General features: G+C 42.3%; 92 protein-coding genes, 1 tRNA gene, 7 pseudogenes and 1 riboswitch (2 of these 101 running past the window's edge). Of the genes and pseudogenes, 46 read left to right on the top strand and 54 right to left on the bottom strand.

Annotated features, from left to right (window positions below; genetic code table 11):
• The 9 genes from HCR01_RS01510 to rpsT form a co-directional block, all read right to left on the bottom strand.
• Positions 1 to 739, bottom strand: the 5' portion of a protein-coding gene (locus HCR01_RS01510; protein ID WP_193193836.1) for a serine/threonine-protein kinase. It extends 842 nt beyond the left edge of the window; only the first 739 of its 1,581 coding nucleotides appear in the window; the start codon lies at positions 737 to 739; its stop codon lies beyond the left edge, outside the window.
• A 155-nt stretch (positions 740 to 894) separates the two neighbouring features.
• A complete protein-coding gene (locus tag HCR01_RS01505) occupies positions 895 to 2,379 on the bottom strand; it encodes a protein kinase domain-containing protein (RefSeq protein ID WP_193193834.1) in 1,485 nt (494 codons plus the stop codon).
• A gap of 177 nt (positions 2,380 to 2,556) precedes the next feature.
• Positions 2,557 to 3,102, bottom strand: a complete 546-nt coding sequence (locus HCR01_RS01500) for a GIY-YIG nuclease family protein (protein WP_193193832.1) — start codon at positions 3,100 to 3,102, stop codon at positions 2,557 to 2,559.
• 77 nt (positions 3,103 to 3,179) lie between these two features.
• The gene (locus tag HCR01_RS01495; protein WP_193193830.1) at positions 3,180 to 3,503 is read right to left on the bottom strand and encodes a hypothetical protein; all 324 of its coding nucleotides are present in this window, start codon (positions 3,501 to 3,503) and stop codon (positions 3,180 to 3,182) included.
• A 619-nt stretch (positions 3,504 to 4,122) separates the two neighbouring features.
• Positions 4,123 to 8,181 (bottom strand): DNA-directed RNA polymerase subunit beta'', encoded by a 4,059-nt coding sequence (locus HCR01_RS01490; RefSeq protein WP_193193828.1) that lies wholly within the window; start codon positions 8,179 to 8,181, stop codon positions 4,123 to 4,125.
• Between the two features lie 123 nt (positions 8,182 to 8,304).
• Complete coding sequence (locus HCR01_RS01485; protein WP_193193826.1) at positions 8,305 to 10,182, bottom strand: DNA-directed RNA polymerase subunit gamma; 1,878 nt, start codon at positions 10,180 to 10,182, stop codon at positions 8,305 to 8,307.
• Between the two features lie 129 nt (positions 10,183 to 10,311).
• Positions 10,312 to 13,611, bottom strand: a complete 3,300-nt coding sequence (rpoB, locus tag HCR01_RS01480; RefSeq protein WP_193193824.1) for a DNA-directed RNA polymerase subunit beta — start codon at positions 13,609 to 13,611, stop codon at positions 10,312 to 10,314.
• A gap of 758 nt (positions 13,612 to 14,369) precedes the next feature.
• Positions 14,370 to 15,155 carry a TatD family hydrolase gene (locus HCR01_RS01475; protein WP_193194228.1) on the bottom strand — a complete coding sequence of 262 codons (786 nt, stop codon included), beginning with the start codon at positions 15,153 to 15,155 and terminating at the stop codon, positions 14,370 to 14,372.
• 60 nt (positions 15,156 to 15,215) lie between these two features.
• On the bottom strand, positions 15,216 to 15,509 hold the full coding sequence (rpsT, locus tag HCR01_RS01470; RefSeq protein ID WP_193193822.1) for a 30S ribosomal protein S20: 294 nt from the start codon (positions 15,507 to 15,509) through the stop codon (positions 15,216 to 15,218).
• 1,007 nt (positions 15,510 to 16,516) lie between these two features.
• Between rpsT and hisD the strand changes: the two genes are divergently transcribed.
• The 3 genes from hisD (at position 16,517) to HCR01_RS01455 (ending at position 18,795) form a co-directional block, all read left to right on the top strand.
• Positions 16,517 to 17,818, top strand: a complete 1,302-nt coding sequence (hisD, locus tag HCR01_RS01465) for a histidinol dehydrogenase (protein WP_193193820.1) — start codon at positions 16,517 to 16,519, stop codon at positions 17,816 to 17,818.
• A gap of 378 nt (positions 17,819 to 18,196) precedes the next feature.
• A complete protein-coding gene (locus HCR01_RS01460) occupies positions 18,197 to 18,640 on the top strand; it encodes a universal stress protein (protein ID WP_193193818.1) in 444 nt (147 codons plus the stop codon).
• The gene (locus HCR01_RS01455) at positions 18,637 to 18,795 is read left to right on the top strand and encodes a hypothetical protein (protein WP_413773911.1); all 159 of its coding nucleotides are present in this window, start codon (positions 18,637 to 18,639) and stop codon (positions 18,793 to 18,795) included. Before HCR01_RS01460 ends, HCR01_RS01455 begins: the two co-directional genes overlap by 4 nt.
• 58 nt (positions 18,796 to 18,853) lie before the next feature.
• Here the strand turns inward: HCR01_RS01455 and HCR01_RS01450 are convergent, their stop codons facing one another.
• Positions 18,854 to 19,240, bottom strand: coding sequence for a hypothetical protein (locus HCR01_RS01450; RefSeq protein WP_193193816.1), 387 nt, complete (start codon positions 19,238 to 19,240; stop codon positions 18,854 to 18,856).
• Between the two features lie 717 nt (positions 19,241 to 19,957).
• Between HCR01_RS01450 and hslO the strand changes: the two genes are divergently transcribed.
• Positions 19,958 to 20,860 (top strand): Hsp33 family molecular chaperone HslO, encoded by a 903-nt coding sequence (gene hslO, locus HCR01_RS01445; protein ID WP_193193814.1) that lies wholly within the window; start codon positions 19,958 to 19,960, stop codon positions 20,858 to 20,860.
• 155 nt (positions 20,861 to 21,015) lie between these two features.
• Entirely contained in the window at positions 21,016 to 23,100 is a 2,085-nt protein-coding gene (locus HCR01_RS01440; RefSeq protein ID WP_193193812.1) for a chromosome segregation ATPase, read from the top strand.
• Between the two features lie 187 nt (positions 23,101 to 23,287).
• On the opposite strand, the gene crtD is transcribed toward HCR01_RS01440, so the two are convergent.
• Together crtD and HCR01_RS01430 are read right to left on the bottom strand one after the other, a co-directional pair.
• Positions 23,288 to 24,802, bottom strand: a complete 1,515-nt coding sequence (gene crtD, locus HCR01_RS01435) for a C-3',4' desaturase CrtD (RefSeq protein ID WP_193193810.1) — start codon at positions 24,800 to 24,802, stop codon at positions 23,288 to 23,290.
• Between the two features lie 124 nt (positions 24,803 to 24,926).
• Positions 24,927 to 25,475: a class I SAM-dependent methyltransferase gene (locus tag HCR01_RS01430; protein ID WP_226889024.1), complete on the bottom strand. Its 549-nt coding sequence runs from the start codon at positions 25,473 to 25,475 to the stop codon at positions 24,927 to 24,929.
• 129 nt (positions 25,476 to 25,604) lie between these two features.
• On the opposite strand from HCR01_RS01430, the gene HCR01_RS01425 reads away from it, so the two are divergent.
• From HCR01_RS01425 to HCR01_RS01415, 3 genes are all read left to right on the top strand, one after another.
• Positions 25,605 to 25,766, top strand: coding sequence for a hypothetical protein (locus HCR01_RS01425; protein ID WP_193193805.1), 162 nt, complete (start codon positions 25,605 to 25,607; stop codon positions 25,764 to 25,766).
• A 383-nt stretch (positions 25,767 to 26,149) separates the two neighbouring features.
• Complete coding sequence (locus tag HCR01_RS01420; RefSeq protein ID WP_193193803.1) at positions 26,150 to 27,487, top strand: P-loop NTPase fold protein; 1,338 nt, start codon at positions 26,150 to 26,152, stop codon at positions 27,485 to 27,487.
• Complete coding sequence (locus HCR01_RS01415; protein WP_193193800.1) at positions 27,457 to 32,565, top strand: eIF2A-related protein; 5,109 nt, start codon at positions 27,457 to 27,459, stop codon at positions 32,563 to 32,565. Before HCR01_RS01420 ends, HCR01_RS01415 begins: the two co-directional genes overlap by 31 nt.
• Before the next feature lie 45 nt (positions 32,566 to 32,610).
• Here HCR01_RS01415 and HCR01_RS01410 read toward each other — a convergent pair whose 3' ends face one another.
• The gene (locus tag HCR01_RS01410) at positions 32,611 to 33,378 is read right to left on the bottom strand and encodes a hypothetical protein (RefSeq protein WP_226889022.1); all 768 of its coding nucleotides are present in this window, start codon (positions 33,376 to 33,378) and stop codon (positions 32,611 to 32,613) included.
• Between the two features lie 75 nt (positions 33,379 to 33,453).
• Here HCR01_RS01410 and HCR01_RS38320 point away from each other — a divergent pair, with 75 nt between their 5' ends.
• On the top strand, positions 33,454 to 33,711 hold the full coding sequence (locus HCR01_RS38320) for a hypothetical protein (RefSeq protein WP_226889020.1): 258 nt from the start codon (positions 33,454 to 33,456) through the stop codon (positions 33,709 to 33,711).
• A gap of 273 nt (positions 33,712 to 33,984) precedes the next feature.
• On the opposite strand, the gene HCR01_RS01405 is transcribed toward HCR01_RS38320, so the two are convergent.
• Positions 33,985 to 34,407, bottom strand: coding sequence for a GNAT family N-acetyltransferase (locus HCR01_RS01405; RefSeq protein WP_193193798.1), 423 nt, complete (start codon positions 34,405 to 34,407; stop codon positions 33,985 to 33,987).
• A 263-nt stretch (positions 34,408 to 34,670) separates the two neighbouring features.
• On the opposite strand from HCR01_RS01405, the gene HCR01_RS01400 reads away from it, so the two are divergent.
• The 3 genes and pseudogenes from HCR01_RS01400 (at position 34,671) to HCR01_RS01390 (ending at position 38,144) form a co-directional block, all read left to right on the top strand.
• Positions 34,671 to 36,782 carry a TIGR00300 family protein gene (locus HCR01_RS01400; RefSeq protein WP_193193796.1) on the top strand — a complete coding sequence of 704 codons (2,112 nt, stop codon included), beginning with the start codon at positions 34,671 to 34,673 and terminating at the stop codon, positions 36,780 to 36,782.
• A gap of 38 nt (positions 36,783 to 36,820) precedes the next feature.
• Positions 36,821 to 37,312 (top strand): DUF2085 domain-containing protein, encoded by a 492-nt coding sequence (locus tag HCR01_RS01395; protein ID WP_193193794.1) that lies wholly within the window; start codon positions 36,821 to 36,823, stop codon positions 37,310 to 37,312.
• A 28-nt stretch (positions 37,313 to 37,340) separates the two neighbouring features.
• Positions 37,341 to 38,144 (top strand): annotated as a pseudogene (locus HCR01_RS01390) (Rpn family recombination-promoting nuclease/putative transposase).
• Between the two features lie 66 nt (positions 38,145 to 38,210).
• Here HCR01_RS01390 and HCR01_RS01385 read toward each other — a convergent pair.
• Positions 38,211 to 40,028 carry an N-acetylmuramoyl-L-alanine amidase gene (locus HCR01_RS01385; protein ID WP_193193792.1) on the bottom strand — a complete coding sequence of 606 codons (1,818 nt, stop codon included), beginning with the start codon at positions 40,026 to 40,028 and terminating at the stop codon, positions 38,211 to 38,213.
• 85 nt (positions 40,029 to 40,113) lie between these two features.
• Here HCR01_RS01385 and HCR01_RS01380 point away from each other — a divergent pair, with 85 nt between their 5' ends.
• Positions 40,114 to 41,715, top strand: coding sequence for a CTP synthase (locus tag HCR01_RS01380; RefSeq protein ID WP_193193790.1), 1,602 nt, complete (start codon positions 40,114 to 40,116; stop codon positions 41,713 to 41,715).
• Between the two features lie 165 nt (positions 41,716 to 41,880).
• The gene (locus HCR01_RS01375; RefSeq protein WP_193193787.1) at positions 41,881 to 42,303 is read left to right on the top strand and encodes a hypothetical protein; all 423 of its coding nucleotides are present in this window, start codon (positions 41,881 to 41,883) and stop codon (positions 42,301 to 42,303) included.
• Between the two features lie 286 nt (positions 42,304 to 42,589).
• Here the strand turns inward: HCR01_RS01375 and HCR01_RS01370 are convergent, their stop codons facing one another.
• The 4 genes from HCR01_RS01370 to HCR01_RS01355 form a co-directional block, all read right to left on the bottom strand.
• Positions 42,590 to 43,216: a type I restriction endonuclease subunit R gene (locus HCR01_RS01370; RefSeq protein ID WP_193193785.1), complete on the bottom strand. Its 627-nt coding sequence runs from the start codon at positions 43,214 to 43,216 to the stop codon at positions 42,590 to 42,592.
• Between the two features lie 3 nt (positions 43,217 to 43,219).
• Positions 43,220 to 44,113, bottom strand: a complete 894-nt coding sequence (locus tag HCR01_RS01365) for an ROK family protein (RefSeq protein ID WP_413773916.1) — start codon at positions 44,111 to 44,113, stop codon at positions 43,220 to 43,222.
• A gap of 153 nt (positions 44,114 to 44,266) precedes the next feature.
• Entirely contained in the window at positions 44,267 to 44,431 is a 165-nt protein-coding gene (locus tag HCR01_RS01360; protein WP_193193781.1) for a hypothetical protein, read from the bottom strand.
• A 154-nt stretch (positions 44,432 to 44,585) separates the two neighbouring features.
• Complete coding sequence (locus HCR01_RS01355; protein WP_193193780.1) at positions 44,586 to 45,482, bottom strand: ABC transporter permease; 897 nt, start codon at positions 45,480 to 45,482, stop codon at positions 44,586 to 44,588.
• Between the two features lie 295 nt (positions 45,483 to 45,777).
• Here HCR01_RS01355 and HCR01_RS40670 point away from each other — a divergent pair.
• Both HCR01_RS40670 and HCR01_RS01345 read left to right on the top strand, forming a co-directional pair.
• Positions 45,778 to 46,133, top strand: a pseudogene (locus tag HCR01_RS40670) (element excision factor XisH family protein).
• Entirely contained in the window at positions 46,121 to 46,456 is a 336-nt protein-coding gene (locus tag HCR01_RS01345; protein WP_193193778.1) for a XisI protein, read from the top strand. Before HCR01_RS40670 ends, HCR01_RS01345 begins: the two are co-directional and overlap by 13 nt.
• A 65-nt stretch (positions 46,457 to 46,521) precedes the next feature.
• Here the strand turns inward: HCR01_RS01345 and trxB are convergent, their stop codons facing one another.
• Both trxB and HCR01_RS01335 read right to left on the bottom strand, forming a co-directional pair.
• A complete protein-coding gene (gene trxB / locus HCR01_RS01340) occupies positions 46,522 to 47,895 on the bottom strand; it encodes a thioredoxin-disulfide reductase (protein WP_193193776.1) in 1,374 nt (457 codons plus the stop codon).
• Positions 47,896 to 48,029: 134 nt separating this feature from the next.
• Entirely contained in the window at positions 48,030 to 48,827 is a 798-nt protein-coding gene (locus HCR01_RS01335; RefSeq protein ID WP_193193774.1) for an Rpn family recombination-promoting nuclease/putative transposase, read from the bottom strand.
• A gap of 106 nt (positions 48,828 to 48,933) precedes the next feature.
• Here HCR01_RS01335 and HCR01_RS01330 point away from each other — a divergent pair.
• The 6 genes and pseudogenes from HCR01_RS01330 (at position 48,934) to HCR01_RS01310 (ending at position 53,369) form a co-directional block, all read left to right on the top strand.
• Positions 48,934 to 49,500 (top strand): annotated as a pseudogene (locus tag HCR01_RS01330) (Uma2 family endonuclease).
• 205 nt (positions 49,501 to 49,705) lie between these two features.
• On the top strand, positions 49,706 to 50,266 hold the full coding sequence (locus HCR01_RS01325; RefSeq protein ID WP_193193772.1) for a type IV pilin-like G/H family protein: 561 nt from the start codon (positions 49,706 to 49,708) through the stop codon (positions 50,264 to 50,266).
• A gap of 157 nt (positions 50,267 to 50,423) precedes the next feature.
• Positions 50,424 to 52,643 (top strand): O-linked N-acetylglucosamine transferase, SPINDLY family protein, encoded by a 2,220-nt coding sequence (locus HCR01_RS01320; protein ID WP_193193770.1) that lies wholly within the window; start codon positions 50,424 to 50,426, stop codon positions 52,641 to 52,643.
• 171 nt (positions 52,644 to 52,814) lie between these two features.
• On the top strand, positions 52,815 to 52,940 hold the full coding sequence (locus HCR01_RS40665) for an element excision factor XisH family protein (RefSeq protein ID WP_413773910.1): 126 nt from the start codon (positions 52,815 to 52,817) through the stop codon (positions 52,938 to 52,940).
• A 31-nt stretch (positions 52,941 to 52,971) separates the two neighbouring features.
• Positions 52,972 to 53,037, top strand: a complete 66-nt coding sequence (locus tag HCR01_RS40660; protein WP_413773915.1) for a hypothetical protein — start codon at positions 52,972 to 52,974, stop codon at positions 53,035 to 53,037.
• Positions 53,034 to 53,369, top strand: coding sequence for a XisI protein (locus HCR01_RS01310; RefSeq protein WP_193194224.1), 336 nt, complete (start codon positions 53,034 to 53,036; stop codon positions 53,367 to 53,369). Before HCR01_RS40660 ends, HCR01_RS01310 begins: the two co-directional genes overlap by 4 nt.
• 425 nt (positions 53,370 to 53,794) lie before the next feature.
• Here the strand turns inward: HCR01_RS01310 and HCR01_RS38315 are convergent.
• The 3 pseudogenes from HCR01_RS38315 to HCR01_RS38305 form a co-directional block, all read right to left on the bottom strand.
• Positions 53,795 to 54,832 (bottom strand): annotated as a pseudogene (locus HCR01_RS38315) (glycosyltransferase); the annotation flags it as partial.
• 1,275 nt (positions 54,833 to 56,107) lie between these two features.
• Positions 56,108 to 59,764: pseudogene (locus tag HCR01_RS38310) on the bottom strand (class I SAM-dependent methyltransferase); the annotation flags it as partial.
• Between the two features lie 429 nt (positions 59,765 to 60,193).
• A pseudogene (locus HCR01_RS38305) lies at positions 60,194 to 60,436 on the bottom strand (glycosyltransferase); the annotation flags it as partial.
• A 267-nt stretch (positions 60,437 to 60,703) separates the two neighbouring features.
• Here HCR01_RS38305 and HCR01_RS01300 point away from each other — a divergent pair.
• A complete protein-coding gene (locus tag HCR01_RS01300) occupies positions 60,704 to 61,678 on the top strand; it encodes an FkbM family methyltransferase (RefSeq protein ID WP_193193765.1) in 975 nt (324 codons plus the stop codon).
• Positions 61,679 to 61,746: 68 nt separating this feature from the next.
• On the opposite strand, the gene HCR01_RS01295 is transcribed toward HCR01_RS01300, so the two are convergent.
• Complete coding sequence (locus HCR01_RS01295) at positions 61,747 to 62,145, bottom strand: tetratricopeptide repeat protein (protein WP_193193763.1); 399 nt, start codon at positions 62,143 to 62,145, stop codon at positions 61,747 to 61,749.
• 81 nt (positions 62,146 to 62,226) lie between these two features.
• On the bottom strand, positions 62,227 to 62,406 hold the full coding sequence (locus HCR01_RS01290) for a hypothetical protein (RefSeq protein WP_193193762.1): 180 nt from the start codon (positions 62,404 to 62,406) through the stop codon (positions 62,227 to 62,229).
• A 796-nt stretch (positions 62,407 to 63,202) separates the two neighbouring features.
• Between HCR01_RS01290 and HCR01_RS01285 the strand changes: the two genes are divergently transcribed.
• Entirely contained in the window at positions 63,203 to 63,421 is a 219-nt protein-coding gene (locus HCR01_RS01285) for a DUF4327 family protein (RefSeq protein WP_162395110.1), read from the top strand.
• A gap of 80 nt (positions 63,422 to 63,501) precedes the next feature.
• On the opposite strand, the gene HCR01_RS01280 is transcribed toward HCR01_RS01285, so the two are convergent.
• The 4 genes from HCR01_RS01280 to HCR01_RS01265 form a co-directional block, all read right to left on the bottom strand.
• A complete protein-coding gene (locus HCR01_RS01280; RefSeq protein WP_193193759.1) occupies positions 63,502 to 64,773 on the bottom strand; it encodes a protein kinase domain-containing protein in 1,272 nt (423 codons plus the stop codon).
• Positions 64,774 to 64,846: 73 nt separating this feature from the next.
• A complete protein-coding gene (locus tag HCR01_RS01275) occupies positions 64,847 to 66,805 on the bottom strand; it encodes a serine/threonine phosphatase (protein WP_193193757.1) in 1,959 nt (652 codons plus the stop codon).
• 270 nt (positions 66,806 to 67,075) lie between these two features.
• On the bottom strand, positions 67,076 to 68,461 hold the full coding sequence (locus HCR01_RS01270; RefSeq protein WP_193193755.1) for a PAS domain-containing sensor histidine kinase: 1,386 nt from the start codon (positions 68,459 to 68,461) through the stop codon (positions 67,076 to 67,078).
• A 203-nt stretch (positions 68,462 to 68,664) separates the two neighbouring features.
• Positions 68,665 to 69,273 (bottom strand): rRNA large subunit pseudouridine synthase E, encoded by a 609-nt coding sequence (locus HCR01_RS01265; protein WP_193193753.1) that lies wholly within the window; start codon positions 69,271 to 69,273, stop codon positions 68,665 to 68,667.
• Between the two features lie 111 nt (positions 69,274 to 69,384).
• Between HCR01_RS01265 and HCR01_RS01260 the strand changes: the two genes are divergently transcribed.
• From HCR01_RS01260 to thiC, 4 genes are all read left to right on the top strand, one after another.
• A complete protein-coding gene (locus HCR01_RS01260; RefSeq protein ID WP_193193751.1) occupies positions 69,385 to 70,257 on the top strand; it encodes a phosphodiester glycosidase family protein in 873 nt (290 codons plus the stop codon).
• A 138-nt stretch (positions 70,258 to 70,395) separates the two neighbouring features.
• Entirely contained in the window at positions 70,396 to 70,578 is a 183-nt protein-coding gene (locus HCR01_RS01255; RefSeq protein WP_193194270.1) for a DUF6888 family protein, read from the top strand.
• Positions 70,575 to 70,799, top strand: a complete 225-nt coding sequence (locus tag HCR01_RS01250; protein ID WP_193193749.1) for a DUF6887 family protein — start codon at positions 70,575 to 70,577, stop codon at positions 70,797 to 70,799. The genes HCR01_RS01255 and HCR01_RS01250 overlap by 4 nt, the downstream gene beginning before the upstream one ends.
• Positions 70,800 to 70,870: 71 nt before the next feature.
• A riboswitch (TPP riboswitch) is annotated at positions 70,871 to 70,967 on the top strand.
• Positions 70,968 to 70,973: 6 nt separating this feature from the next.
• Positions 70,974 to 72,347, top strand: coding sequence for a phosphomethylpyrimidine synthase (gene thiC / locus HCR01_RS01245; protein ID WP_193193747.1), 1,374 nt, complete (start codon positions 70,974 to 70,976; stop codon positions 72,345 to 72,347).
• A 105-nt stretch (positions 72,348 to 72,452) separates the two neighbouring features.
• Here thiC and pyrE read toward each other — a convergent pair whose 3' ends face one another.
• The gene (gene pyrE / locus HCR01_RS01240; RefSeq protein ID WP_193193745.1) at positions 72,453 to 73,067 is read right to left on the bottom strand and encodes an orotate phosphoribosyltransferase; all 615 of its coding nucleotides are present in this window, start codon (positions 73,065 to 73,067) and stop codon (positions 72,453 to 72,455) included.
• Positions 73,068 to 73,168: 101 nt separating this feature from the next.
• Between pyrE and HCR01_RS01235 the strand changes: the two genes are divergently transcribed.
• Complete coding sequence (locus HCR01_RS01235; protein ID WP_193193744.1) at positions 73,169 to 73,600, top strand: hypothetical protein; 432 nt, start codon at positions 73,169 to 73,171, stop codon at positions 73,598 to 73,600.
• A 174-nt stretch (positions 73,601 to 73,774) separates the two neighbouring features.
• Here HCR01_RS01235 and HCR01_RS01230 read toward each other — a convergent pair.
• Positions 73,775 to 73,847 (bottom strand) — tRNA-Ile (locus HCR01_RS01230).
• Between the two features lie 296 nt (positions 73,848 to 74,143).
• Between HCR01_RS01230 and HCR01_RS01225 the strand changes: the two genes are divergently transcribed.
• Both HCR01_RS01225 and HCR01_RS01220 read left to right on the top strand, forming a co-directional pair.
• Positions 74,144 to 74,845 (top strand): hypothetical protein, encoded by a 702-nt coding sequence (locus HCR01_RS01225; RefSeq protein WP_193193742.1) that lies wholly within the window; start codon positions 74,144 to 74,146, stop codon positions 74,843 to 74,845.
• A 143-nt stretch (positions 74,846 to 74,988) separates the two neighbouring features.
• Positions 74,989 to 76,335, top strand: a complete 1,347-nt coding sequence (locus HCR01_RS01220) for a hemolysin family protein (protein ID WP_193194222.1) — start codon at positions 74,989 to 74,991, stop codon at positions 76,333 to 76,335.
• A 140-nt stretch (positions 76,336 to 76,475) separates the two neighbouring features.
• Here the strand turns inward: HCR01_RS01220 and queC are convergent, their stop codons facing one another.
• Positions 76,476 to 77,150, bottom strand: a complete 675-nt coding sequence (queC, locus tag HCR01_RS01215) for a 7-cyano-7-deazaguanine synthase QueC (RefSeq protein ID WP_193193740.1) — start codon at positions 77,148 to 77,150, stop codon at positions 76,476 to 76,478.
• A gap of 643 nt (positions 77,151 to 77,793) precedes the next feature.
• Between queC and HCR01_RS01210 the strand changes: the two genes are divergently transcribed.
• The 4 genes from HCR01_RS01210 to HCR01_RS01195 all read left to right on the top strand — a co-directional run bounded on the left by HCR01_RS01210 (position 77,794) and on the right by HCR01_RS01195 (position 81,757).
• Complete coding sequence (locus tag HCR01_RS01210) at positions 77,794 to 78,876, top strand: Gfo/Idh/MocA family oxidoreductase (RefSeq protein ID WP_193193738.1); 1,083 nt, start codon at positions 77,794 to 77,796, stop codon at positions 78,874 to 78,876.
• A 325-nt stretch (positions 78,877 to 79,201) separates the two neighbouring features.
• Positions 79,202 to 79,816 carry a DedA family protein gene (locus HCR01_RS01205; RefSeq protein WP_193193736.1) on the top strand — a complete coding sequence of 205 codons (615 nt, stop codon included), beginning with the start codon at positions 79,202 to 79,204 and terminating at the stop codon, positions 79,814 to 79,816.
• Between the two features lie 295 nt (positions 79,817 to 80,111).
• A complete protein-coding gene (locus HCR01_RS01200) occupies positions 80,112 to 81,266 on the top strand; it encodes a ParM/StbA family protein (protein WP_193193734.1) in 1,155 nt (384 codons plus the stop codon).
• 5 nt (positions 81,267 to 81,271) lie between these two features.
• A complete protein-coding gene (locus HCR01_RS01195; RefSeq protein ID WP_193193732.1) occupies positions 81,272 to 81,757 on the top strand; it encodes a plasmid segregation centromere-binding protein ParR in 486 nt (161 codons plus the stop codon).
• Positions 81,758 to 81,900: 143 nt separating this feature from the next.
• On the opposite strand, the pseudogene HCR01_RS01190 reads toward HCR01_RS01195, so the two are convergent.
• Positions 81,901 to 82,625, bottom strand: a pseudogene (locus HCR01_RS01190) (IS5 family transposase).
• Positions 82,626 to 83,156: 531 nt separating this feature from the next.
• Between HCR01_RS01190 and HCR01_RS01185 the strand changes: the two are divergent.
• Both HCR01_RS01185 and rdgB read left to right on the top strand, forming a co-directional pair.
• Positions 83,157 to 84,593, top strand: a complete 1,437-nt coding sequence (locus HCR01_RS01185; RefSeq protein ID WP_193193730.1) for a phosphoglucomutase/phosphomannomutase family protein — start codon at positions 83,157 to 83,159, stop codon at positions 84,591 to 84,593.
• Positions 84,594 to 84,686: 93 nt separating this feature from the next.
• Positions 84,687 to 85,268 carry an RdgB/HAM1 family non-canonical purine NTP pyrophosphatase gene (rdgB, locus tag HCR01_RS01180; RefSeq protein ID WP_193193728.1) on the top strand — a complete coding sequence of 194 codons (582 nt, stop codon included), beginning with the start codon at positions 84,687 to 84,689 and terminating at the stop codon, positions 85,266 to 85,268.
• A gap of 363 nt (positions 85,269 to 85,631) precedes the next feature.
• On the opposite strand, the gene HCR01_RS01175 is transcribed toward rdgB, so the two are convergent.
• The 6 genes from HCR01_RS01175 to HCR01_RS01150 form a co-directional block, all read right to left on the bottom strand.
• Positions 85,632 to 85,970: a P-II family nitrogen regulator gene (locus tag HCR01_RS01175; protein ID WP_012410794.1), complete on the bottom strand. Its 339-nt coding sequence runs from the start codon at positions 85,968 to 85,970 to the stop codon at positions 85,632 to 85,634.
• A gap of 38 nt (positions 85,971 to 86,008) precedes the next feature.
• On the bottom strand, positions 86,009 to 86,146 hold the full coding sequence (locus HCR01_RS01170) for a hypothetical protein (RefSeq protein WP_193193727.1): 138 nt from the start codon (positions 86,144 to 86,146) through the stop codon (positions 86,009 to 86,011).
• 186 nt (positions 86,147 to 86,332) lie between these two features.
• Positions 86,333 to 86,938, bottom strand: a complete 606-nt coding sequence (locus HCR01_RS01165) for a bZIP transcription factor (RefSeq protein WP_193193725.1) — start codon at positions 86,936 to 86,938, stop codon at positions 86,333 to 86,335.
• 185 nt (positions 86,939 to 87,123) lie between these two features.
• Positions 87,124 to 87,945: a bifunctional hydroxymethylpyrimidine kinase/phosphomethylpyrimidine kinase gene (gene thiD, locus HCR01_RS01160; protein WP_193193723.1), complete on the bottom strand. Its 822-nt coding sequence runs from the start codon at positions 87,943 to 87,945 to the stop codon at positions 87,124 to 87,126.
• 9 nt (positions 87,946 to 87,954) lie between these two features.
• A complete protein-coding gene (locus HCR01_RS01155; protein WP_193193721.1) occupies positions 87,955 to 89,595 on the bottom strand; it encodes a hypothetical protein in 1,641 nt (546 codons plus the stop codon).
• A 470-nt stretch (positions 89,596 to 90,065) separates the two neighbouring features.
• Positions 90,066 to 90,500, bottom strand: a complete 435-nt coding sequence (locus tag HCR01_RS01150; protein WP_193193719.1) for a hypothetical protein — start codon at positions 90,498 to 90,500, stop codon at positions 90,066 to 90,068.
• Between the two features lie 120 nt (positions 90,501 to 90,620).
• On the opposite strand from HCR01_RS01150, the gene HCR01_RS01145 reads away from it, so the two are divergent.
• Entirely contained in the window at positions 90,621 to 92,465 is a 1,845-nt protein-coding gene (locus tag HCR01_RS01145; protein ID WP_193193718.1) for a S8 family peptidase, read from the top strand.
• A gap of 109 nt (positions 92,466 to 92,574) precedes the next feature.
• Positions 92,575 to 92,808 (top strand): hypothetical protein, encoded by a 234-nt coding sequence (locus HCR01_RS01140; RefSeq protein WP_191757065.1) that lies wholly within the window; start codon positions 92,575 to 92,577, stop codon positions 92,806 to 92,808.
• Here HCR01_RS01140 and HCR01_RS01135 read toward each other — a convergent pair.
• A complete protein-coding gene (locus HCR01_RS01135; RefSeq protein WP_193193717.1) occupies positions 92,795 to 93,118 on the bottom strand; it encodes a thioredoxin family protein in 324 nt (107 codons plus the stop codon). The two genes, HCR01_RS01140 and HCR01_RS01135, sit on opposite strands and share 14 nt — an antisense overlap.
• A 1,793-nt stretch (positions 93,119 to 94,911) precedes the next feature.
• Here HCR01_RS01135 and hetF point away from each other — a divergent pair.
• A complete protein-coding gene (hetF, locus tag HCR01_RS01130) occupies positions 94,912 to 97,422 on the top strand; it encodes a cell division protein HetF (protein ID WP_193193716.1) in 2,511 nt (836 codons plus the stop codon).
• A gap of 61 nt (positions 97,423 to 97,483) precedes the next feature.
• Here the strand turns inward: hetF and HCR01_RS01125 are convergent, their stop codons facing one another.
• The 3 genes from HCR01_RS01125 to HCR01_RS01115 all read right to left on the bottom strand — a co-directional run bounded on the left by HCR01_RS01125 (position 97,484) and on the right by HCR01_RS01115 (position 99,951).
• A complete protein-coding gene (locus HCR01_RS01125; protein WP_193193715.1) occupies positions 97,484 to 98,143 on the bottom strand; it encodes a vancomycin high temperature exclusion protein in 660 nt (219 codons plus the stop codon).
• Positions 98,144 to 98,426: 283 nt separating this feature from the next.
• Complete coding sequence (locus HCR01_RS01120) at positions 98,427 to 99,050, bottom strand: Uma2 family endonuclease (RefSeq protein WP_193193714.1); 624 nt, start codon at positions 99,048 to 99,050, stop codon at positions 98,427 to 98,429.
• 85 nt (positions 99,051 to 99,135) lie between these two features.
• Positions 99,136 to 99,951 carry a type 1 glutamine amidotransferase gene (locus tag HCR01_RS01115; RefSeq protein WP_193193713.1) on the bottom strand — a complete coding sequence of 272 codons (816 nt, stop codon included), beginning with the start codon at positions 99,949 to 99,951 and terminating at the stop codon, positions 99,136 to 99,138.
• Between the two features lie 455 nt (positions 99,952 to 100,406).
• Here HCR01_RS01115 and HCR01_RS01110 point away from each other — a divergent pair, with 455 nt between their 5' ends.
• Positions 100,407 to 100,808 carry a hypothetical protein gene (locus tag HCR01_RS01110; protein ID WP_193194220.1) on the top strand — a complete coding sequence of 134 codons (402 nt, stop codon included), beginning with the start codon at positions 100,407 to 100,409 and terminating at the stop codon, positions 100,806 to 100,808.
• Between the two features lie 87 nt (positions 100,809 to 100,895).
• Here HCR01_RS01110 and HCR01_RS01105 read toward each other — a convergent pair whose 3' ends face one another.
• The gene (locus HCR01_RS01105) at positions 100,896 to 102,233 is read right to left on the bottom strand and encodes a MurT ligase domain-containing protein (protein ID WP_193193712.1); all 1,338 of its coding nucleotides are present in this window, start codon (positions 102,231 to 102,233) and stop codon (positions 100,896 to 100,898) included.
• A gap of 267 nt (positions 102,234 to 102,500) precedes the next feature.
• Here HCR01_RS01105 and HCR01_RS01100 point away from each other — a divergent pair, with 267 nt between their 5' ends.
• Entirely contained in the window at positions 102,501 to 103,088 is a 588-nt protein-coding gene (locus HCR01_RS01100; RefSeq protein ID WP_193193710.1) for a thylakoid membrane photosystem I accumulation factor, read from the top strand.
• Positions 103,089 to 103,294: 206 nt separating this feature from the next.
• Positions 103,295 to 103,903 (top strand): hypothetical protein, encoded by a 609-nt coding sequence (locus tag HCR01_RS01095; RefSeq protein WP_193193708.1) that lies wholly within the window; start codon positions 103,295 to 103,297, stop codon positions 103,901 to 103,903.
• A 192-nt stretch (positions 103,904 to 104,095) separates the two neighbouring features.
• Here HCR01_RS01095 and HCR01_RS01090 read toward each other — a convergent pair whose 3' ends face one another.
• Together HCR01_RS01090 and HCR01_RS01085 are read right to left on the bottom strand one after the other, a co-directional pair.
• Positions 104,096 to 105,106, bottom strand: a complete 1,011-nt coding sequence (locus tag HCR01_RS01090) for an SPFH domain-containing protein (RefSeq protein ID WP_193193706.1) — start codon at positions 105,104 to 105,106, stop codon at positions 104,096 to 104,098.
• 77 nt (positions 105,107 to 105,183) lie between these two features.
• Complete coding sequence (locus HCR01_RS01085; protein WP_193193704.1) at positions 105,184 to 105,618, bottom strand: NfeD family protein; 435 nt, start codon at positions 105,616 to 105,618, stop codon at positions 105,184 to 105,186.
• Positions 105,619 to 105,851: 233 nt separating this feature from the next.
• Between HCR01_RS01085 and HCR01_RS01080 the strand changes: the two genes are divergently transcribed.
• The 3 genes from HCR01_RS01080 (at position 105,852) to HCR01_RS01070 (ending at position 109,220) form a co-directional block, all read left to right on the top strand.
• Positions 105,852 to 107,807 (top strand): protein phosphatase 2C domain-containing protein, encoded by a 1,956-nt coding sequence (locus HCR01_RS01080; RefSeq protein ID WP_193193702.1) that lies wholly within the window; start codon positions 105,852 to 105,854, stop codon positions 107,805 to 107,807.
• Between the two features lie 24 nt (positions 107,808 to 107,831).
• Positions 107,832 to 108,014, top strand: a complete 183-nt coding sequence (locus HCR01_RS01075) for a hypothetical protein (protein ID WP_193193700.1) — start codon at positions 107,832 to 107,834, stop codon at positions 108,012 to 108,014.
• A 984-nt stretch (positions 108,015 to 108,998) separates the two neighbouring features.
• Positions 108,999 to 109,220, top strand: coding sequence for a ferredoxin-thioredoxin reductase variable chain (locus HCR01_RS01070; RefSeq protein ID WP_193194218.1), 222 nt, complete (start codon positions 108,999 to 109,001; stop codon positions 109,218 to 109,220).
• Positions 109,221 to 109,224: 4 nt separating this feature from the next.
• Here the strand turns inward: HCR01_RS01070 and HCR01_RS01065 are convergent, their stop codons facing one another.
• The 7 genes from HCR01_RS01065 to HCR01_RS01035 form a co-directional block, all read right to left on the bottom strand.
• A complete protein-coding gene (locus tag HCR01_RS01065) occupies positions 109,225 to 109,446 on the bottom strand; it encodes a hypothetical protein (protein ID WP_193193698.1) in 222 nt (73 codons plus the stop codon).
• Positions 109,447 to 109,566: 120 nt separating this feature from the next.
• Positions 109,567 to 110,358, bottom strand: a complete 792-nt coding sequence (locus tag HCR01_RS01060; RefSeq protein ID WP_193193696.1) for a YdcF family protein — start codon at positions 110,356 to 110,358, stop codon at positions 109,567 to 109,569.
• Positions 110,359 to 110,481: 123 nt separating this feature from the next.
• On the bottom strand, positions 110,482 to 110,982 hold the full coding sequence (locus tag HCR01_RS01055) for a hypothetical protein (protein WP_193193694.1): 501 nt from the start codon (positions 110,980 to 110,982) through the stop codon (positions 110,482 to 110,484).
• 13 nt (positions 110,983 to 110,995) lie between these two features.
• The gene (locus tag HCR01_RS01050; RefSeq protein WP_193193692.1) at positions 110,996 to 112,540 is read right to left on the bottom strand and encodes an AAA family ATPase; all 1,545 of its coding nucleotides are present in this window, start codon (positions 112,538 to 112,540) and stop codon (positions 110,996 to 110,998) included.
• 81 nt (positions 112,541 to 112,621) lie between these two features.
• Positions 112,622 to 113,215: a 50S ribosomal protein L25/general stress protein Ctc gene (locus HCR01_RS01045; RefSeq protein ID WP_193193690.1), complete on the bottom strand. Its 594-nt coding sequence runs from the start codon at positions 113,213 to 113,215 to the stop codon at positions 112,622 to 112,624.
• A 149-nt stretch (positions 113,216 to 113,364) separates the two neighbouring features.
• On the bottom strand, positions 113,365 to 114,717 hold the full coding sequence (locus HCR01_RS01040; RefSeq protein WP_193193688.1) for an adenylosuccinate synthase: 1,353 nt from the start codon (positions 114,715 to 114,717) through the stop codon (positions 113,365 to 113,367).
• Positions 114,718 to 115,021: 304 nt separating this feature from the next.
• A protein-coding gene (locus HCR01_RS01035; protein ID WP_193193686.1) for a hypothetical protein crosses the window boundary here: on the bottom strand, positions 115,022 to 115,343 show its 3' end. 710 nt of this gene lie beyond the right edge of the window; 322 of the gene's 1,032 nt are visible here — the last part of the coding sequence; the start codon falls outside the window, past its right edge; the stop codon is at positions 115,022 to 115,024.

Genomic DNA, 115,343 nt, shown 5'->3' with positions numbered 1-115,343 from the left:
CCCCGGCCAGTGTGGGGCTAACACTTAAGGCGTATCTGTGCCATACAATTTCTCCCGTACGTGGATCTGTTTCTAATTCTTGTGGCTGTTTCCCTGTTAGAAGATAAATTACTGTAATTCCTAAACTGTATAAATCACTAGAATAAAGTGGTCTACCAGCCGCTTGTTCACTTGGCATGAACCCTGGTGTACCAATCACAATCGAGCTGGTAGGATTACCTTGGGAATTCACCACCGTTCCCATTGATTCTCGCACAGCACCGAAATCAATCAGTACTGGTTTACTATCGCGATGACGCAAGATGATGTTATCTGGCTTGATATCTCGATGGATAATTCGTTTACTATGTACGTATTCTAGTACTGGTAATAAATTGACTAATATTTCTCGGACAGTGCTTTCACTTAATAACCCTTGCTGGTGGGCTTTTACAGTTAGTGTATCGCCTTCAATCCACTCCTGAACTAAGTAGAATTGCCCATTTGATTGAAAGTAAGCATACAAAGTGGGGATTTGGTTAGTTGCACCGCCAAGTTCTTCTAAAATTGCTGCTTCCCGTTGAAACCTCTCTTGCACCAACTGGTAAATCTGAGGGTTGTTTTGAATCGGTCTTAGCTGTTTAACTACACAGCAACGATTGGAAGGCATTTGGGTATCTTCCGCTAGGAAAGTCTCACCAAACCCACCGCCTCCTAAAGTCCGAATAACTCGATAGCGGTTGTTTAGCAGTGTTTGCATAACTTAGCGTCAGTAAAAACAAGGGTATTTTGTGTAGGAAGCGAAGCGATCGCAACCTATTGATATTGCTTTTTCATGTATAACACGCGTCTGGTATGCCATGAAAAAATAGCAAAAAGCAACATGCCTGCTCTATAAACTAATTCTAAAAAAGTTTATTTCTTAAAATATCTTATGTTGTAACGGTCTTGATATTTGCCAATGTAATCTACATTTCTTTGTTCTAATTTTGACAGCAACTTAGAAGGAAACTGCTTTGGTGAATATATCGGACGATACCAAGGTTGGTTATTAAAGTAATTTTGTAAGCCAGGAGTGACAAAGCGGCGACCGTGACTTGCAAAAATTGAATTTCGCATAATATCTAGTTCAAAACCATCTTTACCGTCTAAATCTGCATCAGTTACAAGCCTTTGGGAAAGCCAGGAATAATTGTTAACAGTTGGATTAATAAATGGTGGCATTGATGTAGTTGAGAAAGGTGTAGATGGAGTAGAAATAGGTGGGATATTTAGTGTTTTTACAACTTGTGGTGTAACAGTTGATGGCGTTTTTTGCGGTTGAGTAACATCTGGAGTTTCTCTAACTTGAGATGTCACAGTTGACGGCGTTTCTGAAGGTGATACCGTTTTGTCTGCTACAGGTTGAGAAGTTTTTGTTAAAACCTGACTCATAACCACAGATGCACCAATTAACCCACCTGCAATCAAACCACCGATGAGGATACTATTGTGTCGATTACTTTGTGGCGTGACATGCACTGTCTGAGGAAGTGGTGCAGATATAACAATCTGTTGTGTCGGTAGTATTGGATTTGTTATGTTCTGCAAAGCATCCAGCATTGCTCTAGCAGTGGGATAACGATCGCGTGGATGATAGGCGATCGCTTTATCGATGACCCCTGCTATTATTGGGTTAATATGACTCGCATACTGCCGCCACACAATCTCACCTGTCTGAGAATCTATCTCTAATTGTTGTGGCTGTCTACCAGTCAGTAAATAAATTGCTGTAATTCCTAAACTGTATAAATCACTAGAATAAACTGGTCTACCAGTTGCTTGCTCACTCGGCATATACCCAGGCGTACCAATCACAATCGAGCTGGTAGGATTACCTTGAGAATTCACCACTGTTCCCATTGATTCTCGTACAGCACCAAAATCAATCAGCACTGTTTTACCATCGCGATGACGCACCATGATGTTATCTGGCTTGATATCACGGTGAACAATTTGCCGAGAATGGACGTAATCCAGGACGGGTAACAAATTTACCAAGATTTCCTGGACAGTGCTTTCACTAAATAACCCCTGTTTTTGGAGTTTTGCCGTTAGGGTATCGCCTTCAATCCACTCTTGAACTAAGTAAAATTGCCCATTTGTGGAGAAGTAGGCATATAACACGGGAATCTGGTCAGTTGCGCCACCGAGTTCTTCTAAAATTGCTGCTTCCCGTTGAAACCTTTCTTGCACCAACTGATAAATTTGGGGATTGTTTTGAATCGGTCTTAGCTGTTTAACCACACAGCGGCGTTTTGAAGGCATATAAGTATCTTCAGCCAGATAGGTTTCACCAAACCCACCTGCACCGAGTGTACGGATAACTTGATAGCGATCGTTCAACAGCTGTATTGTCATGGAAAGTTAAAAGCAATAGTTAGCCTGGATATTACCCAGAGTAATATCTTATACTAACTTGTCAAAGTGATATTCAGTTACTATCAAGTAAATTTTACTACTCACACTAAATCAATGGGAGTCTTCAGCAGTATACTTTTTTCTTTAAAAATTAAGCACTTTTACTTAGAAATACTCTCATTTCAAATCAAGTAATCCATCTTCTTTTAACTTGGGATTGAAGCGAACTTGTAATTGTAAACCACGCGCTTCTAGCTCTGTTAGAATTTCTGCTTCTACTCGACGTGCCACATTTTTAATAATTTTAATTTGTGCCAATTCATCATTAGTGGGACTTTGATAATTTGCTTGTTCGTCAGGTGTCATTATTACTTTGACATCAATGGGTTGAGTCCATTTTTCTTTATGCTGACTATTTCCCAATGGCACATTCCCGTTTTCAGCGATCCAGGCATTCTCAATATTTTCTAAAATTGTGCGACTAGGGCGTTCAATGGTTTGAGCTTTCACCCAAAAGCATTGTTGTGGCTGACGTACTAAATGCTGCTTGAGGCTAAGATAAACATCGCGAGAATATCCGATAAATTGCAGCACTTTTTCTTGGTCAAAAATAGCATATACCCCGATTTTGCCTTGAAATTGCTCAGGTATTTGACCGCGATCGTCAATGTAGGGTAAGTATTCCAAGCTTTTTAAAGAGGGAATATTTGTTTCAGTTGTCATACATCAAATATAAAACTTGCTATTTGCTTTCGTAACAAAAAATTGTTAATTCGAGAAAATATATTCAAAATTAAGCATTACTCAATTTTTTGGTAAATTGCACAAAGGCGACTAGGTTTAAAAATCTTTGCATTGAACATGAAATTTGGTGGTACGTTAATGATGGTATATTCGTCAGATTCATGATACCTTTCAAATTCTGCTGGCATTCCTTTAGTAGTAGTTAAGCTGTAAGGAACTGGTTGGAAAAGTAATTCTGTAAATTCAACTTTTTTACACCGCAACTGTTGACAAATCTGGTTTACAAAAGCTTCACTGGTCAATAATTTGAATAGATTTTCTTTAGCTTGTGCTTCGAGCGTGAAACTGCTATCAAAGTTCTGGACGATTTTAAGGGGCATTTTCTTTACAGGTAGTTATTAACAACTGAGTGATGATAGAGAGTAGGCAATATTTTGTACATAGTTATCAAAAAGTGCTGCCAACATAGTCAAACTTTTTGAGCAGCTAAGCTTTGTGAAAAATAACCACTTTAGATCAGCCTATTGGATTATGGGACTTCTGTCAGCCACAAAAAGAAGTTGGCATAATTAAGAATCGTGAAGTTTAAGAGATTTTCTGGGATAGGTCATTTATCGTCACTGCTGTGTCGGCATCAGATATTACACTTAGGAAGATAAATATCAAATTTATAACTTGAATGACTAAACAAATTGACTTAAATAATTACAAACAGGAAATAGCAGATTTATACAACCGCAGAAGCCAAACTTATGATGATAGTCAGTGGCATTTGCTAACTTGTCAACGTCTCCTTAAATATTCACTCATACGTTCTGGAAAGCATATTTTAGATATTTTTGAACAAAGAATGTGACGAATAACCAACGTAGAGACGTTGCATTACAACGTCTCTACCAACAGGATTTGTCTGTATTGGTTTATTAAGATCAAAGTAAAAGGCAAAAGAAAATCTTCTTTTGCCTTTTACTTTTTAGCGTTTACCTTTTGGCTTTGGCTCTATTCGTCGTAATCATCTTCTTCGTCTTCTTCGTAATCGTCCTCTTCGTCTTCTTCTACAAGGTCGGTGATTTCATCAGCAATCAACTCATCCTCGTCATCTAGAATTGACCTTTCTGCACGTCTGCTACCAAATCCAGATTCACCGAGTGAAGGAGAATCTAAATTATAGGTGCGAGCTGTGCGGTCATCTAGAACCATGTCTAGAGGGTCATCGACTTCATCCAAGACACTACTACTGTCAAGTGCAGTATAGTCCTCGATCGCACCTGGTTCTTCGTAAGCATTGTACCCAGTACCAGCCGGGATCAATCGTCCGATAATTACGTTTTCTTTTAACCCACGCAGCCAGTCAGATTTACCTTCAATGGCTGCTTCGGTCAGTACCCGTGTTGTCTCTTGGAAGGATGCGGCAGAAATAAAGCTGTCGGTGTTCAAAGATGCTTTGGTAATCCCCAACAATACAGGGGTATATTGTGCCCGCGCACCGCCAGTAATTGCCATAGCTTCGTTCACCTGCTCAACTTGACGCAACTCTACCAACTCGCCGGGAAGCATGGTGGTGTCACCACCATCATCAATCCGTACTTTATTGGTCATTTGGCGAACAATTACTTCAATGTGCTTATCAGAAATATCAATCCCCTGAGATTGATACACCATTTGCACCTCATTCACCAAAAATGTTTGCACCTTTTGCAAGGCATGGCTAGCACAAGCATAGACTCCATCTTCGGAACCCAGGCTAAAGAAGATTTCCAAAATTTCGTGGGGATTAGATGGGCCATCGCTCAACGGTTGTCCCGCTAGCACATGAGATCCATCTGGCACAATCAGATTTTGTCCTGGGCCCAGAGGATAATCTGTGACTACACCATTCTGTTCCACGACTTTAATAGCGATCGCTTCATCACCATCACCATAAACTACCTTGACTTCCCCAGCTCGCCGACATAGGATACACGCTTCTTTAGGTTTACGAGCTTCAAGCAGTTCCTCAATCCGGGGCAAACCTTGAATAATGTCTCCGGTTTTGGCGCGTTCAAACACCAACAACACCAAGTTATCGCCCCGTTGTACCAGATCGCCATCTTCTATTTGCAACACAGCACCAGGACTGACTCGGTAGGGACGACCGACGCGGATGGTGATGGCATATTCTTTAGTACTAAGAGCCGATTCACCATCAGCAGATGCCGCAGGAGCATTTTTGACATCTACTACTTGCCCAGATTCAACAGCAAAGACTCCAGGGGCAACTTCTGTACCTTCTACTAGCAAGTCACCCACCTTAACCTTGGGCTGAGTACTAGTATTCATCGTGATCATGTCGGTGTCACGTCGTAAGACTAAGCAGCGACGTACATTTTCAGTCCCTTTTTGTACGCCCCGTACAATACCCCCTTCTTTACACAAGATTTGGGTACGTGCCACCACAGAGCCGGGGGCAATGGTGATCCCATCTTGTACCTCAAGTGTCGTCTGAGTACTGCCTTGAGTAGCATCGGCGGTAATGTCTCGACGAATTACCAAGGACTCCAAAATTACCAGCTGCAAGCGTTGAACTTCTGGATCTTCAGTATCTAGTACTAATTCAATATCTGCTGCTAAGGGAGAAGCATTATGGTCTGCTTCACCTTCGGAGTCTATTTCCAAAACTAGCTGGGTTCGCAGTAATTCGACTCCTTCAACAGATTTGACGCGTTCTGAATCTTTGTAAGGAAGTCGCTGCACAGCTCGCAACTGAATAGAACGCCCGGTTTGTTGGCTCACAGATGTAGTTGAAGGCACATCTGGGTTACTCGGTACGGCGAACTCCACTACTGGACGACTCAATAGAGCTGGGCCTTCTGGTGTCTCCACATACTGGATGTAGCGCAATTCTGTAGCTACTGCTCCTTGGAATTCTTCACCTGGTTGGACAAAGGTGTTATCACGGCCAATCACTGCTTCTGGATCGTCCACCATTAGCAGTTCCCCTGGCTTAATCACCACTTCCCGCAGAATGTCATTTTTTTGGGTCACTTCTACCACACCACTGGTTTGGCAGAAGATATCCTTGACTACTTCAGAGCCAGCTTCGACAAACTGACCATCTTCTACTAACAATAAGGAAATATCTTTGTTTACTTCGTGGGTTTCTTCGGGAATCCACAGGAGAGTACCGCCTTCTACCACTTCATAACCCAGCTTGGCTTTACCTTTCTTCTGGACTTCGACGCCCGCGAATTTCAGGAATCCACCAGTAGTTGTACGATAGCGGTCATCAATTAACTCAGCGACTACTTGACCATTTTGCACTTTTGTGCCTGGTGTAGCTCTGAGGTTAAATACCTGGTTGTTGCCAGTGGAGACTAAGTAGTTATTGCGACCTTGTGAGCTTTGGACAGTCACCGTTGCTTGGTCTAAGACTACAGAAGCAGTGATAATCTCAATTTCCCTAGTACTCTTACCGGGGGTAGCTTCGGGCAAGCGCACTACACCGCCATGTAAAGTCGTTAACTTGGTTTCTGCTAGAACCCCATTGGAGGCGATCGCATCACCATTTTTAACCACCAATTCTGCACCTGGTGGTAAGTTATAAACTTCCCCAGACAAAATCCAAATCAAACCACCCCGTGCGGCGGTGGTTGTGGTATTGCCCTGACGGTCTGTTTTTTGCTCTGGGACTACTTCTGCAAATTGCACTTCCCCTGCTAAGTCAGAAGCTACATCCTTAACTGCTTTTTCTGTATTAGTCCGAGTCGTACGTCCACCAAGGGCAACCTCTGCCAATAACTGACCTTGTTTTACTTGATTTCCATCAAATACATAGAGTGTTGAACCTTGAGTAAGATGAACCTCTTGGTTAGCTGGGGTTTCAGAACCTTCTTTTTTTGGCTCTAAAATCAAGATGCCATTAGCCTCAACATACAGGGCATCTTCACCGTGGCGGGTACGATATGCTCTGGTCTTTAATTTGCGAGGAAGCTTGACAGTTCCATCAATTTTAGAACGCACTTGTTGCGCCACTTCCCCGGTAAACACACCACCTGTGTGGAATGTCCGCATGGTCAACTGGGTTCCAGGTTCACCGATACTTTGAGCAGCAATAATCCCGACAGCTTCGCCTAAGTCTACCATCTTGGCGTGGGCTAAACTCCAGCCATAACAGTGCTGACAGACGGAACGTGCCGCGTCACAAGTTAAGGGCGATCGCAAAAAGACTTCAGCAACTCCAGCTTTTTCAATTTTCTTTGCTAAGTCATCGGAAACTGGGGTATTGCGTGGTGCAATCACTTCTTTTGTAGTTGGATGAACTACATCCTCACCAATTACCCGTCCCATCAAGCGTGTTGCCAGAGGGATCAAGGTTTTGGCCCCTTCTGTCATTGGCCGAATCGGAATTCCCCTGGTAGTGCCGCAGTCAAATTCCCGGATAATTACATCCTGAGACACGTCAACTAGACGGCGGGTAAGATAACCGGAGTCAGCCGTCCGCAAAGCTGTATCCACCAATCCTTTTCTGGCGCCGTAAGACGAAATAATGTATTCCGTTACAGTGAGTCCTTCGCGAAAGTTGGTTTTGATGGGTAAGTCAATAATTTCCCCTTGAGGATCTGCCATCAGTCCCCGCATCCCTACCAATTGGCGGACTTGGGAAATGTTACCCCGCGCTCCAGAAAATGCCATCATGTACACGGAGTTGAGCGGATTAGTCTTTTTGAAGTGGATAACTACTTCATCTTTAAGGGCTTCACTAGTACCGTTCCAAGTATCAATTACCTTTTGGAAACGTTCAACTTCGGTGATTTCTCCCCGTTGGTAACGAGTTTCGGTGGCGCGAATTTCTTCTTCTGCTGCTTCTAGGAGCGATCGCTTACTTGGTGGCACCATCAAGTCATCTACACTGATAGAAACCCCTGCCTTGGTAGCGTAGCGAAATCCCAAATCTTTTAATTTGTCTGCCATCACCGCAGTTCGCGCCGTCCCATAATGCGTAAACGCCCAAGAAATTAAATTTCTCAGCTGACCTTTGTCAACCACGCGATTGCGAAAAATCATTTTTTCGTTAGTCATTCGTCCTGAGTCCTGAGTCATTAACAGTCCTGAGTCACCGAAGTTCAAAGCGGCGGCTTCCGCCGATCTGACTTCTCGCTGAGATTTGAAGTGCTGAGTGGTTTTTTGACTCAGCACTCGTCACTAACTTGCTAGTGCTTCTTGAATTGCCTTGTTGTAAATAACGCGACCAGGCGTTGTGTATATATATTGAGAAAGCAGATTTCCCTCACCGTCTTCTCTGACTCGGCGGAACTTGTACAGCAACGTCCGGCTACCATCGCCGTTTTCTGTTACTTCTAGGGGTTCTGTATCTGGTTGGTCTGATTCTAGTTCGCCGTCAAATCGTACATAGATATAGGCGTGCAAATCAATTTGCTCTTGCTGGAAAGCCATGATTACATCATCTAGCGAAGAAAAGTACTTTCCTGCACCTTTGTTGGCATTGGGATTCTCTGCTGTTAAGTAATATGCTCCCAGTACCATGTCTTGGCTAGGCGTAATGATGGGTTTACCCGTAGCTGGTGACAAAATATTGTTAGAAGCCAGCATTAACAACCGCGCCTCAGCCTGACTTTCCAACGACAGAGGGACATGCACTGCCATTTGGTCTCCGTCAAAGTCGGCGTTAAACGCCGGACAAACCAGAGGATGCAGTTGAATTGCTCTACCTTCCACCAAAATCGGCTCAAAAGACTGAATACCCAATCGGTGCAGCGTCGGTGCTCGGTTGAGCAGTACTGGGTGTCCTTCAATCACTTCTTCCAGCACATCCCAGACACTAGAGTCATTACGAGATATCAGTTTTTTCGCAGCTTTGATGTTATTCACCATGCCACTGCGAATCAAGCGATTGATCACAAACGGTTGAAATAGCTCAATTGCCATTTCCCTAGGTAAACCGCATTGGTGAATCTTCAGCTTTGGCCCGACCACAATTACAGAACGCCCAGAGTAGTCAACGCGTTTACCCAACAAGTTTTGTCGGAAACGTCCTTGCTTACCCTCAATAATGTCAGACAAAGATTTCAGGGGACGGTTATTTGCTCCTACTACCGTGCGTCCTCGGCGACCATTGTCAATCAAAGCATCCACTGCTTCTTGCAGCATCCGCTTTTCGTTCCGCACAATAATCTCTGGTGCCAAAATCTCTTGTAAGCGTGCCAGACGATTATTGCGATTAATCACCCGCCGATATAGATCATTCAAATCACTGGTAGCAAACCGACCGCCATCTAGCTGCACCATTGGGCGCAAATCTGGAGGGATTACGGGGATAACTGCCATTACCATCCACTCTGGCTTAGAACCAGTAGCGATGAAGTTGTCAATCACCCGTAGTCGCTTAATTAGCTTGGCCCGCTTTTGTCCCTTGGCGTTGCCAATTTCTTCGCGTAAGCTTTCAGCTTCTTGCTCTAAATTGATATCAGCAAGTAAACGCAGCAGCGCCTCGGCACCAATACCTACCTCTACACCTTGTAGCTGAGAATCTTCGCTATAAATTTGGTCTTCAATTTCCAACCACTGGTCTTCACTCAATAGCTGTTTGTAAGTTAAGGTTTCGGCATTCCCTGGACTCAGGACAACATAAGAGTTGAAATAGACAATCTGCTCAACATCCCGCAAAGGCATGTCTAACAGGATGGATATATAGCTAGGAATACCTTTGAGATACCAGACATGAGCTACTGGTGCGGCGAGTTTAATATAGCCCATGCGGTGGCGACGCACGCGTGACTCGGTAACTTCTACCCCACAACGCTCACAGACAATACCTCTGTGACGGACTCTTTTATATTTACCACAGTGGCATTCCCAATCTTTGGCAGGACCAAAGATGCGTTCGCAGAATAAGCCGTCCATTTCCGGCTTCAGAGTTCGGTAATTAATCGTTTCTGGCTTAGTGACTTCACCTACTAGCTGACCATTCGGCAGTGTTCGCTCGCCCCACTGCCGAATTCGTTCTGGTGATGCCAAACCGATTTTTACGTAGTCAAACTGATTAGTTTGGGCTGGTCTCATCTTTTTAATTCGTAATTCGTAATTCGTAATTCGTAATTAACAATTTCTAATTCGTAATTAACAATTTCTAATTCGTAATTCGTAATTGAAGAATTAATTACGAATTACGAATTATCAATTACGAATTATTTACTCGTCTTCTTCCAGCGATTCGCGGGAAAGAGATTCATAGGTAGGACGTGGAGGGGTGCGTCGAGCTGATTGATCTGCCATCAAATCAACTTCCACATCTAAAGAACTACCGTCTGCCTGTGTCTCTACCTTGTGTACGGCAATGTCTAAACCCAGTGATTGCAGTTCTCGCATCAGCACCTTAAAGGATTCTGGTGTTCCTGGTCGCGGAATTGCCTTGCCTTTAACGATCGCATTTAACGCTTCATTCCGTCCTTGCATATCGTCAGATTTGACTGTCAGCAATTCTTGTAAGGTATAAGCTGCACCGAAGGCTTCCAATGCCCACACTTCCATTTCCCCAAATCGCTGACCACCTTGCTGTGCTTTACCACCCAAGGGTTGCTGAGTCACGAGTGAGTATGGGCCTGTAGAACGAGCGTGGATCTTATCATCCACCAAATGCACTAGCTTCAGCATGTAAGCCACACCCACAGTTACAGGTCTGTCAAACGCTTCGCCGGTGCGACCATCAAACACCATAATTTTGCCTGAGTCATCTGGGTTATATACCCAAGTTTTGCCTGTTTCGTCTCGGGCTTCTTGCAACTTGCCATGTACAATTCTGCGGGATGACTCTTCACCGTACATTTCATCAAAGGGAGTAATCTTAAATCGCACTCCCAAATTATGCCCAGCCCAACCCAACAAACACTCAAACACCTGTCCGACGTTCATCCGACTCGGTACGCCCAAGGGGTTAAGTACAATGTCTACTGTTGAACCATCAGGTAAATAAGGCATATCTTCTACTGGCAATATCCGAGAAATAATTCCCTTGTTGCCGTGACGTCCCGCCATTTTGTCGCCCACTTGGATTTTGCGCTTTTGGGCAACATACACCCGGACTACCATATTGGCTCCTGGTGGCAATTCATCGCCTTGCTCACGGGTAAACAAGCGTACGTCAACTACACGCCCTTTTTCACCGTTAGGTACTCGCAGGGAATTGTCTCGCACATCCCGCGCTTTTTCACCGAAAATAGCACGCAATAATTTTTCTTCTGGCGGTTGGTCTGATTCACCCTTAGGGGTAACTTTTCCTACCAAGATATCCCCAGCTTCTACCCATGCCCCAATCCGAATAATTCCCTGTTCATCCAGTTGGCGTAGGGCATCTTCGCCGACGTTAGGAATTTCTCTGGTAATTTCTTCTGGTCCTAGTTTTGTTTGTCTGGCCTCAATTTCATATTTTTCAATGTGAATTGAGGTGTAAACATCATCCTGTACCAGCCGCTCAGAAATCAAAATCGCATCTTCGTAGTTGTAGCCTTCCCAAGGCATATAAGCGACGACGATGTTTTGTCCCAGCGCTAATTCACCACCTTCTGTTGAGGAGCCATCAGCTAATACTTGACCCGCTACAACGCGCTCACCAATCCGAACTAGGGGTTTCTGATTGAGACAGGTGTCTTGGTTGGAGCGTTGGTATTTGGAAAGATAGTACTTAATTTCTGGAGCCGAGGGTTTAGGACGCACACGGATTTCTGTGGCATCCACATAGGTGACATCGCCATCCGTACGAGATACAATCACCATCCCAGAGTCTCTGGCTCCTTGGGCTTCCAAGCCTGTACCCACAAGAGGACGCTCTGGTTTCAGCAGGGGTACGGCTTGCCGTTGCATGTTTGACCCCATCAGTGCTCGGTTTGCGTCATCATGCTCCAAGAAGGGAATCATGCTAGTAGCCACAGATACAATTTGCACTGGGGATACAGCTACGTAGTCAACTTGTTCTGGTGTTGTGGTCGCCCAGTCTTGGCGATAGCGCACTGGCACTTGTGGCCCTTTGATATAACCATTTTCATCTAAAGGAATATCACCTGTTGCCGTACGCAGGTCGTCTTCTTCATCGGCTGTCATGTACACTGGCTGTACGTCAAATCGCACTCGCCCATTTTCTACAGGTCTAAATGGCGTTTCAAGGAAGCCGTACTGGTTAACTCGTGCATGGGTTGCCAAAGAGCCAATCAAACCAGCGTTGGGACCTTCTGGTGTCTCAATCGGGCAAATACGTCCGTAGTGACTAGGATGGATATCTCGGACGGCAAATCCAGCGCGTTCACGAGTTAAACCACCAGGGCCAAGGGCACTCAGTCGGCGTTTATGAGTCAGTTCCGCCAAGGGATTGGTTTGATCCATGAACTGACTTAACTGGCTGGAACCAAAGAATTCTTTAATTGCTGCTACCAATGGTTTGGGGTTCACCAAGGAAGCAGGAGTTAACACTTCCGCATCCGATACGGTCATCCGTTCACGAATGATTCTCTCTAGGCGATTTAAGCCTACCCGCACTTGGTTTTGTAGCAACTCGCCCACACTTCTCACTCGGCGGTTGCCCAAGTGGTCAATGTCATCGATATTACCAATATCGTATTCTAAGTTAATCAGGTAATCTACGGCTGCCAAGATATCGCTGGAAGTCAGCACGCGCATGGTATCAGGAACAGATAGCCGTAATTTCTTATTGAGCTTGTAACGTCCGACGCGACCAAGGTCATAACGTTTCGGGTCAAAGAAACGAGAGTCTAGGAGTTGTTGTCCACCTAATACTGTAGGGGGTTCACCAGGACGCAGTTTGCGATACAACTCCATTAGGGCTTCTTCTTCAGAGAATTGCCCTTCTTTTTCGATAGTTTTTTGGAAATATTCTGGGTGGCGTAAGGCATCAAAGATTTCGTTGTCTGATAGCCCTAATGCTTTCAATAGAACTTGAGCTGAGAGTTTGCGGGTTTTGTCGATGCGTACCCACACCAAATCGTTACGGTCTGTTTCAAATTTCAGCCATGCTCCTCTGTTGGGAATTAAGCTAGCTGAATAAGTACGCCGCCCATTTTTGTCAATTTCTGATTTGTAATAGACGCCTGGCGATCGCACTATCTGGTTGACAATTACCCGCTCGGCTCCGTTAATAATAAACGTACCGCGATCGGTCATTAAAGGCAGATCCCCGATAAATACCTCTTGCTCTTTAATTTCCCCCGTTTCTTTGTTAATTAAGCGTGTGGGGACATACATTTGTACAGCATAAGTGCTATCCCGCCGTTTGGCTTCTTCGACGCTGTATTTTGGTTCCTTGAGTTTGTAGTTATGACCCAAAAAATGCAGCTCTAATTTGCCTGTGTAATCTGTAATAGGACTAAAGGAGTTAAGTTCTTCTATCAACCCTTCTTCTAAAAACCAGCGGAAGCTTGAACGCTGGATTTCAATCAAGTCGGGTAACAAAAAGGCGGGTTCCATATATTTTTCGTTAGTCATGCCTCTACCTTTGTCAACCTGGTTATACTTTCCTTTGGACACTGCTGTTTGACAGTTCCCGATCTTAGCCAGTGTCCGCACCTGTTTGGGAACTTCTCCTTACATCACCTGCCATTTACAAGTGTGGTCAAACGCAGCAATTAAAGCCGCAATAAGCGATTTTGACAAGGGGTTTATTGCCCCTGATGAGGGTACAGAATCGCTAAAATCCAGCTAGAAGATTGATTCAATAACAATAGATACTCCAGATATCCCTGAGTTGGATTTGCTTTCTTCACTTCCCCTCCAAACCAAAAGCGCGTTATTTAGCCTACGCAGATCTACATTTTTACATGTATCTCTAATAACACTTTTGCATTTATACTCTCAGTGATATACTCATCCAGAGGCAGCGAGCTATACCTTGTAGGCTCTGAATATTCATGGCTTCATCTTGTTGAGTTGTAGTCACAAGGCAATTTTGTTTAAAGATTTTCTATAGGTTAAACATACAGAAGCTGATGTACATATCTTGTGTAAAAGCCTAGCTTAACCTGGTTAAGCACGATTAGTTTTGTATGAAGCGCATCAGCTTGTAGAGAATAGGAGGATGTTACAGTCGGTAACAACACGAAATTCAGGCTGAAAAATTCTTAGTTCCTTCTTTTATCATTATGCCGTAAGCAAAGTGTTTTGGAGTGAATAATCTTAGCATATTTTTGTCCTTCTAAAGTTTTATTTTTTTTGACTACAACTGATAGCAGGAACTCAGCTACACTTTATAGTGATAGACCGAACAATTCACAAGCATTTTGGGTGGTTTGAGTTGCGATCGTCTCTACCGTTTCTTCACGCAGTTTGGCTACTTGCTCCGCTACATAAAGCACATAGGCCGGTTCATTGCGCCGTTCACCTCGTTTGGGAACTGGAGCTAAAAAAGGGCAGTCTGTTTCAATTAATAAGCGATCACTACTCACCATAGCAGCTGAGGATTGGATCGCTTTGGCGTTTTTGAATGTTACTGTACCGCTAAAGCTGATGTATAACCCTAAATCGAGAAACCATTGAGTTTCTTCCGGCGTTCCACCCCAACAATGCATCACGCCTCGTATTCTTTTTCCTTGCAGTTTATGCCATTTTTGCAACACTTCTCTGACTTCAACAGCAGCATCCCGGCAGTGGATAATTACTGGTAAGTCGAGTTCTGATGCGATCGCCAACTGCCCTTCAAACACTATGCGCTGTTGCTCATAGTTATCTGCTTTGTAAAAATCCAACCCCATTTCCCCGATTGCTACCACTTGAGAGTCAGAACTAGCCAAAGATTTTATTTTCTCGGCTGTCTCGCTCTTCCATTTGTCAGCATCTAAAGGATGCAATCCCACGGCAAAGCTGACTTCGGGAAATTTCTGTGCTATGGCTTGAATGCTAGAAAACTCGTCAGGGTGAACACAAGAATGTACTAAACGTACTACACCTGATTCTTGCCATCGCGATTGTACTATTGCTAAATCTCGCTCAAAAACATCAAAGTTGAGATGGACGTGGGTGTCTATCAACTGCATCATTTATCCTTTGTTATTAGTCATTTATCCTTATGATCATTAAGGATAAATGACTAATGACTACTCAGCTTGTGTAAGGGGTTTTAGTCGATTAGCCAATTTTGACTTTTTCCTCGCCCCATTGTTGGGGTGAAGGACACCCCGCTTCACAGCTTTATCAATTTTGCTGTAAGCCTCGGACAGCCGAGACTCTACGTCTTCTTTTGATTCTGGAGTAGGATTAGCTGCATGGACATCAACAGCACCAATATATTTCTTCATCAGCGTCTTTACCGCTGATTTGTAAGCTTTATTACGTAGCCGATTGCGTTCTGCGATTTCGGCACGCTTGAGAGCAGATTTTGTATTCGCCACAGTCAATTCCAAAAAGACTATTAAATATGTACACACACTACTAGACTTACTAATATAGCATTCATATTGCCAATGTTAGAATTTCTTGAAAAATCCCCCTCTTGAGTCTTACCAAAAAGCCAGCCAAAGCTCCTGACTTCAGGCATACGAATATAAGTGATTTGCAGTTTTAACCACAGTCGCTCTGAATAAAATGAATACATTAGACTTCCATTAACCAGATTGCTCAGCTAAGTGCAACAAAGTCTAGAGAAGGGAATGAATTATTGAAACGCAGTTAGGTAAACCGTGTCAGCCTATGGACGTATCCAAAAGAGAGAGGAGCAATTATCTTGGAGAGGACGGTTGAAGCAAGAATTTTCCACAGATGAAGGCTATGTTGTTTAACAATTCTTTAGTATTAGCTATGGGGGAGTATCAAAGTCAGCTTCTAAGATGAGTACCAGAAAAAAAATTGACCTTGATACTGAGATATGTTGTCAATCCCGGAAATGCGTTAAAATTGAGTACTTCAGATAAATAATGAACCTAACTGACTACTACTTGATTATGCAGTGCGTCCTTAAAGAGGATGTATCGTTAATGGTAAGGAACTGTAAACTTCTAAAATCAGAGGTTTAAATGTAAAGACTCGATATTATCAGGTCTGTACACATGCTAGTTACTAAAGTAGAAAAATCAGCAAAAATTATACTCAGACCTTACCTCTCATAAGCTGGGAATTGGATGTGCAAACACACTACCTCTACCCCCGCAGGGAGTGAAGGGTAGGACATAAGGGTAGTGGGAATGGCACGCCCACCCCTGCCGATAAGCCGACTAGGCTTGTCAAACTGAGCAATTAAGTTGCCTTCTCAAGCAAACTATATGCTGGTGGCCTTGGGAGTATCAAAAAAATCCGGGTTAAGCTAAAGAAGAGAAGAAAGTGAGCTCCATATCCCAGGTGGGTAAAGAGCAAGACTGATTCTCAAGTAGGAATATTATAATTTTGGCATTGTCCTTACTCCATGCTGCGAATCATTACTCAGCAGGCAGACGTCAGAGCAGAACTACAACGTATCTGCGATCGCACTCATGACGAACAGGTGCTTCACAAGGAAGCAACGGTGCGGGAAGTGTTGCAGGCAGTGAAGCGCCAAGGCGACAAAGCTGTATTGCATTACACAGCCGAATTTGATAACCAAACTCTTAAGCCTGAAGAACTACGTGTTACAGGCTCAGAGTTAGATGCAGCTTATCAACAGGTGTCGAAGGAGTTGATGGAGGCAATTCGGCTGGCTTGCCGCCAAATTGAAGCGTTTCATCGTCAGCGAGTACCAAAAAGCTGGGTACACTTTGGCGATGATGAAGTAGTGCTGGGTAAACGCTATACCCCTGTAGATCGAGCGGGGTTATATGTGCCTGGTGGTCGCGCCGCCTATCCAAGTACGGTACTGATGAATGCAATTCCGGCAAAGGTAGCTTGTGTACCCCAGGTAGTCATGGTGACACCACCTGGAGCAGGCAAAGCAATTAACCCAGCAGTTTTGGTGGCTGCCCAAGAAGCAGGGGTGCAAGAAATATATCGCGTCGGGGGCGCACAAGCGATCGCGGCTTTAGCCTATGGTACAGAAACTATTCCGAAAGTGAATGTGATCACTGGGCCAGGTAACATTTATGTCACCTTAGCGAAGAAACTTGTCTACGGCACAGTAGGAATTGATTCTTTAGCAGGGCCAAGCGAAGTGCTGATTATTGCTGACGAAACAGCAAATCCGGTGCATGTCGCCGCTGATTTGTTAGCCCAAGCCGAACATGACCCGATGGCAGCAGCTATTTTGCTGACGACAGATGCTAGTTTGGCAAAAAATGTGCAAGTTGCTGTGGAAAGACAGCTAGTGGATCACCCACGGCGAATAGATACAGAAAAAGCGATCGCTCACTACGGCTTGATTGTCGTTGTAGAATCCCTAGAAGCAGCCGCAGAATTCTCAAATGAATTTGCTCCCGAACACCTGGAGTTAGAACTTAAAGACCCTTGGGCACTAATTCCACACATTCGCCACGCTGGAGCTATCTTCTTGGGTTACTCTACACCTGAAGCTGTAGGAGACTATTTAGCAGGCCCTAACCATACGTTGCCAACTTCTGGTGCTGCTCGCTATGCTTCGGCATTGGGAGTAGAAACTTTCCTCAAACACTCCAGTATTATTCAATACTCACAAACCGCACTGCAAAAAGTTGCTGGTGCAATTGACATACTAGCAACAACCGAAGGCTTACCTTCTCACGCCGATTCAGTACGACGTCGAATTCAGCAGGAAGAGTGATTTGAAATGCTTAATTTTTTCTTATACTATTGGCAAAACTCACTCGTTGGCTCCACACTGAAAGTTTAGACACCAGTTGCCTCACAGGAGGAGCCACTGTGTGGTAGCTAGCCAGAAATTCGCGGAAGGTTGCCTCCCAAAGAAATTGTGGTAATGCAAAAAAAAGTCGCGTCAGCGAGTCTTGCCTGCGGCACGCTGCACGTAGCTTACTTCCTCGTAGGGGTATCGCCAGATGCTAGCTCGGAAAACCATAGCAACGCGCTAGCTCTACTATACAAACTAAGTTCCCAACATGGAAATTGGTTGATGTAGCATCTGCCAAGAACCTTTACCAGGCACTTAAATATAAGAAAGTCTACTCTTGAGGAGACGAGAGCGGTGCTAAAAACTATTTTGGTAGCTCTGGACGGTTCGGAAATTGCAGAACGAGTAATTCAGACTTTAGATAGTCTGGTGTTGTCACAAGACACTAGAGTTATCTTCTGTCATGTCTTCCACAACCCAGATTCGGAGACGGAACTACCTGCTGATCGTCCTCATCCAGAATCACCAACACTTTCTTATTTCCATATTGAAAAACAGTTGCAATCCTATCAGGAGCAAATATCAGTTAATAGTGAATTAGAGCTAGTAACTGGCGATCCTGCTGACGAAATTATTCGTCTTGCCAATATTTATAAGGCTGACTTAATTATAATTGGCAGTCGTGGATTAATTGGTATGAAACGAATTGTCCTAGGTTCTGTTAGTAGTCAAGTGGTGGAAGAGGCTAATTGTTCGGTGTTGGTAGTAAAGCCGAATCAGAATCAAGCAATGCCATGACTACAAAACCAGCAGTCACTAAACGACTTACCTTTAAAGAGTATCTGGCTTATGATGATGGCACTGATACACGCTACGAATTGGTCAATGGAGAACTAATTCCCATTGTTCTGACATTTATCTTGAGAAAGGCAAGGCTACTAACGGATTTATAGGCTGATTGAGAATAAACATAGAGACAAGGAAATCCCCCTTATCTCTACGTCCAGCCGATCAAAGCTCTGGAGTTACCAGAAATTGACGCAAACTCAACAAACTTAAAGTTTGACCCAAGTTCAGAGGTAGGATTGACACCCCTTCTAGGCGAGACTGTACCCAACCTTCTCCCCAGTACCATTCGTGAAACCCATCAATTCCTCCACTTAGGAGTAAGCGCAAGCAGTTAGGTTTTAGAACGTCCACTTTATGGCAAATCGCAACTGGACCAGTCCAGGTTGTAAATTGTAATCCTGGCAGCAATTCTTCTGGCATTCCAGGAGCAAAGCGTTGCACTACAAGCCATTTTTCTAGTTGTTTTGAATGCACCAGACTGTTGTGAATTGCATTTGCTGACGCTTCGATTTCGATCCGTAGTTGGCTTTGTTGAAAAGTACCCAGCATTTTTTAAGATTCTACTCAGTTAGAGTGAGTTTTTGTTTTAGTATTGCAAAGCTCAGCAGAAAATACTCCTCAATATTTTGTTTTCTCTTTGAGCAAATGAGAATCAATAAGTTAATCTTGTTAATACATCTAACACTTCTCATACACTAATTATTATTATTCATATTTTTTCAATCTTTTGCTTCGTTGCTATCCCGCTTGAAAACAAACTACAAAGCTAATATCTAAAGTCTATTTTAACTGACAACCATCCAGTAATGAATTTTTATGTTAATAGCAAAAGTCTTTTAAAGAAGAGTGAATCATAGCTCAAGTTTACTAAATGCGAAGTTTGACTATTAGCACGTAAATTTATTTCTAAGCAGAATAGTTAGCTCATTGAGAATAGTGAAAAATTTCAAGTTAAAAGTGACTTTGGCTATGAACCTGCCATGTAAATCGTAGGCAGACTATGGTTTTTACGAAAATTTGACTGTTACAAAAATGTGGGTAATGACAAGACATAAAATTAGGATAGTTCTTAAGTTTAGCTTAAATTCCTTTTGTGATATGTATTCACTAAATTAGTTAGTTGTTAAGTTTACTTGCTTCATGCTATTACTACAAACCATTGATTAAATATAAATTTAAGTTAAGTTTTGTTATAATAAGTAATAATCTCATTCCCATGTGTAAAAGCAAGGGACTTTCAGTAAGACACTATTAGTAAGGTTTTTCATGGCGGATCAGTTAATTCGTGCCACGGCAGCCGAAAATGGGATTCGTGCAGTAGGTGTGATCACTACACGCTTAACAGAAGAAGCACGAGTGCGCCACAAACTTTCTTATGTGGCAACAGCAGCATTAGGTCGGACTATGGCAGCAGGCTTGTTGATGGCTTCTAATATGAAGCGAACTGGGTCGAGGGTCAATGTCCGAGTCAAGGGCGATGGTCCTTTGGGTGGTATTTTAGTAGATGCAGGATTAGATGGTACGGTACGCGGTTATGTAGCAAACCCCTCTGTGGAATTGCCTCCCAATACTAAAGGTAAGCTAGACGTTGGTGGTGCAGTGGGTAGCGGCTACCTGTACGTTGTTAGGGATATTGGTTATGGTTATCCTTACTCTAGTACGGTGGAACTAGTTTCTGGTGAAATCGGCGATGATGTAGCTCATTACTTGGTAAGTTCCGAGCAAACACCTTCAGCCATAGTTTTAGGTGTGTTCGTGGGAGCAGGTGGAGTTACGGCTTCTGGAGGGTTACTGGTGCAAGTGTTGCCCAAAGCTGCTAGAGACGAAGCCCTAGTTGCAACGCTGGAATCACGTGTAGCTGCTTTATCTGGATTTACACCGTTGTTGCAAGCCGGAAAGACTTTGACCGAAATCTTTGATGATCTACTGGGAGATATGGGTCTGTCAATCTTTCCAGAAAGCCAAATGCTGCGCTTCCACTGTGGTTGCTCTTTTGATCGCGTACTTGGAGCACTCAAGATTCTGGGCGAAGCAGAATTGCAAGACATGATTATTAAAGATGATGGTGCTGAGGCAACTTGTGACTTTTGTGGCAGAGTTTACCAGGCAAGTAGCGATCAATTAGCTGAATTAATTATTGATTTACAAGCAGAATCTACTCTTCAATGAAAAGTATAAAAGGGCACTAAAGTGTAAAATTGTTAATGGTATCTGTGGAGAAAGATAATTAAAAAAGTAGCTTTTTAAGCATGAGAAAGTTACTATGGCAGCAATGGAATTATCAACTTAAAACAGATCGCTATTCAATTATTTTGGTGTGAGAAATGACAGAGCGGGATATTCCAGATACGCCTCCATCCAGAGCAAGAGAGCTAGATAAAAACACAATATTATCGCAAACACATCAATTAGCTGAGACTCAAGCGTTTGGTGTCCCTGCTGCTGGTTCAACCTCCAAGTCAGTGAAGCGACCAAAAGAAAAAAATTCCGTTAGCGTAGCGTCTCATAAAGAAGGATTACCTATAAATAATCATTCAGAAGACACTGTTGCACTCAGTGGTGGTTCTAGAAAATTGCCCCGCTGGATGAAAAGCTGGGTATTATGGTCTATACTGCTAACTTTATTGATTCCTGGCAGTATAGGTTTCCTGGCGATGGCAATACTGTTGAAGCTGCCATCTGCCCCAAACTGTCCATCCATTTTTTGGCCGTTGGCTAGTGCGTCGGTACGGTTACATTGCGCTCAGTTGGCGGCTTCTAAGCAGACAGTAAATGACTTGTTGCAAGCGATCGCCCTTGTAAAGCAACTGCCAGAAAGTCACCCATTGCATGGAGAAATTGATCGTTTATTAGAAGAATGGTCGCGGGATATTTTACAGCTAGCCGACCAGAGTTTCCAAGCAGGGAATTTAGAAGAAGCGATCGCTACTGCCCGCAAGATACCCGAAGATCTGCCAACTTACAAATTAGTAGACGACCAAGTTTCCAAATGGCAGTTAGTCTGGTCGAAGGCAGAAAGCATCTACCAAGATTCAGAAAAGGAACTGCAAGAAAGGCGCTGGCAATCAGCGTTTATGCTGGCGGCTAAATTATTGCGCGTAGATAATAAATACTGGGCGAGTACTAAGTACGAGCAATTAAATCGTATAATTACCACGGCGCGAGAAGATGGCGATAAGTTAGCAAAAGCCGAAAGTCTAGCAAATACCAAAATCGTAGATAATTTGCTAGGAGCTATCAAACTAGCCGAGTCGATTGGGCAAAATAGCTACTTTTATCAAAAAGCTCAAGAGTCCATTCCAGCATTCGGACGTAAGATGCTGGAGTTGGCACAGGCAAAGCTAGATAAGCGGAATGCAGATGACGCTTTGGATATTGTTAGACAAATTCCTGAAAATACAGGGCTGCAAGCCGAAATAGATGACTTTATCGCCTTGGGAGAGGCACAAAGGAGTGCGTGGATCGGTAATGTTTCTGGTTTAGAGGCGGCGATCGCGCAAGCACAACAAATTGATCCCTCAAGACCAGTGTATAACAAAGCACAGGAACTTATCGCTCGCTGGCAGTTGGAAATTGAAGATGTTGCCCGCCTGGAAAAAGCCCGAATATTGGCTAACCAAGGAACAGTCAACGATTTAACAGCAGCGATCGCGGAAGTCCAAATGATCCCCGCTAGTAATCCTCGTGCGCCAGAAGCTAGGCAAGAGATGAGTCGTTGGCGTGCTCAAGTGGAGACAATTGAAGACCAGCCCTACTTAGAACGGGCCGAACAGATAGCAGTGTTCGAGGATATTAACTCCTTGCAAGCAGCGATCGCTGAAGTCAGCCAAGTTCGTAGAGGTCGGGCATTATATCCAGAAGCACGAAGAAAAATTCGCAATTGGACGGCGAAGATTCAGCAAATTCAAGACCAACCCTACTTGGATCAAGCGCGTGAATTAGCTCAGGGTGGTAATCTACCAGCTGCCATTAGCACAGCTCAACAAATTGCATCGTCGGGAAGGGCGCTTTCTGGTGAAGCACAAGCGGCTATAGATGATTGGCAAGGGCAAATCCGCGCCAAAGAAAACTGGCAGAGAGCGCAGGAAGTGGCAAATGCTGGTACACCAGAAGCTTTGGTTGAGGCAATACGGCTGGCGGATCGGGTTTCAAATAGTAGCATCCTACGCATGGATGTGAATTTTGCGATTGACCAATGGAGTCAGCAATTACTGGAAATAGCACGCTCCCTAGGTCAATCTGATATTGCTAGAGGTATTGAGACTGCTAAGTTGGTTCCACGAGGTAGTGCTGCTTACGCAACCGCCCAAGAACAAATTAAGACTTGGCGGCAATTTCTCAATCCTGAGCCTCAGCCTGAATCTGAGCAATTTCAGCCATCAACGCCAACAACTCCTAATGGGCAATAATTTGCCATCTACCTAAATTCATGGGTGGAGACGGTGGAGACGTTGTATTACAACGTCTCTACAAATGTTAACTCCAGTGCTGTTGCTGGCAGAAGATTATTGATGACACGCTCAATGCGCTGCTCGACAGATTGCAGCATTGGTATACCGTGCTTTCTTGTTCTGGGTTTATCAGTGCTATCCGATTCTACTTTAGCGCTTCAATCTGCCTGACCACTGTTAGCGCTGAGTAACTTACCCCAGCAGTACCTTCGCCGGGATGTGTGGAGTCACCGACTAACCACAGATGATTAATGGGTGTACGATTGGCAAAACCAAAAGGGCCAAAGGTGGGTATCCTTTGACCAATGCCACCGACTATACCGCGATCGCGTGCTGTGTAATGAGCAAAGGTACGGGGCGTTGCAGCTTCTTGATGGATAATAGTTTCCGGTTTCAAATAAAAGTATTGGGCAAGGCGAGCGATCGCCTCTTCTGTATACTTTTGTTTGAGTAATGGATAATTGTCAGTAAGCCACCACGATGTAGGATCGACAAATGAAGAAGCAATAATTGTCGCTTTTCCATCTGGGGCGCGACCATCTCCAGGATGGCTAACGGAAACAAATAAGGAATTATTTTCGCCGATGGGGCCATTGGCATCATACATGAATTGTAGATGGGGAGGGCACTCAGGCGGAATGGCACTGGTATCTACACCTAAATAGACTACAAATGCCCCTGATGCTTGGGGTAGTTTTTCTACTCGGTGTTTATATCCAGATGGAGCTTGTTCTCCTAACAACTGCACCAGATTTTGCACGGCGACGTTGGCAACTACATGGTCGGTAGCTTCTGTCCACACCTCGCCAGTTTTCTGATTTCTGATAACGACAGCGGTGGCTTTACCATTTTCTACTTTGATTTGTTCTACTGTGTGGCGCATTAATAATTTGCCACCATCTCTTTCTAAGGCTTCCACTAAGCGATCGCTTAATACCTGCATACTACCCTGGAGATGAAACAACCCTTGGGGTAGTTGGGATACACTCAACGCTGTGGCGGCATAAAGTAAGGCTGTTTCGTCGGCATTGACCTGAGAATACAGCTTGAGTTGCAAATCTAAGAATGTTCTCAGTCGTCGGTCATTTCCTAGCCCATACAACCGTAAAGCATCTCCTACTGTAAATAAGGTGAATGGTACAGTAATTAATGTACTGGGACGTACTGCCTGAGTCAGCTGCCATAAGTCCCACAAGTTACGCGGCGGTAGCACCGGATCGCGTCCTTGAAATTCCCAGCTAGCTGCAAACAAAGTTGCCATCAATTGCCAAAAAGGTTCGCTACCAGGAAACTGCCTTTGTCTTTCTGCTTGCCATTTTTTTGGATCGCGCCAGACGTTAATTGGTGTCACCTCACCAGGCAAATAAACTGCACAAGCAGGATCACAAGGTGTCGCTTCGGGTAAATCTATTGCCAATTCTGAGAAAATGCGGTGATGAATCCCTCCTGGTTCTAACCCCGCTACCTGAGTTGCTCCCACATCAAAGGTAAATCCCTGACGTTTAAATGTAGAGGCACAGCCTCCAGGCACAAGGGCTTGATCCAAAATTAAGACGCTGTAACCTCTATGGGCTAATAATGCTCCAGCAGTCAGCCCACCAATTCCCGCACCGATAACAATGACGCGGGATTTACTTTTGTCAACAGAGAGACTGGACATTGATACTTAATTTTATAATTCTTAATATTTCTATTTATAATTTTACATGATCGCTAAACCTTCGTCTTTTATCCTTGCTTATGGTGCGTAATTTACCGCCGTAGGCATCGCCTCCAGCGGGCGGTTACGCCATCGCCAATACACAAAAACCGCGATCTGTCTCCACTAAGCGCGCTTGAGTGAAGCCAGCAGTCGTAAGTATTTGAGTCAAGCCGGTACTCGACTGCCCTGAATAAGAAGTAAAACCAAGCGCTATTCTGCCACCAACCTTCATAACTCGCCGCACTTCCCGCAGCCCAACTAGGGCATCTGGCCAGACTTGCATGGAGTTAACCGCCAGCGCTTTATCGAATGTATTGTCTTCAAACGGCAAACTTTCCACCGAACCTTGCCGTAAATCGACTAGACCAGCCTTAATCTCTGCCATGTTCCGAGTTGTAGCTTGCTCGACCATTTCTTGAGAGTAATCAATACCTGCGATATATCCTGCTGATGCCAGCTTGGACAGACGTTGAATGCCTACTCCAGAGCCAAATCCAACTTCCAGCACTTTGTCGTTCGGCTGAATGTCGAGCAGGTCGATGACCCAGTAGGTGAACGCTTGATTCATGCGTGCCATGATAATGCCACCAAACCTGCCTAGCATACCTTTAGGGCGACCGAACATACGCATGAAAATACTGTCTACAATGCTCATCAGTTGTTAATCACCTCCGTACCGTGATGCCTCTATGCTATCTGGTATTGAGTTCTCACCACACTTATACGAAGGAACTCATTTGTGAAAAAGCTATTCAAGAGAATGAAGGACAAAATTTTTATTAATTATCATAACCACGCGATCGCCTTAAAAAAACGGCTATTTACATTTTTTGTTAACTCAAATACTACAACGGTAATTAGTTACTTACCATCAGCTACAAATATTTTTCGTTTAGTGTATCAGGAAATGCGATCGCGTTGATTTGTATGCCTATCTTTAGAACTGAAGCTGATGATAAGTTGAGGTTTTGATGATGAGCACTGAAAATAATTCAATATTCAAGGACACATCAAAATTGTACTCAATAGTACCTTTTTCTTAGCTTAATATTTTTACAATTTATAGAAATACATTTTTCTCTGTGAGCGATTTTTTAATTCGCGCTTTTAGGAGTATTTGTACTTATTAATTAATAAATGAAAGCATTACCGGATAGCTCACATATATGCAGAACCATCCAGAATGCTGTTATTTTAGTTTGTAATTGGAGTGAGATGTATTACAGTAAAGCATAAATTACCAAAAGTAAATATAGTTAGTAGATTTTGTAATCTCCACCGTTCCATAACTGGAGTCGATTAGTTATGCTCCTAGATTTAGAAAGATTTTATCAGGCTTGCAATCCGAGCAGACCACTAATGATGGGAAATCTGCGCGATCGCCGATACTATATCGATTTTGCTGCGGTGCGGGGTGGCAAAATCATTGAAGCTTTGCAGCGCACGATTACCAAAATATCGCCAGATGCACCTACTTGTCAGCTCTTTACAGGGCATCTCGGTTGTGGAAAATCAACAGAACTATTGCGACTCAAAGCTGAGTTAGAGGAGCAAAAATTTCATGTAATTTACTTTGAGTCTACCCATGTCCTTGAAATGGCGGATGTGGATGTGACTGATATTTTATTAGCGATCGCGGGTCAGGTGAGTGAAAGCCTAGAAGCGATGAAAATCGGTTTAAAGCCGAAATATTTTACCAAGTTGTTTGCTGAAATTAGAGATTTTCTGCAAACGCCAATTGAGCTTGGCGTAGAAGCAGAGTTGTCTGTTGGGATTGCCAAAATTACAGCTAAAACCAAAGAAAGCCCACAGTTAAGACGGCGGTTAAGAGACTACCTAGAACCGCGAACGGCAAATATTTTGCACTCAATTAATAAAGAATTGCTAGAACATGCCAACAAAGAATTAAAAGCTTTAGGCAAACAAGGATTAGTGGTAATTGTTGATAATTTAGATCGGGTAGCAATTCGACCTTTACCATCTGGGCGATCGCTGCCAGAATATTTATTTATTGAGCGGGGTGAGCAGCTACGTAAATTGCATTGTCATGTAGTCTACACTATTCCCCTAGCCCTCATTTTCTCCAACGACAGCGCTGAACTCCAACATCGCTTAGGTGGTGGCGTAGCGCCGAAAGTATTGCCAATGATCCCAGTACGTTTACGCTCTGGGGAGATTTTCTCCCAAGGGCTGGCAATGATGCGACAAATGGTGCTAGCTAGAGCCTTCCCAGACATTCCACCTAGCGATCGGTTAAGCTTAATAACACAGGTGTTTGATAGTCTCGAAACCTTAGATCGGTTGTGCCTGATTAGCGGTGGTCATGTGCGCGACTTGCTAGGATTGCTGTTTGATTGTCTGCGAGAACAAGACCCACCCTTTGAGCGGGACTGCGTTGAACTGGTGATTCAAAGGCAGCGAGATTACCGAGCTAACGCCCTTGATCCCCATGAATGGGAATTAATCTTTCAGGTGGTACAACAGCAAAGGGTCGGTGGTGACATAGCATATCACACCCTATTGCGAAGCCTGTTTGTATTTGAATACCGCGATCATCGAGGCGCTTGGTTTGCCGTCAACCCAGTTTTAGCAGAGACGCAAAAATTTAAATCATGGTTGAACGACACCCACAAGCTGATGTAAAAGCAACTAACGAGCGTGCTTTACGGAGTTTGGGAAGGGCTGTTGCTCTTTCTAGCGGTCAATTCTCCGTAGTTTTGGTGTGCTGTAACTATAAAGTCTTACAAGAGAGCGTGTTGCAACGATTCGATGAACTTTCTTTAGGAGCGTACCAGATTCAAAAGGTAGTCCTGCCCCACAATGTCAGAAGTCTTTACACAGCTATCCATTTACAACTTACAGAGCAGCAGCCATCGGCATTGATGGTTTTGGGTTTAGATTCAGTAGATGGAATTGATGACTTACTGAGGTCAATCAATCATATCCGCGATGAATTTCGCAAACGTCACCCATTTCCGATGATTTTGTGGGTGAATGACGAAGTATTGCAAAAGGTAGTACGTTTAGCACCAGATTTTGCTAGTTGGGCGGCTACACCGATTCGGTTTGAAATGACCACCTCGGAGTTGCTGCAATTTCTGCAACAAGAAACTGACTCTTTGTTCGCCACAGTTTTGCACAGTGATCCTGCAAAACACCAAGAATCTAAAGTTGCAGACCATTATTCTACTTTGGAGCAAGCTTGGGAACATAGCTATGAACTCCACTTTGCCATTAGAGAGTTACAAAATCGTGGTATCAGCCTAGAGCCAGAATTACACGCTAGTTTAGAATTTGTTTTCGGTCTAGATGATTATGTTAGTGACCGAATCGATACGGCTTTAAGCCATTTTCAGCAAAGCTTGCAGTTTTGGCAGCAGGAGGCGGAGAAAGTAGGAGACGCAAATCATGGGAATAAGGAGAATGAGAGAGTATTTTCCTCCCCTGCTCCCCCTGCTCCCCCTGCTCCCTCATCTTCCCATCTGCTGCGACAGGGAGTGTTACTCTTTTATATTGGGCTATGTTATTGCCGCTTAGCAGAGCAAAATCAGGCAGAAAACCGCCGCTATTGGTCTGATGCTAAATCTTATTTTCAGCAATGCTTAGATATTTTGCAGGTGGCTGGGCGTCCAGATATAGTTGCTGAGTTTATTGGTCAACTCGCTGAAGTTTTGCAACATCTGCAAGAGTGGGAAGAATTGCAAACTGTTGCCCAAAAGTCTCTGGAGTTGCATCAAACTTACGGTAGTCAAATCCAACTTGCTTGTGACTACGGTTTACTTGCACAGGTGGCTGTGCAGCAGTCACGGTGGGGACAGGCGAGTATATTGGCACATGTATCACTATTGAAATTAGCTGAGTCACAAAAGCATAGTGATCCTTATAACTGCTTATTCCCATTGCTTTTGGGGCAAATTTATTATTTAGTTTTAGCGAAGGCACAGCGAAATTTAGGTGAGCAAGAAGTCGCTGGTGAATATCTGGAAAAAGCGACAAAAGAACTTCCAGAAGCTTTAGAAAGTAGCGCACCTCAATACGATGCCCATCGTTATATTCGACTATTGCGGAGGTTGCGATCGCTTTATTTTGAAGAAGGTCGGTATTTAGAAGCTTATTGCATTCGACAAAAACGACGTTCTGTTGAGCAGCAATATGGTTTTCGGGCTTTCATTGGTGCAGGTCGTTTGCAACCTCAAAGACAGGCGACAAATCCAGCATTGATGTCATCTTCTGGGAATAGCAGCCTTGCCTTAGAAATTGCCGCTTCTGGTCGTGAGCGAGATATTAATAACTTAATTGGCAGAATTAGCCGTGCTGATCAAAAGCTGACGGTGATTCATGGTCAGTCGGGAGTAGGTAAGAGTTCTACTGTGACTGCGGGCTTAGTTCCAGCATTGCAAAATCGCGCAATTGGTGATCAAATAGCCGTGCCTGTTGTACTGCAAGTTTATACCAATTGGGTACAGGAATTAGGGAAATCTTTAAGTGAGGCGATGACTCACATCAAAGGAGAAGCAGTCATTGAATCGCCAGCTTTACCAGACTCAACTGTGTGCGTTGCGATCGCTAATATTTTGCAGCAATTACGCGAAAACGCTGATGACCATCTGATCACAGTTTTGATTTTTGACCAGTTTGAAGAATTTTTCTTTGGTTATAGCGATCGCAATCAAAAACAGGAATTTGATAGATTTATTAGTTACTGCCTTAAAATACCTTTTGTTAAAGTTATCCTCTCCTTGCGAGAAGATTATTTACATCGTTTGTTAGAGTTTAAACATCTCTCGGCACTGGAAGCAATTAATAATAATATTCTCGATAAACATATCCGTTATCAGCTAAATAATTTTTCGCCAGAATATGCTAAAGTCATTATTCGCAAGTTAACAGAGCGTTCTCAGTTTAATTTAGAGCCTGCTTTAATTGATGCTTTGGTTGAGGATTTATCTACAGAATTTGGCGAAGTCCGCCCCATTGAATTACAAGTCGTCGGAGCGCAAATCCAAGATGAGCGAATTACCAAGTTAGAAGAATATCAGCCATATAGACCCAACAAACTAATTGAGCGATATATTAAAGAACTTATTAGAGACTGCGGCCCAGAAAATGAACGGGCCGCTTTACTCGTTTTGTACTTATTAACAGATGAAAGCAACCAACGACCTTTTAAAACTCGTGCGGAGTTAGCAGCACAACTGTCAGAGTTAGAAGATTCTGGTAAATTAGAGTTGGTATTAGATATTTTAGTGCGCTCTGGGTTAGTGGTTCTCTTTCCCGATGTTCCCGAACGTTATCAACTGATTCATGATTATTTAGTAGACTTGATTCGTTACTTGCAACAACAAGAATCAAGCTTGCAGGTACAACTTAATCAGTTACGCTACAAAGTAGAACAAAGTCAATCTGAGATTGAGCGACTAAAAAGTGAACTCAGACAAAAAAAGCAGCAAGCTAAACTAATAGATACTCACCCCCAACAGGGATTAGATTTATTAACAGAATTACGGGAGCTACGCAAGCGAGAAGAATTGAGTCAGTTAGAAATTGAGCAATTGCGAGCCGAATTAAAAGAAAAAGAATTAACAACTCAACTAGCTGAAAGTCAAGAGAAACAAAGACTCAGTGAAGTTCAATTAAATCGTTCTTTAAAAATCGCCTTAACTGCTTCCGTCCTAGCCATATTGGGGTTAAGTGTTTCCATAGTCACAGCAGTAGATAGCGAGATTAAAACCCTCAGCGCATCTAGCGAAGCCCTTTTTGCGTCACAAAAAGGTGTCGATAGCTTAAAGGAAGCTTTAAAAGCAGGGAGAAAACTGCAACATACAGTCTGGGTAGATTCTTATACAAGAGAACAGGTACAAACGGCTTTATACCAGTCAGTTTATGCGGTGAGAGAGTATAACCGCTTAGAGGGACATGTGTCTGGAGTGAATAGCGCCACATTCAGCCCCGATCGCTCTTTAATTGCCTCGGCCAGTGCCGATAGTACAATTAAACTCTGGCGTCTTGATGGTAGTTTAGTCAAAACGTTAACGGGTCATGAAGATGTAGTTAACAGCGTCAGTTTCAGCCCTGATGGTCAAATCATTGCTTCTGCTAGTCAAGACAAAACGGTGAAACTTTGGAGTCGAGAAGGTCAAGTACTCAAAACCTTACCAGGGCATGAGGCTGTAGTGAATAGTGTCAGTTTCAGCCCTGATGGTCAGATTATTGCTTCGGCGAGTACTGACAAGACGGTGAAACTGTGGAGTCAAGACGGTAAATTGCTCAAAACCCTACAGGATCATGGTTATGCAGTATTGGGTGTAGCTTGGTCGCCTGATGGTCAAATTATTGCTTCGGGGAGTACCGACAAAACGGTAAAACTGTGGAGTCGGGATGGTAAATTGCTTAAAACCTTACAAGGACACGACGATGCAGTTAAAGGTGTAGCGTGGTCACCTGATGGTAAAACAATTGCTTCCGCTAGTTTGGATCAAACTATCAAATTGTGGAATCTAGAAGGTAAGCTATTGAGAACTTTGTCGGGACACAGTGCTGGTGTCACCAGTGTGGCTTTTAGCCGCGATGGTAATACGATCGCTTCAGCAAGTACCGACGAAACACTCAAACTCTGGAGTTCTGAGGGTGTGCTGCAAGGAACTCTGCGGGGACATAATAATTGGGTTAATAGCGTCAGTTTTAGCCCTGATGGTTACACTCTGGCTTCTGCCGGTCGAGACAAAACTATTAAACTCTGGCGTTGGGACGATGTGTTACTGCGACCAAGAGCTAATAATGATGATTGGGTAACTAGCATCAGTTTTAGTCCTGACGATCGCATCTTAGCCGCAGCAAGTCGAGACAAAACGGTAAAACTTTGGAATCGCAACGGTAAACTGCTCAACACCTTAAAGGGTCATCAGGGTGAAGTTTGGGGCGTTAGTTTTAGCCCTAATGGTCAGGCGATCGCCGCTTCGGCTAGCAAAGATAAAACAGTCAAGCTTTGGAACCAAAAAGGTAAACTACTCAATACTCTCAAAAGTCATAATGATGCGGTCTTGGGTGTAGCATGGTCGCCTGATGGTCAGACCATTGCCTCAGCTAGTAAAGATAAAACAGTCAAGCTTTGGAACCAAAACGGTAAACTGCTCAATACCTTGCAAGCTCATAAAGATGCAGTGAATTGGGTAAGCTTCAGCCCTGATGGCAAGTTGCTAGCATCAGCTAGCGATGACAAAACAGTTAAGCTGTGGAATCGTGAAGGTAAACTTCTACATACTTTAACTGGTCATAGCCGTCGGGTTAATGGGGTAGCATGGTCGCCTGATAGTCAAACTATTGCCTCAGTTAGTACTGATAGCCTGGTGAAACTCTGGCGTCGGGACGGTCAACTGTTAAGCAATCTCGCGGGCGATGGTGATAGTTTTATCGGTGTCAGTTTCAGCCCTGATGGTAAGACTTTGGTCGCTAGCAGTGATGACAAAGTGAAGCTTTGGAACCGCCAAGGGACGTTACTGATTGCTTTGAAAGGTGATAAAGGTGAGTTAACTAGTGTCAGTTTTAGCCATGATGGCAAAACTTTAGCCGTGGGTAGTGGCAAAGGTACGGTGATTTTCCAGAATTTGGCAGATCTCAAGCTAGGAAATTTACTAGCACGAGGTTGTAATTTATTACAAGAATATTTGCAGACAAATCCAAAGGTGACAAAAAGCGATCGCGCGTTATGCCCAAGCAGATAATAGATTCGGAAGCTAAAGAGCTTGGAAGACTTGAAAATAGGGCAACTATCCGCTGTAGGATCTAGCGCTAGGAAGAAACCCCGTATCTTTGAGCAGCAGCCGTAGTCTTGCATGAGGAAGTTTCGTGTCCTTCTTGTTATTTCCCCACATCTCAGAAAAGAAGTCTTGCATCAGTGCAATGATGCTGCGGTATTTGACGATACTGTCAACATAGAACTCATCTAACTTCATCACCCCATCAGCATGTATCTGCTCGATGTTGTCGAGTAATATAAACCGTATTTCATAAGGTTTTAAGCCTTCTTTTATGCCATATTTTTCCATAATCCTGCGTTTATCCTTCTCCGAACATAAATCATACGACCAGCTAATAAGATGACCGAGATTCCGCAGGACTTCTCCATAGTCGTAAAATGTGTTCTGCTTAAAGAAAGACTCTTCATCTTTAGTCAACGTAAAACTCTTGTCAAGCACCAAACCAAAATCGGTCAAATATGTCCGTTCGCCGTCGGTGAGGATGTTACGAAAATGTGCGTCGAAGTGGATGATTCCTTTCGCCCTCAAAAAGGTAATCGTCGTGCGTAAGTCATCCAGGGGTTTCTGAAGTTTGTTGGGGTTTTCCCGCAACCATGTTTCCAGAACATACGGTATGTACTCTAGGAACAGAACCAACTCATAGTTGGCGATCGCTCTATCTAACACATAATTCCCGGCGTTCTCACTATTGCCCCAGTACTCCACATAACCTTTTAGACGCGACCTATCTACATCCGCACGTTGCCCAAAGAACGGAATAATCCGATAATGGTACATCAGTGGGAAGGTAGCGATTCTCTTACAGAGACACTGCGTGAACGCCCCCTCTAATACCCAGTTGGTTGTCTTGATATGGGTCACGAGTTTACGGAAGACCCCAAAACCAGTGGAACCGAAGCCGTAATTACAGTAAGTCGGCAGGTCATAGAGGTTTCTGGTGGAGAACAGGTTGTCAAATTCGATGTTCGTAACTGGAACACGTTTGACAAAGACCTTGGATTGGCCAACAACTATAGCGTGATTTATCCCCCAACCCGTACTCGACTCATGCGACTCACTATTGTCAAGCACAGAACGCAATTGTGCATTATCCAACTGAGCGATTTGTGAACTGAGCTTGAAGTATCTCTTCCTTCTAAGTTCTATATGATTCTTAGCCATTTTCTCCCATCCAGCCAGAGCATGAGAAACCGCATGAAAACCAACTTTTTCGCGTTGCTCCCCTTTAACCCTTACCCAACATCTTGCAAGAGGAATTTTTATTATGATGTCTAATAGACATCTCTGGAAATTAATTATGCATTGCCCAAAATCCTTGTAGAGACGTAGCACTGCTACGTTTCTACATCTTTTCCGGGGATGTCTAGTTAAAAAGAAAGGTTTTTAAATTGATTTCTGTAAAAAATACCTTTTATACCCTGGAGGAAAGTCTTCCAGAACACCAAATATTTGATAGTCTAGGCGTTCGTAGAAACCCAATGCTTGGAAACTGAAAGTATCTAAGTAAGCTTGACAGCAACCACGTTGTTTAGCTGCTTCTTCGGCTTTTAACACCATTTGGCGTCCGTATCCTTGACCTCGTAGCCCTTCTGTAACCCAAAGGTGAGAAATGAATAGCCATCCCCATTGTGTTTTGCCAAGTAAACCAGCAACAATTGTGCTGTTAGTATCTCGAATTAAGATAGCTAGTGACTGATATATATCTTTCTCTGCTTGACTATTGTTGTATTCTACAAGCTGGCTGATAACAGTATGAATGTCCTCTGGGTTAGGGTTATCTTCAATCGTTATTGTTAGCTTTGCCATCAGAGTTATGAAAACTAAACGGCATTAAAATAACACGAAATTGCACTTTCAGGCCTATGCCTGTTACTCCTCTTGCCATTTCGCCAGCTAGTTTATTTCTTCTCTTCAGTTTGTCTCTTAACAGTAATAGAATTAAGAACGAAGCCTTTGTAAAGCCTTCAACTATCAAGAGGTAGAGGTTTAGTAGCAGATTTTACAAATTGGAAAAACAAAAATCTGTATCCAAAATAACCTTGTAGCATCTAAACGCTTGTAAAATTTTTATGACTTCCCTGATTCGCTTTTTAATGTGTCCTCCTGACCACTACGATGTGGACTATGTAATTAATCCCTGGATGGAAGGGAATATTCACAAGTCATCGCGCGATCGCGCCGTCGAACAGTGGCAAGGACTACACTACATCCTCAAGCAACACGCCATTGTAGATTTAGTAACAGCCCAGAAAGGTTGGCCTGATTTAGTTTTTACCGCCAACGCTGGCTTAGTACTGGGAAAGAACGTCGTCCTAAGTCGCTTTTTACACAAAGAACGTCAGGGAGAAGAACCTTACTTCAAACAATGGTTTGAAGCAAATAATTACACAGTACATGAACTCCCTAAAGATCTGCCTTTTGAGGGAGCAGGCGACGCACTGCTAGATCGGGAAGGACGTTGGCTATGGGCAGGATACGGTTTCCGCTCAGAATTAGATTCTCACCCTTATCTAGCCAAATGGCTGGATATTGAGGTGCTGTCTCTGCGACTGATAGATGAACGTTTCTATCACCTAGATACCTGTTTTTGTCCCCTAGCAAACGGCTATTTACTTTACTATCCAGGCGCTTTTGATTCTTACTCCAATCGCTTAATCGAAATGCGAGTCGCACCAGAAAAGCGGATCGCAATTGAAGAAGCTGATGCAGTCAACTTTGCTTGTAATGCAGTGAATGTGGACGGCATTATCATTATGAACAAGGCGAGTGATGCTTTGAAAGCACGCCTTGCAGATATAGGTTTCCAAGTTATGGAAACGCCGTTGACTGAATTTCTCAAAGCTGGTGGCGCGGCTAAATGCCTCACCTTGCGGGTGACAGAACCAGTTAGGGACGAAGTTCATGCCAATGTCTCGGTAGAAAGCCGCGTCATTCGGATGGAAGGACACTTGCTGGATGCTGGTTTGATTAACCGTGCTTTGGATCTAATTGTGGATGCTGGGGGAAGTTTCCAAGTCCTGAATTTCAACTTGGGAGAACAACGGCAAAGTACTTCAGCCGCCGAGGTGAAGGTGTCAGCTCCATCGCATGAAGTGATGGAAGAAATCATCTCGCGATTGATTGACTTGGGTGCAGTAAATTTACCCGAAGATGAACGAGATGCCAAACTTGAGCCTGTAATTCAAGCTGGTGTAGCTCCTGATGATTTCTACGTCAGTACAATTTATCCCACCGAAGTACGGATTCGTGGTCAGTGGGTGAAGGTAGAAAATCAGCGCATGGATGGAGCGATCGCAATTACCCAAACTCCGAATGGGATAGTAGCACGGTGTAAAATCCTACGCGATGTCGAAGTAGGCGACCAAGTTATTGTAGACGTGTTAGGTATCCGCACTATCCGCAAAACTGAATCGCGGGAACTACGCAATACCCAAGAATTCAGCTTTATGTCGGCGGGGGTTTCCAGCGAGCGGCGTGTGGAATTAGTCGTTGAACAAGTGGCTTGGGAATTACGTAAAATTCGTGATGCTGGTGGTAAAGTAGTTGTCACGGCTGGACCTGTGGTTATTCACACAGGTGGCGGCGAACATCTAGCGCAACTGATTCGTGAAGGCTACGTACAGGCATTGCTGGGCGGTAATGCGATCGCTGTCCATGACATCGAGCAAAATATTATGGGGACTTCCCTAGGTGTGGACATGAAGCGGGGTGTCGCCGTGCGTGGTGGACACCGCCATCACCTGAAGGTCATTAATAGTATCCGCCGTTATGGCAGTATTGCCAAAGCAGTTGAAGCGGGAGCGATTAAGAGTGGCGTGATGTATGAGTGCGTCCACAATCATGTACCTTTTGTGCTTGCTGGTTCCATTCGGGATGATGGGCCTTTACCTGATACTCAAATGGATTTGATTAAGGCACAGGAGGAATATGCCAAACAACTAGAAGGCGCGGAGATGATTTTGATGTTGTCATCAATGCTGCACTCAATTGGGGTGGGGAATATGACCCCTGCGGGTGTGAAAATGGTATGTGTGGATATCAATCCAGCTGTGGTGACTAAGTTAAGCGATCGCGGTTCTGTAGAATCGGTGGGTGTGGTGACAGATGTGGGATTGTTCCTCAGTCTCTTAGTGCAGCAGTTGGATAAGTTGACAAGTCCGTATGTTGCTAAGGTAGGTTAGGAATCTCACGCAGAGGCGCAGAGGCGCAGAGGAAGGGAATGGCAAGAGTAGCTTTCAGTAGAGAGTTGCAGATTAATTGGGTCAGTGCGATCGCTGATTTCATACTAGTAGGTATGGTCATAGGCCCGCCTATTGCTCCCTTTCTGGCTGCGTCTGGGGTGTTTTTGCTTCCGGGGATTGCGGAGATCATTTATTTCATGGGAAATCATGTCTGTCCGCAACCAGATATGGGGTTAGATTTAGCGCCTCCGTTTATTATGGCTGTGTGTATGCGCTGCTACGGTACTGTCACGGGTTTGCTAATTACTCGTCTACTGTATGCTGTGACTGGTGGTAAAGGTTTTTACTGGTTAAATCAGTATGGGTGGAATGGGGCAGCGTTCTCTAGTGTATTGATGATGGCTTATCCTCTAGAGTTAGCAGCGCAGGTGTTCGGTTTATGGAGTTTTAATAATTACGTGGTTACGCCTTTTGGGATGATTACAGGTTTAGCGTGGGGATTGTTTACCATGCCCATATTGCATAAGTGATAGTGGGTAATGCTGACATCTTCATCTCATGAGAACTGACTCGATTTTTTATCAACTATTTCAGAACTTTCCCGCTATATTTTTTGAGTTGATTGGTCAATCTGCTGCAAATGGTAATAACTATCAATTTACCTCAGTTGAAATCAAGCAAACTGCCTTTCGTATCGATGGTTTATTCTTACCTTATATTGATTCTCCTGACCAGCCAATATATTTTGTAGAAGTTCAGTTTCAGTCTGATTCGAGATTTTATTCGCGCTTTTTTGGTGAAATTTTTTTGTACCTCCGTCAATACGACCTACATAATGATTGGCGTGCAGTTGTTCTGTATCCTCAACGCAGTTTAGAGCCAGAAGTACCCATGCAGTATCGCGGTCTACTACTGACTGAGCAAGTGTAGCGTGTCTATTTGGATGAGTTAGGGGAAGATATAGACTGTTCGCTAGGGATAGGTGTAGTAAAATTAGTCATAGAGTCAGAACAGAGAGCATCTGAACAAGCGTGACTATTAATTAACAAAGCTAGACAAGAAATTGTTGATGAAGCTGTCAAAAAGCAAATTATAGAATTGGTAGAAACAATAGTTTGGTACAAATTACCGCAAATGACTCGTCAGGAGATAGCAGCAATGTTTGGACTAAGTGAATTAAAGCAGACGAGAGCATATCAAGAAATCAAAGAAGAAGTTAAAGAAGAAGTTAAAGAAGAAGTTCTATTAGAAGCATTACCCCGATTGTTGGCTTTGGGACTGACCGTGAAGCAGGTAGCAGAGGCATTAAATTTGTCGGTTGAGCAAGTGCAGCAGGTAGTAACTGAGCAAACTTCCGATTGATGTTGTGCCAATTAGACCCGCTGAAAAATTAGGCAACTCTACTTATAAAGACTGCCCTAATGTATTCTATTTCACACTCCTAAACCACTGGGTAATTCCCTCGGCTAAAGCTTTTGCCATTTTCTTCTGTTCTTCTGGGTTTACCACCTGCTCAAATTCATCGGGATTGCTCATAAAACCCAATTCCAGCAATACCGATGGCGCCGCCGCTGGACGTGTTAGCGCTAAGTTATTCCAAAACACACCATAGGAAGGTTTATTTAGTGCTTTGACTACATGATTGTGTAAAAATATTGCTAAGCTATGAGCTTGGGGATGATACCAAAAAGCTCCAAATCCCTTAGTTTTTTCGGCATTACCATCATCTGGCAAAGAGTTGTAATGTATGGAAAGAGCGATCACAGGTTCTTCTTTACTAATAATTTCCTGACGTTCTACTAGCGAAACATCTTGATCATCTTCCCGCGTCATCACCACATTCGCACCTCGCTTCACCAACTCGTCGCGCAGCAACTTAGAGACGACTAAATTGACATCTTTTTCCAAATATCCAGTCGGGCCAGTGGCACCAGGCTCTTTACCTCCATGTCCTGGATCAAGTACAATCTTGATGCCAGCTAAAGACTTGTGTCTGTTATGCCCAATTGCAGGTGGATGACGCAAAGCTAAAAACAGGGTTGTACCGTCGTATTTCAGCTTATATCCCCACTGTTGAGCTTTTTTGAGGTTAAAGGTGTATTTTACTTGTTCTGGAGCCACCTGCTGCCAGTCGAGGCGAGAAATTAGGGGGTTGTCATCCAGGCGAATAATATCTGTTTGAGCAGTGGTATTGTAGAGAGTAAGCGTGAAAGTGCGGTTATCTTGTTGCACGCTTACGGGTACGGGAATTTGTAAGGGAAAAAATATCTCCGTCAAACCAGGGAGTTGGCGATTTCCGACACTGCGGATTACTGTCCGTGTTGGAATTGCACCAGGTAAAGAGCGGGTTTCTTTGCTATTAATCCAAGCACCATAGTCTAGGCGTAACCATTCACCTTCCTTTCCTGTAACCGTTGCTCTTGTCCCTTTCGGTAGTGGTGTGAGTCGAGAATAATCGGTACTAGGGCCAGTGCGAGCAACGCCTGACTCTGCTATCACCTCAGAAACAGGTAACTGCGCGGGTGAAAGGATTTGAATTGTGCCGGGCCCTGATTGAGTTATCGTCTTGCCATTGAGGGTTAGTTGAAATTCCGGTTTACCCAAATCTACATTTTTGCCGGAATCCTGAACAACAGCACCGGAGATGGTATTGTTACCGTAAATTAGGGAACCAAGCTGTTGTGCTGTAGTGCAACCTTCGTACTTTCCTACGGTAGACTGGGCAGTAGGCTGATTTCGCCCCGTGAGGGCTGCCAAATTACTTGGCAGTTGCGCCTGTTGGGGTTGCGGTGAGAGGTCTACAGTTTGATTAGCCAGCTTGACAGATACACTGGCATTAGGGGGTGCGATCGCGCTAAAACAAATTAGTTCCCCTGGTAGTCTGGCAATGTCAACTGCTGGAGTCAGGGAATCTTTGGCAAAGGCTAACCCCTGTGGAAGCTTTGGCTGATCGGTAAGCCTTGTCACCTTAATTTGAATTTCTTGGTTACGGTGACGCACAGTAAACAAATTCTCACCCAATTGCAAGGGGAAACTTGGAGAAAAATGACCATTCTTGCTGCGGGTAATTGGCTTACCATTAAACAAAACTTGTCCATCAGGTGGTGCTGTACCAAGAAAGAAGATTTGCTCGGCACTTGTCTGATGGTTATTTTGGGGAAAAACGACTAAAAGAGATGGCTCTGCCAATGCTACGGAGGAAGTGACAACACAGCCGAATACTACTAATCCTAAAAGGTTTTTCACGGTCAAATCACAGAAGATTTCACCACAATGACTGTGGCACAATGACGAGATGTATTTTTAGAAGTTGCTAGAAATTAAAACTATTATGACTAAATTTATCTTTGTAACTGGAGGTGTAGTTTCCAGTATAGGCAAAGGCATTGTAGCAGCAAGTCTGGGGCGTTTGCTCAAATCGCGCGATTATTCGGTGTCGATTCTCAAACTCGACCCTTATATCAATATCGATCCAGGGACGATGAGTCCTTTTCAGCACGGGGAAGTGTTTGTTACCCAGGATGGCGCGGAGACAGATTTAGACTTGGGGCATTACGAACGCTTTACTGATACCTCCATGTCGCGGTTGAACTGCGTTACTACTGGCGCGATTTACCAGGCAGTAATCAATAGAGAGCGGCGCGGCGATTACAATGGCGGCACTGTACAGGTGATTCCTCACATCACTAACGAAATTAAAGAACGAATCTTGAGGGTTGCTAAAAGTACTAGCCCATCGGTGGTAATTACTGAGATAGGCGGTACAGTAGGAGATATTGAATCACTGCCATTTTTAGAAGCGATTCGCCAGTTCCGTAAAGAAGTGGGACGGCAAAATGTGTTGTATATGCACGTAACGCTGGTACCGTGGATTGCCTCTGCGGGTGAGATGAAAACAAAACCGACACAGCATTCGGTGAAGGAACTGAGATCCATTGGTATTCAACCGGATATTTTAGTTTGTCGGAGCGATCGCCCCCTACCCAAAGGATTAAAACAGAAATTGTCGGGATTTTGCGATGTACCAGAAGAATGTGTCATCACTTCCCAAGATGCCAAGAGTATCTATGAAGTACCGCTGAATCTGGAAAAGGAAGGAATGGCAGAGCAAGTGCTGAACTTGCTGCAAATGGAACAATGCCAACCAAATTTAACGCAGTGGCAAACGCTGGTACAACGTCTACATAGTCCCAAGTACGAGGTAGAAATTGCCATCGTCGGTAAATATGTGCAGTTAGGTGATGCTTATTTATCTGTAGTAGAAGCGCTGCACCATGCTGCAATCTCCACTTGTGGCAAATTGAAACTGCGTTGGGTGAACTCAGAAGATTTGGAAACTGAACCAGCCGAAACCCATCTCAAAGGTGTTGATGGCGTGATTGTGCCAGGAGGTTTCGGCATCCGGGGAGTAGACGGTAAGATTGCCGCTATTCAATATGCCCGCGATCGCCAAATTCCCTTCTTAGGCTTATGCTTGGGAATGCAATGTTCCGTAATTGAATGGGCAAGGCACGTAGCAGGATTAACAGATGCTAACAGTGCTGAATTTGACACTTACACCACTGATCCGGTAATTAACCTATTGCCAGAACAACAAGATGTGGTTGATTTAGGCGGTACAATGCGTTTGGGACTTTATCCTTGCCGTGTACTACCTGATACTTTGGCTTTTAAGCTCTATCAAGATGATGTAATTTATGAGCGACATCGGCATCGGTATGAGTTTAATAATGCTTATCGCGATCTATTGTTAAAGTCTGGGTATGTTATTAGTGGCACTTCTCCCGATGGACGCTTAGTCGAAATTGTGGAATTACCCAACCATCCATTCTTTATTGCTTGCCAATTTCATCCAGAATTTCAATCTCGTCCAAGTACCCCTCATCCTCTATTTAAAGGGTTTATTCAAGCCGCGATCGCTCTTACTCTCTAAACCCTCAATCTGCCAAGATCATTGGAACTGTCTTAAAGTAACACAAAATGCAAAATTCCAAATTTTAAAAAATTTATTTTGTAATCATCAAAGCGATATTAATGAGGAAATGTTATGACTTACTGAGTGAAAATCATTCGTAAACTTCGGACTTGAGGAGATTTTGTGGCGTACTGGGTGAAAATCCTTTACGAGAGGAAAGAATATGTAGTAAATTTTGAGCGTGTCCATGCTTTTTGTTATGAACGCAACGGCAGGGTGACTTTTTGGCTACCCGACAGTGCCATTCCCATAGTGATTAACCCGCAAAGTAATCTGGAAGACTACCAAAAAGTTCTGGATTATCTAGAATGCGTTACAGGGTTGGAATTAAATCATGCCCACTGGGTAAAAATCATTTATGAGAAAAATGAATACGTAATTAACCTCAACTGCATCAGTTCTTTTTGTCAGGAAGCGAATGGCAGGATCACCTTTTGGTTGCCAGATGGCACTATCCCCATCATCATCAACCCTGTGAGTAATCCCGAATCTTATCAAAAAGTTTTGCAATTCGTTAAAAAGGCAACTGGATATTCTTTTTCATGAGAATGAGGCATAGAGCATTGGGCATGGTGTGAGGATATTTTTATAAAAGTGAGATGCTCCCAAACTCCACTGCTTATAGCCGTAGTAACATAGGTTAGGACAGTGTTGATTGCTCAAAGCCATAAAGCAACTGGGTTTTTACTCAGGACGGGCTAAACGCCCCGCTACCGCTAACAGCACTCAGCGAGAAGTTGCGTGCGGGGGTTCCCCCGGTTGAGCAAACTTCTCCCAAGGGGAGACGCTAAGAGCGAACGGTGACTCAGCACTTTGCTATAAGTACTCACTCCTAACTGATGATTAATTCTCCAAGGCGCTTCAATACACTGATTACTTGATGTAGTTCTAAATCGCGTTCAATTGATAGCGCATAAGATCGTGCATACCGAGGTTGTCCTTGCTGAATTAATTTGATAAAAACAAATTCCCTACCGTTGATTAATAAACCAAAAGTTGGTTGTGCAGGATTTGGATTATCAAGCATATACGCGAGTGCTTGGGGTAGGGCTACCATCACATCAAATTTACTGCTTTTAGATTCAATAACAAGTATCCAACAACGTTTTTGAATGACAAGGACATCAATATTTCCTTTAACGATAAAGTCTTCATCTTCAGCAGAAATCTCGATAGAAGTCTCGGTTTCAATTTCAAAAGGGGGTTGATAAAACCCAGCTAAATCGAGTAAAGGAGACAGCACTACCATTTTTACCGCCTCTTCTGACATCAGACGGCGCTTATTCAAGTTCAAATAATTGCTTTTCACTCGATCAAGCGCTTGCTTTTCACCATCAGTCAGAATTGGTAAATTCTCTATCCATTCTGGAAAGAAGTTGGTGTCTGTGGTAAGTTGCAAACCAAATTTTTCTTCTAATTCGTAAAGACTAATGTCTCTGGCTGGGATTATTTGAACCATAATCTAAGATCCCGAATAGTGTTGCCATGCTAACTTTGCTGCACCCACTATCCCAGCAAAGTTGCCCAATTCTGCTGGCAAAATTTGTAAATCCGCGCGTGAGGTTGGCATTACTCGCTTCTCAATTTCCGCCTTCATAGCTGGTAAGAAAAACTCAAAGCTGGCACTGACACCACCACCAATCACGATCGCTTCTGGTGTGAGTACATAAATCAAACTCGTCAAACCAATAGCCAAATCTTTACCATATTCTTGCCAAAAAGTCAATGCTTCGGCATCTCCTGCTTGGGCCAAAGCGCCCAATTCTGCTGCTTCCCTCAGAGTGCGGCGACGAATCGCATTAACTGAAGCATACTGTTCCAGAGAGCCTTGATTACCGCTATTACATATTGGCCCATTGGGGTTGAATGTAATTAAACCCAATTCTCCAGCTGCTCCTTGATGCCCAACAAACAGTTTGCCATCCAGGATAATTGCACCGCCAACCCCAGTTCCTAAAGTTAGCAGAATCAGATTTTGAAAGTGGCGCCCAGCACCTAACCAAGCTTCTCCTAACCCCGCGCAGTTAGCATCGTTAGCGATAACGGTGGGTTTGCTAGTTTTGGTTTCTAACCAGTCTGCTAAAGGCACATTGCACCATCCTGCCAAGTTAATAGCGATTTTGGCAATGCGTCCTGTGGCATCGGCAGGGCCAGGAGTACCAACACCAATAGCAACAGTTTGATTATCTGGATCAATTTGAGCGATCGCATCCAGTATTTCCGCCACCACCGCTGCTGGTGTTGTTGGTTGGGGAGTCGCCACAGTCAAAGATTGCAAGCAAGTACCATCTGGTGTAAAACGCCCCAGCTTTATTGCTGTTCCCCCCACATCAATGCCAACTACTTGATCCACAATGGCCAATCCAAAATCTTTATTTGTATAGAACCACAGATGAACACAAATAAACACAGATAAAAAAATATCTGTGTGTATTTTTCTAGAAAGTCTTTAGCTTGCTTCCCGCAGGGTGTGTCGGCTTGAGGCAAGCAGAACTTTCACAGACTGTGTTTATTCATGGTTACTAATAATTCGCACATTCGCCACTGGGGATGAACGAAGACTCGATTGCTCCTGCCAAGCTGTAATTGGAGCACCTCTTAAGATACCAGCCAGGGCGACGGAAAGTACAAATCCACCAGTAGCAGCGGCAATTAATGTCAGGTTATCTTTCACGTAAATCTCTCTATTGTTATTTGTCAGTTGTCCTCTCTTACAAAGTTGAGGCAGTCCGTTGGCAGGGTTCCCCGCTTAAAGGAACTGGCTAGACTTTGCGCTTTGTCATTTGTCAGTTGTTATTGTTTTTTTGCTATTAACTATTGACTAATGACTACTTTCGGATTCTATTTTCTCGCCGTAACCGGGGATTGACAAATTCGTTTAACCCCTCACCAAGTAGTGATAACCCTACTACCATGCATGTCATCGCTAAACCAGGGAAAAGGGTAGTCCACCAAATGCCAGTAGGTAGGACTTCTAGTGCTTGTTTTAAATCATGTCCCCATTCTGGCACTTCTTCTGGAAGTCCTAGTCCTAAAAAGCCCAAACCGCCCAACACCAAAATTGCATCAGCAGCGTTGAGCGTGAATAGTACGGGTACGCTTTGAATGACGTTGAAAAATAGATATCGAGACAGCACAATCCAAGTGGAAGCGCCCATTGCTTGAGCAGCTTCAATGAATACTTCAGTTTTCACACTAACGGTGTGGTTACGGACAACGCGGTAGTATTGAGGGATGTAAGCAATGCTGATCGCGATCGCTGCGTTAATTATTCCACGCCCCACTACAAAAGCCAGCGTCACAGACAAGAGTAGCCCTGGTAGGGTATAAATGCTATCCATAATAAACAGCAACACCCTATCCAACTTACCGCCGAGATAGCCACTTAGCATCCCTAAAGGCACACCGATAATCATACTCAGCGCTGTTGCCAAAATTACCACTTGCAAAGCCGCTTGAGCACCAAATACTGTCCGGGAAAAGACATCATAGCCCAGGCGACTGGTTCCAAACCAATATTTAGCTGAGGGTGGCTCGTGAACTGGATTGGAGAGAAAATCCTTGGGGTTTTGCAGCCATCCCCAAGTCTGGAATACGGGAGCGAAAAATGCCAATAAGATGAAAAACAGGGTAATGGCTAACCCTATGAGCATTAGTTGTTGAGAAAGGTTGAGACTGTTGGCTGAACGTAAAAATTTTGGCAGCTGCCGTTTTGTAATGGCCATGAGCGATCGCCTGGATCAAGCAAGATACGCTGACTATTTTACATATCAGATTGGGGATTGAGTAAACAAAACATCCTGAATAAAAGTCCGACTGCTTCATTATGGATACAAAGCTACACTGAGATAAAGGTGAAACTATGCCTTATTGTTGCTGGAGTTAGCTAATAAATTACCAGCCAGTATTGCTACAAGGGGCAATCATCCTAAGTAGAGAAATATTTTAATATACTTTGATATGCCTGCAAGAGATATTTATCATGATGCTGTTAAGAATGCCTTAATTCAAGAAGGCTAGATAATTACAGATGACCCCCTACATTTAAAATGGGGTCAAAAAGATATGTATGTAGATTTAGGAGCAAAACAACTTATAGCCGCAGAACAAGGAAGTAAAAAATAGCTGTAGAAATTAAAAGTTTTGTCAGTCCCTCAGAAATGGCAGACCTCAAAGATGCTATTGGGGGATTTATCATGTATTGTGCTGTTATCCATCGCCTGGAGCCAAAAAGAACATTATATTTGGCAATTCGAGATAGCGTATTTACAGCTTTGTTTGAGGAACCAATTGGTACACTTTTAATAGAAACTGAGAATCTAAAGTTACTCGTTTTTAATCCAGAAACGGAGAGGATTATCCAATGGATACCTTAGATAATTATCGACGTATCATCAAAGAGGTATTATTACCCTACACACAAATTCCCTATTCCCACGCAGCTATTGAATGTAAGGCAGTCTTTGATAGCAAAAATGACAGTTATGTGCTGATAACTTTAGGTTGGGATAGTGTCAAGCGAATTCACGGTTGCTTAGTTCATATTGACATTATTGATGGCAAAATTTGGGTGCAACGAGATGACACAGAAGATGGCGTAACCTACGAATTAGTAGCAGCAGGAATTCCTAAAGAGAAAATTGTCTTGGGATTTCATCCACCAAATGTTAGGCAACATACAGGATATGCTGTTACCTAAGTTATTAAGCGGGCATTGGGCATTGGTTATTTCTCCCTCATCCCCATGCCCTATTCCCCATTATCTTACAGATTACTTTCAATCAACTGGCGGTATTCACTCTTTTGCTTGACGCCTTTGATTTCTTTCACCAGTTCCTTATTTTTGAACAATTGAATCGTCGGTGTTCCTGTGACATTAGCATTCTCGGCAATATCTCGATCTTTGTCGATGTCGATTTCCACAAAGTGAATTTTGCCGTCAAATTCATCCACTACTTTATTTAAAATTGGTTTGAGGGTATGGCAAGGGCCGCAACCAGGAGCGACGTATTTGACAAAGAGTAAACGATCGCTTTCATGGAACAACTTCCGCAAAGCATAACCTCCCTCATGACGCGTCGCATTCAAAACAAATCCAGCTTCTTCCTCAGCTTCAGTTTTCTTCGCCGCTGGCTGATGTTCTAATTCATTATCTGCTGTTTCTGGCTGTTGATGAAATTCTTGAATCAAACCACTAGAAGATAACCAACGTTCTGCCAACATCGCCGCCATACAGCCAGTACCCGCGGCTGTAATTGCCTGACGGAACTCATGATCTTGCACGTCGCCAGCAGCAAAAACGCCTTCTACACTCGTTTCTACAGTACCGTGCTTGGTGACAATGTAACCCACCTCATCCAGTTCTAATTGTCCTTTAAATAGAGAGGTGTTAGGAGTGTGACCAATAGCGTAGAATAAGCCCTTAGCGTGCAGTTTGCTTTCTTCACCAGTTTTGATATTGCGAACTTTCACCCCTTCCATGTGACCGTTACCGAAGATATCCACGGCTTCCGTGTTCCAATGCACTTGGATTTTTGGGTTACTCAAAACGCGGTCTTGCATGGCTTTAGAAGCCCGCATTTTATCGGAACGCACCAGCATATTTACCTTAGAGCCGTATTTGGTGAGGTAAATGGACTCTTCCGCCGCCGAATCGCCAGCACCAATCACAGCTAGTTCTGCACCGTGGAAAATTGGGGTAGCACCATCGCAGATTGCACAAGCCGAGATACCGCGACTCCAAAATTCATGTTCGTTGGGTAAACCTAAACGTTTTGCTGTTGCACCAGTAGCAATCACCAGACTATTGGTTTTAACTTCCCTTTCTTGCGATCGCACTGTGAACGGACGCTGACTCAAATCAACTGAGATCACATCCTCAGTATATAACTCAGCCCCCCAGCGCTCTGCTTGCGCCTTCATCTGATCCATCAGTTCCGGCCCTGTAATCCCTTGGGGAAACCCAGGAAAGTTCTCAACTTCCGTCGTTGTCATTAATTGCCCACCAGGCAAACCCCCGGCTTGGAAACCTTCAAATACAACGGGTTTTAGGTTAGCTCGTCCTGCATAGATGGCCGCTGTATACCCTGCTGGCCCAGAACCGATAATTACTAAGTTTTCTACAGTCGGGTTAGTCATGGCTATATTATGAACTCATAACGACTACGCTTAATATAGCATAACAAATTGTAATTGGCCGTGCTATATGGTAAGCGATCATAAAATGCCTATATAACTATGCGCTCAACACTTGCCAAACACCTTCTTAATCGCTAAGACTGTTCTTGCAGATATTTTCTGATAGTGTCAACATCTAGTTCTAAAAATTCTGCTATTTCTTGAATGCTCATGCCTTTATCAACACATTTTGAGACTAATTTCAATTTTGTCTCTAGTTCTGTTTCTGGCTTTGTCTTTGCTAAGATACTCTCGTACAATCGAGTATTTTTAAATGCATCTAAATCAAGCATGGCTTCAATTTCCTCTAAAGTAAGATTGGGAAACTTATAAAATACAATGGCTTGGATAAATGCTAGCACTTTCTTTTGAAGGTTTTCATCGGGTAAGTTTTCTTTTGCCTGATTGATTAGCTGTTGAGCTAAGGAAGTAGCTTTTGTGGGTACTTCTATAAATAGTTTGGCAATTCCTATACCCAAAGAATCTTCTGGTCTAGTAGAAAGTTCATTTAGATAAATGCAGCGTAGATGTTGTTCGATTAAAACCCGATAGCGCGGGTGAGGTGGAGTTTCATGAATACGTCTATCGTAAATGACAATTGCATACCAGTCTGAGTTTGCTGGTTTATATTGACGGAAATAAACAAAAATTTCCCCAAAAAGTCGTTCGTAAAATTCTTCATCTTTGTATGTTTGCAATTCTACAAAGTATAAAGGTTCACTTTCAAATCCCTTGGCAGGAGAAAATAACCCGTCTAAGCGAAATGATTGTTGTTTGATTTCAGGTGCAGTAAATGTATAGATATTGGGATTAGTTTCAGGTTTTTCAATAATTTCAAAAAATATCTGTGGTAGTTCCTTAATAAGTTCGTAAAAAATTACATCTGTTTTCATTGATGCTACTAATGGCAAACTATACAGCCATTTTTGTTTGGATGGAATACATTGTAGCTTTCGTAGGTTGAGGTACGTATGATAGATAAATGTTATTTGGTGTGTTATGTCCCTCACCATTACCGATTTAGAGCAGCTACAATCCGAGCATCCAGAATGGCAGATGGAGCTGGTAGAGGGTAAAATCATAGTTACGGGGCCATCAGATTACGAGTCAGAGGAAATTAGTACTAGGTTGAGTACCTTCTTGAGTAACTGAGTCATATCGCGCAAACTGGGACGAGTAACTGGTTCTAGCGCGGGATTTATTCTGCCAAGTATAGAAGAGGGCGACTCTGAGAGAAGAAACCTACGTGCGCCTGATGTGTCTTTTGTTCGGGCTGACCGATTGAAGAAGACCAAGCGCGACTTTGTAGAGTTAGTTCCAGATCTAATGGTTGAGATTAAATCTAAAAGCGACAGAATTAAACCGCTCGAAGAGAAAATTCAGTTATTTTTGCAACTTGGATCTGTAGTCGGCATACTGATTGATCCTGACAAATTGACAGTAACAGTTTACCGACTAGACCAAACTCCAGTGATGTGACAAAATGGCGAGACACTTACACTACCAGACTTGCTACCAGGTTGGGAACTGGCAGTATCAGAACTGTGGCCACCTGAGTTTGAGTAAGGCTTTCACAATTGAAATTGAGAAAATCTAGCCCTTGGTTAACACCAGGAGCTTAGTTATGTCTGTGTATATTGGAATGCAAGGATTCTGGATTGTGCTACCGAATCTTCCCAAACTTTTTTTCCCAAGGTGATAGGAAAGCGATCGCGAGTGGGTAAGTTACATCTAGAACACCCAATCAAGTAGTAGCTGCGGGAAAACACTTATGAAAACCGAACTAAAAGCCAAGTTTCTTCAACACATCCTCGACAAAAAGAAGGGAGATGAGGGTTTTACACTCATTGAACTACTAGTAGTAATTATTATCATCGGTATTTTATCTGCGATCGCTTTGCCTTCTTTCTTGAACCAAGCTAACAAAGCCAAGCAGTCAGAAGCAAAAACCTATGTAGGTTCAATGAACCGCGCTCAGCAAGCTTTTTACTTAGAACAAAACCAATTTGCAGCTGATGGTGAATTTGGTAGTTTAGGTCTTGGTATTGCAACACAAACAACAAATTACAAGTACGTTATTAATGGTGGTGGTAATAACTTTAGTACTGTAACCAACCAAGCACAAACAGTAAATGCTGCTGCACCTCTCAAAACTTATATTGGTGGTGTGGGTGTAACAACACAAGCTTCTACCAGTGAGGCTACTACCATAGCCTTATTGTGTGAAGCTTCACAAGCTAGAGTTAACGGTGGTGCAGATGGAACAGTAGCATCTGGTTTCACCAACGGTTCACCAACTTGCCCTGCTAACTACATTAGTTTAGCTAAGTAGAGAAGCGAATTAGTAGGCAAAATATTAGTTACCTACAATATTTGACAAAAAAGTTAACTTTTCATGACGGCTTTTATTAAGCTAGATTACGTATTTTCTCAAGTGGGTAGAGTATTCTGCCCACTTTATTTACTTTATTGAACTGTGAGAATAAAGCATGATTACTGATATAAACACCTGGCAGCAGTTAGCTGAACAATACTTTTTTAAAGAAAACTATGCACAAGCCGCAAATTTATACGAACAAGCAATAGAACAAGAACCTGATGTAATTTTCTATTATTGGCATTTGGGATTACTGTTACTATTACAAGGACAAGAAGCAGAAGCTCAAATGACTTGGATGCTGCCATTGGCAGAAGCAGATACAGAACATTTGTCCAAATTGACAAATGAGCTATTTCAACTTTTGCAAACAGAAGCAGAACGGCGGGAAAAGCTAGCAGAATATTCTCTAGCTTGGCTAATTCGCCAACACATGAGAGAAATTAATTCTAATGATATCAATAATTTATTCCAAATCATTCTACTTAATTTCAAACTGGAAAATTTTGAAGAAATCGACCAATTGGGTGATTGGAGATTAATTGAAACTTTAAAAGTAGAAAAAAATTTAGAAATTAACGTCGAATTATTAATGCAACTTTTGCAGGAGATTTTAAATACTGTTCCTTTACATCCAATAAATCTTACTTTACTAGAAGCTTGTTTACCTTACTTTACTGATGCTGATCAAAGCTTTCGCATCCTGCTTCCTGCTGCCATGAAAATTGGGCATACTTTACAGCAGCCTAAGCTAGCAGCATCTCTGCTTAACTTACATTTACAATTGGAACCAGATAATGTAGAAATTTTGCGCCATTTAGCGACTTTTTATCAAGATGCTCATAATTATTCTCAAGGTATAGAGACAGCTAAGTTATGTTATTCGCTATCAGAAGGTTTAGCTGATAAAATCTTTGCACTCCATTTACTGTTAAGAGGTCTAATGTCAGCCGGAGGATATTGGGCAGAGATATGTACAGCTTGTAAAGAGTTGGAAACTATTGAACAACAGTTTATTGAATCTCAACCAATTATTTTAGAAGAAGGCAGAACACTAAGATTACTGACGCCATCTTTTGCCATACCTCACATTAAAGATTCTCCTGTAAATTTTCGAGAAATTCATAATAAAGTAGCTGAAATATTTAATAATAATATTAAAGAGCTAGCTCAATCTGAGAGTAAGAGTTTTAATTTTCAAAATATTAATCAATCAACTTTAAATGTCTCAACTAAAAAGTTGAGAATTGGCTATGTATCTTATGCTTTAAGAAACCATTCGGTTGGTTGGTTAGCTCGTTGGTTGTTTCAGCATCATCACCAAGATAAATTTGATATTCATACTTATTTCATTAATTACAAATTAGTAAATGATTTTCTCCAAGAATGGTATATAAGCCATGCAGGAACATCTCGCAAATTAGGTATGAACGGCTTGGAAATCGCTGACCAAATATATCAAGATGAAATTGATATTTTAATTGACCTTGATAGTATTACTCTAGATATTACTAGTGAAGTGATGGCATTTAAGCCAGCGCCAATTCAAGTTACTTGGCTGGGGTGGGATGCATCAGGCATACCTGCGATTGATTATTTTATCGCAGACCCTTATGTATTGCCAGATAATGCACAAGATTACTATACAGAGAAAATTTGGCGATTACCCCAAACTTACATAGCAGTAGATGGTTTTGAGGTTGGTGTACCAACTCTCCGCCGCGATGACTTAAATATTCCTATGGATGCTGTTGTGTATCTGAGCGCACAAAGAGGATATAAACGCCATCCAGAAACAACAAGGTGGCAAATGCAAATTATCAAACAAGTACCTAACAGCTACTTTTTGATTAAAGGGCTTTCTCAGGAAGAAGCAATTAAACGTTTCTTTTTTCAAATTGCTGAAGAAGAGGGTGTAGATTGCTCTCGATTACGATTTTTACCCCAAGTTCATCAAGAGTCAGTGCATCGCGCTAATTTGGGCATTGCTGATATTGTATTAGATACATTCCCCTACAACGGAGCGACAACAACCTTAGAAACATTGTGGATGGGAATCCCATTAGTAACGAGAGTTGGTGAACAATTTGCGGCGCGTAACAGCTACACCATGATGATAAATGCGGGTATCACAGAAGGCATTGCCTGGACAGATCAAGAATATGTAGAGTGGGGTGTGCGCTTGGGGAAAGATGAGGCTTTACGCCAGCAAGTCGCTTTGAAGCTGAAAGCATCGCGGCAAACAGCACCGTTGTGGAATAGCAAACAGTTTACCCGTGAGATGGAAAAGGCTTACGAGCAGATGTGGCAGAGGTATGTTGATGGAAAATAAGCTCTTAGTGAGCATTTAAGCACTCAAAATAACCTCTTACGGCAATTTCCAGGTAAATGAGCCACAGATTATCTTAACTTTAAAGAAGCCTATATCTATGAAGTCCTTGCCTATGTTGCATGACGGGCTTAAGAGGTAATATAAAAATAAGAAATACAATTGTGGATAAGTATGTCTGCTAAAGATGTCTTTCATGAAGTTGTAAAAAAAGCTTTGCAGAAGGATGGTTGGCAGATTACTCATGATCCCCTCTCAATTAGCGTGGGTGGTGTGAATCTCTCTTTTGACAACTTATAAAACATTTTTTCAACTTGATTTCCCCCAAGCCATGATTGAAGAGAATCAAGTCAAAATGATTATTTATGATGTAGAGCAAGAGGTGATTGTCAAATAGAGAAACTAGCCCAGTATCGGCAGATTGTACAGCAGATATTACAGGAGTATAGTGAGCAAAAACCCGCTGATGGGAATATAGATGTTGAGAATATTTTTGATATAGAACGTGACCATTACCAAGTAGTCCATGTAGGCTGGGAGGGGCAAGATTGGATACATAGTTGCATTATCCATATTGATATTAAGGGTGAAAAAATTTGGCTTCAGTGGAATGGTACAGAAGATGATATTGCAGCAAATTTGGTTACTATGGGAGTTTCCAAAGAGGATATTGTATTAGGATTTCAGTCTCCTTTCATGAGGAAGTTTACAGAATATGCAGTGGGTTAGGGCATTTCTTGAAAAGCATCTTTAGAATTTATTTCTAAGAGGATGTTTGAAAAGTCCTTGGTGATGTATCAAATACTTTTAGATCCCCCTAAATCCCCCTTAAAAAGGGGGACTTTGAGAGGTTTTTGCCCCCCTTTTGAAGGGGGGTTGGGGGGATCAATAAGTGCCTAATATCACAGCCTACCACTTTTCAAACAACCTTTAAGAGCTAGAGCCGCTTACTAAGTAAGTGGATGTGAATAATTAAAGGTTTATAGTGAGGACTTTAGTCCTCCTCTGTAATTACAAATTTAAGCACTGAAGTGCTTACTACAAACTTATTTATAAAAAGCTTCTAAGCCTATAGCACAGGATTTTTTTGCGAAATCTGGGTTATTTTATTACTCACCATAGGAGGCTTGACTACGATTAGGCAGGCGTCATCTCTAATTTACAATTGAGCTATCTACATTGTAAAATGGAAGATTTTCTGCTTTTACTTGTGCGATCGCCTGTTGATTGTCTATTCTTAAAGCAATTCGAGTATGAATTTGAGACAAAAGAGTTTTCCATTGCATATCACTCATCTTACCTAGCAAAGAAATTTCTGGCCCCTCAGTTATATCTACATCACCTTCCATGAGCAAATTCATGGTTAAAGACGATAAAAGCATATCAGCTTCTTCCTCAGAAACATTGTGAGTATCTATTAGGAGAGTTAGGCGACTTTTATCTGGGTGAGTAGTGAGAGTATAAATAACACTTGCTAAATCTTGATATAGTAAGTCTTCTGGCTGTAACCAGTCGGGGAAAATAATTAGGTTAATATCGTTTAAATTTAATTGCTCTTTGAGAGCGATCGCCTGATGTTTATAGAATAGTTCTTGGAAGAGTTCTCCCATTTGAGCAGAGTGAGAACGGCTATCAAGAAATGTTGGATTTTGATGCATTTTTTGCTTAATTTCCTCTGCTTTTTGCTGACGCAATTCAGAGTTAATTCCGAGAGCAACTGCTGACTGAATATAAGCTTCTTCAGTGTTTGTAATTAAATCAAATATTTGGAGTTCTCTTAAAAGTGATGCTCCCTTTCGAGAACGAGAGGGTTCTGTTTCCATGACCACCGTTGGTAAACCTACTTCCAACGGGTCTATGAGCGAAGTCATACCAGAGTAAGGATAGGAATCTAAGTAGATATCACAAAGTTTCAAACGTTCTTTAACATCAGCACGGTTTGGTGCTGGGTCAAGAATTATCAATCTATCCTCGCCAAGACCATATTTAGCAAAAGTAGTGATTATGCGCTTACGAAAAGCAATACAAGGATAGGAAGATGACCAATTTGGATTAAACGGATAAAGTAATAGTACAGAATTAGGTACGCTGGCAATTATCTTTGCCCAAGTTACTTCTTGCTCTGGAATTATTTTGTAGTAATTAGCTCCTGAAACATAAACCACAGTAGTTTTAGTAATTCCCAAATTTTCTCGGCTAATAGTGGTTGTAGCAAGTATTTTATCTTCGGTTCCAAAATCAAAACACTGGGGAGGACTGTCTAACGTAATTAGCTTTTCCGTATAATGTTGTTGAGCATCCTCTTCAGTTTCAGAAAGTTTACTTGAAATATAGTAATCTATATGAGGCATACCAGTTGTTACAGGAGAATTAGCATCAACCATCTGGATTCGCGCTAGCCGATACAAGGAAAGCAAGGTAATTTGATGGGTAACTGCCGTAACATTGGTAGAAATGAACAGGATATCTAAATCGGCTTCCCGAATAGTGTGTACCTGATTTTCTAAGTTTGTTGGAAGTTTAATCAGAGCATCTGCATGACCCGTACAATATCGTTCTAAACGATGATTACTTACATTTAATGTAAAGAGAATTACCTCAAATACATCTCTATTTAAATGTTTATATACTGACAAAGCAGCAAAGGTTTCTGTCTGTGGTTCAAAATGGCTAGCAAGAATACCAACCCTAATTTTTGTTCGTTCATTCAAGCGTGTTGGGAACTCGTATTCAATACTGTTATTAAATTCTTGCAAGTATGTTTTCATTATATCTGCACGTTTTGTGTAGATATTTTTTAGATTTACTTTATTAAAATATAAGGGAATAAAATTTGCTGTATGTGTAAAATTGGCAGCAATATCTTGCCAAAATTTAGACTCAGAATGACTAATAATGTTTCTATGAAGATAATTAATAAAATTCTCCATGTATTGATAGTAATTATCAGCCTCTCCTATCTCCTTAAAATAAAGGGGAGATTTGAAAGTAAATTTGAAATAGTCATTGAGTAACCAGCTAGGGATTTGAGTCAGTGCATATATTAAGGGTAACTGGTGAGGAGGGCAATATAGCATTGCTACTAAAAGATATTGAATGGCATTTTGTTCATTAAATCCCTTAGCGACTATTGCTAATATATCAGTTACAAAGATTTGTTCAGTTTCTATGAGTGATTCATTCTGGATACTACTATTTAGTAATGCTTGATGAGCTTCACCAAATTTAGACAAGTATAGTTTTTCAAGTAAATTTTCTTCTTTATCTAACCACGATTCAGCAATCTGTTTTCTCAATAAGCGTAATTCTGCTAACACAGATGTGTTTGAATCTTCTTGCTGATACTTTGCTACTAGACTATGTATGTTATTGCTAAACTGATAATTCTGTATGAATGTTTTGATTTCACATTGTTCTACTAACCCATTTAAGTTACTTGCTTGCTCAAGCATTTGTTGCCAATTTATCACTGCCTGTTTATTTTCGTATTTCAAAATAATTCTTGCACTGATACGAGGTAGCAAAGCTGTCCATTGAATACCAGCTAAATTTCCTACTAAAGATATTTCTAATCCTTCATTAATATCTATATCTTCTTGTAACAGCAAATTCATCGTCAGACCAGATAAAAAGATTGCAGCATCCTCGCTAGCAATATCGCTTGTATCAATAAGTAGTGTAGTATTTTGACTGTCTGAATATTCTGCTAATGTTTTAATTACTCTTTCTAAATCTAAACTTATTAATTCTTCTGGTTGTGACCAATCGGGAAAAATAATTAAATTAGTCTCTTTAAGATTTAAACGTAAAATAGTAGCATTAATTAGGGCAGTACTTACAGTACTGGCCATTGTTGACCAAGAAAACTTTTTAGCTTGTGCCAAACCTGCGGTAATTAATGAGTTGCGAACCCCAGGTTTTTGCACCTCAAAGAGTGCGTTTGCTAGTGCATCGACATCATCAGCATTCACATAAATTGCTGCTTCTCCCGCTACTTCTGGTATTGAAGCATTAGGACAAGTAATTACAGGACAACCACAAGCCATTGCCTCTATTATAGGCAAACCAAAACCTTCATATTTGGAAGGGTAAGCCAGTGCTACTGCACCAGAATAAGCAGTGACTAATTCATCATCGCTGAGTTGGAGAATATGAACAATACTACCTAATGTATAGGCTCTAAACTCAGGTGCTAATGTGCCTATATTTCCTGTACAAACAATATCAAAGCCAGAACTACTAGCAAGTTGAGAAAAAGCCTGAAAGAACAAAATACTATTTTTATAATTATTTTCAATACCTACTAACATAAAATATGGTTTTGTAATACCATACTTATTTTTAAAATTGTTAATTTCTTCAAGATTTGCAGGTGAAAAAGCGCTTTCAACTCCACAATGAGCTACGGTTACAGACTCTCTGCTTATTTCAGGGAAACAGCTTACTAAATCACGCGCCGTATGTTCTGAAATTGTTATGTACTGAGATGCGTTTTGAATAGCCTGATGTTTTTCTCGCCACATAGGGCTATTAATATCCCATCCCATAACTTCTGGAATCATGTCATAAGCTATGAAAACAGAAGGTGTTGTAGTCGGTGTTGTGTAGTAAGAAGATATAAATACCTCTGCGCTCTCTTGATCGCACACTTGCTGTAGCATTTCCCGGTCAGCATCAGTATTGTTGTAGTCATAACTCGGAATACCACGATACTTAATACCAGAAATTTTGGGAGCAGTTCCAGCGCGGTCAAGCACAATAATATGCTTAGCAAAGCCATTATTGACCCATTCTTTTAGTAAGGATGTCCAGATACGAGCAATCCCAGTTTTATTAAGTTGAAAAAATACACCGTCAACCAGAATTATTGGTGTTAATTTCTTAATCTGTACAATTTGTTGCTGCACTTCATCTGGTTGCAAGAAGCGCCAACCATTGTTGCTGAGTTCTCTTTGTGCAATTGGTACTATACCGCATGATTCAACGGTATCAACCATTGTTTCATCTTTTACCCACGAAAAATATTCGCGTAATAAAACTGGAAATTTAGCTGTTTCCTGCAAAGCTTTCCACTGTGGAACAGCATTGCTATAACCGTAGTATTGCTCTTTAAAGCGTAATTGTTCTAATGTTACGTAAGCAAAATGTTGGAAAAGTAAACCACGCTTTTCAGTCTCTTGATGCAGAAAAGGGTTTACTGCTGCAACATCCCGCCATTGACCATTTGCTAAAGGTTCTTCTAGTCTTGGTGGTTCATGTGCTACCCACACTGATCCTGGTTTATATCTCCAGGTTCGTAACCACTCTTGCCTGGGATTTTGGGCGTAACAATTACGAGTACTGATAATTATTTTTTCTCCTACAAAATACCAGCACCAATAGAAAGCAGCCGTTTTCTCAGGATTATCAATAAACATCTGTCGTGTAGTCAAAATATGCTCGACTGTCCATAACTCATCTGCATCTATTTGCCATAGTAAACATTCTTTATTTATGTTCAACAATGGCTCATTAACCATTTCCCGTTTACCATCCCAAAATATACCATCTGGCTTACGATAAACTGTGATATTGTCGGGATATTGCTGCGCCAATTCATCTAAATATTCCGTTGTACTGTCATTGCTGCGACCATTATGATGGATTTCATCGTTTATATATCCACCCAGCTTCATACTCCATCCAGTATCGTGCTTCAATTCAGCTACACCTTCGACAATGTGCCAATGCCATTTGAAAGTAAGTTGTTTGAATATCTCAATGTGGTAGCGTATAAATGGTTGACCATTCAGAACAATAGTAAAAAAGTGAATTGGTAATTCTACCGTTGAGGTAGAGGTGATCGCTGCCAAACTTTTTTGACCACATGCTAGCGTTGAGCAATACTCATGGTTGACAAGACGTAGTTTAGCAATGTTATGCCATACACTTTCTGGGCCTGGCCAGGTAGGTACAACATCATGAAATGCTATCCATCCGTCATTTTTTACCAGTGGAAATGAGAGTTTAAAATCTTTTAAAACATCTAAATACTGATGAGAACCATCAATAAAAATAAAATCAATAGCTTTACTATTTGTCAATTTATCCCAACGGCTTAATACATCATGAGAGTAACCACGTAGTGGTATTACATATTGCTCAAGGCCGTTTATTTGAACATTCTGCTGCCAAACTTCAAAGAATTGTCGCTCAGAAAAGTCAGCATTATTACCATCCCATGTATCAATGGAATAAATTTTACGTTTAGTTCCTATGCAAGCGTATGCCATAGCAACTGTAGAACGACCTTTGAAAGAACCAATCTCAACTATAATCGCATCTTCAGGTAGTGATTTTACCTTATTAAAAAGGTATTCCTCTTGCCCAGAAACCATGAATCCTTCAATAGACTCAACGGCTTCATAAATATTTTGATAGCTGACTGGCTGCACTGTTTTTTGTTGAAATATCGCATAGCCATTACGTGTATTTTTGTTTGAGATAATGAGAATATAATTAGGATCGCTCAACAGGCGATTGAAATTTTGATAGTTTTTAAACGTGTTGATATCATCTAAGCAAAGATATTTCGCTCCATATACCTCATCTAATTCGGCACTACCAGTGAATTCTGAGCCATCAATTAACACTAAATCGAAGAAATCAATCTTGTTTTCCTGCTTAATTTTTTGAATACCTTCGTCAGAAACTCCGGAGTTATTTACATATTCCACATCCTGTCGCAACCAACCAAGAACCCGTTCACATGGGTAAAAGTTCAAATTAGTTTGAGTGTTGTTGTAGAATTCGATAACTTCATTTTCATCAGGAAACCTTTTTAGAGAAACAGATGAAATATTGTAGCACTTGACAAAAGAGTCATTCTCATACCTCTTTTTTAACTCATTAAATCTAGTTTTTGAAACTTCCATGCAAAACAATATTGGCTTGTTAGGGTTTTCTCGAAGCCCTGTTACAAATGCTTCGGTACTTCCTTCTCCGGAAGATGAGCCAATTTCTAAAACTGTTTTAACATTTTCTTTTTGTGCAATTTTTTGAATTGCATAATAAAATTCATCATTTTTGATCTCTGCTGGGATTAATGAATTTAGCTCAGAATTAACAAGATATTTATTGTTTATAAGATTATTAAGCAATACTTGTACTGAATAAATGATATCTTCTTGGTTCCATTTATCTATTTTCAATTCTTGGTTATCAGGTAGATAATAGTGACGTCCACCATTTCGTGGATCTGATTGCGAGTATTTACGGATTTTCTCACGACGTTTTTCTTCGCTATTAATAAATAAATCTAGATGATAGATACTCAATTCAGCTAGGGATTGACCTTTATTTAGTAAATTATGAATAGTTTCGTGAATTTCCCCTTGATAAAAAATCTGTTCATTGTACTTAAACAACCGATGCTGAAAATCAGGATAATGGGGTTTACTTGTGATGTAGTGATTTTTGCTAAAAGGACTAATCCACTTTCTAGGAATCCAGAAATTATCAGTATTTATTTTAGTGGTAGGTAATTTTATTAATTGCAAAAATTCTAAAAGCTGGCTGTTAATAAATTCATCAGAGTCAATAACAAAAACCCAATCAGTATTGACAGCCTTTAGGTATACATTCCTCTGTTGAGAGTGATTTCCCAACCACGGAGAATGTATTATTGTAGCTCCATAGCTCAACGCAATATCACACGTAGAATCATTGCTGCCACCATCAACAACTATTAGCTTGTCATAAACATTAGCAAGAGATTCTAGAGCAATAGTTAATGTTCTCTCTGAATTTTGCACCATCATACATACTGAAAGACTTGGCATATAACTTTATTTCACTCCATTAAATTGATTTAATTGACAACCCATTGTGCTTAGCATATATAAATGAATATCAGCAAGTGTTTGTAAAGCACAAAAATAAACTATAATCAAAGCATTTTATTTGATGAATATAGTAATTATCAGAACTAAAAATATAGAATAAGTAGATATTTTTTATCAACATATACCCAAAAACAATTTCAAGATTTATGATAATGATGAATTAAGTAAAGGAACACAAATATGTCTTTTTTCGTGCCTGTTCTTAAAGAAAGCGGTAAACTTGACGAAGTTCATATTACAGTTTGTGTTGTTGGCTCTCGCAAAATATCAATTGATGATGATTATTGTTCGGGCGGCTGGCTCAAATTAGCTCCTAATTTAACAATTTATGGTTTTGATGCGGATCCTGACGCTTGTGAACAAGCAAATAAAGATTTAACTGCACGACAGATCAATTGGAAAGAGAAACACATTCCCATAGCACTGAATAATTCTATTGGTTCATATCCTTTATATGTTACTAATCAAATAGCTTGTACATCATTGTATCCACCTAATAGTTCTTACTTGACAAGGTTTCAGCAAATAATTTCAGATTCCTTTAAAGTAGATTGTACTGTTGAGATTGAGACTACAACGTTAGACAACTACTGCGAACAGCAAGGAATTGAGGAAATAGACTTTTTGCAGGTAGATGTTCAAGGAGCAGATTTGCATATTTTAGAAGGAGCTTCACTTTTGTTACAACGTAGTGTTCTAGCTATTCAAACTGAAGTTGAATTTTCCCATCTATATATAAATCAACCTTTGTTTTCAGACATAGATACCTTTCTAAGAAAAAATTCTTTTACGCTATTTGATCTCGTAGGGTGTAGTCGTTACCCTCGTGCTTGTTCCCCAATTTGTTCTCCTGAACGTAGTGGTCAATTACTTTGGGCTGATGCTTTCTATTTTCGAGATTTGATTAGAGCAGATATTACTATGCAGTTGAAAACACCATTACAAATCTTAAAATTAGCTTGTATTGCTGATATCCTTGGTTTCCCTGACTATGCTTTGGAGTTACTAGAATATTTGACTATAAATCATGCAGATGAGCCAAAATATAACTTTGCCGATGTGATTATCAGGAGTTTATCTCAAGTTCCTGAGTTAGTTGAACGAGGATTAGATTTTCTTCCTATAATTGCTAATATTCGTCATCGTCTCAATTAATTTCAGAAACATCTAGCTAGCAGATAAAAACAAGCCAATCTTTTATATTGACTGTCTGTTAGCTACCCCTACCGATCGCCATTACTCTGTTGCTTCTTAATCTGCTCTAATACAACTTTGTAATCTTGCCGTTCGGGGTGCAATTTCACCAACTTCTCTAAAAGTTCCATCGCACCTTTAGCATCTTTCAATTGCAGCCGCAGCAAAGACAGTTTCTCCAATGCTGTTCGGTTTTCTGGTTCCCGCTGTAAAACTAGCTCGTAACCCCGCGCCTGTTGCTGTAATGCTGACTCAGCAGAAGAAGACGCAATTGCTGACTTAGGTTGGCTAGCCTGTTGGATTGCAGGAATTACCGCAAACACCGTAGAACCAACGAACGATATGATCGACACTATTGTTAAAAACTTTTTTCGGCGCTCAATCTGCTTTTTGCGGGAAATTAGATATTCTTCCCCTGGACTGGCCATGTCTTAATAGCTGCTGTGGTAAATACTTAGGTAACAGCTAGCCTCCTGTTCTGAAGATACCCACCCGCTCAACAGAAATTATCATCTTGGTTGCAAATTTTTTACACAAAATTCAAAAAACTGATTCTGAATATAAGAAAGCTTTATGGTAATGCAATGATGCACCAATATTTTGTCATGCGTTATGCGATCGCCTCCGGCGGGGCGTAGCCCATCGCCCATTGGTGTCAACTTAACTTGAAAGCTTAGTCTGATAAGCATTTCAAAGTTTTTCGATGTACCACCTAGATTTGAGATCCCCCCTTTTTAAGGGGGGAATTAGAATCGAATGCCCCCTTTTGAAGGGGGTTGGGGGATCTGAAACTACTGGAAATTGAGTGTTTGAGCTTAAGTTGACACCAATGCCCATCGCCCCCATCCTACCGAGAGTTTTTCTTTGATAAAAGCCCTTACTACGTGTTTTCTACAAGTCTTATTCTTTAGATAGAGTATTAAAAGTATATAAAGTTTTGCTATGAGTTGGTTTAATTTCAGATGTTTGCGATAATCTGAAAAACATTTCAATTGCAAATTTCACCGTTAGCCAAAAACATTACAAATTAGCCCATATTGCATAGATTTTTCAATAAGCATACATATTGTGACTCAAACAAATATCAATTTATGAGTCGTCTTTGGCTGCGCTACTGATGCAACTTCCCAGATAACTAATTTTTTGGCTTGGCATCCATAAGAATTCAATACTTTTCCTTATAAGCACTTCTTATCTCCTTTGTGATGTGGGAAAAAGGCTAAGGGGTAAATTTCAGCCTTTCCCCTTTCCCCCTGAACCGAAAGGTATTGCATGACAACTGGTTTGCAAAATTGAACTTTCCTGGTGGTGATTACCGTACAAAACCGAAATTAAGAGCAAATTAGTAGAGTTTGTTATGGTATAGTTAAAAAGTTAAGACTGGCTTTACCAAAACACAGCACTCTACGGGCCGGCAACAATTGCAAAACGGAAAGCAGTTTTGATTAAGTATTTACCAAACAAAATCTGAATTCAATCGAGGTTATGACTCAGCAAGTGATTCACCCAATGGTGAAATTGCAGCGTAACGTGCATTCACTCGTGGAATCGAATATTATCAAGCAAACTGATAGTATCTGGAAAATTGCCTTACTCTACGGCAATGAGTGGCAGCACTGGAAACAAGAACTGCAAGACTTTGGGTTTAGTATGCAAGATCCAATCAGCGAATTACTAGCTGTAGAAGCTTGGGATGAAGAATAAAAACTGAGGATGAGGGGGATAAGGAAGAACATATAGATAGTTCCCTTGCTTGCTCATCTTCGGCTACCGCTTCATCTTATTTATTGGCAAGCAGCTAACGCAGCAGCCAAATGCTTTGCAGTTTGGTAGCGATCGCGTGGCAGTGGTTCTGTAACCCTGTCAATAACATCTCTTAATTGGGAATTAATAGTAGGAACCTTTGCCACATCAAACCTGAAATTTCGTCCCCGTTGGCGATAATACTTGAAGGGGTTTTCGCCAGTCAGCAGAAAAATTAGCGTTGGCCCAATCGCATATAAATCAGATTGAGTTAAAGGCTGTCCCCGTTCTTGTTCAGGAGCGCAGTAACCTTCTGCACCAATACGAGTTCCAGGCGCCGTACCAATTTCTTTTACAGCGCCAAAATCCAGCACCACTATGCGATTATTGAAATTTCGCACCATCAGGTTAGCGGGTTTGATATCGCGGTGAATTAGTGGAGATTCTTGGCTATGAAGATAGTCTAAGATATCACAAGTTTGAATCATCCAGGCGATCGCTTGGTTGGGCGTTACTGGCCCAGTCGTATAAACACGTTTTTCTAAATCTTGTCCGTGGATTAATTCCATCGCCAAGTATTTTTTTCCGTCTTCTACAAAAAAGTCGTAATACTTGGGAATTCCAGGATGGTTAAGAGATTTGAGTGTGTGCGCCTCGCGTTCAAATAACTCTTGAGCTTTGGCAATTCTAAGCATATCAGCATTCATCTGCTTCAATACCAGCAGTTGGGGGATACCCGCAATTAAACCTGCTGCATCCCAAGCAAGATAGGTAGTACCCATACCTCCTTGTCCCAAGGTTCGCAACACCTGATAGTAGCGAATCGTCTGTTGTACTGAGAGGGGTTGACCACAGTGGATGCAAAACAAATTGTTTGCAGAGTTTCCCTCGTGCGTGCAAGTGCTTGCAAGGTTATTCTTTGAGGAGAGTGTTGCAGTAGCATTTTCTACTGTCTCTTGAATATCTGGCGATCGCGAGCAAGTATTTGATTTTGTTACCTCCTGGATTTGGAATTGTAATATTGGGCCTCCCTGTGCAAGTTGTAGAAGAGAATTATCTGGTAGCGGACTTTGAGTAACAAGGACGCCATTCAGAAAAGTCCCATTTGTACCTGTACTAGTTACCTTCCAAGAAACGCCATTGCTAATAGTACTGACTTGTTTAAGTTCTAAATGATGCCGGGAAACTAAACTATCAGTCAAAACAACGTGATTGTCCGCTGCTCGACCAATCCGAATCACGGAGGAATTTTCAAAGCACCACTGCTTAAGCGGTGTTTTTTGTTGCGGTTCCAACAGTGTCAGAGTAACCACAATACGACCTAAAAGATAAAGGATCGAGGATTGGGTATTGGGCATTGAGAATTAGCCCGTACCCCATTTATCATTAACTTTCCAAATTTGGGCGCACTTTTGCCCGGATCAGTATACCAGTAATATTGTCATGACCATTGTATTGGTTTGCCAAATCAATTAAGTCTGTGACGCCCCGCTCCAGGTTGACACCAGAACTAAGCAAAGGTTCTAAGTGAGTCTGCCAATGGGTTTCTAGTAAATTATTATCTGATAGACCATCGGATACCAAAAGCAGAATGGTATCTTCATTAATCTCGAAAAACTCCACATCGGGATTAATCGAGTGTTTGTCACGGGGGCCCAAGGCTTGGGTAAGTTGGTAGGCATCCGGGCGGGCGTAAGCTATGGTCGCTTCAACTCCTCGCGTTATTTCTCGTTGACCAACTTCGTGATCTACAGTGATTTGTTCTAGTCCCTGCTTGCGTGTCAAACGGTAGAGGCGGCTATCTCCCACATGAGCAACTGCTGCTTGATTGCCTTGAATTAACAGCATCACCAAGGTTGTACCCATGCGCCCGACTCCAGAACGGGCATCTTGTTGATTGAGCTCGTAAATTGCTTCATTAGCTAAATAAACTGCCTGACGAATACTATGTTCTGTTGGCAGTTGGTTAGTAATCCAGTGTTGTTGAAAGTATTGCCGCAGGGTGTTGACTGCTAACTCACTAGCTATTTCGCCACCAGCGTGTCCGCCCATACCATCACAGAGAATATATAAACCCTGTGCTTGGAGGACTCGGCTTTTGGGCAATTCTAGCTTGTGAATTTTAGTTTCAATGCCAAAGTAGTCTTCGTTATGATCGCGTTGTCGCCCCACATCTGTACGTCCTGCATCCTCCAAGGTGCTTAATTGCATCGCAAGCACGATTGTTGGCAGCTCATCAGTTCTGGCATTGATATCTTCGGACTCATCTAATTGCATGATCGTAGGCACAGTAGAAGGTTTTTGTTCTATTGGAGGTATTGCATTGGGTGTTTCCAATTCTGAGGAAATTGCCTCTAAACGCGATCGCAACTGGGCGATCGTCTCAATCTTACCCAACTCCAAATCCCCCAACATCTGGACTACAGAACCAAATTGAGTGCGTTGAGACTGTCTAAATAGCGCCTGCCAAACCCGCCCCAAAGCTTGGATTGTTAACGGCGGTTCTGGTTGGGCTTCTGTATCTTCTGGTGATTCAGTAGCAGGCTGAGAATTCAATGGTTCTAGATATAACTGTCTAATCGCCAGTGTTTGGTCTTCATCCAAGCGTAAATTTGACAAATCCAAAAGACTTTGACGACAACCCACTGGTTCCAGTAGTACCCAGAGTTGAGTCATCTGATAACACCAGTGTAAAAGCTGTAATAAATTCGTTGACTCTTCTTGCCACAGATCGAGTAAATATTGCCAATCCGAGCGGTCTTCAATTAGTACCACCTGGGTATTACCCTGCTGCCATGCATCGTGAATTAGCGGTATTTCTGGGTGAGTTTGAGATTGTAAATCAATATAAAGTTTAGCAAGACTAGGTATTTCGCTTGCTCCCTCTGATAGTGCTATCACTCCCTGCTGCTGATTTCCTAGCATTGCCTCAATGAGTGATATTTGATACGGCTGACAGTCTAAAACTCTCACACACACTTCAGTAGAGGTTGCAATTTCCTTTTGGCTCAATGGCGGATCTAACAATTGATAGCGCTGCTGAGGATCTAAATAAGAGCCAACCAGGAGTTCAGAAGAGGATCTAGGGGGAAGAGAAGATGAGGAGGACAAGGTAGAATTTTCTTCCCCATCTCCCTCACCTCCCTCTATTCCCAAAGCTTTCTTGGCAATAATTGCCCACCACACTGTTCCGCACTCCGTGCCGCAGTTTTGACAACTTTGTGCATCTATAGGTACTTCAGTACTGCATTCAGGACAAACTTTGTGGGTCAGGGACGTGCCACAGCTTTGACAAAATTTGTTGGTATTGGGGTTTTCAAATTTACACTGAGGGCAAATCAGCATAGTGGAAGTTCCTTAATTCCCGTTCCAAAGTGCTTCTAGCCACTAAGATCCAAAGTGCCACAATTGGCTACCCCTGCCTACATTAGACCTACAAGAGATTGTGGTTTCACCAGTGAATTTTGGTGGCAGTATTAATTGTGACGCATATTAGCTAAATATTTCAGATATTGGCATTTAATTCCTCACAAATGTAGGAATGGAGGAGTGGAGGAGTAGGGAATTGGGGAAGAAAAGTCTACCTTGTCCTCCTTGTCTTCTCTATCTCACCTTTCAGTTCAGCGCTAGTTGGATAATAAAACAGGTGCGGTTTGACCCACTTTCAACCTCAATTGTTCCTCCCATGTGTTTGATGAGTTTTTGTACCAGTGCTAGCCCTAATCCTGTGCCACCCTGCTTCAAAGGATCGTTACTGGGAATGCGGTAAAATTTACCGAAAATGCGTACTAATTCAACTGCAGGAATTTCTACACCAGAATTAATCACCTGAAATTGGATGTTCTGAGATTTTAATTGAGCAATTACGGTAATTTCTGCATTCGGGGGGCTGAATTTACAAGCATTGGTGAGCAATTCTATCAAGATACGTTCTAGACTAAATGCATCGCACGCAAGTAGGGGAAGATTAGGAGCTACCTGGAGATGTATATTTTGCTGATGAGAGTTACGGTTTTGTGCTTTAAACATCTCTAACATCCGCCAAAGCCATTCCTGTACTTGAATTGTTTCCAGTACCCAGGGTTTAGCGCCTGCATCTAGCCGTTGCAAATCGAGGAAGTTGTTAATTAGATTAATTTCTCGCTCACACTCGTTGTCTAAAATTTTAAAATAGCGGGATGCTTTCGAGCGTTCTGCTTGTGGCTTTGCCATTTGCGACAAAAAATTTTGCTCTTGATCGAGGGCGATTCCTAGCATTTGAATCGCCATCTTCATATTAGTTAGTGGTGTGCGTAATTCGTGGGAAACTGTACTGATAAATTCATCTTTTAAGCGATTGAGGCTATCCATTTCCTGCAATTGCGATCGCGCCACTTCCTGAATCTGTTTTAAGGCATCTGGGAAGTTGTCTTCTTTGATGTCAGCAGTCTTAGTAATCCAATTAAAGCTTTGTTCGCTTTCTCTTAAAGCGTCTTCCGTCTGCTTGTGAGCCGTGATATCCTCACAAACCATAAGAATCAACGGATTTTTGTAATGGTTTCCCTCCTCAACAGACAATATCCGCACCATAATTCTTACCCAGACAATTTTGCTGGCTGGGCAATTCAAGCGAAATTCCCAATTAGTAACTTTACTATTAGGCAAAGCGTTGAATAGATCTATAAATGCATCAGAAAGCTTTTGTTGATCTGATTGATCAAAAAAGTTAAAAATAGATTTATTGAGCAATTGTTCAGAAGTGTAACCAAGACAATTTGCACCAAAATGGTTTACAGACAAAATTATCCCTGTCGTATCTAAACTGAAGTAAATAGAGGGGATATTTTCATAAAGCCTACGATACCACTGAAGTTCCTCTTGGGTATTACGCAAGGTTTCTATTGTGCAAAGTTCTGAATCGGTAGCTCGTTCAGGCACAATTTCTAGGCGTTTAGGTATTGCAGATAAAATATCTTGTTGTTGGTGATTGTGATACCAGATCGATTGCTGATTACGGCTCATAAAACTTTAACTTGCACAAAAGCGCTGATTTTTACTAGGTAGGAATAAAAAAATAACATCATACTGCTTTTGACTTAAGTTGTGTCATCCACAAATAAATACTTATTTCAGTAGTGCTGAGTATCATTGGTATAGCCCGTGTTGAAGAGCTGGTCGTGTAGGCAAAAAGTCTCAATGCTAGCTTTTGGCAATTAGAACTTCGATTATTTGGAATTGCTTCTATGTGCTTTAGGGGAATTATGCAGCAATTTGAGTTCAGATGATGTAAGGTCACGCCATTGACCCGGCTGTAATCCGTCTAGTTGTAGGTGGACGATACTCACCCTAACTAATCGCAAGGTCGGGAAACCCACAGCCGCAGTCATACGGCGCACCTGGCGGTTTTTTCCCTCTGTTAAAGCCATTTCCAGCCAAGCTGTCGGTACATTTTTGCGAAATCTAATTGGCGGATTGCGATCGCACACTGGTGGTTCTTGTAACAATAGCCTCACTTTTGCTGGTAGAGTGCGGTAATCTTGAATTTCCACACCTGTTTGCAACTTGTTTATAGCATCTGCATTAGGAATGCGCTCTACTTGCACCCAGTAAGTACGTTCATGCCCAAACCGCGGATGAGCAAGGCGATGTTGCAATTGTCCGTCGTTTGTCAACAACAGTAACCCTTCACTGTCCCAGTCCAAACGTCCCACAGGATAAACATCAGGCACATCGATATAGTCTTTCAGGGTGCTATGTTTGGGTGATTCCTGTGTAAACTGGCTAAGAACACCGTAAGGTTTATGAAAAATAATATATTTATAGTGATTTGTCATTTGTTAGTAGCCAGAAACAAACACTTGACAACTAACTTGCCAATTCATGCTGGGCAAAATTATGTAAGAGTTTAGGCATCATAATAAAAACCATAGAACGAAGAGTCAATTATGCCAAGTTCTAAAATGTCTCGGCGGTCTTTCTTCTTTCTGGGAGGTGCTGCCCTAGCGCAAGAATTGACATTGGCACTCCCGGCAGCTTCTCAAACTGTACAAGTGAAGAAGGCAAAGATAAACGGTATTTCTTTTTATCAAACTATTATTGACCTTACCGACCCGAAGACCTTTATTACTATTGGTTTAGCGAATAATGCAACTTTTGCTAATACTAATCAAAAAACTAGCGGTGATGAAGAATTTCACAAACTAGTAGCTCGTCATCGCGCGGCTGTCGTTGCTAATGGGACATTTTTCGCTAAAAGTGCCCAAAAAACAGTAATGGGTAACATGATAGCAGGAGGGAGATTTCTTAAATATAGCCAGTGGGAGAATTTTGGCACTACTTTGGGGTTACGAGTTGGGAATAAACCGGAAATAGTGACAGCAAGGGTTGATGGTAAACCGCAATGGAATCAACATTGGTTGTCTCTCACTTGCGGCCCTCGGCTTTTGCGACAGGGGCAAATTTGGCTCAAACCAGTCGTTGAAGGATTTAAAGACCCTAGTGTTTTAGGCACAGGTGCGCGGACGGCGATCGGATTCCCCGTCGATGGGAAAAAGCTGTTTTTGGTGAATTTTGATAGTAGCCTAACTTTGCAACAAGTAGCAGAAGCGATGAAAGCGCTCGGCTGCTACGAAGCAATGAACTTAGATGGCGGTGCATCAAAAGCGTTAGCTGCCAACGGTAAAATTTTAGTCCCTCCTGGACGCCCACTAACTAACGTGATTGTGGTCTATGATGCCAAGAATCCTGCTCCTAGTGGTCTACAACAGGCGTGGGTAAAGTTTCAAAAAGGCGATCGCCCAATGATACCTGCTCGTTAGCAGCTTTTATGAGGAGTATTGGAGTGCGATCGCCTAAATCTTACCAAGAAATATAGCTAACAGAGTACTGCAAAGCTTTCGCATCATCAAAGACATGTAAAATTATAAATTTAAGATATAAGCTTTTATATCAAAGGAGTGGCTATTCTTCCTACAGCAGCACAAGCCCTAAAATGTGTCTACCTGTGTCAATTATTGACGACTGCCTACAAACCAATTTACATGGTGCGTCTGGATGAGCGCACTGGAAAAATATTTATCTTGGCTGGAGAAGATATAGAAATTCTGATTAGTCATGATGGTAACTGGGAATATCCATGAGCAAACCAAACTTTGATGCCATGAGCAAGGCGGAATTACGCGCCTACGTCATTGCTCACCAAAATGATCAAGAGGCTTTTTACGCACTTGTGGATCGTTTGACAGCAAAACCACCCTCTAGAACTTATCCCGCATCAATGACCCCAGAAGAAATCCACAAGGCAATATTAGACATTATTCAGCAGAAACAGCGATCGCAAGACTCCGAAAAAACTGCTTAGCACCTACCACCTTCACCTCAAGGAATTGTTAACATCTCTGCTCGCAGCCATAACTAAGGTGGTACAATCTACAACCATGCTAGGGGTGCCTACACAATCAGGCTGAGATCACACCCTTAACACCTGAGTCTGGGTAATACCAGCGGAGGGAAGCTGTTTATTGAGGATTTTAATATGCGGACAGAATGGGTTGCTAAGCGTCGTGGGCAGAGTAATGTATCTCAAATGCACTACGCCCGCCAAGGTGTCATCACCGAAGAAATGCACCATGTCGCCCAACGGGAGAATCTTCCCGCCGATCTCATTCGTGAGGAAGTAGCGCGGGGGCGAATGATTATCCCTGCTAACATCAATCACACTAATCTAGAGCCGATGTGCATTGGCATCGCCTCCAAATGTAAAGTAAATGCTAATATCGGGGCTTCACCCAACTCTTCCAATCTTCAAGAAGAAGTGGATAAGCTGAACCTAGCAGTCAAGTACGGTGCTGATACCGTGATGGACTTGTCCACAGGCGGTGGTAACTTAGATGAAATCCGCACTGCAATTATCAAGGCTTCGTCTGTTCCCATTGGCACAGTACCAGTTTACCAAGCTTTAGAAAGCGTCCACGGCACAATCGAAAACCTAACAGCTGATGACTTTCTGCATATCATCGAAAAACACGCTCAGCAAGGGGTAGACTATCAAACCATCCACGCCGGAATTTTGATTGAGCATTTGCCCTTGGTGAGAAACCGCATCACTGGCATTGTCTCTCGTGGCGGTGGTATTCTAGCGCGTTGGATGCTACATCATCACAAACAAAATCCGCTTTACACTCACTTCCAGGACATCATCGAGATTTTCAAAAAGTACGATGTTTCCTTCAGTTTAGGGGATTCCCTGCGTCCTGGCTGTACACACGACGCCTCAGATGAAGCACAATTAGCTGAACTCAAAACCCTCGGAAAGCTAACTCGCAAAGCCTGGGAACAGGACGTACAAGTGATGGTAGAAGGGCCTGGACATGTTCCAATGGATCAAATTGAGTTCAATGTCCGCAAACAGATGGAAGAGTGTTCTGAAGCACCTTTCTACGTATTGGGGCCCTTGGTGACAGATATTGCTCCCGGTTATGACCATATCACTTCAGCGATCGGGGCAGCGATGGCTGGATGGTACGGTACAGCAATGCTGTGCTATGTTACACCAAAAGAACATTTAGGACTACCCAATGCCGAAGATGTACGAAATGGGTTGATTGCCTACAAAATAGCAGCTCATGCAGCAGATATAGCTAGACATCGCCCAGGTGCGAGAGACAGAGACGATGAACTCTCCAAAGCTCGGTATAATTTCGACTGGAATCGTCAGTTTGAATTATCACTCGATCCCGAAAGAGCTAAGGAATATCATGATGAAACTCTACCAGCAGACATCTACAAAACGGCTGAGTTTTGTTCAATGTGTGGGCCTAAATTCTGCCCGATGCAAACAAAAGTTGACGCTGATGCTTTAACAGAACTAGAGAAGTTCTTGGCTAAAGAAAAAGTGCCTCAAGGTTAACTGCCTTTTAAACGCAGACGCACACGCAGGAAATCGCAAAGGTTCGCAGAGGGTTACTCTGCGTTACTCTTTGCTTACCTCTGTGTTCCTTTGCGCCTAACAAAATTACTTATGCCGATACCGTTGTTGAATCTCCTCAATCGAAAACAACGCTTCAAATTTCAAACCAGCTGACTGGTACAACTCTGCTCCCCCTTGCTTGCGGTCTACCAGTGCAATTACTCGTTCTACGGTATAACCTGCTTCTTTGAGTCGGTCAACAGCTTTTAGAGCTGATTGCCCTGTCGTCACCACATCTTCTAAAACAACTACTTTGGCTTCTTCCGGCAATAATGGGCCTTCTATATGTGCCCTAGTTCCATAACCTTTTGCTTCTTTACGAATAATCAGCGCTGGTATCAGTCGGTTCTCATAGACAGAAACTATACTCACTGCTGTCACAATTGGGTCAGCACCCAATGTTAAACCTGCAACAGCCTGGGTATCTATAGGTAACATAGGGAACAGCAATCGTCCAACTGCCAAAGCACCTTGGGGATGGAGCGTTACCTGCATCTTGTTGACGTAATAAGAGCTACGCATCCCAGAAGAGAGCACAAAATCACCCTCTTGATAAGCAAGTTGGCAAAACAAATCTAGTAACTTGTGGCGCAGGGTAGTTAAATCAGCGGTAGCGGCCCAAATATCTGAGTGGGTAAGAGTTTCAGTAGGATACGTCATTACAAAACATTAAAAGTTGTGCTACACCAAAGGTTGAACTCATAAGAGTTCTGAAATTAAGCATAAGTTAAGATTCACCCATAAATTGAGGAGTAAGGAACATGGGTATAAAATTAAAAACCCTGAGTGGTTTATTGGTGCTAACTGTTGGTATTGCTTTTCCCTCTGTAGTATCTGCTCAGACGGAAACACCCAATTATGAAACTACGAATGATGTATTTGAACGAGCTTTTTTTCGACACGATCGCAATTTCTACGATAATGGTAGCTTCAGGCGTCAACTAGATTCGTTTCTTGGCCCTGGTTCGGGTTTCCGAAATTCCTTCCCAGAAAATGAAATTGCCAGAGACGCCGAATTGGTTAATACTGTCTATCACGATGTCCTTACCCAGCAAGTTGGTAATGATCCATATATTCGTACCCCTGACTTACCAAATCCTTACGACACATCCTTGTTGATGTCTCCTCGCTTGAACACCAACAAACTCAAAGTTGGAACTGAATTTCGGTTTGAAACTTTACCACCTCGATAACGTCCTAGCGTTTAGTCATTAGTTTTTTGTCATTTGTCAGTAACTAATGACTAAATTACCAAATCTAGTTTTTCTTTAGAGACTAAGAATGTTAATTTTCAATACAATATGGTATTGTTTCGCTACAACCATCATTGGAGTTCAGTAATGGATTGCTTTTTATAATTTAGTTAGTGCGCCCTGCTGGAATCGAACCAGCCTGAAGGCGAATTATGAGTTCGCTGCCTCCCCAATCGGCCAAAGGCGCCTGCCCTGTTAGGTTTTAGATTGGCATAGGTTTATCTACTTAGACTTTTAAGTCAACCCTAATTGCTAATCTTTACTGTGAGTGCGCTACCTCACATACGCAATAAACCCAATTTCGTTATTTTAGCATGATTTTATAACTTGTAAATACTCGAAAATAATTTGCTATATTTTTATACTACATAATTTAATAATGAAATAGTGCAAACTAATATTTATTAAGTTCCTTGAAGGATTGAGGTAACAGCTTCAATACTCTTAAGTAGACCAGCATTCTTCTGCAATAGCTTGTCAGCGATGAAACTAAATTCCACTGTACTTCTTACATTGATTTTATTAACCCTGATGTTGGGAGCCGGTTCTGTGAGTGCGTTTTTGGGATTTAATATAGGGAGTTCAGCACTCAAAGGCATTACCACACCAGACGGTCGCCCCGCAACTAAATTTGCCAGCAGCAAGACAAATAACTCCCAACAAACAGGGTTAGCGCTATTAAAAGAGCAAGAGATCTTGAAAATTGTTAAGGCGCGAATTGAGGGTAAGACAAAAGCTGCTAAATCAGAAAACCTAGAGGAAGATGATGAAGAAACTAATAGCAGCAAGCAAAAACCAGAGGAAAAACCTCCAGAAGTGAGTGAAGAAAAACTTCAACCTGGTTTTCCGATTACCGCCCAGAGTGAAGGCGTTACCTTTTCTGTACAATCTGCTCGCTACTCTGGCGGTGATTTACTACTAAAAGTCAAAATGCAGAACAAAGGTACTGATTCTGTGCGCTTCCTATACAGTTTTTTGGATGTCACAGATGACAAAGGGCGAACTCTGAGTGCTAGTACAGAGGGTTTGCCAGCAGAATTGCCTTTAAATGGGCCAACATTTTCAGGTACAGTGAGTATTCCCACAGCTTTATTAGATGATGTGAAGAAGGTATCACTTGCTCTAACTGATTATCCTGCTCAAAAACTGAAGCTAGAAGTATCAGATATTCCTGTAGAAAAGTAGGAGTCTGGTGACTGGGGACTGGGAACTATGGACTGGGGACTGGGGACAGGGTGACAAGGTGAATAAATAATCAATACCCAATACCCAGTCTTTCATCTCCAATCCCTCTCAATGGGGATGTGAGTATTACACGAGCTTTTGTAGTGAGTGGTTTTCCTAGATTGATTTGGACAGATGTGGGGCTGCGATTGTTGTCAGTGCTACTGTTGATTGCAATAAATGCCTTTTTTGTGACGGCAGAGTTTTCGATGGTGAGTGTGCGGCGATCGCGCATTCACCAGCTAGTTGAGGCTGGTGATATCCCAGCGATCGCTGTCGAAACACTGCAACGCAGTATTGATAGACTGCTATCTACAACCCAGTTAGGAATTACCCTCTCTAGTTTGGCGTTGGGATGGATTGGAGAAAGTACGATTGTCGTGCTGGTGGATGCATGGCTAAAATCCTTGCCTTTACCCAGTGGGATGAATAACTTCATCGCTCATTCTCTATCGATTCCGATCGCCTTTTTTCTAATTGCTTATTTGCAAATTGTTTTAGGAGAACTATGCCCCAAATCGTTAGCTATGCTGTACTCGGAACAGCTGGCTCGGTTTCTGGGGCCTTCAGTAAAAGCGATCGTACGTTTTTTCAGACCCTTCATTTGGATTCTCAACCAATCAACCCGCTGTCTGTTACGAATTTTTGGCATCCAATACACAGGTCAAAGCTGGAGACCACCTGTTACTCCAGAAGAATTGCAACTGATTATCTCTACAGAACGCGAATCTACTGGTTTACAGCTTTCAGAGCGAGAACTGCTCAATAATGTCTTTGAGTTTAGTGATGTAACGGCGCAAGCTGTGATGATTCCTCGCACCAGCATTGTAGCGCTGCCAAAAGACGCTACTTTCCAGACATTACTCACAGAAATGGCTTCTACTGGTCACTCCCGCTATCCTGTGATTGGTGAATCTTTAGACAACATTTGTGGCATTGTCTACTTTAAAGATCTGGCAAAACCCCTGGCTGTAGGAAAGTTATCTTTAGAAACACAAATCCAACCTTGGATGCGTCCCGCCCAGTTTGTCCCAGAACACACGTCCTTGAGTGAACTTTTGCCAATGATGCAGCAAGAGAAATCAGCTATGGTCATGGTAGTAAATGAATTTGGCGGTACTGTAGGACTAGTAACAATCAAAGACGTTATTGCTGAAATCATCGGCGACGCCAGTGAACCAGAAAGTAGCGATGACTTGCTAATCCAGATGTTAGATGAGCAGAAATTTTTGGTGCAGGCGCAGATAAATCTTGAAGACCTCAACGAAGTTTTGCATCTCAATTTGCCTTTGACGAGAGAATACCAGACATTAGGAGGCTTTTTGCTCTACCAGTTGCAGAAAATTCCCGCCAAAGGCGAAACGTTGTTCTATGACAATCTCGAATTCACTGTGATGTCAGTTGTTGGGCCACGTCTGCACCAAATTCAACTGCGACGTTTGGAGGAGTAAAGAGTTAGGAAAGTGGGGGAGTGGAGAACAAGAGGACAAGGAAGACAAGGGAAAATAAATAACTACTGTCTCTTGATCCTCGACGTTTGACTTTTAACAAATAACAAATGACAAATGACAATTGACCTTTGACTCAGCACTCAAGCATAGGGAAGCGGGTCTTTTAATTGCAATTCGGCAAAAGCTGCTAATCGCAAGCGACAAGAATCACAGACACCACAAGCGACATCACCACCGGCATAGCAAGACCAAGTGAGTTTCCAAGGGACGCCCAGTTGGTTACCTAATTGGATAATTTCGGTTTTTTTCAGATTTATTAGGGGTGCAACAATAATTATTGGTTGTCCTTCACGCCCTTGTTTGGTTCCCAGGCGAAAAACTTCCTGCATTGCCTGGATATAGTCGGGGCGACAATCAGGGTATCCAGAGTAATCTAAGGCGTTGACACCGATATAAACACGTTCAGCAGCGATCGCCTCAGCGTAGCCAAGGGCAAAGCTTAAAAATATAGTATTACGAGCAGGGACATAGGTTACAGGAATATTTTGAGACATTTCATCTAGGGAACGCTCCTGGGGTAAATCAATAGCGTCGTCTGTAAGTGCTGAACCGCCCCATTGCCGTAAGTCAAAATTAACCACCTGATGTTTTACAACTCCAGCTTTTTGAGCGACGAGGAGGGCTGACTGTAACTCTCGTCGATGTCGCTGCTGGTAATCAAAGGAAATTGCATAGCATTCACAGCCATCAGCTTTCGCTTTGTACAAAATTGTGGAAGAGTCTAATCCACCCGACAACAGAATTACAGCTTTCATCTCAGTTTTCAATTTTGGAATTCAAATCGCTCAATCACACTTCAATAAAATGCCGAAAACCAATGCTAAAGACGCTTTGTAACAAGTATTAATTAAGGAAACTATCCATACAAGTTTCTCTCAAAGGTTGGTGCGATCGCTGGGTACTGCAAATAATTATGCAACATTGATTTTAAGTATTAACCGTGACAATTCATAATACAAGCTCTCGGCATCAACCGATCTCAGTGTGCTATTTTAATTATTTTGTAATTTTACTGATAAAAAATTTATCCATTCTCAATAGTGTTAATTGAATGTTGAGTATGGCAATTAATTATCTAACTTTCAACTAAAGAAAAATTAAATCTAAGGCTTCGGATGAGCATAAATTTAGAAAATTTTCACTGAGGTATTACGTACTTTTAAAAGTTAATAAAGAGACATCTAGTTTTTGTGCTTTATACAAAAACTTGCTCAATCTTGACCTGTTTATACAAAAGACAGCCAGATTGCGGGAACTGATCGCAAACTTTGAAATTCTTCATAAACAGAGCCTCTATGTTACCATCTGGATGGTTTTAGACGGATCACAACTGGCCGTTAAGTATAAACGCCAACGACCGTAGCGTCTCTAAATTTGGTGGTTGAGGAGAGAATAATAGTGCAAGATAGCATGTCAGTGGCAGAACCAAATCCATATACACAGCGCAACCAGCCACGACCGATCCGCATAGGCGTGATTGGGGTGGGTAACATGGGACAACATCACGCTCGCGTGCTGAGTTCAATGAAAGATGTTGAACTGGTCGGAGTGGCAGATATTAATGTCGAGCGGGGGTTAGAAACCGCCAGTAAGTACAAAGTGCGTTTTTTTGAAGACTACTGTGATTTGCTGCCCCTCGTGGAAGCAGTTTGCGTGGCCGTTCCAACTCGCCTGCACTACGCTGTAGGCATTAACTGTCTTTTGGCGGGAATTCATGTTTTAGTTGAAAAACCGATCGCTGCAAGTATTTCTGAGGCAGAATCCCTGGTAAATGCCGCAGCCGAATCTCAGTGTATCCTGCAAGTAGGTCATATTGAGCGCTTCAATCCAGCATTTAGGGAATTGAGCCAAGTGCTGAAAACTGAGGAACTGCTGGCGCTAGAAGCTCACCGCATGAGTCCTTACTCAGATCGAGCAAATGATGTGTCGGTTGTGCTGGATTTAATGATCCACGACATTGACCTACTTTTGGAATTAGCCGCCTCTCCTGTAGTAAAATTAACCGCTAGCGGTTCTCGTGCTTTAGACTCTGGTTATTTAGATTACGTCACTGCCACCTTGGGATTTGCTAATGGCATTGTCGCTACTTTAACTGCCAGTAAAGTCACTCACCGAAAAATCCGCCGGATTGTTGCCCATTGTAAAAACTCATTCACTGAGGCAGATTTTCTCAAAAATGAAATTTTGATTCACCGACAAACGACGGCTAACTCTCTGAACGAACACCGACAAGTACTTTATAGGCAGGATGGTGTGATTGAAAAAGTTTACACCAGTAATGTTCAACCTCTAAGCGCAGAGTTAGAACATTTTGTCAACTGTGTACATGGTGGCAATCAACCTTCAGTGGGTGGTGAACAAGCTCTTAAAGCTCTCAGATTAGCAAGTTTAATTGAGCAGATGGCTTTGGAAGATCGAGTTTGGAATCCATTAGACTGGCAAGCGGAACAGAGAGTACAATCGTTGACACCGACAGTCTAAGAAAAGGGGAGATGGAAAAATGGAGGAACATAGTCGCTATCTACTTTCCTCCTCCATAACTCCAATCTAGAAGTAACTCTGGAGTGTATTTTCAGATTTGCCCTATTTAGATCCCCCCTAGCCCTTTTAATAAGTGGGCTAAGGGGGATCTAAAGTTTTAAAACCAAAACTTCTTTTCCACTTCTTGCCTCTATGTCTGAGTTCAGTACCAATTTGATTGCAGCTAAGTTACTTTGACTCTAACAAGCGTGGATGATTAACTTTTGCGAAAGCTAACACTGAATTTAGCAATAAAATTAGTGCAATAATTTCAGGAATTGTCTCGATGCTTGAATGGATAACCAATACTATCAACTACATGGGTTACTTGGGAATTGCCCTGTTGATGTTTGTAGAAAACCTTTTTCCCCCCATCCCTTCAGAATTGATTATGCCACTGGCAGGATTTACAGCACGAGCAACTCCAGACAAGCTTAATATCATTGGCGTATTTTTGGCGGGGCTAGTGGGTTCTGTGCTGGGGGCACTAGTCTGGTACTATCCAGGTAGGTTTTTGGGCGAAGAACGTTTAAAAGCCTGGGCTGATAGGTACGGCAGATGGCTGGCTATATCCAGCAAAGATATTGCCAAAGCAACGCGCTGGTTTGATAGACAAGGTAACAAAGCAGTACTTATTGGTCGGCTTGTGCCAGGAATCCGTACCTTGATTTCTGTTCCAGCAGGTATCACTAATATGCACTTGCTGCCGTTCCTATTTTATACAACCCTAGGTAGCGCTATCTGGGTAGGTTTGCTAACATACTCAGGGTACGTATTAGGTAGTCAGTATGAACTTGTGGATAAGTACCTTGCTCCGGTATCTAAAATCGTGTTTGGGAGTCTGGTTTTAGTATTTGTTGCCTGGGTACTCAAGCGCCAGCTAAAACGCATCAGAAGATGAAACACAGCCGCTTTTGCTTTGAAGGCAGGGGTTACATCCGGCCAAAATTCGCATACACTATGCCAAATAATACTAAATGTGTGTTGGCAAAGTTCACCGTACTCCTTCCCTACGGAACGCTGCTCGAATGGGGAAGCAAGCTACGAAGCAGCGTCTCGCAGAGAAGGTATCGCCCAAATTAATTTTTGGCGTATTTCTAGCTACACTTGGCGCAACCAAAAATTTCTGGTTGCTCGCATTTTTGTAAGATGAGCATTGACAACTTTTTACAGTTAAGTTCAGACTAGGAGCTTTCATGACAGACCAACCTTCCGCCGCTACCCCAATGAATGCCGCAGCTATACCAATGAATAGAGTGTCGGCGTCCACTCCCATAAATTCTGTTAATACTCCCAAGCCAGGCGGCGGCATCGGTTCAGGGAAAACTATTCTCAGTGTTGATTTAGGCAGAACTTCGACAAAGACTTGTGTTAGCCGCGAACCTAATAGTGTGGTATTTATACCTGCCAACGTCAAGCAAATGTCAATAGAACAGGTACGTGGGGGTGTTTTTGAAGCCAGAGCTACTGACCCTCTAATGGATTTGTGGCTGGAATATCAAGGTAATGGATATGCTGTAGGTCAGCTGGCAGCCGATTTTGGAGCAAATTTAGGAGTCGGACAATCTAAGGTAGAAGCTGCACTAGTAAAAGTCTTGGCATGTGCCGGGTACTTTAAACTCAAAGATGAGATTTCTGTTGTACTTGGTCTGCCTTTCCTTTCATTGGAGCAGTTTGAAAAGGAAAAAGCACAATTAATCAGCCAAGTCGGTGGCCCTCATGTGTTGAACTTCCGGGGCGAATCTGTGTCGCTGAACGTCAATAAGGTATGGGTAATGCCAGAAGGCTACGGCAGTCTTTTGTGGTCTGAAGCTCAACCTAAAAAGAGTACTACTGTTCCCGATTTTACGAAAATATCGGTGGCGATCGTCGATATTGGGCATCAAACCGTTGATCTTTTAATGGTAGATAACTTCCGCTTTGCACGAGGTGCTTCTAAGAGTGAAGACTTCGGGATGAACAAGTTTTATGAACTGGTAGCCGCCGAAATCCAAGGAGCAGATAGTCAATCCCTGGCTTTGATTTCCGCTGTTAACAAACCCAAGGGTGAGCGTTTTTACCGTCCTAAGGGCGCTAGCAAGCCCGCCAACTTAGATGATTTTCTCCCCAACCTTACAGAGATGTTTTCTCGAGAAATTTGTAGCCGCGTGCTAGCCTGGTTGCCAGAGCGCGTCACAGATGTGATTCTCACTGGAGGTGGTGGTGAGTTTTTCTGGGAAGATGTTCAACGGTTGCTCAAAGAGGCAAAGATTAGCGCCCATTTAGCTGCACCTTCTCGACAGGCGAATGCCTTGGGGCAGTATATTTATGGAGAGGCACAATTGTCCTCCAGTCGCTCTTCTAGGGCCTAAAACTGATGTTCCAATGGTCAAAAAAAGTAGTTAAATCCGTTACGTTCAACCCAGGGGTTGCTGATGAAAGCTTGTTAGCACAAGTGGAAAGCCATTTAGAAAAACAACCCGACAAGACTTTCAGTGACCTCTGTAAAGAAGCCCTGTGGCAATCTTTATGTGTACCGGAATCTGTAAGACCTGGTTCAAAAACCGCAGCAACAGCATCGGTTGAACAACAAATCGGTGAACTGCAACGTCAAGTAGCTGGCCTTGAGGAACGTTTTTTTGCCAAGGAATACAATCGTTTGGAGGCGATGGAACGCCATATGATGCAACTTAGTCAACAAGTTTCACAATTGGCGCTTATTGTCAATGAGCGATCAATCATTCAGTCCCCAAATCAAGTAGTATCAGATGTATCAATGAATACTTCTTATGCTGCTGCTATCCCTCCTCAAGAGGTTGACCCTGTCATCAGTCGCCTTAGCCAGTTTCTTGATGATTTTTAAGGAACAATCAGGTTTGTGAGCATCTTTTGCTCTAGTCAACAATCCTTAATAGTGTTTACTATTAAGGATTATTAATATTGGTGTTCTAGCTGGGATAACACTACTTGTAACTCAAGATTGTTATGTCGTTCTAGGGCGTGTCATCAATTAAGCCAAATAACAGAAGCAGCAAGATAGATTCCACCTAAAAAGTTGGTGGCGCGTTTATCGTAGCGCGTCGCAATCGCTCGATACTGCTTGAGTTTGGCAAAAAAGTTTTCAATCAAATGACGGGCTTTGTACAAATCTCGGTCGTAGTCACGAGGTCTGGTACGGTTGCGTTTGGGAGGAATCACTGCGGTTTTCCCCTGTGCTTGAAGTCGCTCAATCACTCGCTCATCGGCATCATAGCCTTTATCTGCCAGTACTGTATCCGCTGCAATGGTGGGTAGCAATTGGTCGGCTCCATCCAGGTCGCAGGCTTGCCCTGATGTCAGGTGGAAGCTCACTCGATTGCCTAAAGCATCCACCACAGCATGAATCTTGGTACTCAATCCCCCTTTGCTGCGACCAATGCAATGGCTTCTGTAGATGCATCCTCCCCTTTGCACCCGCGCTGTGTTGATGGGCGCGGACAATTGTGGAATCAATCATCGCATATTCGTTGTCGGCATCATCTGCCAACTGCTGAAATACCTGCTCCCACACGCCTGTTTTTGACCATCGACTGAAGCGGGTGTGAATCACCCGAAAATCCCCCGAATCGCGCTGGCAAGTCACGCCAGGGGATGCCTGCTCGATAACGATATAAAACTGCTTCGACAAATAATCGATTATCTTTAGCTGTGACCCCCACATAGCTCTCTCGCCCAGGTAGCAGGTCTTTGATTCTCTCCTACTGGTCATCTCGTAGTGTGTATCGGCGCGTCATCTTTTTCAAGAGTATTTATCCTTTTTCAGCAGTTTTTATTCCAGTTTACTTAATTGATGACACGCTCTAGTTCCAAAGCTTGTTGTAGAGTAATCACTTGATTCGCTTGTATCTTGACTGCTTCGGGTAATAAGGGAAATTTTAGAAGATTGAAACTGGGATTAAGGTAATTACTTAACTTATGCACCACCAGATTCAATGTTACTCAATGCTATTGCACAATTAATACCGACGACTACTATGTAGTGATGAGCCGATATAATTACTTAATTACTATTTATACTATTTAAGTCACAGCATACATTAGTACACTAAATATTACAATAAACTTGCATTTACCAAGCGATCGCACCTCAATATTGCACAAATTAGCTTATTTTCGTTTCGAAACAGCCTAATCTTATCCGTACATGTTTTTACTATATCTTTTTTTTACATTGCATCCTGTATAAATGCTAAAATCTTCAAGTAGACAGTTAGGATACTTAGATGCCAGTTGTAGCTAACTCAATCAAGTTTGGTACAGACGGCTGGCGGGGCATTATTGGTGATGAATTCACCTTTGAACGTCTAGCCCTGGTCGCGCCAGTTGCAGCACAAGTATTATATAATACGTATTACTCTACGGTCGGTAGCCGGACGATTATTGTCGGTTATGACCGCCGATTTATGGCGGAAGACTTTGCTCGTGCTGTTGCCGATACCGTTACCGCTATCGGATTTGATGTTTTGCTCAGCGAAACCTTTGCCCCAACTCCAGCATTTAGCTGGGCAGCAAAGCAACTTAATGCTTTGGGAGCACTAGTAATTACCGCAAGTCATAACCCAGGGACATATTTAGGACTAAAAGTCAAGGGTTCTTTTGGTGGATCTGTACCGCCAGAAGTTACTAAAGAGATAGAAGCGCTGTTGTCAGAGGGAGTACCACCAACAACGACCCCAGGCAAGCAAGAGAAATTCGACCCTTGGCCCAGCTATACCGAAGCATTAGAACGTAAAGTTGATATTGCCAAGATTCGGGAGGCGATCGCCTCTGGCAAACTAACTTTATTTGCTGATGTCATGCATGGCGCTGCCGCTGGCGGACTACCAAGATTACTAGGCGATCAAGTCAAAGAAATCAATAGCGAACGTGACCCCTTGTTTGGTGGTGGTGCGCCGGAACCCTTGCCTAAATACCTTTCGCGTCTATTTGAAGTCATCAAAACTCACCGAGAAACGGATAAATCAGGTTTAACAGTGGGGTTGGTATTTGATGGGGACTGCGATCGCATCGCCGCTGTGGACGGAGAAGCCAACTTCTTGAGTTCCCAAGTGTTAATCCCGATATTAATCGACCACTTAACCCTACGGCGCGGCTTCAAGGGTGAAATAGTTAAAACTGTCAGTGGTTCTGACTTGATGCCCCTTGTTGCAGCACTGCATAATTTGTCAGTATTTGAGACAGCAGTTGGTTATAAATACATTGCTGACAGAATGTTAGCCGCAGAGGTATTACTGGGTGGGGAAGAATCGGGAGGGATTGGTTATGGTAGCCATATTCCCGAACGCGATGCACTGCTATCAGCATTATACGTACTAGAAGCGATCGTCGAATCTGGATTAGATTTAGGTGAGTATTATCGCCACTTGCAGGCACAAACAGGGTTTAGCTCAGCTTATGATCGCGTTGATTTGCCCTTAGCAAGTATGGAAGTGCGATCACGTCTTTTGCAACAACTGCAAACCCAACCCTTAACAGAAATCGCTGGTAAAGCAGTGATTGATTGTCAAACAATTGACGGCTATAAGTATCGTCTAGCCGACAAAAGCTGGTTAATGATTCGGTTTAGCGGTACCGAACCAGTTTTACGCCTCTACTGTGAAGCCCCTACACTCGAACAAGTACATAAAACTCTCGCTTGGGCGAAACACTGGGCAGAGTAAAAGTAAAATTAGTCCAGAGTCAAGAGTCCAAATTCCAGAGTTTTTTGCTCCTTGACTTTTGACTCTTGACCGTTGATCCTTGACTCTTGACCAATGACCAAACTACTCGTAGTAGCAACAGGAAATCCAGGTAAATTGCGAGAAATGCAAGCTTACCTGGAAAATTCTGGTTGGGAATTAACTCTCAAACCTGAAGAATTAGAAATTGAGGAGACAGGCAACACCTTTACAGCTAATGCTTGTCTCAAAGCTTCCCAAGTCGCACAAGTAACAGGACAGTGGGCGATCGCAGATGATTCTGGCTTGCAAGTAGATGCTCTCGATGGCGCACCAGGGGTGTATTCTGCACGTTACGGTAAAACTGATGCAGAACGCATTGCTAGGCTATTGCGGGAATTAGGCAACGAAGTAAATCGGCAAGCTCAATTTGTTTGTGTAGTAGCGATCGCTCGTCCTAATGGTGCGATCGTATTACAAGCTGAAGGTGTTTGTCGCGGTGAAATTCTCCATGCACCCCGTGGTGATGGTGGTTTTGGCTACGATCCAATTTTTTACGTTCCAGAGAAACTACTGACCTTTGCTGAAATGACGCGAGAATTGAAGAGGTCAATTAGCCATCGGGGCAAGGCTTTTGCAGCTTTAATACCACAACTAAAAAAGATATCTGAGAATTAGTATTTTCAGTATTATTAATGAAGTTGAAGATATGAGAATACCCAGGTTCTAGGCTTCACAGTGTAAAGCCCAGAGCGCTGTATCTGGGCTTTTGATTATACAGACTTTTATAAAATTAATAGACTACTAGATTTGATATTTTTAGCAGGCAAAAATAACCCATTACAGAAGAATAAAGTGCAAAAAAGTAAGAAACTGTAACGAGAGTTTCTTACTTTGTTTCGCTACTATATTCAACTTCATAGGAAGCGTTGCTGATTTAAGAAATGAAAAACTATCTAAAAGTTAGCCTTTTGCATATACTTCATTCTACATATTCAGCAACACTTACCATCTTGCCACTCAGTATCTAGCACTCAGCACTTAAACTGCTTCTGTGTTCTTTTCGCCGGTACGAATCCGAATCACTTGCTCAACAGGCGAGATGAAAATTTTGCCATCGCCAATTTCACCAGTTCGAGCAGCGGCGATAATCTTATCCACTACCATATCAACTTGATTGTCGTCAACTACAATTTCTACTTTAAGTTTTTGCAGAAACTCAACAGTGTACTCCGAACCACGATATCGTTCAGTTTGACCTTTCTGACGTCCGAAACCCCGGACTTCAGAAACGGTCATGCCAACAATACCAGCATTGACTAAAGCAATTTTCACTTCATCTAGCTTAAATGGGCGGATAATAGCTTCTACTTTTTTCATGTCTTAACTCCTGACTTCTACTAGGTTCGTTTATATATCTAACCAGATCCGCTGTCTGAAGCTGTAACTAACAGCGCTTTTCCTAAAACATCTGTAATAATTGCCACTTTTTTTAAAATAATGTAAACCCTTTGTCTGAGTACTTCCGACATGAAAAACAGCAAGGATTGATTCATTGGTATAGTCCTTAAAGTTCTAACATGGGGAAGTTGCAGTCAAATTAGCATTTTTTATGTGTGTTTTGTAACTTAAAAATAAATAAATTTCGCTACTAAGTAGATATGCTCAGATATTTACAGAGTAATAGAGAAAAATTGCCAGGTAGTCCGAAAGCTCACTGCTGCTGACTGTGGGAGTGTCAACTAACGATTTTGATGTTCAAACAGGGGACGCACTACTAAATACCCAGCGCCAAAAGCGGTAAGCATAATTAAGATGATGGTGATTACTAACCACCAGCCACTTAGTTCTCTTACTTCTGGCTCAGCAATGGGATAGTAGCGTACTTGTTGCTCCTCTATAAAGACTGGTTCTGGCATCGGGAAACCCATTTCCACTCCAGCTACAGAGAAGTCCTTGCGGCGGCTTTTTCCGGGAGGTATTTTGGGCGCTACGGGCGGACGTGGACGCGAAACCTGCTGACGTTGACGTGTTTCAGTCGGTGGCTTGGCTGCACTTTTGACATCGCCAGAAGGATGATTAGCTTGGTGATAACTGGGCGTAGCACGAGAATCTACAAAGTCTTGCAAGTGTAAAAAAGATTGAACGACTTTAGTAATTTCTTGGCGGAGTAATTGATTTTCTTGGGCTAGTTGCTGATTTTGGGCGGTGAGTGCATTTAACCTTGCCTGTGTTGCTTGCAACTCAGTTGACAATTCTCGGTATACAGATAGTGGTACAGAAGGACGGTAGGCTTGATTGGCTGGTATTGATGAATTCCGGTGAACGGAACCTGTGGTTGCTCGCATCGGGGGCTTGGTATTAAAAATCAAGGTTATTAGATCGTACAGAGATGCTAACAGACTATTAAGTTAGCCCTGAAACTATGCCCAAGAATAATAGAAAAATTCCCAGAGAGCAAAGTTTTTTTTAGGATATGGTCTGTAGTCAGTGAATACACAGTTGATAACTGATAACTGAATCAATCAATAGGTTAATTTCGTAACAATGGGAAGAAGTGTCCTACAGGGCCTTGACCTTTGCCAATGTCTAGGGCGTAAGTGAGTGCAGTTGTAACATACTCTTTTGCCTGTTGTACTGCTGACCACAAGTTTTTTCCCATCGCCAGATTAGCAGCGATCGCAGCTGATAGGGTACAACCAGTACCATGAGTATTTTTTGTCTCTACCAGTTTTGTTGTCAAAGTTTCCAGTTTTTGCCCATCAAACCAGATATCAACGCCACGCAAATTTCTCTCCATCCCTCCACCCTTGACTAAAACAGCTTTCACACCTAAATTTTGGTGAATGATTCGGGCAGCAGCTTGCATATCATCCAGCGAATGAATCTGTAGACCACTCAAAATCTGGGCTTCATAACGATTTGGTGTGACAATAGCTGCTTTCGGAATCAGGGCATTACGAAGCGTTTTCACGGCATCATCATCAATCAATTGTGCCCCTGTGCGTGACACCATCACGGGGTCAACTACTAAGTTATCGATTTGTAAAGCTTCTACTTGCTTGGCAACAGCAGAGATAATTTCTTGATTCAGCAACATTCCCGTTTTTGCAGCTTGCACGCCAATATCCTCAACCACTGCCTGAATTTGCGCCACAACAGCCTCAATTGGCATGGCATCAACTCGCGCTACCCCCAAAGTGTTTTGTGCCGTGACGCAGGTTATAGCACTAGTACCGTGGACACAATGAAAGGCAAAGGTGCGTAAATCAGCTTGAATTCCCGCACCGCCACCACTATCTGAGCCAGCAATAGTTAATGCAACAGGCACCCTGGATATTGTTTGAGCGTTCATAAGTGAAAATTACTTGCCAGACGATAGTTGCTTGATAATAGCTTCTAAAGGATTTGGTTGTGGGTTTTGCGGCTTTTCTTGCGGTACAACCGTTAAGTAAGGTTGAATAGCTTCATCAACCCAGCCAGAGTAATATTTGACGCTGGTAGATTTGGGGGAAAGCTCAAGTAACTCTAAATCTCCACGCATGGCATTCCAATTGATGGGAGTCTGCGGTGATACTTGACTAGAACTAATGCCTTGAGGGCCGTTGCCAACTAAATTTAGAGAGACTTCATCCAATCCTCGCACAAAGCGTTTTCCATTCCAATGCCATTCAAAACCAGGCCAATAAACAGCTGGTTTTCCTGGTGACAAAGAACGCTTAAACTCATAAAGGCTTGCACCCTCATCTAGCTTCACCGTAAAGCCTTGAGGATATTTCACCTCATAACGCCCCTTTTGAGTCTGGAAGTCAATAGGACTCCACCACAACACTTCTAAAGTTTCCTCACTGTCGCCAGATAAAGATACAGCAGAAGTTTTATTAGTCAATTTACTATAAAGCGGTAGTCCCTTTGATGGCAGTTTAGCCATTACTGTAAATCGCCAGCAAGTCCAACTTTCAGGATTTTCAGCAGCTTGCCAATTAACTTGACAGACGCCGTTAGCGGTACTAACCCAAAGCTTATCGTTTTCTAACCTGAGTTTGTCAGGAATTGCACCAACTAACGGACTATTATGAACAGTATAAGAAGTAAAAGAACCGGAGTTTAGGTTTTGCGAATTAGGACGATAAGCAACTAGTCCTTTAGCAGGAATGTAAAGATTTCCCTCTCCACTAATATTAGTACCCATCCAAAAAGTAGGACTATTTACATCTCCAGTTATGACTAAATCAGTAATTTGTGTAAACTCAAGTTCTTCTGGTTGAATTAGTGTAAAATTATCAGTTTGCGGATGATAACTAATAATTGTCGCAATGCCGTTATTACCTTCACCTTGTTCAAAAGCAACTGACCACCAAATGCGATTATTATAAATAATAGATGCTGTAATCCGAGGAAAACCCAGTTGATTTCCTGTTGCCGAATACCCCGCCTTTACTGCTACGTCCTGCAAGTCCTTGAGGGTATATAGTGTTTTTTTCTGTGGCTTTTTACTATTAGGAGTAATTAGCTCAAAAACGACTTTATCATCGGCTGGCTTTGGTTCAACTGTTCTTGATATATTGTTGTTTTCTCCCAAAGAGAACTGTGGTTCTCTAACGACTCGATACTGATAAATTTTACCTTGAAAATCAAGATTTTTGAACTTAGGATTTACTAACTCTTGTGCAAATTCTACATAGTTGCTTTGCGGCTGCAACTCCTTGGGTAAAGTTCCCAGTTGTACTGTCCAAGTGTTGTTACTCCGGCAGAAAACAAAATCCTGCTTTAAAGTTTGAAATTTCACTTTATCAGTATCGGCTACGATATTGCGGATATGGTAATTAAAGCTGTCATAAAAGCTTTCATTTTTATTGGGAACAGGTAAAGAAACGACTGTAGCCTTTGGACAGTTTGCCGCTTTAGGGTTGACATCATTAGCCGCCTGAGAAAAACTTTTAACGCTTGGAACACAGGCGCTAAGCATTAAAACAATACTGAATATTGGAATAATTCGTTTCATAGCAAATATTACCCTTTAAGAAGAGCTAGTCTTTTTTAAACTCACAAAAATAACTACAAAATCTCTTGATAAAATTTCTAATTTTTAATTTTTTTTTGAAATAGTTAATATACTCAAAGTCTCTAAATATTAAAAATAAAATAGTTTTAATAGTGCCACATACATATTTTGTGGCAGCGCTTTTACAGCATGGAGATTCCAGGTGTAACTGGTAAAAATTACTGATTTTATGCTATCACTTACTGCTAGAGTATCGATTCAGTAATCGCAAAAACCCGATTTCTTTTCGGTAAAACGATTAATTATCGTTGACTTTAGAGACGTTGCATTGCGACGTCTCTACGAAATAATCGGTTTTTCTCGACCCTATCTTGAATACTGAATCGGTGTTCTAGCCTAAGCCTTAAAATAAATTTTGGGCTTTGTAGAGACGTGAAGTTTTACGTCTCTACATAACTAATGAATACTAACTACTGATTTTGTTCCGATCGCAACTCTTGTAATGCTCTTTGTAAATACTTACCCCATTCCGCCGCTAAAGGGATTTCTGTAAACGGAACGCGCACCGAGTTAGCGGGTTCGGTAAATACAAATTCTAACTCAATAGCCCGACCTTTTTCAGGTATATTTTCTAAATCTACTGACTTGTCATCTACCAAAAGACGGGTTTGTTGAACGTCAAGCAAAGAGAATGTTTCTAGCTTAATCGGGCCTTTTGGTGTGGGTTTTCCCCAGGTAATATTGTTACCTTTTTGACCTAATACAGCATAAATATCGTACTTAGCCCGTTCAAATTGCTCTGCCCAAGTGCGATAGGCTTCAACTTTTTGATACTCTTTCGAGCCTTGCCAAGCCAACCAGAAAAACATTACTAACAGCGGCAACCACAAAAGACCTCGTTCCATCGTTTAAAAAAGTCCTGAGTCCTGAGTGAATATTGTAACTAAAGCGCAAAATACATCAAAAAGAAACAGAGATTACGTTATGGTAGTGAACAAACTGGCAAAAAGCGGTGATGAGTTAATATGAGAAAACTTATATTATTGTGCTTGTTTGTCATTGGGTTGGGAGCTGCCATATTTGGTTTCCTAAATTTTCAGGGACTAGCAGCTAAAGGCGAGTTTGAGACGATTTTGCTCGATTTTCGGGAAGATATTCCACAAGAGGTAGTGCAGCAAAATCTCCAAGCGATCGCTAAACAATATAACGTTACACCCCAATTAGACAACAAATTTTCGGCGAAGGATAATGTATATATTATCGAGGGCGATCGCCAGAGACTCAAAAAACTAAAAAAATCTCCATTCGCTCAAGTTACAGAATTTATCGAGCCAAACTACATCTACAAAATTCCCAATCCCGGTAAAACCGCTTGGTTGGGAGAATTTTTACGCCCGCAAGAAGACGAAGCAAATCCCTCGTTAGTTGGACCTAATGACCAGTATTACAGCAAGCAGTGGAACCTGCACAAAATTGGCGTTGAAGGCGCATGGAGTCAAACTAAAGGCAGCGGCATCACCGTTGCTGTGATTGATACCGGGATTACGCGTGTGCGGGACTTGTATGAGACAAAATTTGTCAAAGGCTATGACTTTGTTAACGACAAAGAAGAAGCCAAAGACGACAACGGACATGGTACTCATGTAGCTGGAACCATAGCCCAAGCCACTAATAACAAATATGGCGTAGCTGGAATTGCCTACGAAGCCAATCTGATGCCTTTGAAGGTACTCAGTTCTTATGGTGGTGGTACAGTTGCCGATATCGCCGAAGCGATTAAGTTTGCTGCGGATAAAGGCGCAGATGTGATTAATATGAGCTTGGGTGGTGGTGGTGAAAGTCAGTTAATGAAGCAAGCGATCGAGTATGCTCATAGAAAAGGTGTAGCGATCGTTGCCGCAGCCGGGAATGAAAACACTAATGGCGCAAGCTATCCAGCCCGTTATCCCCACGTCATTGGCGTTTCAGCATTTGGCCCAGATGGAGAAAGAGCACCCTATTCTAACTTTGGTGGGGGGGTGGATATCTCTGCTCCGGGTGGCAGTGAAGCTGGTAAGATTCTGCAAGAAACCATTAACGAAGAAGGCGAAGGAGTATTCCTTGGCTTGCAGGGTACAAGCATGGCTTCCCCCCACGTTGCTGGTGTTACGGCATTAATCAAAGCCGCTGGAATCAAAGAACCAGATGAAATTTTAAAAGTCCTTAAGCAGTCAGCACGAGTTATCCAGGATGATGGTTTGAACTATTATGGCGCTGGGCAACTCAATGCCGAAGCAGCAGTCAAACTAGCCTTCAGTGGGCAAATCAGTTTCCCAGATTTCTTCAGGTGGTTACGAGATAACGGCTATCTTAACCCCGGCTTTTGGATTGATGGTGGTGCAGTAGCACTAATACCCAAGGTTTTAATGGTAGTTGGTTCCTACCTACTCGCTTGGTTTTTAAGGGTTTACTTCCCCTTCTCTTGGAGTTGGCCATTATCCAGTGGCTTAATTGCTGGCAGTTCTGGGTTATTTTTTCTCAAGGGAATCTATATCTTTGACCTTCCCCAGTGGCCTTTCCGAGTTGTAGGCAGTTCAATTCCCGAATTAGGCAATACGCTTCAGGGAACTGATGCTTTTAATCCTCTATTTGCCAGCGTGCTAATTCCCATTGGGTTAATGGCATTGCTGCTGGGAAATTCTAGTTGGAAATGGTTTGCGATTGGTTCAACCCTAGGTATAGCTGCATGTTTAACAGTAAGTGCAGTTTACGACCCGGCAGTTTGGGGATTAGGGAGTGGTAATCTAGCACGCGTCTTCCTCATTGCCAATGCCCTACTTTGTTATGCACTTGCTCGTTTAGCATTGAAAAATAGCGAAGAACCAGCTTAGAAAGGGACTGGGTACTGTGGGTTGGGTGTAGAGAAAACTCTTTTCTATATTCCTAATTCCCCAGTCCCTAATCTCCAGTCCCTAATCCCCAATCAGCACTCGAAAAAATATGAGCATCACAGTTACAGGAACAATTGAACGCCGTGACATTGGCACAGGCACATGGGCATTACTCACCGACGAGGGTGTTACCTACGAAATCCTCAAAGGTGCTGACAAGAACTTACTCAAAGCTGGACAAAAAGCAAAAGTTAAAGGACAGGTGCGTGAAGATGTTATGACAATCGCCATGATTGGCCCCGTCCTAGAAGTCAAATCCTTTGAGGTGATTAGTTCTGACTAACTGTAGAATTCAGAACCTCTTGTAGACGACTTCTAAATTCCCCTTTGGGATGACCTCCTTTTACCTCACCCACAATCTGAAATTCTGCTTCTGGAGAATCACAGATAATGTAGGTAGGCCATCCCATTTCAGATTTATCAGGATACTGAGTTAGTAGTATCATGCGATACTTGCGGTAAGCAGCCGTATCCTGCATTTTTACATCGATAAACTGCAAACCTAATTCCTCAGCCACCTTTTTGTCATAAAAGGACATTTTGTGGCAGATGCCGCACTCTTCTGAAGAGAACTTAATCACAGCTAAATTCATGGACTGGTCAATCTCTTGGCTTTAGGCAAAATATTTTAGCATAGACCATGAACACTAGCATATTGCTGAAAGAGTGAACAATGAGAGTCAAGCAGTTTAACGCCAAAATATAGAAAAAAAATTAAGAATGTGATTAAATATCACAGCAATCATTTTTGATTGGCATCTCTGACTCACAATATAAGGAAAGCGATTTCAGAAATGAGTGAGCAGGTTTCGCTCTTGGCTGATAACAGGGTACTCAAAGTCTACTAGCAATGGGACAAGAGTAGCCACGACAAACTCGTTGCAAGGAAGGCAAGTCTTAAAAAAACCCCCAGTCGGTGTTAGCCAACCAGGGGAGTGAGTTATCAGGGTGCATCTACCAATTAAATATTCTCAGGTTGAACACTATTCTCCGGATAAATTTGTAGAAACGCAGGTAGTTGTTTTTTTCTAAAATAAAAAAACCCCAGTCGGTGTTAACCTACTAGGGGAGTGAGTTATCAGGGTGCATCTACCAATTATCTGTTCTAGGGACAAGTAGTGTCTTCCGGATAAAAGTGTCACAATCAATCGATGGTGATGCCAACAAAAAAAATCCCCAGTGGGTGTTAGCCAGCTAGGGGAGTGAGTTATCAGGGTGCATCTACCAATTATCTGTTCTAGGGACAAGCAGTATCTTCCGGATAAAAGTATCACAGTCAATTGATGGTGATGCCAACAAAAAAAACAGTGGGTGTTAGCCAGCCAGGGGAATGAGTTATCAGGTGCATCTACTAAATTAAATATTCTAAAGTTAATCACTATCTACCCGATAAATTTGGTTAGATATGATATAATCATTAACTCTCAATCAAACCTGATAAATGCGGTTTTATGGATGAAACATTTAGGTTTTCAGGTTTAGCCAATAGCAAGAAACCCAAGTTTCTGACTGGTGCAAGATGTGAGTTAGATTTAAGCTGTTGCTTTGTGCTCACCGAAGAAAAAACTCTTAATGGGTGTTAGCCAACCAGAGGAGTTAGTTATCAGGCACTTTTATCAACTTAAAGTTCAAGTCAGTCTAGAAGCTGCTTTTAGAAATTGTTTTGTTCCTGACATTTAACTGTAAATGCCTATTGGGAGGGCTACCGCCTCCTGACTTGCGGCAGAGTAGCATTGACTGCATTTTCAGGGACAACCTAGAAACGAGAATTTTGAGGGGTTGGGCTTAAGCTGGCACCAATGCTTATCGGGGTGTATCTACCAATTAAATAACTAGTAAGCTCCAGTAAAAAATGGATATGTTGAGAGTTTTTGCCGGTTCAACAAAAAACCCCCAGTAAGTGTTAGCCAACCAGGGGAGTTAGTTATCAGGGTGCATCTACCAATTAAATGTTCTAGGTTTAACCCCATTCTCCGGACAAATTTACTAAAAGATCGATTGTAGTTGTGTATTAAAAAATCCTAATGGATAGTAACTGACTAGGAAAGTTGAAGATCAAGGTGCATTTGCCAATAAAGTATTCTAGGGTTAAGCACAATTTTCTGCTCAAGAATAACTGCGTCAAAAGTTGCTGTTGTTTGCCAAAATAAAAAAAACCCCCAGTGGGTGTTAGCCAACTAGGGGAGTTGAAGATCAAGGTGCATCTACCAATAGAGTGTTCTAGGCATAAGCAATCCGATCCGGATAAAGTTGTAAAGGCAGAAAAAGCAAAGCAACTGGAGTCAGAAACATTCAGTGGCGGGATGCATCTAAGTTATCAGAGGGAGTGAAAAATCGACTTGAAACTTTTGCGTTTCAAACCAGATTTAGGAGGCGAACTGAAACTGTGACCCAGGAATTTCACATTTCCGTAACTCCAGTAGGGCAAAATGACTACTTGGTGCGGACGGAACAGGTCGCGCCTGGGGTGCCATTGGCTGAAGAATTGGTGACTTGGCCTGTAGCTGATTGGTTGATGGCTGCTGGGCATTTGATGAACGACCCTTTGAAGTCTGTGTTACAAGGGGATGCCATCGCAAGAAACTCTGTAAACTTGGTGGCGTTGGGTCAACAATTTTATAACGCGCTGTTTCAAGGCACTCTCAGAGATAGTTGGATTACTGCCCAAGGTATTGCCCAGAACCACCAACAGGTATTACGCTTGCGTTTGGGGCTAAAAGACACTAGGTTAGCTCGTCTGCCCTGGGAAGTGATGCACGCAGGCGATCGCCCTCTGGCTACTGGGCCTTATGTGGCTTTTTCGCGGTTTCAAAGTGGCATTCTCGGTGGATCTCGTTTGCGATCGCGGAATATCCCGTCACCGCTGGAAGAAGGTGGCGTGAAAGTCTTGATGGTAATTGCTTCCCCTACAGATCAAGTCCGTCTTGACTTGCTAAAACAAGAAGCCATCAAACTGCAAGCTGAACTTCATCGCCAAATACTGCGACCTGTTGAAAGCGGCAATCATCTGCCAGAAATTGAACTTGCTTTGTTAGATCAACCAGGCCGGGAAGAACTGACGCAGGCGCTTGAACAAGGAAGATACCATGTTCTGCATTACTCTGGTCATAGTAACTTAGGTTCTAATGGTGGAGAAATTTATCTTGTCAGTAAGAGAACTGGCTTAACGGAAACTTTGAGCGGAGATGATCTGGCTGGCTTGCTCGTTAACAATAATATCCAAATGGCAGTGTTTAACTCCTGCTTGGGGGCATATGCAGCTACATACAATGCCTCTGGAGACACGGGTGAACGCAACCTCGCCGAAAGCCTGGTGAAACGGGGGCTGCGGAGTGTTTTGGCAATGTCAGAACGCATTCCCGATGAAGTGGCTGTGACACTAACACAGTTATTTTACCGTAACTTGAGTCAGGGATATCCTGTGGATTTGTGCGTGAGTCGGGTACGCCAAGGATTGATTTCCGCTTATGGTTCTCACCAAATGTATTGGGCATTACCCATTTTGTATCTCCAGCCAGAATTTGATGGTTTTCTCAGCCCGGAAATTTACTTGTCTGATCCAGAGTCACTGAACCAGTATAATAATTCACCTCTGGCGGCAACCCCTAGTTCAATGTACTCTGCTGTGGCAGATGATACTGAGGTGCCATTAGCAATCGAGGAAATGCTCCCCTCTGGTTTAGCACGCGATTCTGAGATGGACTGGCTAGGTGAAGATACATGGGGTGATCTCGTTGATGAAATTGAGTATGATGACCCAAGCTATGCAGAAGATTCTGCTATAGTTTCGGATTTGTTTCGCCAGCTAGATAACCAAAAAGCCACACCTGAAAAAACTTCGATGAATGCGGAACTGGTGCAACAGATTCAAGAAGATATGCTTGATGAAAGGCAGGTTTCAGAAGAAATAACTTCTCAAGAGCAAGAAGTAGGGTTGTGGGGAGAAAACCCTGCTACGGAAATTCCCGCTGCTGGGCACTTTGAAAGAAATTGGGAGAGTTCTCAGCTTTTGCGTAGGCGTAGCCCAACCCAGGCATCGCAACCAATTTCAGCGAGACGTCGTACTCAACGCCGCAAGCTATGGCCGATTGTTGGGATTGTGGGCGCAGGTGCGATCGCCACCATTATCGGTTTAAATTTTTGGGGACAACGACCTCAAGCAACCTTACCTGAGATACCATCAATTCAGTCTCTACCCATCCAAAAGCAACCGATTATCGATTTAAATACAGCTGCAACTGGAATTGTCACTGCCACCGCTACTGAAAAATTGAGCCAGGGTGACTTACAAGCTGGGCTGCTAGCTGTAGAAGAACTACTTAATCGTGGTGCACTTGCTGCGGCTGAAGCTGCTCTTAAACTGGTTCCTAATCAACAAATCGGTGATCCATCTGTCAACTTTTTCAAGGGACGATTGGCGTGGCAGTTTATCCAAACTGGAGACAATAAATACAGTGTTGATGATGCTCGCCGTTATTGGGAAAATGCTGCAAAAGCTAAACCAGAATCACTTTTGTATAATAATGCTTTAGGATTTGCCTATTACGCTGAAGGCAATCTAAATCGAGCTAATGACTCTTGGTTCAAGGCTTTGAATTTAGCTCTCAGACAGCAGAACACACCTTCTAATGCTGCTATATCGATGACAAAGACGGTAGCATCTAAGGATGCTTTAACTTCCTATGCTGGTTTATCTTTGGGATTATATAAATCTGCATTAGCTCAACCTAATTCTAAACAGACACAATATATTAGTGAAGCAATAAAGTTACGACAAACAGTTATCCAATATGATCCGATAAATTTTCAGATAGATAAATTGAGTAGCAATTGGTTATGGACAGAACAAGCAATTGCTGATTGGCGATCGCTTCTTCAGAAAAAAAGTGAAGAGTAGTCAACAAGTCCAAAGTCAAAAGTATTGACCATTGACTCTTGACAAGTGACAAATGACAAAACTATTTAATTCCTTCAAAAGGCCCTAGAAAAGTTGGTAGAGGGCGAGTGATGTGAACTTCCCACAAAGCTTTGAGAGTAGACAACTTTTCCCGCAGTGTATAGTACATAACAGTTTCAAAACTGTAGCTTCCCCAATCTGATGTTCCTAAACCAATGACTTTTATCCCAAGCTGGCTACAAGTATAAATAGCGCGAGGTAAATGGAATCGCTGGGTAATTAAAACTGCTTGTTGTACTCCAAAAATATCTCTGGCGCGATAGCAACTTTCATAAGTGCTAAACCCAGCATAATCTAATGTAATGTCTTGAGCAGCTACGCCCCGTTCTACTGCGTAACTCTGCATCGCCTGGACTTCATTGTAGTCTTGGCGGCTGTTGTCGCCTGTCATCAACAGCTTTTTAACTCGTCCCAATTTGTAGAGTTCTACAGCAGCGATGACGCGATCAGCTAGCATTGGTGATGGCGTACCATCTACCAAAACACCTGCGCCAAAGACAATTGCAACCCGCTGGTCTGGAATTTGTACTAGGTTAGTATGGCAGCGACTTTTAGTAACTGCATTCACATAGAAATTCAATACTACTGGACTGATTGTTGCACTAAACACTAGTAATCCAAATATGAGTCGCCAGTGTGGCAAAAACCATTTACGCAGCATAGTTTTAATCGTTATGATAATTCTGTTTTAGCAATAGACGTAGTATTGGTGGCGATGTTGCAGTTGAGCAGTTGAGGCGATCGCTTTTGACTTTGAATGCAAACAAAAATTTACCATTCAAGTTTCTAGTAAAACAAGCTGGTATTTAGGCAGTAAATTTTACTTTTCAGTCTGGTTAAATCACGAATACTTAGAACTTGTGGATGAGTATTTCAGACTCGCGCACGAATGTTTGTAACTTATTAACGAGTTACAAATATTCTTTTACGTCTTTAACCGTTTTTTACACGACTTCTCCAGCCCGAAAAATCTGTTCAGCAGTTAAATTCAACTCTGGGAACGCTAGCGACTGAATGCGGTCATTACCTCTAAATTGCTTAACCTGATACTCACCTTCAATTAGTTGGTAAATTGAGATAGTCGGTTGTTTCGGATTGCCAATAAACCGCCTACCACCTAAGCCGAGGTAATCTACAATCCAATATTCAGGAATGCCCAAAGACTCATAATCTTCTAGCTTCAAAGCATAATCATCACTCCAGTTGGTTGAAACAACTTCTACAACCAAACGAACGGAAGTACCTCGCGTGATGATAGATTCTTTTTTCCAACGAGGTTCATTATTGAGAGCTTTCCTATCAAGAACGATAACATCTGGTTCATAACCTGAATCTGTGTTAGCGGACTTGATGAGGCATTCTTTAGGGATAAAGCAAGGGATGGACAAACGTGTTATTTCCACAAACAGAGAACCGATGATAAACCCAGTAATCTCTGAGTGCATCCCTGTTGGCTTCGGCATTTCAACAATTACCCCATCATGTAGTTCATGATGCTTGTCTGAAGATTCTGGATACCAAGCAATAAATTCATCAAATGTGACTTGTTTGGGTAAGGCTTGAGTCATATTTTGCCCCCTTGCTTTGTGCAAAATTTGATCCCTCTCCAAACCTCTCACCAAAGCGATGAGAGGTTTAATCAGCGAACTTACGTTAAACCTTAGCTGACGCAGGAGTTGGTATCACTTTCAACCGCTTAAACATCGCTTCTCGCGCTTGCATAGCCAAGGTATCATTTAACGGTTGTAGTGCGATCGCCTCCTGATACTTTTGCCGCAGTGCTGTTTGAATTAACCAATCGGCGACAAAGGGATTTTTAGGTAACAATGGCCCGTGGGAATAAGTAGCGATCGCATTCTGATAAAATGCTCCTTCTGTCCCATCTTCACCATTGTTGCCTAAGCCATATACAACTCGCCCCAAAGCTTCCACTTTTCCAAGCTTGGTGCGTCCGCCGTGATTTTCAAAGCCAACTAGATACGGTGTGCTACCCATCATTTCTTCTAAATCCTGCGCCAAACGTGTGGCTGTAACTTCAATTACTAAATTGCCAATACAGCGCTTAGTATTTTCACCAGGATGCACAGAGACTAAATCGAGTATCCCCAAACCTTCAATACGCTGTCCAAATGCTGGTTCATAGTAATGTCCTAGTAACTGGGGTGAACCACAGGTAAACACTCCCGGTGTACCATTTTCAATTTTCTCGCGCATGGCGTCGGCTTTTACACCCTGCAAATCACGCATGACAATTTCTTGCTGGCGGTCTTGTGCGCCACCACCAACGATGACGTCTACAGTTTTAATATCTGCGGCTGTGGCGTTTTGATCTAGGGGTAAGACTTTAACAGTGTATCCGCGCCACTGAGCGCGACATTCTATAGTAATAACATTACCGCGATCGCCATAAGTACTCATTAGCGTTGGATACAGCCAACCGATTGTTAATTCTAACTGTTGAGAACTCATAACTCCTCACTCATAACTGATAACTCATAACTTTTTCTTTCTATGCTTCGAGAATCCGGTGTATATAATGAATCTGTTCTCAGTTGCGTGTTGGCTTGTAAAAAAAATGTATCACTAACTAGTCAAATGAGTAAGTATAAATTTTAGTCTGATTATTCACCCAATGAATTGATCACGTCAAGAAATCTTGATAAGAACTAGAAATCAATAATTTGATGGTTTAGCTTTGTCGCAAACCTTTTACCTGTATTTAAGTTTATTTTACAGATTTATTTAACTTTAAAAACAATCTGTTTTAGTAATTTATGTAACAGTTTTTTAGTCAGGATTGCACATTTTCTTAAAAGAGTAACTGACAAATTTGAATAAATATTTCTTTATCAGTTTAAGTCTCCCTATTGAGCCGTAATATTACAGGGTTACAGGGTTTATTTGATAACTTAATAAATTGGCGTATGGATTGTAAAACAGCTACCTTGGTTTACCAAACTGAGAATCATCTAGAAAAGATTCGTGAGATTTTTCCAGAGGCTTGGAAGTTCTTAGAGGAACAATCTTTTGCTTATGTTAAGGGGAAGGAAGACAAGTTTGACTTGGCAGTAAAAAATTTAATTGGTGAATCAAATTTCAAATATAGAATGGTTCACCGTGATGACAAAGACCAATTAACGAAAGACTTAGCAGATTTATTAGGTGATATTACATCACGGTTACTTCTAGAGAAATATTTTTCAGAACTAGTTGGTCAACAACTTTTCTTTAGCACCATTTGTTGTAATAGTCATATTACCGCTGACCACGAGATGAGTTTAGAAGAGGTTTTACCAATACAGCGTGCAGCGGTTAAGTTGCAATAGGATTGGAGCATTGGGGACTGGGGAAAGGGATAATTTTTCCTTTTAACCTTTTTCCCCTCTTAAAAGTTCTCAGTCCCATTCCCTAACTTAGAGAATTTTACGACCAGTCAGAACTTCTCGCACTTCTAACATGGCTGAATAAGTTGGCAGAATGTGTAAAGTTTCATTCTCTGGTGTATGCTCTAATGCAGTAGCGATCGCCTGCTTTAAATCTTCTTCGACAATCAGATTTAAGTTAGTTGGAGTGGACTTTTCACTATAGCGTAAACGTAGTGCCATATCATAAACGCGATCGCCACTCACTACTAGAGTCCCTCCTCGTTCTACTAATTTCTCTGTATCGACGTCCCAAATCCAAGATACATCAGTACCATCGGGTGTGCGATCGTTCAACACTAACAGTGTGGTGTTATCTGTGCTTTGAGTCACCACGCGAATTGTTTCATTTGTCCCAACAGGATTTTTTGATAACAGAATTCGTACTCGTTTACCATTTATTACCAAATCTTCAGCACGACCAAAAGCAGCTTGGAAGTTGTTAATAGTATCTCTAATTGTCGCTTCATCAACTCCTAACTCAATAGCCGCAGTAGCCGCAGCTAAAGTATTGTATTTGTTGTACAAACCGACGAGAATCTGTTGCCATTCGCGGCTTTCCAGAGTTGGTTTACTTTTACTAAAACCGCAGCTAGGACAAGTGAAATCTCCTAAGTGCGACAAGTAGACACCTTGATAATCTAAGGAATGTCCACATCTAGGACAATAGATAGAATCAACGGCGTGAGGAATTGCTTCTAGATAGTGTTTTGGTTCATTCAAGCCAAAAAATAACACCCGTTGGGGTAACTGCTGACCGAGATAAGATAAAGTTGGGTCGTCAGCATTGGGAATGACCACCGTTTCTGCTGGTAATGTAGAGATTACCTTTGTCCAACGCTTGCTGATTGTGTCTACTTCCCCGTACCTATCAAGTTGGTCGCGGAACAAGTTTAAACAGAGAATGATTTGCGGTTGGAGTGGTGTCAATACCTTCGGTACAATATTTTCATCCACTTCCAAAATGGCATAATCAACATCTAGCGTACCCACCAAGTTGGTATTCTCTATGAGTGCTGTCATCAAGCCATTTTCTAGATTCGCACCTGTAGAGTTATGAGCGATGCGGTAGCCTTTGCGTTCTAGGATTGTGCATAAAAGCAGCGCTGTGGTAGTTTTGCCATTAGTACCAGCAATCAAAATCACCCCGTTTTTCACTTGCTGACTTAATAGTTGCAATAATCGGGGTTCAATGCGACGAGCAATTGAGCCTGGTAATACACTAGCAGCACCTAGACGCAGTAAGCGCACTAAAAACGTCACGCTTTTTGCCACTGACACTGCTAAACCAAGTCGCAGTCTATCTATGAATTGTATTTTCTTTCTCACATCCGTACCCTAATCATCTGGCGATTACTAACTGATAGTCTTTAGTTTCAAATTTAATCCTGTGAGTTTAGCGAATCCTGACTCAAAAAGCCAGTCATAACATCACACTTGCAAAGAATCTTGGACGGTAATATCAGTCGCTTGCAAGAGATAATCTCAGTAGGCGTTATCTTAAAAAATAGTGCGTGGGCGTAATTATATATCCAGCCCAGTTTGCCAAATTCAGCACAGACTTACGATAAATAGTAGCTTGCAAGGTTCTCTTTGATGAATAGCATAAAGTTTCTTTTTTTACATAACAAAATTGCTGACTGGCGACGGTTGATGTCTAAATGCCTGCTGCTGCTCGCTTGCTTGTTCATTCTGGGTGTACAACCTGCGTATGCTGGTATCGATAACGATTTGTATGACGGCAACATTTTTGTGGTTTATGCCGGTAATGGTTCATTAGTTCCTCCCAGACAGACGCTAGCACAAGCTTTAGCAGAACATAAACCCACGGTATTAGCGTTCTATGTGGATGACAGCAGCGATTGCAAAAAATATGCTATTTCCATTTCGCGCATACAAGAATTCTATGGTCGAGCAGCAGAGATTATCCCGCTCAATGTAGATACCATTCCATCCAAAAAGACATACAACCCCACAGAACCAGGATATTACTATTCTGGAAGTGTTCCTCAAATCGTAGTGTTTAATAAGTCAGGTCAGGTAGTTTTGAATAAGAAAGGTCAAGTGCCTTATGAGGAAATAGACGATAGCCTTCGGCAAGTGTTTGATTTATTACCTCGCGCCAAAACAGCACAGTTAAAGCGGCGTGCCTTCAACGAGTTCAGTAGTGAGTTAGCTAAATAACTTTTGGGGTAGGCCAAATTGGTCTGCCCTTATTTTTCGTGCTATGTGCTACTGCATTCCCCATTCTGGCAAGAGATAATATGTAAATATCTGCCTGAAATATCTACCATCTGACAACAAGTTAGGAGTTAATCCCTAGTTCATAGTCTATAGCGAATAACTAATGACTGATGACTAATTACTAATGACTAATAGAGTATGTTCTGATGTCAAAGCTTTACACTACCGAGGAGCTAATCCAAATTTTGGCAGCCGAACGCCAAGCTTGCCTCAAGGGAAAGCGGCTGAAATTAGAAGTCCCGGTTTCAGGGAATCCTGTAATTGATCAGTTTATCAGAACTGATGGGTTGCAAAAGTTTACTGCCTATCAAGATTTCAAAGCTGCCATTCACGAATACCAGAGAGAGCATCAAATTTCAGGTATTGTTTGGAAAGAGGTAAAAGTCAAAGGTAAAAGCTTGCAGTATCCAGAAGTGGACACTGAATTAATTGCGCTAACTAATGACTTAGAAGTATTGAAATTTGCAAAAAACTCTATTTTAGAATTTTGGTATGAAGTCACTGACGGGATGGACTTATATTTGAGTTTTAATAATAGTAAACAATACCAACAAATTATCAAACTTGATGTAGAGAGAATTGCTCAAAGAACAGAATGGGCAAGTTTGTGGAAGTGGGAAAACTCTAGCTTTTTGGAAATGATTTTACAGCTAGGATGGGGCAAACCAGAAGAAGCTTATTATAAACGAGGAAGACCGCGATCGGGTAGCGAATATGTTCATGCAGTGAATCCTGGAAATCGCCCTATTGGGTAAAAGGAACTCTTGACAGTTAACTGTTAACTGTTAACTGTCAAGATAATTGGGTTTAAGGGGAACCACTAAGGGGGCTAGTACTTCCAACTGAAAACTAATCACCCAAAGTCGATTATTCGCAAACACTATTTAGCAAGTTTAAATCCCCCACCATACGCCTTGATAACTGTTTACTGTTTACTGTTCACTGATTTAATTGGGGCGGTTATTATTTACCGTTGGCATTTCACCACCAAACAAGGGGTTAGAGTTTCCACCAGTGTTGTCTGAAACAATGGAACGCATTCCCTCAAGGGTAGCAGGGATACTGCGTGGATCCATAAACATTACCTTGCTGCTGTCACTGCTGCCAATCTTTGTTCCCATTTCTAGATAATTTTGGGCTAGCAAAAATTGCAACACTTCCTTTGCGCCTGGTTCAGTTTTCATGGTGTTAGTGATAATTTGCAGTGCTTCTGCTGTTGCTTGTGCTTTCAGAACTTGTTGCTGGCGTTCTGCTTGCGCTTGCAGCACAATCGTCTTTTGTTGCGCTTCTGCTTGGAGAATTGTCGCTTTTTGACGCGCTTCAGCATCAAGAATTTGCGCCTCAGCTTTACCTCTAGCACTATTTACAGCAGATTCGCGATCGCCTTCAGAGGTTAAAATCGCTGCCCGTTTACGCCGTTCCGCCGACATTTGTAATTCCATCGACTCCCGCACCGCCTGAGAAGGAATAATATCTCGCAGTTCTACCCGCGTCACTTTCACGCCCCAAGGATCAGTCGAAATATCCAAATCCCGTAACAAAAGTTCATTAATTTGGGCACGAGCCGTAAAAGTTTGATCCAACTCTAGTTGTCCCATTTCCGCACGAATTTGGGTAAGCACCAAATTTACCATTGCCGACTGGAGATTTTCTACCTTGTACCAAGCTTTTTCCATATCGACTATGCGCCAATAAACTACCGCATCCACCTCAATTCCCACGTTGTCGCGGGTAATACATTTTTGGGGAGGAATATCTAAGACTTTTTCGCGGATGGTTTCGTGGTAAACAGTTTTATCTAGAAAAGGAATCACAAAATTTAACCCCGGTTCCAGTTTTTTGTTATAACTACCCAATCTTTCTACTAGCGCCTCATTGCCCTGACTAATAACTCTCACAGACCCCGCCACAGCAGAACCACCAAGGGCTAAAAAGACTAACAGAAATAACTGTTCCATTACGAGTCTCCTGATTTTTAAGTATTAAATGTCATTCAATAAGTAGTGTGAGAGTGGGAGAACCCAATGCCCAATAACTAAGAATGCAACAAGTTTTCTGGTATCACAATCAAAGTAGTGCCTTCTCTTCTAACCACATAAACCCTTTGATGGGGTGCTATGCCGAGTTTGTCATCGTCACATCGTGCTTGCCAAGAATTTCCCTCGTATAATACCCGCCCCGTTTTCCCAGCCAGAATTTCTGTTAAGGTTTCAGCTATAACTGCATCCTGAAGTTTCGACTTGCGTCGTCGCGGTTGCAAAAATCGGCGAGAAAGCACAACTAGCACGGTGGAAAGCAACAGCCAAACCAAAACTTGCAGCCATAAACTCCGCAAACCAACTTGAGATAGCAACGCCACCACAAAAGCGCTGATTCCCATCAAGAAAGCGATAAAAGCCGATGGTAAAAACAGTTCCATTAAACACAGAACTGCTCCTGCTATGAGCCAGATTAAGGTAAAACTTGGCATGGCGCCATCCTAGAGACTACATTCACTTAAATGCATTTCTATGATTAGATACACCCAGAGGCTCACTATTTACAGAAAGCAAAACTTGGTCTTTTTACCAAAAATTTTGATTAATTTCAGTAACAGGGTGTAGCCAGGGGTACACGAATCCAGTCTATTCTAGCCTTCAAGTCTATGACTGCTAAATTTAATCGAAATTCACGAGTTAATTAGTTTGTTAAATTTATACCTTTATGCTTTCTACTCAACGGATAATTTATTGTATAAATCCAAGCTGTAATAATCCCATTAATCCTGTAGGAGATAGTCTTTGTGCAAGTTGTCAAACTCTTCTAGTTCACCGCTATCTCTGGGCTACTGGCTCATTTTCTGCAAAAATAGTACCAGGCACGAAGGTAGCAGATAGGTATGAGGTGATTACGCGCCAGATTTGGCTGGATACTCAACCGGGACTACCACCCGATGTGCCTGAAGAATTGCCAAAAGAAGTAGTTCCTTACCTACGATTATATCAAGAGCGATTGCACCTACCCCAGGCTTATGGTTTTGCTCGTTCCTTTGAGGAAGATGCAGATGATATCCTCTTGCTAGAAAATGTGCCGATAGATGAGACGGGACATATTTACCCGACTATTAACGATGCATGGGAGCAAGCAACAGCGGTACGACAAGTTTATTGGCTGTGGCAAATTCTTCAGCTTTGGACACCTCTGTCGGAGTTGGGAGTTGCCCACAGTTTGCTGGTGCTGGATAACTTGAGAGTCCAAGGTTGGTGTGTACGATTATTGGAACTTTTAGAGACGTTTCATGAAACGTCTCTACAAAATTTGGGACAATCTTGGCAGCCTTGGGTGGCATCTGCAAAGACACCAGTAGCCGAAAAGTTAAAAAACATAGTCCAGCAGATGTGTGAAGCTGAGATAGAGTTAGAAGCTATTTCCACTCAACTCAATGAGTTATTACTATCATCCGTAGCAGAATTACCATTAAGCTTAAAGGTGGCTGGAGCTAGCGATACTGGCCCAGTAATGATACAAAATGAAGATAGTTACTATCCCACTGCTTCCAATAACTTAGATCACCCCATACTGCCGCATTTGTCAATTGTTTGCGATGGCATTGGTGGACATGAAGGCGGCGAGGTTGCCAGTCAGTTAGCAGTACAGTCTTTGAGGTTGCAAATTCGTGCCTTACTAGCAGAGGTAGCAGAACAAACTGAACTCGTACCGCCAAAATTGTTGCAGGAACAATTAGAGGCGAGCTTACGGGTAGTAAATAACGTGATTTACGCCCGCAATCAGGAGCAAAAACGCCAGGGTAGAGAACGCATGGCTACAACTCTCGTGATGGCAGTGCAAGTGCCGCAACGAGTACAAACGACTGCTGGATGGCGGTCAGAAAATGCCCATGAACTTTACTTAGTTAATGTCGGCGATAGTCGTGCTTATTGGATTACTCACAACTATTGTCAGTTACTCACGGTAGATGATGATGTGGCGACGCGAGAAGTACGCTTTGCCCGGAGTTTATATCGAAAAGCGCTTCTCAGACCAGATGCAACTGCTCTGACACAAGCATTAGGCACAAAAGATGCAGAATCCTTGCATATCAAGATTCAGCGATTCATCTTGGAAGAAGATGGCATATTACTGCTGTGTTCTGACGGTTTAAGCGACAATAACTGGGTAGAACAATCTTGGCAGGATTACGCAATACCTGTATTGATACGTCAACTTACAGTTGAAGATGCTGTTCGCGATTTGATTAATCTGGCAAACACGAAAAACGGTCATGATAATACGTCGGTTGTTCTCACTTATTGCCGTGTCTCATCAGAGTATTTAGTACCTTTTACTCCAACGCAGCAGTCATTAGAGATTGTAGAAGCAGAACCACAAGAACAAGAAGATTCAACCTCTTTCACAGAAAGTTCGCAAGCACTGCTAGATTTAGACCTAGATTTGGATATTTCAGAGGAGCCATTTATAAGCCCAAAAATCCCACAAACCTTAATTAAAAAGCCTAATCGGGGTAAACGCTTGGTAATGCTGGCGAGAGTGTTGGCGTTGCTTGTAGGGAGTACAAGTTTGGGATTATTTGCTTGGTTGCAGCTGAATCCTCAAGGATTTCAACAAATATGTCGGCAACTTCCCCAAGGAGTGCAGCAAATTTGTCCACCTGGGAACTAGGGATTGAAGGCTGGGGAATAGGTTATGCCGAAATATCGCGGTATTGATAATGAAAGTCGCGATGTTAATGATGAATGTCGCGATATTGATAATGAAAGTCGCGATGTTAATGATGAATGTCGCGATATTGCTTATGAAAGTCGTGATGTTAAGGAGAAATGTCGCGATGTTGGTAAGAACAACTTTTACATTCAGGGTGACGGCTAATTAAGTGGTGATAACTGATGAACTGATATAGATGAGCGATCGCAGTCCAATCTGTTTTTAACTAGGCGTAAATAAATTAAAGCTTGTAGTCGGGACTTTAGTCATGATAATCCTTGTTTTGAGCCATAAATCAAAAACATCTCAAACAACACCTCTGCTATCGCGATCAGCAAAAGAGTTGACCTTGGGAACATTCTAGAGTCAAGATAAAAGGGTGAGAATTCTAAAGTACTAAGTATATTTAGTGTTGTTTCATTCCTTTTCGCTTCCCTGTTTATTGGGTAAAGACGGAAACTAAGGATGAAGATTCTAGACTAATCTATATCAAAAGCCTACATAAGTAGACTTTATGTATCTAGTAAGTAGAAGTGCCTCAACAGTGCGCCTGTATAATCTCAGATCTAAATGATCGCTTTGTGAAACCGTCTACTTTTCAAAAAAGCAATTAAAACGAGAGATAGCTATGGACTATCTACTACATAGCCAAAAGTTTGATTAATATTCTACTTAAATATTACAAAACCTAACATAATTTATATCTGATAAATTACAACTAGTTTATTGTATGATATTAATGATTTTCTGGAGGTGTCAGGCTTGTATACGTCAATTAAGACTCACATAAAACTAACTGCAAACCAAGAAATATTGCTGGCTAAACACGTTAGTTTTGCCAAATATACTGACAATTGTAGACTAGCTATATGGAGTCAATTGTACAAATCTAATTCACTCTTATTAAACAGGTTTTTCAATAATGAAGTGAAGCCTAACACTCTTGAGAACCCAAAAAAAGAATGTAGTAAAAAACTTATCGAAGTTGGCACGGATGCCTAAAATGTGCCTGGATTTTGAGGGTTCAGTGCGTCTTCGCGCCCCTTGAAGTGTTAAGAAATGGCTGATTACATCAAATCTTAGGCGGTTTAATCGTCTATTTTATAGCAGATACTTGTGGAAAAACAAAAGTTAGGTGTGAATGTTGTTATGAAAGTTGGCGATCGCGTCCGCGTTAAAGATTCGGTAATAGTTTACCATCATCCTGAGCATAAAGGTCAGGCTTTTGACCTCAAAGGTGAAGAAGGCGAAGTCGTAGGTATTGCCACAGAATGGCAAGGTAGACCTGTAAGCGCTAACCTACCAATTTTAGTCAAGTTCAGTAAAAAGTTTAAAGCTCATTTGCGTGAGAATGAGTTAGAAATTATCTAAACATTCATCGGCGGCGAAACCACTGAAAAATATTCAGTTCGCCGCGCATTTTTTCTAAATCTTGGCGGTTGCGTTGTGCTGTTGTGTAATACCATTCACAATAACGTTGAAACTCTGACCGCGTTTGAACTTCTTGGTAGAACTGATGGGTTGTTTGGTGAGCAGCAAAGGTTTCATCAACTGAGTTGTGAGAAGATGGAATAATATAGGGTAAATTTTTAGACATAATATTAATTGAGTTAGAAGTTAGGAATTAAGAGTTTTGAACTTGAAAAGCTAAGTTTTGCATACAGTAAATTAGTGCATCTAATAATTAATAACTCACAACTTATAACTCTTAACTTGATTAAAGCCAACCGCGCAAGCGATATATAAAAGTACCAATGTACTCTTTTAAAGCAGTGGTAAATTGGTGTAAATTGTCAGTATCAGGGAATAAATTTAGTATAGCCGCTTTGGGCGTGCTGCCGAGTTCTTGTAGTTCACCTTGACTGACGAGAAAGTCAGTAGGTGCAGGAATTACATTAATCCCTTGACGTTGGAAAATTTTAAGCGATCGCGGCATGTGCATTGCCGAAGTTACCAACAACACTTGGCGAATTCCACGAGATTCCAGAATTTTGTGGACATTTACAGCATTTTGATAAGTGTTGAATGAGTCAGGCTCTTGAACAATTGCCTCAGATGGAATCCCAATAGATGTGAGAACATTTGCCATATCTGCCGACTCTGGTGAACCATCGCCGCGCCAATTGACGCGGCCCCCACTCAGAATGATTATAGGAGCTTTCTTTTGGCGATATAGTTGCGCGGCGTAAATTACGCGATCGCCCGATTCACTTAAATCAACCGTAGGTCTTGGGGGAAAAGCTGATTTAGTTGCGCCACCCAAAACTACAATTGCTTCTGCATTTGGCATTTGGGCGGGTGGGAGATTTTGCCATTCTAGCGATCGCACCAGTGATTTAGCCAGCCAAGCATTACTGCAAAATAGCAGTAGAGTTAACGCTAGGGTAATTGCGATCGTCGCAATGCGCGGTCGTTTCCACAATGTTACTAGTGCAACTACCAAACTCACGCAAGCTAGTCCCAATGGGTAAAAGAATAGTGGGAGTAATTTAGAGAGATATAAAAACATACTAGGAATTGAGGATTGAGGTAGGAGAGTAAGAGAGTAGGGGAAGATGAGTAAGAGAACACAGACAAAGTATAGATCTGCTCAATAATTCATCCTTATCTTCCTGTCCCCAATCCCCAATCCTTACCTTTCCCAAAACTTAAAATTGATACTTCCAGGAGTACGGCGGTAACGACGGGTAGCTTTTCTTTGCTGTTTGGTAGTTCTCTGGTTAATTGGTTCAATTTCGCCATTTTCTGACTCTTCTACTTGCAACTGAGTTCTAGTTTCTTCCTTACTGCCCCACCAAGCAGTAATCCAGCCCCCACCTAAAGCACCTAAAGCACCTAGGAAAATACTCATGGGTGCAGGATAGCCCAAAAACACAAAGCCAAGCATGAAGAATAACCAGTATTTTAGTCCTGTATCGACACCATCAGAGGAGGCTACAGATGGAGGCTGGCGGCTATTTTTGCTGGCATTTGTGATCCAGCCTAAGGTGAACCCTCCCATGATCCCTAGAAAGATGCTCAGAGCTGGTGAAGACCTTGTCATCAACAATATAAAGGTTAAAAATGCCCCAAATAACAGTTGAGAAAAGAAGTCTGGAGAAATATTTAAAAAGTCATTCTTTTTGTCTGCCATAAGGTGATATAGACTATTGGCTAATTACTTCTTTTAATTGTGCCTGTTGTGGTTGAGTTGTATCTAAAATCTTCACGTATGGTTGTTCTTCCTCAGTGAAAGGTTCCGCTTGCTTGAGTTGTGAGGCTAATAAATCGGCAGTGGCATCAGCAATATCACCAGTGCGGTTGGCAAGGCGTTCTTGCAAAACTTCTAGGGGTGCTATGCAGTTGATAATTTGCAGAGGAAGTTGGTGGTTATTAGCTTGTGCGATCGCTTCTTGTCGCAACTGCTGGCGGTCATACTTAGCATCTAAAATCACCGCAAAACCTTGTTTAGCCAGTAGAATTCCCAATTCTAACAGCCGCTCATAAGTTTTCTGGGTCATCTCAGGTGTATACAAATCATCGCCACCTCTTTCCCACAAAGATATTCCCCCTAAATGTTTCCGCACAGCATCAGAACGAACGTGAATCGCTCTCAGTTGACGAGCTAGATATCGTGCTGTCGTACTTTTCCCCGAACCTGACAACCCCGACATCAAAATCAGTTGTCCTTTTTGAGGTTTAGTATACTCCCAAGCTTGTTTGTAATAGTCAGTGGCGGTTTTCATCGCCTCTTCTTTTACTGTCACAGGTACACTAGCATCGTCTAGCAAAAACGAAGTTACCTTTGCTCGGACATAAGCTTGACGACTCAAATACAAAGGGAGTATCTGTAAGCCTTCCCAGTCTCCAGTTTGCTCTATATAAGAATTTAAAAACGCATTACCTAAGTCGTAGCTTTGTCGCGCTTCCAAATCCATCACCGTGAACGCCACATCATACATCACATCGACAAAGCGAAACGGTTCATTGAACTCAATGCAATCAAACAGCATGATTTTGTCGTGCCACAGAGCAATATTTCTCAGGTGTAAATCCCCGTGACATTCGCGAATGTAGTTATTTTGAATTCTATTAGCAAATAATTCTGGACGTTCTAAAAAAAAGTTATCTGTATATCGCTTTGTTTCTATAAACTGCGCCTGTGTCTGGGGGCCATCGATATACTTCTCAGTTTGCTGATAATTTTCATCAATTGCAGCCCGGACTTGCGGAATTTCCCCAAAACTCCGAATGTAATCATTCGTCTGTGCTTGAGCATGGTATTGAGCCACCACCCGTCCCAATTCTTCTAAGTGTGTCTCGTTTAGCTTGCCTTTTTCAAAAAGTGTACTAAATAGTGACTCTTGGGGAAATTGGCGCATCTTCAGCGCGTATTCGACTGGCTTCTCTGTTCCCCCTAAATGGTATTGCTCCCTCTCCACAGTCACGGGTAAAACTTCCAGATATAGTTCGGCTGCACCCCGCTGATTTAAGCGCAACTCTTCGTGACAAAAATGCTGCCGCTTCTCTAGGCTGGAAAAGTCCAAAAAACCAAAATTCACAGGTTTTTTCAGCTTATAAGCATAATCTCCAGTCAACAGCACATAAGAAATATGGGTTTGAATTAGTTGAATGGGTTCTGTTACTGTGTGGGGATAAAATCCAGGCTGCAACATTTGCTGAATTAAAACTGGAAGTGTTGCTTCTGTCATCTTTTTCCTCTGCGGTTCAAATACAAAAAAACCAGGAGTCTCCCCCTGGTATCACAAAAATCATTACATACTTTACGTAGCTTAAGAAACTACTGTTTCAGTCACCGTATCATCGTTGATTTGTGGTGGCAAAACGCTGGCAACGAGTCGGTCTGGTTCAGCTAAAGCTGTCACACCTTCAGGAAAGACTATCTCATGGATATGCAAACTGTCTCCAATTTGCATGTTAGAGACATCAATTTCAATAACATCTGGGATGTTCTCAGGGGCACAACTCACTTGCAATTCGGTGATTACGGTGTCTAACACACCACCTTCTTGTTTCACACCAACAGCATTTCCCACAAAACGTAGCCGTACTTCTACAGTGGTGTCGCCATGACCAGCAACCGCAAAAAAGCTGAGGTGGTAAGGTGTACCTTTTGCTGGATGTATCTGAAGTTCCCGCAGCAGGGTTTTGCCCCGCCAAGGTATATCAGTAATGTTTAAATCAATCAAGGTGTTATTGACTGAAGCTTTTTTGAGCAAACGCTCAACGGTTTTGGCATTAATAGTCAAAGAAATTGACTCTGTACCTTTATGACCGTATAAATTTGCGGGTATTTCTCCAGAACGGCGCAAAGCTCTGGGTTTGCTACCTTCTGGTCGCTTTTGACATTCGACTGTGAGAGCCATAGGAGTTGTTAGTTGTTATTTGTCATCTCTTACAAAGTTCTAAATCGCCGGAAGCCGGCGCTCATACTTTGCGCTTTGTCATTAGTCATTAGTCATTAGTCAAGGGTCAATACTTTTGACTTTTGACTCTGGACTTTGTAACTAATAACTCAGCACTGACTGGCACTTAGCAGAGAGGCAGGTGTGCCGTCAGCGTGCAATAAAGCACGTTTGGGGCCGTGGATGGGGTCTTCTACAATTATGGTTTGATCGCGGCTTGCTCCTAGGGAGACGATCGCGATCGGGACTTCCATCAATTCTGCCAGAAATTTGAGATAGTCTAGTGCTTGCTGTGGCAAGTCTTCCAGGGTGCGACAGTGGCTTGTTGATACCTGCCATCCTGGTAAGGTTTTGTAGATAGGGCGACATCGGGCAAACCGACGGGCGCTGGTGGGAAAATGATCGCAGCGTTCGCCATCTATTTCATAAGCGACACAAACTTGAATTTCCTCTAATTCATCGAGGACATCCAGTTTAGTGAGTGCAATACAATCCATGCCATTAATCCGAACGGCATAGCGACCAATTACAGCATCAAACCAGCCGCAGCGCCGTTTGCGTCCGGTGGTTGTGCCAAATTCGGCTCCGCGATCGCATAATAATTCTCCCAGTTTTCCGTCTAGTTCGGTGGGAAATGGTCCCTCTCCCACTCGTGTCGTGTAAGCTTTTGATACTCCAATTACCCGATCAATCATTGTCGGCCCTAGCCCTGTACCAACGCAAGCCCCTCCAGCGACAGGGTTAGAAGAGGTGACATAGGGATAAGTTCCGTGATCTAGGTCGAGAAGTGTGCCTTGTGCGCCTTCAAACAAGATATTGCGCCGTCGCAAAATTGCATCGTATATTTTCAACGATGTATCTACGACGTAAGGTCGTAAACGTTCCGCATATCCTAAATACTGGTTAATTACTTCTTTTGCATCTAGGGGCGGCAAGTTGTAAAGTTTTTCTAAAATGACGTTTTTATAATTGATTGTCCACTCTAACTGCTCACGTAGTCCATCAGGATCCATCAAGTCTAAAACCCTGATTCCTGTACGTTCAGATTTATCAGCATAAGTCGGGCCAATGCCTCGACCGGTTGTACCGATCTTATGGCTTCCCCGTCGCTCCTCCGATGCCTGGTCAATCAACCGATGATAAGGCATTGTTACGTGGGCTGTCTCAGATATCAGCAGGTGGTCAGTGGAAATATTTAATTCTTTTAATTGGTCGAGCTCTGCTATTAAAATCTGAGGGTCAATAACTGTCCCACAACCGATAATACATTCGGTATCTGGATACAAGATACCAGAGGGAATTAAGTGCAGTTTAAAGGTTTGACCCTTTACTACAATAGTGTGTCCAGCATTGACACCCCCTTGGTAACGTACCACAACATCTGCGGAACGGCTGAGTAAGTCTGTTATTTTACCTTTTCCTTCATCGCCCCACTGGGCACCTATGACAATGACGTTAGCCAAGCGTTTATATTATGAGGTAAAGTTTCCACAAACTATAATTATCAACATACTTTGTGAAATATGTCAATGAAAATGTACAAGATTAAACGCCCAGTATCCGCAGAGATTTTTTTAAGCACCAAAAACTAGAAATGGTGTGTTGCCGCGAAGCGCGTAACACACCCTACTAGCGTGGCGAGACTAAAATGTTGCAATAAATTTTCTTGTAGTGTGGGCTTCTAGCCCGCACCGGACGGGCGAGACGCCCATCCCACAAGAGCAAAGCTAATGCACTACTTTAGCCTTGCCACGCCACTAGAAAGTTTTAGACTGTAGCAGAGAAATCATAATTTGGGTTGTTGTAACCTGGATTTGACATAGCCGATGTTACAAGGTCGGGACTGCCTAGTAAACTGATGATATCAGTAGCGATCGCTTGGCTGGGCGTACTACTACCTAGCGATGTCAGTTCGCCACTAACAGAGAAATTCCAGCCTTCATTACCAACGAGTGTTTTGCCATCACCACTGGCTTCAATCCGGTTTCCAAGCAGATTACTGTTACTTACATTCGCAGTATTGCCACTACCAAGGATGTCATTGTTCTTACCAGTCTGTGCATTAGCATTACCAAAGATGTCGTTGTTA

This window comes from Nostoc sp. MG11 (assembly GCF_014904695.1).
Lineage (GTDB): Bacteria > Cyanobacteriota > Cyanobacteriia > Cyanobacteriales > Nostocaceae > Komarekiella.
This window is presented reverse-complemented; position numbering and strand designations above follow the sequence as displayed.

Coding starts and splice junctions, on each gene's coding strand:
- HCR01_RS01505 (WP_193193834.1), bottom strand. CDS start 2,379: ATGACAATACAGCTGTTGAACGATCGCTATCAAGTTATCCGTACACTC.
- HCR01_RS01500 (WP_193193832.1), bottom strand. CDS start 3,102: ATGACAACTGAAACAAATATTCCCTCTTTAAAAAGCTTGGAATACTTA.
- HCR01_RS01495 (WP_193193830.1), bottom strand. CDS start 3,503: ATGCCCCTTAAAATCGTCCAGAACTTTGATAGCAGTTTCACGCTCGAA.
- HCR01_RS01490 (WP_193193828.1), bottom strand. CDS start 8,181: ATGACTAACGAAAAAATGATTTTTCGCAATCGCGTGGTTGACAAAGGT.
- HCR01_RS01485 (WP_193193826.1), bottom strand. CDS start 10,182: ATGAGACCAGCCCAAACTAATCAGTTTGACTACGTAAAAATCGGTTTG.
- rpoB (WP_193193824.1), bottom strand. CDS start 13,611: ATGACTAACGAAAAATATATGGAACCCGCCTTTTTGTTACCCGACTTG.
- HCR01_RS01475 (WP_193194228.1), bottom strand. CDS start 15,155: ATGCAGTTGATAGACACCCACGTCCATCTCAACTTTGATGTTTTTGAG.
- hisD (WP_193193820.1), top strand. CDS start 16,517: ATGCTGCGAATCATTACTCAGCAGGCAGACGTCAGAGCAGAACTACAA.
- HCR01_RS01455 (WP_413773911.1), top strand. CDS start 18,637: ATGACTACAAAACCAGCAGTCACTAAACGACTTACCTTTAAAGAGTAT.
- HCR01_RS01450 (WP_193193816.1), bottom strand. CDS start 19,240: ATGCTGGGTACTTTTCAACAAAGCCAACTACGGATCGAAATCGAAGCG.
- hslO (WP_193193814.1), top strand. CDS start 19,958: ATGGCGGATCAGTTAATTCGTGCCACGGCAGCCGAAAATGGGATTCGT.
- HCR01_RS01440 (WP_193193812.1), top strand. CDS start 21,016: ATGACAGAGCGGGATATTCCAGATACGCCTCCATCCAGAGCAAGAGAG.
- crtD (WP_193193810.1), bottom strand. CDS start 24,802: ATGTCCAGTCTCTCTGTTGACAAAAGTAAATCCCGCGTCATTGTTATC.
- HCR01_RS01430 (WP_226889024.1), bottom strand. CDS start 25,475: ATGCGTATGTTCGGTCGCCCTAAAGGTATGCTAGGCAGGTTTGGTGGC.
- HCR01_RS01425 (WP_193193805.1), top strand. CDS start 25,605: ATGAAGGACAAAATTTTTATTAATTATCATAACCACGCGATCGCCTTA.
- HCR01_RS01420 (WP_193193803.1), top strand. CDS start 26,150: ATGCTCCTAGATTTAGAAAGATTTTATCAGGCTTGCAATCCGAGCAGA.
- HCR01_RS01415 (WP_193193800.1), top strand. CDS start 27,457: ATGGTTGAACGACACCCACAAGCTGATGTAAAAGCAACTAACGAGCGT.
- HCR01_RS01410 (WP_226889022.1), bottom strand. CDS start 33,378: ATGTACCATTATCGGATTATTCCGTTCTTTGGGCAACGTGCGGATGTA.
- HCR01_RS38320 (WP_226889020.1), top strand. CDS start 33,454: ATGGGTCACGAGTTTACGGAAGACCCCAAAACCAGTGGAACCGAAGCC.
- HCR01_RS01405 (WP_193193798.1), bottom strand. CDS start 34,407: ATGGCAAAGCTAACAATAACGATTGAAGATAACCCTAACCCAGAGGAC.
- HCR01_RS01400 (WP_193193796.1), top strand. CDS start 34,671: ATGACTTCCCTGATTCGCTTTTTAATGTGTCCTCCTGACCACTACGAT.
- HCR01_RS01395 (WP_193193794.1), top strand. CDS start 36,821: ATGGCAAGAGTAGCTTTCAGTAGAGAGTTGCAGATTAATTGGGTCAGT.
- HCR01_RS01380 (WP_193193790.1), top strand. CDS start 40,114: ATGACTAAATTTATCTTTGTAACTGGAGGTGTAGTTTCCAGTATAGGC.
- HCR01_RS01370 (WP_193193785.1), bottom strand. CDS start 43,216: ATGGTTCAAATAATCCCAGCCAGAGACATTAGTCTTTACGAATTAGAA.
- HCR01_RS01355 (WP_193193780.1), bottom strand. CDS start 45,482: ATGGCCATTACAAAACGGCAGCTGCCAAAATTTTTACGTTCAGCCAAC.
- HCR01_RS01345 (WP_193193778.1), top strand. CDS start 46,121: ATGGATACCTTAGATAATTATCGACGTATCATCAAAGAGGTATTATTA.
- trxB (WP_193193776.1), bottom strand. CDS start 47,895: ATGACTAACCCGACTGTAGAAAACTTAGTAATTATCGGTTCTGGGCCA.
- HCR01_RS01335 (WP_193193774.1), bottom strand. CDS start 48,827: ATGAAAACAGATGTAATTTTTTACGAACTTATTAAGGAACTACCACAG.
- HCR01_RS01325 (WP_193193772.1), top strand. CDS start 49,706: ATGAAAACCGAACTAAAAGCCAAGTTTCTTCAACACATCCTCGACAAA.
- HCR01_RS01320 (WP_193193770.1), top strand. CDS start 50,424: ATGATTACTGATATAAACACCTGGCAGCAGTTAGCTGAACAATACTTT.
- HCR01_RS40665 (WP_413773910.1), top strand. CDS start 52,815: ATGTCTGCTAAAGATGTCTTTCATGAAGTTGTAAAAAAAGCTTTGCAG.
- HCR01_RS01300 (WP_193193765.1), top strand. CDS start 60,704: ATGTCTTTTTTCGTGCCTGTTCTTAAAGAAAGCGGTAAACTTGACGAA.
- HCR01_RS01295 (WP_193193763.1), bottom strand. CDS start 62,145: ATGGCCAGTCCAGGGGAAGAATATCTAATTTCCCGCAAAAAGCAGATT.
- HCR01_RS01290 (WP_193193762.1), bottom strand. CDS start 62,406: ATGCTTATCAGACTAAGCTTTCAAGTTAAGTTGACACCAATGGGCGAT.
- HCR01_RS01285 (WP_162395110.1), top strand. CDS start 63,203: ATGACTCAGCAAGTGATTCACCCAATGGTGAAATTGCAGCGTAACGTG.
- HCR01_RS01275 (WP_193193757.1), bottom strand. CDS start 66,805: ATGCTGATTTGCCCTCAGTGTAAATTTGAAAACCCCAATACCAACAAA.
- HCR01_RS01270 (WP_193193755.1), bottom strand. CDS start 68,461: ATGAGCCGTAATCAGCAATCGATCTGGTATCACAATCACCAACAACAA.
- HCR01_RS01265 (WP_193193753.1), bottom strand. CDS start 69,273: ATGACAAATCACTATAAATATATTATTTTTCATAAACCTTACGGTGTT.
- HCR01_RS01260 (WP_193193751.1), top strand. CDS start 69,385: ATGCCAAGTTCTAAAATGTCTCGGCGGTCTTTCTTCTTTCTGGGAGGT.
- HCR01_RS01250 (WP_193193749.1), top strand. CDS start 70,575: ATGAGCAAACCAAACTTTGATGCCATGAGCAAGGCGGAATTACGCGCC.
- thiC (WP_193193747.1), top strand. CDS start 70,974: ATGCGGACAGAATGGGTTGCTAAGCGTCGTGGGCAGAGTAATGTATCT.
- pyrE (WP_193193745.1), bottom strand. CDS start 73,067: ATGACGTATCCTACTGAAACTCTTACCCACTCAGATATTTGGGCCGCT.
- HCR01_RS01235 (WP_193193744.1), top strand. CDS start 73,169: ATGGGTATAAAATTAAAAACCCTGAGTGGTTTATTGGTGCTAACTGTT.
- HCR01_RS01225 (WP_193193742.1), top strand. CDS start 74,144: ATGAAACTAAATTCCACTGTACTTCTTACATTGATTTTATTAACCCTG.
- queC (WP_193193740.1), bottom strand. CDS start 77,150: ATGAAAGCTGTAATTCTGTTGTCGGGTGGATTAGACTCTTCCACAATT.
- HCR01_RS01205 (WP_193193736.1), top strand. CDS start 79,202: ATGCTTGAATGGATAACCAATACTATCAACTACATGGGTTACTTGGGA.
- HCR01_RS01200 (WP_193193734.1), top strand. CDS start 80,112: ATGACAGACCAACCTTCCGCCGCTACCCCAATGAATGCCGCAGCTATA.
- HCR01_RS01195 (WP_193193732.1), top strand. CDS start 81,272: ATGTTCCAATGGTCAAAAAAAGTAGTTAAATCCGTTACGTTCAACCCA.
- HCR01_RS01185 (WP_193193730.1), top strand. CDS start 83,157: ATGCCAGTTGTAGCTAACTCAATCAAGTTTGGTACAGACGGCTGGCGG.
- rdgB (WP_193193728.1), top strand. CDS start 84,687: ATGACCAAACTACTCGTAGTAGCAACAGGAAATCCAGGTAAATTGCGA.
- HCR01_RS01175 (WP_012410794.1), bottom strand. CDS start 85,970: ATGAAAAAAGTAGAAGCTATTATCCGCCCATTTAAGCTAGATGAAGTG.
- HCR01_RS01170 (WP_193193727.1), bottom strand. CDS start 86,146: ATGAATCAATCCTTGCTGTTTTTCATGTCGGAAGTACTCAGACAAAGG.
- HCR01_RS01165 (WP_193193725.1), bottom strand. CDS start 86,938: ATGCGAGCAACCACAGGTTCCGTTCACCGGAATTCATCAATACCAGCC.
- thiD (WP_193193723.1), bottom strand. CDS start 87,945: ATGAACGCTCAAACAATATCCAGGGTGCCTGTTGCATTAACTATTGCT.
- HCR01_RS01155 (WP_193193721.1), bottom strand. CDS start 89,595: ATGAAACGAATTATTCCAATATTCAGTATTGTTTTAATGCTTAGCGCC.
- HCR01_RS01150 (WP_193193719.1), bottom strand. CDS start 90,500: ATGGAACGAGGTCTTTTGTGGTTGCCGCTGTTAGTAATGTTTTTCTGG.
- HCR01_RS01145 (WP_193193718.1), top strand. CDS start 90,621: ATGAGAAAACTTATATTATTGTGCTTGTTTGTCATTGGGTTGGGAGCT.
- HCR01_RS01140 (WP_191757065.1), top strand. CDS start 92,575: ATGAGCATCACAGTTACAGGAACAATTGAACGCCGTGACATTGGCACA.
- HCR01_RS01135 (WP_193193717.1), bottom strand. CDS start 93,118: ATGAATTTAGCTGTGATTAAGTTCTCTTCAGAAGAGTGCGGCATCTGC.
- HCR01_RS01125 (WP_193193715.1), bottom strand. CDS start 98,143: ATGCTGCGTAAATGGTTTTTGCCACACTGGCGACTCATATTTGGATTA.
- HCR01_RS01120 (WP_193193714.1), bottom strand. CDS start 99,050: ATGACTCAAGCCTTACCCAAACAAGTCACATTTGATGAATTTATTGCT.
- HCR01_RS01115 (WP_193193713.1), bottom strand. CDS start 99,951: ATGAGTTCTCAACAGTTAGAATTAACAATCGGTTGGCTGTATCCAACG.
- HCR01_RS01110 (WP_193194220.1), top strand. CDS start 100,407: ATGGATTGTAAAACAGCTACCTTGGTTTACCAAACTGAGAATCATCTA.
- HCR01_RS01100 (WP_193193710.1), top strand. CDS start 102,501: ATGAATAGCATAAAGTTTCTTTTTTTACATAACAAAATTGCTGACTGG.
- HCR01_RS01095 (WP_193193708.1), top strand. CDS start 103,295: ATGTCAAAGCTTTACACTACCGAGGAGCTAATCCAAATTTTGGCAGCC.
- HCR01_RS01090 (WP_193193706.1), bottom strand. CDS start 105,106: ATGGAACAGTTATTTCTGTTAGTCTTTTTAGCCCTTGGTGGTTCTGCT.
- HCR01_RS01085 (WP_193193704.1), bottom strand. CDS start 105,618: ATGCCAAGTTTTACCTTAATCTGGCTCATAGCAGGAGCAGTTCTGTGT.
- HCR01_RS01080 (WP_193193702.1), top strand. CDS start 105,852: ATGCTTTCTACTCAACGGATAATTTATTGTATAAATCCAAGCTGTAAT.
- HCR01_RS01075 (WP_193193700.1), top strand. CDS start 107,832: ATGCCGAAATATCGCGGTATTGATAATGAAAGTCGCGATGTTAATGAT.
- HCR01_RS01070 (WP_193194218.1), top strand. CDS start 108,999: ATGAAAGTTGGCGATCGCGTCCGCGTTAAAGATTCGGTAATAGTTTAC.
- HCR01_RS01065 (WP_193193698.1), bottom strand. CDS start 109,446: ATGTCTAAAAATTTACCCTATATTATTCCATCTTCTCACAACTCAGTT.
- HCR01_RS01060 (WP_193193696.1), bottom strand. CDS start 110,358: ATGTTTTTATATCTCTCTAAATTACTCCCACTATTCTTTTACCCATTG.
- HCR01_RS01055 (WP_193193694.1), bottom strand. CDS start 110,982: ATGGCAGACAAAAAGAATGACTTTTTAAATATTTCTCCAGACTTCTTT.
- HCR01_RS01050 (WP_193193692.1), bottom strand. CDS start 112,540: ATGACAGAAGCAACACTTCCAGTTTTAATTCAGCAAATGTTGCAGCCT.
- HCR01_RS01045 (WP_193193690.1), bottom strand. CDS start 113,215: ATGGCTCTCACAGTCGAATGTCAAAAGCGACCAGAAGGTAGCAAACCC.